The 112,940-nt window shown below is 65.3% G+C and carries 108 protein-coding genes (1 of these 108 running past the window's edge); 75 read left to right on the plus strand and 33 right to left on the minus strand.

Annotation, left to right across the window (positions count from 1 at the left end):
- From BM136_RS17685 to BM136_RS17695, 3 genes are all read left to right on the plus strand, one after another.
- Positions 1 to 243 carry the 3' end of a helix-turn-helix domain-containing protein gene (locus BM136_RS17685; RefSeq protein ID WP_175537160.1) on the plus strand. It extends 1,203 nt beyond the left edge of the window, so only the last 243 of its 1,446 coding nucleotides appear in the window; its start codon lies off the left edge, out of view; it ends in the stop codon at positions 241 to 243.
- 186 nt (positions 244 to 429) lie between these two features.
- Positions 430 to 1,500 carry a DMT family transporter gene (locus BM136_RS17690; protein WP_092973547.1) on the plus strand — a complete coding sequence of 357 codons (1,071 nt, stop codon included), beginning with the start codon at positions 430 to 432 and terminating at the stop codon, positions 1,498 to 1,500.
- A complete protein-coding gene (locus tag BM136_RS17695; protein WP_092973549.1) occupies positions 1,497 to 1,799 on the plus strand; it encodes a hypothetical protein in 303 nt (100 codons plus the stop codon). The genes BM136_RS17690 and BM136_RS17695 overlap by 4 nt, the downstream gene beginning before the upstream one ends.
- A gap of 176 nt (positions 1,800 to 1,975) precedes the next feature.
- On the opposite strand, the gene BM136_RS17700 is transcribed toward BM136_RS17695, so the two are convergent.
- Entirely contained in the window at positions 1,976 to 4,078 is a 2,103-nt protein-coding gene (locus BM136_RS17700; protein WP_092973551.1) for a phosphocholine-specific phospholipase C, read from the minus strand.
- A 597-nt stretch (positions 4,079 to 4,675) separates the two neighbouring features.
- Between BM136_RS17700 and BM136_RS17705 the strand changes: the two genes are divergently transcribed.
- Positions 4,676 to 6,643 carry an NRPS-independent rhizoferrin synthetase gene (locus BM136_RS17705; protein ID WP_092973553.1) on the plus strand — a complete coding sequence of 656 codons (1,968 nt, stop codon included), beginning with the start codon at positions 4,676 to 4,678 and terminating at the stop codon, positions 6,641 to 6,643.
- Positions 6,640 to 7,884, plus strand: a complete 1,245-nt coding sequence (locus BM136_RS17710; protein WP_092973555.1) for a rhizoferrin export MFS transporter — start codon at positions 6,640 to 6,642, stop codon at positions 7,882 to 7,884. The genes BM136_RS17705 and BM136_RS17710 overlap by 4 nt, the downstream gene beginning before the upstream one ends.
- Here BM136_RS17710 and BM136_RS17715 read toward each other — a convergent pair.
- The 5 genes from BM136_RS17715 to BM136_RS17735 form a co-directional block, all read right to left on the minus strand.
- A complete protein-coding gene (locus tag BM136_RS17715; RefSeq protein ID WP_092973557.1) occupies positions 7,872 to 9,071 on the minus strand; it encodes a VanZ family protein in 1,200 nt (399 codons plus the stop codon). The genes BM136_RS17710 and BM136_RS17715 overlap by 13 nt on opposite strands.
- A 103-nt stretch (positions 9,072 to 9,174) precedes the next feature.
- The gene (locus BM136_RS17720; RefSeq protein WP_092973559.1) at positions 9,175 to 9,840 is read right to left on the minus strand and encodes an ABC-type transport auxiliary lipoprotein family protein; all 666 of its coding nucleotides are present in this window, start codon (positions 9,838 to 9,840) and stop codon (positions 9,175 to 9,177) included.
- A 9-nt stretch (positions 9,841 to 9,849) separates the two neighbouring features.
- The gene (locus BM136_RS17725) at positions 9,850 to 10,818 is read right to left on the minus strand and encodes an MlaD family protein (protein ID WP_092973561.1); all 969 of its coding nucleotides are present in this window, start codon (positions 10,816 to 10,818) and stop codon (positions 9,850 to 9,852) included.
- Positions 10,818 to 11,696: an ABC transporter ATP-binding protein gene (locus BM136_RS17730; RefSeq protein WP_092973563.1), complete on the minus strand. Its 879-nt coding sequence runs from the start codon at positions 11,694 to 11,696 to the stop codon at positions 10,818 to 10,820. The genes BM136_RS17725 and BM136_RS17730 overlap by 1 nt, the downstream gene beginning before the upstream one ends.
- Entirely contained in the window at positions 11,693 to 12,817 is a 1,125-nt protein-coding gene (locus tag BM136_RS17735; RefSeq protein WP_092973565.1) for an MlaE family ABC transporter permease, read from the minus strand. The genes BM136_RS17730 and BM136_RS17735 overlap by 4 nt, the downstream gene beginning before the upstream one ends.
- 187 nt (positions 12,818 to 13,004) lie before the next feature.
- Between BM136_RS17735 and BM136_RS17740 the strand changes: the two genes are divergently transcribed.
- The 3 genes from BM136_RS17740 (at position 13,005) to BM136_RS17750 (ending at position 15,648) form a co-directional block, all read left to right on the plus strand.
- Positions 13,005 to 13,886: a biotin--[acetyl-CoA-carboxylase] ligase gene (locus tag BM136_RS17740; protein ID WP_092973567.1), complete on the plus strand. Its 882-nt coding sequence runs from the start codon at positions 13,005 to 13,007 to the stop codon at positions 13,884 to 13,886.
- A complete protein-coding gene (locus tag BM136_RS17745) occupies positions 13,883 to 14,764 on the plus strand; it encodes a type III pantothenate kinase (RefSeq protein ID WP_092973569.1) in 882 nt (293 codons plus the stop codon). Before BM136_RS17740 ends, BM136_RS17745 begins: the two co-directional genes overlap by 4 nt.
- 98 nt (positions 14,765 to 14,862) lie before the next feature.
- A complete protein-coding gene (locus BM136_RS17750; RefSeq protein ID WP_092973572.1) occupies positions 14,863 to 15,648 on the plus strand; it encodes an SPOR domain-containing protein in 786 nt (261 codons plus the stop codon).
- A 4-nt stretch (positions 15,649 to 15,652) separates the two neighbouring features.
- On the opposite strand, the gene rfaE2 is transcribed toward BM136_RS17750, so the two are convergent.
- On the minus strand, positions 15,653 to 16,150 hold the full coding sequence (gene rfaE2, locus BM136_RS17755) for a D-glycero-beta-D-manno-heptose 1-phosphate adenylyltransferase (RefSeq protein WP_092973785.1): 498 nt from the start codon (positions 16,148 to 16,150) through the stop codon (positions 15,653 to 15,655).
- 74 nt (positions 16,151 to 16,224) lie between these two features.
- The gene (locus tag BM136_RS17760; RefSeq protein WP_092973574.1) at positions 16,225 to 17,079 is read right to left on the minus strand and encodes a ferritin; all 855 of its coding nucleotides are present in this window, start codon (positions 17,077 to 17,079) and stop codon (positions 16,225 to 16,227) included.
- 404 nt (positions 17,080 to 17,483) lie between these two features.
- Here BM136_RS17760 and BM136_RS17765 point away from each other — a divergent pair, with 404 nt between their 5' ends.
- Positions 17,484 to 18,179, plus strand: coding sequence for a glutathione peroxidase (locus tag BM136_RS17765; RefSeq protein WP_092973576.1), 696 nt, complete (start codon positions 17,484 to 17,486; stop codon positions 18,177 to 18,179).
- Here the strand turns inward: BM136_RS17765 and BM136_RS17770 are convergent, their stop codons facing one another.
- From BM136_RS17770 to BM136_RS17790, 5 genes are all read right to left on the minus strand, one after another.
- Positions 18,180 to 19,364: a patatin-like phospholipase family protein gene (locus BM136_RS17770; RefSeq protein ID WP_175537162.1), complete on the minus strand. Its 1,185-nt coding sequence runs from the start codon at positions 19,362 to 19,364 to the stop codon at positions 18,180 to 18,182.
- Between the two features lie 3 nt (positions 19,365 to 19,367).
- Positions 19,368 to 20,252: a PhaM family polyhydroxyalkanoate granule multifunctional regulatory protein gene (locus BM136_RS17775; RefSeq protein ID WP_092973580.1), complete on the minus strand. Its 885-nt coding sequence runs from the start codon at positions 20,250 to 20,252 to the stop codon at positions 19,368 to 19,370.
- Between the two features lie 49 nt (positions 20,253 to 20,301).
- Positions 20,302 to 21,120 (minus strand): enoyl-CoA hydratase/isomerase family protein, encoded by an 819-nt coding sequence (locus tag BM136_RS17780; protein WP_092973582.1) that lies wholly within the window; start codon positions 21,118 to 21,120, stop codon positions 20,302 to 20,304.
- Between the two features lie 68 nt (positions 21,121 to 21,188).
- A complete protein-coding gene (locus tag BM136_RS17785) occupies positions 21,189 to 22,352 on the minus strand; it encodes an ABC transporter substrate-binding protein (protein ID WP_092973584.1) in 1,164 nt (387 codons plus the stop codon).
- Positions 22,353 to 22,436: 84 nt separating this feature from the next.
- The gene (locus tag BM136_RS17790) at positions 22,437 to 23,441 is read right to left on the minus strand and encodes an LLM class flavin-dependent oxidoreductase (protein ID WP_092973586.1); all 1,005 of its coding nucleotides are present in this window, start codon (positions 23,439 to 23,441) and stop codon (positions 22,437 to 22,439) included.
- Between the two features lie 103 nt (positions 23,442 to 23,544).
- Here BM136_RS17790 and BM136_RS17795 point away from each other — a divergent pair, with 103 nt between their 5' ends.
- Positions 23,545 to 24,453: an IclR family transcriptional regulator gene (locus tag BM136_RS17795; RefSeq protein WP_092973588.1), complete on the plus strand. Its 909-nt coding sequence runs from the start codon at positions 23,545 to 23,547 to the stop codon at positions 24,451 to 24,453.
- A 3-nt stretch (positions 24,454 to 24,456) separates the two neighbouring features.
- On the opposite strand, the gene BM136_RS17800 is transcribed toward BM136_RS17795, so the two are convergent.
- Positions 24,457 to 25,449: a fumarylacetoacetate hydrolase family protein gene (locus tag BM136_RS17800; RefSeq protein ID WP_092973590.1), complete on the minus strand. Its 993-nt coding sequence runs from the start codon at positions 25,447 to 25,449 to the stop codon at positions 24,457 to 24,459.
- 82 nt (positions 25,450 to 25,531) lie between these two features.
- On the opposite strand from BM136_RS17800, the gene BM136_RS17805 reads away from it, so the two are divergent.
- The 4 genes from BM136_RS17805 (at position 25,532) to BM136_RS17820 (ending at position 28,923) form a co-directional block, all read left to right on the plus strand.
- Complete coding sequence (locus BM136_RS17805) at positions 25,532 to 26,404, plus strand: IclR family transcriptional regulator (RefSeq protein ID WP_092973592.1); 873 nt, start codon at positions 25,532 to 25,534, stop codon at positions 26,402 to 26,404.
- A 4-nt stretch (positions 26,405 to 26,408) separates the two neighbouring features.
- The gene (locus BM136_RS17810; RefSeq protein ID WP_175537168.1) at positions 26,409 to 27,506 is read left to right on the plus strand and encodes a DUF3108 domain-containing protein; all 1,098 of its coding nucleotides are present in this window, start codon (positions 26,409 to 26,411) and stop codon (positions 27,504 to 27,506) included.
- A gap of 1 nt (position 27,507) precedes the next feature.
- Positions 27,508 to 28,347, plus strand: coding sequence for an alpha/beta fold hydrolase (locus BM136_RS17815; RefSeq protein WP_092973597.1), 840 nt, complete (start codon positions 27,508 to 27,510; stop codon positions 28,345 to 28,347).
- Between the two features lie 318 nt (positions 28,348 to 28,665).
- Positions 28,666 to 28,923, plus strand: a complete 258-nt coding sequence (locus BM136_RS17820) for a BTH_I0359 family protein (RefSeq protein ID WP_012760982.1) — start codon at positions 28,666 to 28,668, stop codon at positions 28,921 to 28,923.
- Positions 28,924 to 29,035: 112 nt separating this feature from the next.
- Here BM136_RS17820 and BM136_RS17825 read toward each other — a convergent pair whose 3' ends face one another.
- Complete coding sequence (locus BM136_RS17825) at positions 29,036 to 29,428, minus strand: rhodanese-like domain-containing protein (RefSeq protein ID WP_092973787.1); 393 nt, start codon at positions 29,426 to 29,428, stop codon at positions 29,036 to 29,038.
- 152 nt (positions 29,429 to 29,580) lie between these two features.
- Between BM136_RS17825 and BM136_RS17830 the strand changes: the two genes are divergently transcribed.
- The 7 genes from BM136_RS17830 (at position 29,581) to BM136_RS17860 (ending at position 36,111) form a co-directional block, all read left to right on the plus strand.
- Positions 29,581 to 30,621, plus strand: coding sequence for a homocysteine S-methyltransferase family protein (locus BM136_RS17830; RefSeq protein ID WP_092973599.1), 1,041 nt, complete (start codon positions 29,581 to 29,583; stop codon positions 30,619 to 30,621).
- 26 nt (positions 30,622 to 30,647) lie between these two features.
- Entirely contained in the window at positions 30,648 to 31,001 is a 354-nt protein-coding gene (locus BM136_RS17835; protein WP_092973792.1) for a bleomycin resistance protein, read from the plus strand.
- A gap of 17 nt (positions 31,002 to 31,018) precedes the next feature.
- Positions 31,019 to 33,745, plus strand: a complete 2,727-nt coding sequence (gene metH, locus BM136_RS17840; protein ID WP_254775694.1) for a methionine synthase — start codon at positions 31,019 to 31,021, stop codon at positions 33,743 to 33,745.
- A gap of 241 nt (positions 33,746 to 33,986) precedes the next feature.
- The gene (locus tag BM136_RS17845) at positions 33,987 to 34,412 is read left to right on the plus strand and encodes a hypothetical protein (RefSeq protein WP_092973601.1); all 426 of its coding nucleotides are present in this window, start codon (positions 33,987 to 33,989) and stop codon (positions 34,410 to 34,412) included.
- A 310-nt stretch (positions 34,413 to 34,722) separates the two neighbouring features.
- On the plus strand, positions 34,723 to 35,355 hold the full coding sequence (locus tag BM136_RS17850; RefSeq protein ID WP_009277190.1) for a response regulator: 633 nt from the start codon (positions 34,723 to 34,725) through the stop codon (positions 35,353 to 35,355).
- A gap of 102 nt (positions 35,356 to 35,457) precedes the next feature.
- Entirely contained in the window at positions 35,458 to 35,898 is a 441-nt protein-coding gene (locus tag BM136_RS17855) for a response regulator (RefSeq protein ID WP_092973603.1), read from the plus strand.
- Positions 35,899 to 35,970: 72 nt separating this feature from the next.
- The gene (locus BM136_RS17860; RefSeq protein WP_092973605.1) at positions 35,971 to 36,111 is read left to right on the plus strand and encodes an entericidin A/B family lipoprotein; all 141 of its coding nucleotides are present in this window, start codon (positions 35,971 to 35,973) and stop codon (positions 36,109 to 36,111) included.
- 81 nt (positions 36,112 to 36,192) lie between these two features.
- Here the strand turns inward: BM136_RS17860 and BM136_RS17865 are convergent, their stop codons facing one another.
- Positions 36,193 to 37,635 carry a sensor histidine kinase gene (locus tag BM136_RS17865; protein WP_092973795.1) on the minus strand — a complete coding sequence of 481 codons (1,443 nt, stop codon included), beginning with the start codon at positions 37,633 to 37,635 and terminating at the stop codon, positions 36,193 to 36,195.
- A 221-nt stretch (positions 37,636 to 37,856) separates the two neighbouring features.
- Between BM136_RS17865 and BM136_RS17870 the strand changes: the two genes are divergently transcribed.
- The 3 genes from BM136_RS17870 to BM136_RS17880 all read left to right on the plus strand — a co-directional run bounded on the left by BM136_RS17870 (position 37,857) and on the right by BM136_RS17880 (position 39,196).
- On the plus strand, positions 37,857 to 38,030 hold the full coding sequence (locus BM136_RS17870; protein WP_092973607.1) for a DUF1328 domain-containing protein: 174 nt from the start codon (positions 37,857 to 37,859) through the stop codon (positions 38,028 to 38,030).
- Between the two features lie 144 nt (positions 38,031 to 38,174).
- Complete coding sequence (locus tag BM136_RS17875) at positions 38,175 to 38,603, plus strand: ElaB/YgaM/YqjD family protein (protein ID WP_092973609.1); 429 nt, start codon at positions 38,175 to 38,177, stop codon at positions 38,601 to 38,603.
- A 35-nt stretch (positions 38,604 to 38,638) separates the two neighbouring features.
- The gene (locus tag BM136_RS17880) at positions 38,639 to 39,196 is read left to right on the plus strand and encodes a ferritin-like domain-containing protein (RefSeq protein ID WP_092973611.1); all 558 of its coding nucleotides are present in this window, start codon (positions 38,639 to 38,641) and stop codon (positions 39,194 to 39,196) included.
- A 128-nt stretch (positions 39,197 to 39,324) separates the two neighbouring features.
- Here BM136_RS17880 and BM136_RS17885 read toward each other — a convergent pair whose 3' ends face one another.
- Complete coding sequence (locus tag BM136_RS17885; RefSeq protein WP_024976829.1) at positions 39,325 to 39,648, minus strand: DUF1840 domain-containing protein; 324 nt, start codon at positions 39,646 to 39,648, stop codon at positions 39,325 to 39,327.
- A gap of 177 nt (positions 39,649 to 39,825) precedes the next feature.
- Between BM136_RS17885 and argS the strand changes: the two genes are divergently transcribed.
- The 5 genes from argS (at position 39,826) to BM136_RS17910 (ending at position 44,960) form a co-directional block, all read left to right on the plus strand.
- The gene (gene argS, locus BM136_RS17890; protein ID WP_092973613.1) at positions 39,826 to 41,616 is read left to right on the plus strand and encodes an arginine--tRNA ligase; all 1,791 of its coding nucleotides are present in this window, start codon (positions 39,826 to 39,828) and stop codon (positions 41,614 to 41,616) included.
- Positions 41,617 to 41,676: 60 nt separating this feature from the next.
- Positions 41,677 to 42,387 carry an SPOR domain-containing protein gene (locus BM136_RS17895; RefSeq protein ID WP_092973615.1) on the plus strand — a complete coding sequence of 237 codons (711 nt, stop codon included), beginning with the start codon at positions 41,677 to 41,679 and terminating at the stop codon, positions 42,385 to 42,387.
- 161 nt (positions 42,388 to 42,548) lie between these two features.
- The gene (locus BM136_RS17900; protein WP_004633713.1) at positions 42,549 to 43,205 is read left to right on the plus strand and encodes a thiol:disulfide interchange protein DsbA/DsbL; all 657 of its coding nucleotides are present in this window, start codon (positions 42,549 to 42,551) and stop codon (positions 43,203 to 43,205) included.
- Between the two features lie 112 nt (positions 43,206 to 43,317).
- Entirely contained in the window at positions 43,318 to 44,118 is an 801-nt protein-coding gene (locus tag BM136_RS17905) for an SDR family oxidoreductase (RefSeq protein WP_092973617.1), read from the plus strand.
- Positions 44,115 to 44,960: a helical backbone metal receptor gene (locus BM136_RS17910; protein ID WP_092973619.1), complete on the plus strand. Its 846-nt coding sequence runs from the start codon at positions 44,115 to 44,117 to the stop codon at positions 44,958 to 44,960. The genes BM136_RS17905 and BM136_RS17910 overlap by 4 nt, the downstream gene beginning before the upstream one ends.
- 66 nt (positions 44,961 to 45,026) lie before the next feature.
- Here the strand turns inward: BM136_RS17910 and BM136_RS17915 are convergent, their stop codons facing one another.
- Together BM136_RS17915 and BM136_RS17920 are read right to left on the minus strand one after the other, a co-directional pair.
- Positions 45,027 to 45,413 (minus strand): antibiotic biosynthesis monooxygenase family protein, encoded by a 387-nt coding sequence (locus BM136_RS17915; RefSeq protein WP_092973621.1) that lies wholly within the window; start codon positions 45,411 to 45,413, stop codon positions 45,027 to 45,029.
- 34 nt (positions 45,414 to 45,447) lie between these two features.
- The gene (locus BM136_RS17920; protein WP_092973623.1) at positions 45,448 to 46,527 is read right to left on the minus strand and encodes an MBL fold metallo-hydrolase; all 1,080 of its coding nucleotides are present in this window, start codon (positions 46,525 to 46,527) and stop codon (positions 45,448 to 45,450) included.
- A gap of 185 nt (positions 46,528 to 46,712) precedes the next feature.
- On the opposite strand from BM136_RS17920, the gene BM136_RS17925 reads away from it, so the two are divergent.
- The 20 genes from BM136_RS17925 (at position 46,713) to BM136_RS18035 (ending at position 67,776) form a co-directional block, all read left to right on the plus strand.
- Positions 46,713 to 47,210, plus strand: a complete 498-nt coding sequence (locus tag BM136_RS17925; protein ID WP_092973798.1) for a MerR family transcriptional regulator — start codon at positions 46,713 to 46,715, stop codon at positions 47,208 to 47,210.
- 176 nt (positions 47,211 to 47,386) lie between these two features.
- The gene (locus tag BM136_RS17930) at positions 47,387 to 48,568 is read left to right on the plus strand and encodes an isovaleryl-CoA dehydrogenase (protein ID WP_092973625.1); all 1,182 of its coding nucleotides are present in this window, start codon (positions 47,387 to 47,389) and stop codon (positions 48,566 to 48,568) included.
- Between the two features lie 159 nt (positions 48,569 to 48,727).
- Complete coding sequence (aceK, locus tag BM136_RS17935) at positions 48,728 to 50,566, plus strand: bifunctional isocitrate dehydrogenase kinase/phosphatase (RefSeq protein ID WP_092973627.1); 1,839 nt, start codon at positions 48,728 to 48,730, stop codon at positions 50,564 to 50,566.
- A 23-nt stretch (positions 50,567 to 50,589) separates the two neighbouring features.
- Entirely contained in the window at positions 50,590 to 51,270 is a 681-nt protein-coding gene (gene can, locus BM136_RS17940; protein WP_092973629.1) for a carbonate dehydratase, read from the plus strand.
- 662 nt (positions 51,271 to 51,932) lie between these two features.
- Positions 51,933 to 53,129: an acetyl-CoA C-acetyltransferase gene (locus tag BM136_RS17950; RefSeq protein ID WP_092973631.1), complete on the plus strand. Its 1,197-nt coding sequence runs from the start codon at positions 51,933 to 51,935 to the stop codon at positions 53,127 to 53,129.
- 9 nt (positions 53,130 to 53,138) lie between these two features.
- Complete coding sequence (locus BM136_RS17955) at positions 53,139 to 53,852, plus strand: SDR family oxidoreductase (RefSeq protein ID WP_092973633.1); 714 nt, start codon at positions 53,139 to 53,141, stop codon at positions 53,850 to 53,852.
- Positions 53,853 to 53,862: 10 nt separating this feature from the next.
- Positions 53,863 to 54,993, plus strand: coding sequence for an acyl-CoA dehydrogenase family protein (locus BM136_RS17960; protein ID WP_092973635.1), 1,131 nt, complete (start codon positions 53,863 to 53,865; stop codon positions 54,991 to 54,993).
- A 27-nt stretch (positions 54,994 to 55,020) separates the two neighbouring features.
- Positions 55,021 to 55,710 (plus strand): HAD family hydrolase, encoded by a 690-nt coding sequence (locus tag BM136_RS17965; protein WP_092973637.1) that lies wholly within the window; start codon positions 55,021 to 55,023, stop codon positions 55,708 to 55,710.
- The gene (locus tag BM136_RS17970; protein ID WP_092973639.1) at positions 55,710 to 56,150 is read left to right on the plus strand and encodes a YchJ family protein; all 441 of its coding nucleotides are present in this window, start codon (positions 55,710 to 55,712) and stop codon (positions 56,148 to 56,150) included. The genes BM136_RS17965 and BM136_RS17970 overlap by 1 nt, the downstream gene beginning before the upstream one ends.
- A 28-nt stretch (positions 56,151 to 56,178) precedes the next feature.
- Positions 56,179 to 57,786 carry a carboxyl transferase domain-containing protein gene (locus BM136_RS17975; protein WP_092973641.1) on the plus strand — a complete coding sequence of 536 codons (1,608 nt, stop codon included), beginning with the start codon at positions 56,179 to 56,181 and terminating at the stop codon, positions 57,784 to 57,786.
- Between the two features lie 30 nt (positions 57,787 to 57,816).
- Positions 57,817 to 58,755: a dienelactone hydrolase family protein gene (locus BM136_RS17980; protein ID WP_092973643.1), complete on the plus strand. Its 939-nt coding sequence runs from the start codon at positions 57,817 to 57,819 to the stop codon at positions 58,753 to 58,755.
- The gene (locus BM136_RS17985; RefSeq protein ID WP_092973644.1) at positions 58,752 to 59,546 is read left to right on the plus strand and encodes an enoyl-CoA hydratase/isomerase family protein; all 795 of its coding nucleotides are present in this window, start codon (positions 58,752 to 58,754) and stop codon (positions 59,544 to 59,546) included. Before BM136_RS17980 ends, BM136_RS17985 begins: the two co-directional genes overlap by 4 nt.
- Positions 59,547 to 59,589: 43 nt before the next feature.
- Complete coding sequence (bioB, locus tag BM136_RS17990; protein ID WP_092973646.1) at positions 59,590 to 60,669, plus strand: biotin synthase BioB; 1,080 nt, start codon at positions 59,590 to 59,592, stop codon at positions 60,667 to 60,669.
- Between the two features lie 630 nt (positions 60,670 to 61,299).
- Positions 61,300 to 63,324, plus strand: coding sequence for an acetyl/propionyl/methylcrotonyl-CoA carboxylase subunit alpha (locus BM136_RS18005; RefSeq protein ID WP_092973648.1), 2,025 nt, complete (start codon positions 61,300 to 61,302; stop codon positions 63,322 to 63,324).
- An 86-nt stretch (positions 63,325 to 63,410) separates the two neighbouring features.
- The gene (locus tag BM136_RS18010; protein WP_092973650.1) at positions 63,411 to 64,352 is read left to right on the plus strand and encodes a 2-hydroxyacid dehydrogenase; all 942 of its coding nucleotides are present in this window, start codon (positions 63,411 to 63,413) and stop codon (positions 64,350 to 64,352) included.
- 1 nt (position 64,353) lies between these two features.
- Positions 64,354 to 65,283, plus strand: coding sequence for a hydroxymethylglutaryl-CoA lyase (locus tag BM136_RS18015; RefSeq protein ID WP_092973652.1), 930 nt, complete (start codon positions 64,354 to 64,356; stop codon positions 65,281 to 65,283).
- 22 nt (positions 65,284 to 65,305) lie between these two features.
- A complete protein-coding gene (locus tag BM136_RS18020; protein ID WP_092973654.1) occupies positions 65,306 to 65,806 on the plus strand; it encodes a YbaK/EbsC family protein in 501 nt (166 codons plus the stop codon).
- Between the two features lie 10 nt (positions 65,807 to 65,816).
- A complete protein-coding gene (locus tag BM136_RS18025; RefSeq protein WP_092973656.1) occupies positions 65,817 to 66,083 on the plus strand; it encodes a DUF1289 domain-containing protein in 267 nt (88 codons plus the stop codon).
- Between the two features lie 12 nt (positions 66,084 to 66,095).
- On the plus strand, positions 66,096 to 67,049 hold the full coding sequence (locus BM136_RS18030) for an MBL fold metallo-hydrolase (RefSeq protein ID WP_092973658.1): 954 nt from the start codon (positions 66,096 to 66,098) through the stop codon (positions 67,047 to 67,049).
- A gap of 61 nt (positions 67,050 to 67,110) precedes the next feature.
- A complete protein-coding gene (locus BM136_RS18035) occupies positions 67,111 to 67,776 on the plus strand; it encodes a TetR/AcrR family transcriptional regulator (protein WP_092973661.1) in 666 nt (221 codons plus the stop codon).
- Between the two features lie 6 nt (positions 67,777 to 67,782).
- Here the strand turns inward: BM136_RS18035 and BM136_RS18040 are convergent, their stop codons facing one another.
- The 8 genes from BM136_RS18040 to BM136_RS18075 form a co-directional block, all read right to left on the minus strand.
- Complete coding sequence (locus tag BM136_RS18040) at positions 67,783 to 69,369, minus strand: AMP-binding protein (protein ID WP_092973663.1); 1,587 nt, start codon at positions 69,367 to 69,369, stop codon at positions 67,783 to 67,785.
- Positions 69,370 to 69,453: 84 nt separating this feature from the next.
- Positions 69,454 to 71,448, minus strand: a complete 1,995-nt coding sequence (locus tag BM136_RS18045) for an acetyl/propionyl/methylcrotonyl-CoA carboxylase subunit alpha (protein ID WP_092973665.1) — start codon at positions 71,446 to 71,448, stop codon at positions 69,454 to 69,456.
- A gap of 4 nt (positions 71,449 to 71,452) precedes the next feature.
- Positions 71,453 to 72,610, minus strand: a complete 1,158-nt coding sequence (locus tag BM136_RS18050; protein WP_092973667.1) for an acyl-CoA dehydrogenase family protein — start codon at positions 72,608 to 72,610, stop codon at positions 71,453 to 71,455.
- Positions 72,611 to 72,669: 59 nt separating this feature from the next.
- Positions 72,670 to 74,289, minus strand: a complete 1,620-nt coding sequence (locus BM136_RS18055) for an acyl-CoA carboxylase subunit beta (RefSeq protein ID WP_092973669.1) — start codon at positions 74,287 to 74,289, stop codon at positions 72,670 to 72,672.
- Positions 74,276 to 75,163, minus strand: coding sequence for an SDR family oxidoreductase (locus BM136_RS18060; RefSeq protein ID WP_092973671.1), 888 nt, complete (start codon positions 75,161 to 75,163; stop codon positions 74,276 to 74,278). The genes BM136_RS18055 and BM136_RS18060 overlap by 14 nt, the downstream gene beginning before the upstream one ends.
- Positions 75,164 to 75,194: 31 nt before the next feature.
- Complete coding sequence (locus tag BM136_RS18065; protein ID WP_092973801.1) at positions 75,195 to 76,361, minus strand: acyl-CoA dehydrogenase family protein; 1,167 nt, start codon at positions 76,359 to 76,361, stop codon at positions 75,195 to 75,197.
- A 14-nt stretch (positions 76,362 to 76,375) separates the two neighbouring features.
- Positions 76,376 to 78,148, minus strand: coding sequence for an acyclic terpene utilization AtuA family protein (locus tag BM136_RS18070; protein WP_092973673.1), 1,773 nt, complete (start codon positions 78,146 to 78,148; stop codon positions 76,376 to 76,378).
- A 1-nt stretch (position 78,149) separates the two neighbouring features.
- Positions 78,150 to 78,923 (minus strand): enoyl-CoA hydratase/isomerase family protein, encoded by a 774-nt coding sequence (locus BM136_RS18075; protein WP_175537163.1) that lies wholly within the window; start codon positions 78,921 to 78,923, stop codon positions 78,150 to 78,152.
- Between the two features lie 278 nt (positions 78,924 to 79,201).
- On the opposite strand from BM136_RS18075, the gene BM136_RS18080 reads away from it, so the two are divergent.
- The 3 genes from BM136_RS18080 to BM136_RS18090 are packed head-to-tail and all read left to right on the plus strand — an operon-like array spanning position 79,202 to position 82,925.
- Positions 79,202 to 81,481, plus strand: coding sequence for a TonB-dependent receptor (locus BM136_RS18080; RefSeq protein ID WP_092973677.1), 2,280 nt, complete (start codon positions 79,202 to 79,204; stop codon positions 81,479 to 81,481).
- Positions 81,481 to 82,251, plus strand: a complete 771-nt coding sequence (locus BM136_RS18085) for a tetratricopeptide repeat protein (RefSeq protein ID WP_092973679.1) — start codon at positions 81,481 to 81,483, stop codon at positions 82,249 to 82,251. The genes BM136_RS18080 and BM136_RS18085 overlap by 1 nt, the downstream gene beginning before the upstream one ends.
- Complete coding sequence (locus tag BM136_RS18090) at positions 82,242 to 82,925, plus strand: Fe2+-dependent dioxygenase (RefSeq protein ID WP_092973681.1); 684 nt, start codon at positions 82,242 to 82,244, stop codon at positions 82,923 to 82,925. The genes BM136_RS18085 and BM136_RS18090 overlap by 10 nt, the downstream gene beginning before the upstream one ends.
- Before the next feature lie 9 nt (positions 82,926 to 82,934).
- On the opposite strand, the gene BM136_RS18095 is transcribed toward BM136_RS18090, so the two are convergent.
- Positions 82,935 to 83,861, minus strand: a complete 927-nt coding sequence (locus BM136_RS18095; RefSeq protein ID WP_092973683.1) for an alpha/beta fold hydrolase — start codon at positions 83,859 to 83,861, stop codon at positions 82,935 to 82,937.
- 137 nt (positions 83,862 to 83,998) lie between these two features.
- Here BM136_RS18095 and BM136_RS18100 point away from each other — a divergent pair, with 137 nt between their 5' ends.
- From BM136_RS18100 to BM136_RS18120, 5 genes are all read left to right on the plus strand, one after another.
- Positions 83,999 to 84,547 (plus strand): type 1 glutamine amidotransferase domain-containing protein, encoded by a 549-nt coding sequence (locus BM136_RS18100; protein ID WP_092973685.1) that lies wholly within the window; start codon positions 83,999 to 84,001, stop codon positions 84,545 to 84,547.
- 100 nt (positions 84,548 to 84,647) lie between these two features.
- Positions 84,648 to 85,631, plus strand: a complete 984-nt coding sequence (locus BM136_RS18105) for an NAD(P)H-dependent flavin oxidoreductase (RefSeq protein WP_092973687.1) — start codon at positions 84,648 to 84,650, stop codon at positions 85,629 to 85,631.
- 211 nt (positions 85,632 to 85,842) lie between these two features.
- A complete protein-coding gene (locus BM136_RS18110) occupies positions 85,843 to 87,318 on the plus strand; it encodes a DUF1254 domain-containing protein (protein ID WP_092973689.1) in 1,476 nt (491 codons plus the stop codon).
- Between the two features lie 223 nt (positions 87,319 to 87,541).
- Positions 87,542 to 88,126, plus strand: a complete 585-nt coding sequence (locus BM136_RS18115) for a helix-turn-helix domain-containing protein (RefSeq protein WP_092973691.1) — start codon at positions 87,542 to 87,544, stop codon at positions 88,124 to 88,126.
- The gene (locus BM136_RS18120) at positions 88,126 to 88,674 is read left to right on the plus strand and encodes a GNAT family N-acetyltransferase (RefSeq protein ID WP_092973693.1); all 549 of its coding nucleotides are present in this window, start codon (positions 88,126 to 88,128) and stop codon (positions 88,672 to 88,674) included. Before BM136_RS18115 ends, BM136_RS18120 begins: the two co-directional genes overlap by 1 nt.
- 8 nt (positions 88,675 to 88,682) lie before the next feature.
- On the opposite strand, the gene BM136_RS18125 is transcribed toward BM136_RS18120, so the two are convergent.
- Together BM136_RS18125 and BM136_RS18130 are read right to left on the minus strand one after the other, a co-directional pair.
- Positions 88,683 to 89,540, minus strand: a complete 858-nt coding sequence (locus BM136_RS18125; RefSeq protein ID WP_092973804.1) for a PhzF family phenazine biosynthesis protein — start codon at positions 89,538 to 89,540, stop codon at positions 88,683 to 88,685.
- A gap of 157 nt (positions 89,541 to 89,697) precedes the next feature.
- Positions 89,698 to 90,552, minus strand: a complete 855-nt coding sequence (locus BM136_RS18130) for a 3-hydroxybutyryl-CoA dehydrogenase (protein WP_045202311.1) — start codon at positions 90,550 to 90,552, stop codon at positions 89,698 to 89,700.
- Between the two features lie 176 nt (positions 90,553 to 90,728).
- On the opposite strand from BM136_RS18130, the gene BM136_RS18135 reads away from it, so the two are divergent.
- The 7 genes from BM136_RS18135 to BM136_RS18165 all read left to right on the plus strand — a co-directional run bounded on the left by BM136_RS18135 (position 90,729) and on the right by BM136_RS18165 (position 96,856).
- A complete protein-coding gene (locus BM136_RS18135) occupies positions 90,729 to 91,661 on the plus strand; it encodes a LysR family transcriptional regulator (RefSeq protein WP_092973695.1) in 933 nt (310 codons plus the stop codon).
- 230 nt (positions 91,662 to 91,891) lie between these two features.
- Positions 91,892 to 92,575, plus strand: coding sequence for a hydrolase (locus BM136_RS18140; RefSeq protein WP_092973697.1), 684 nt, complete (start codon positions 91,892 to 91,894; stop codon positions 92,573 to 92,575).
- Positions 92,576 to 92,686: 111 nt separating this feature from the next.
- Positions 92,687 to 93,508 (plus strand): alpha/beta fold hydrolase, encoded by an 822-nt coding sequence (locus BM136_RS18145; RefSeq protein WP_092973699.1) that lies wholly within the window; start codon positions 92,687 to 92,689, stop codon positions 93,506 to 93,508.
- Between the two features lie 57 nt (positions 93,509 to 93,565).
- Positions 93,566 to 93,883, plus strand: a complete 318-nt coding sequence (locus BM136_RS18150) for a XapX domain-containing protein (RefSeq protein ID WP_175537164.1) — start codon at positions 93,566 to 93,568, stop codon at positions 93,881 to 93,883.
- Positions 93,884 to 93,887: 4 nt separating this feature from the next.
- Complete coding sequence (locus BM136_RS18155) at positions 93,888 to 94,307, plus strand: DoxX family protein (protein WP_092973701.1); 420 nt, start codon at positions 93,888 to 93,890, stop codon at positions 94,305 to 94,307.
- A gap of 4 nt (positions 94,308 to 94,311) precedes the next feature.
- Complete coding sequence (locus tag BM136_RS18160; RefSeq protein WP_092973703.1) at positions 94,312 to 96,150, plus strand: amidohydrolase; 1,839 nt, start codon at positions 94,312 to 94,314, stop codon at positions 96,148 to 96,150.
- Complete coding sequence (locus tag BM136_RS18165) at positions 96,140 to 96,856, plus strand: YoaK family protein (RefSeq protein ID WP_254775695.1); 717 nt, start codon at positions 96,140 to 96,142, stop codon at positions 96,854 to 96,856. Before BM136_RS18160 ends, BM136_RS18165 begins: the two co-directional genes overlap by 11 nt.
- A gap of 12 nt (positions 96,857 to 96,868) precedes the next feature.
- Here the strand turns inward: BM136_RS18165 and BM136_RS18170 are convergent, their stop codons facing one another.
- Positions 96,869 to 97,591 (minus strand): GntR family transcriptional regulator, encoded by a 723-nt coding sequence (locus BM136_RS18170; protein WP_092973707.1) that lies wholly within the window; start codon positions 97,589 to 97,591, stop codon positions 96,869 to 96,871.
- 277 nt (positions 97,592 to 97,868) lie between these two features.
- Here BM136_RS18170 and BM136_RS18175 point away from each other — a divergent pair, with 277 nt between their 5' ends.
- From BM136_RS18175 to BM136_RS18200, 6 genes are all read left to right on the plus strand, one after another.
- Positions 97,869 to 98,936: a porin gene (locus BM136_RS18175; protein ID WP_175537165.1), complete on the plus strand. Its 1,068-nt coding sequence runs from the start codon at positions 97,869 to 97,871 to the stop codon at positions 98,934 to 98,936.
- Between the two features lie 147 nt (positions 98,937 to 99,083).
- Complete coding sequence (locus BM136_RS18180) at positions 99,084 to 100,121, plus strand: ABC transporter ATP-binding protein (protein ID WP_092973711.1); 1,038 nt, start codon at positions 99,084 to 99,086, stop codon at positions 100,119 to 100,121.
- A gap of 75 nt (positions 100,122 to 100,196) precedes the next feature.
- Entirely contained in the window at positions 100,197 to 101,462 is a 1,266-nt protein-coding gene (locus tag BM136_RS18185) for an ABC transporter substrate-binding protein (RefSeq protein ID WP_092973714.1), read from the plus strand.
- Between the two features lie 25 nt (positions 101,463 to 101,487).
- Positions 101,488 to 102,405 carry an ABC transporter permease gene (locus BM136_RS18190; RefSeq protein WP_092973807.1) on the plus strand — a complete coding sequence of 306 codons (918 nt, stop codon included), beginning with the start codon at positions 101,488 to 101,490 and terminating at the stop codon, positions 102,403 to 102,405.
- A gap of 1 nt (position 102,406) precedes the next feature.
- A complete protein-coding gene (locus tag BM136_RS18195; protein ID WP_092973717.1) occupies positions 102,407 to 103,303 on the plus strand; it encodes an ABC transporter permease in 897 nt (298 codons plus the stop codon).
- A 22-nt stretch (positions 103,304 to 103,325) separates the two neighbouring features.
- The gene (locus BM136_RS18200) at positions 103,326 to 104,048 is read left to right on the plus strand and encodes an aspartate/glutamate racemase family protein (protein WP_092973719.1); all 723 of its coding nucleotides are present in this window, start codon (positions 103,326 to 103,328) and stop codon (positions 104,046 to 104,048) included.
- A gap of 12 nt (positions 104,049 to 104,060) precedes the next feature.
- On the opposite strand, the gene icmF is transcribed toward BM136_RS18200, so the two are convergent.
- The gene (icmF, locus tag BM136_RS18205; RefSeq protein WP_092973722.1) at positions 104,061 to 107,348 is read right to left on the minus strand and encodes a fused isobutyryl-CoA mutase/GTPase IcmF; all 3,288 of its coding nucleotides are present in this window, start codon (positions 107,346 to 107,348) and stop codon (positions 104,061 to 104,063) included.
- A 266-nt stretch (positions 107,349 to 107,614) separates the two neighbouring features.
- On the opposite strand from icmF, the gene BM136_RS18210 reads away from it, so the two are divergent.
- The 5 genes from BM136_RS18210 (at position 107,615) to BM136_RS18230 (ending at position 112,517) form a co-directional block, all read left to right on the plus strand.
- The gene (locus BM136_RS18210) at positions 107,615 to 108,640 is read left to right on the plus strand and encodes a hypothetical protein (protein ID WP_092973725.1); all 1,026 of its coding nucleotides are present in this window, start codon (positions 107,615 to 107,617) and stop codon (positions 108,638 to 108,640) included.
- Positions 108,641 to 108,894: 254 nt separating this feature from the next.
- Positions 108,895 to 110,097 carry an ammonium transporter gene (locus BM136_RS18215; protein WP_092973728.1) on the plus strand — a complete coding sequence of 401 codons (1,203 nt, stop codon included), beginning with the start codon at positions 108,895 to 108,897 and terminating at the stop codon, positions 110,095 to 110,097.
- 79 nt (positions 110,098 to 110,176) lie between these two features.
- Complete coding sequence (locus BM136_RS18220; RefSeq protein WP_092973731.1) at positions 110,177 to 110,533, plus strand: DUF427 domain-containing protein; 357 nt, start codon at positions 110,177 to 110,179, stop codon at positions 110,531 to 110,533.
- A gap of 164 nt (positions 110,534 to 110,697) precedes the next feature.
- Positions 110,698 to 111,420 (plus strand): AraC family transcriptional regulator, encoded by a 723-nt coding sequence (locus BM136_RS18225; RefSeq protein WP_092973810.1) that lies wholly within the window; start codon positions 110,698 to 110,700, stop codon positions 111,418 to 111,420.
- Positions 111,421 to 111,536: 116 nt separating this feature from the next.
- On the plus strand, positions 111,537 to 112,517 hold the full coding sequence (locus BM136_RS18230; RefSeq protein WP_092973734.1) for a DMT family transporter: 981 nt from the start codon (positions 111,537 to 111,539) through the stop codon (positions 112,515 to 112,517).
- A 97-nt stretch (positions 112,518 to 112,614) separates the two neighbouring features.
- Here BM136_RS18230 and BM136_RS18235 read toward each other — a convergent pair.
- Positions 112,615 to 112,940 (minus strand): IS3 family transposase (locus BM136_RS18235; RefSeq protein ID WP_139219374.1); only part of this gene is annotated, 326 nt, incomplete at its 5' end.

Here is a 112,940-nt window from a genome sequence, read left to right on the forward strand (position 1 = left end):
CTGCAGCAACGCACGCTGCTGGACCTCACACACCGCAGTGACCTCGCACGCCACCTGCGTCAATACGGCGAGTTGCTCGCCGGGTCGGTGCCCAAGTATGCGCTCACGCTGCAGTTGGTACGGGGGGACGGCTCGGCAATGCCAGTGCACATGACCACGTCCTTGGCACGCGACCCGGCCACAGAGGCACCGCTGCACATGATCGCCGTGGTCAATTTGGTGCCCGAGGCGGGCACGTCCTAGCCCACGGCGTCAGCTGACGTCGCGAACGTCAACCCCTGACATTTCCAATCCACCACGTTTTTTCCGGCACGTCTGGAGGGCCGGCATCGACACCAGAAAAACTCACAGTAAATTTCTTAACCTCCAGTAACTAATGCATCACGCGCGTGTCCCGCGCCTGACGCATACAGAACAAGGAGATCGGTTTTGGCCTCTTCCTCCGCCGCCCGCGCGGCACATCATCGACGTACGCTGCAGTGGGGTTACCGCTGGGCGCTATGGGCCGCCATCCTCTGGGGCGCCTGGTACGTACCAGGCACGGCAGTCTGGCATGAATCTCCGTTTGCCTCGATGGACCTTTCCGACCCGCGCGCCTTCCTGGTCTGTGCGGCCGTCATTACGGCGTTCCATAGCGTCATGGTGATGGTCTTCCAGTGGGTGTGGCTCGGCTCTCTTGGCAAGCTTGGCGACTACTTCCGCACCCTCGGCCAGTTTCGGAAGATCTCGCGCTGGTACTTCATTGCCGCAGTCGTCGGCGGGCTGATGGCCAACTTCGGCTCGTATCTGGCGATGGGCTATGTCGGCGCCGTGTTCGCAGCAGTGGCCGGGCTGCTGTATCCGGTGGTGGGCGCGACGGTCGCGAAGCTTTGGTACAACGAGCGCATCAGCGCGCGGGCGGCGGTGGGCATCGCCATCATCATCCTGGGCGGCGTGGCGATCTATGCGCCGGCACTGATGGCCGAATCGCACAGCGGCGGCAATCAGTGGATCGGCTACCTGGGCGGCGCCATGGCGGCGATCGGCTGGGGCCTGGAAGGGGCGATCGTGGGCCGTGCCATGGACGTGACCGACCCTGACTGCGGGGTCTCTATCCGCTACACCGCCGAGGCCATCTATTGGGTCGTCCTCATCCTGCCGGCCATCGCCCTGTTTGCGCATGTGCCCGTGCCGGTAACGGAGATTGCCTCAGGCATTGTCCACAGCAAGGCGCTGCTGTGGCTTGTCGTGGGCGGCGTCACCTTCTCGTTCTGCGCGGTGGCCTGGTACAAATCGTTCCCGCTGATCGGCGTGGGGCGCGGTCAGGCGCTGGGTGCGTTCTACGCGATGTTCGCCACCCTCTTCACCGCCATCTTCACACTGCAGTTTCCGGAGTGGTATTTCCTGATCGGGCTGGCGCTGGTGATCTTTGGCGGCTTCGTGATGGTGTCGGAAAGCTCGGAAAACCTGGAAGTGATCCGCGGCGGCGTGGCACCTGCAACCACGGAGACGCACGCATGAAACTGCATACGAAGGGCTACATCCTGCAACTGCTTGCGGGCAGCGACACGCTGTGGGACAGCGAAATCGCTCATCGCACCTGCATCGAATACGGCAAGCCCGAAGACGAATACTGGACGGGCAGCATTCGCGCCATCCTCGCGGATCTCTACTCCGGCGGCCTGGTGCAAACGGCTGAAGACACGCTGGACGAAGCCACGAACAAGGTGCACTTCCGCTACGCCATCACCGAGTTTGGCCGTCAACGCATGGCCGACACCGGCCTGCTCGACCTCGAACAGAAGGGGGCAACGCAATGACGCAATATTGGGGCTATCCGTTTGCCGATGTGCTGGCGATCGTGGTGATCGTCGGGCTGAGCGCGCTGGCGCTGTATCAGGCACGCACTTACACGAAACAACTCTGACGCTGAGCGTCGTAACAAAAACGGCCCGCAGGCTAATCAAGCTTGCGGGCCGTTTTGCTTGGGTCTCGCTTATGCGCTCAGCGCCGGATCGGACGCGCTGACACGGCCGGTCTCAACGTGACCGGCAAGGCGACGCTCGAAACCGGCATCGCTGCTGGCCGTGACGGTCAGGTCGTACCAGGCGTGCTGGCTGCGCAGGTCGAGGTACACCGACGCATCGTCACCGCCGCGCACTTCGCGCTGCACGCTCTCGCCCGTGTAGGCGCTCTTGATGGTGAAGACGGTAGGCGCGCGGCCATGGTTGATGAGACGCAGTTGCAGGTTGCCGTTGGCCACGTCGTAGCCTTCCTTCACTTCCAACGCGCGACCATGCGGACGCAGCAGGCCCGACAGCGTGAGCTTGCCGACAAAGCGGCGCAGGAAGCCGTTCGGGCCGTGCACCGTGAAGTCGTAGGCGCCGCCCGCGCTCACGGCTAGCTTGTCCGACAAGCGCTTGCCCGCTTCTACCGTGTAGGTGCGCGGCGCGTCAGGGGCGCCGGCGGCGTAGACGAGGAAAGCTGCACCCACGTCCCCGGTGTTCACGAATTCCAGCTGGAACTTGCCGGCGGCTTCATCCTGGCGGCCGCGCACGAACAGTTCGTACGGCAGGGCGCGCGACGGGCGCACACCGGCTTCCTGCTTCGGTACGGCCTGCACCAGCGGCGGCAGCGGCACGTAGCTGGCGTGGCGCAGCTTGTCCTTCGGCACGTAGGCGGCGGTGCTCGGCAATGCGGGCACCACCTCGTTGGGCGTGGCGAAGTTGAACGCGGACGTCAGATCGCCGCACACGGCGCGACGCCACTTCGAAATATTCGGCGACTTTACGCTGTGCGTGCGCTTGAAGCGCTGCTCGATGAAACGGATGATCGACGTATGGTCGAACGTTTCCGAGCACACGAAGCCGCCCTTGGACCACGGCGACACCACGAGCATCGGCACGCGCTGGCCCAGGCCGTAGCTGCCGGCGCCGTACGTGCTGTTGCCCGGGAAGTATTCGCCCGTGGTGTCGACCGTCGACAGCCCATTGCTGCCCGACGATGCGAACGGCGGGACGAGGTGATCGAAGAAGCCGTCGTTCTCGTCGTAGGTGATGAACACCGCGGTCTTGCTCCACACCTCGGGGTTGGAAGTCAGGACCTGCAAGACCTGATCGATGTACCAGGCGCCGTAGTTGGCCGGCCAGTTCGGGTGCTCCGAGAAAGCCTCGGGCGCGGCAATCCACGACACCTGCGGCAGCGTGCCGTTCTGCACGTCGCGCTTGAGGATGTCGAAGTAGCCGTCGCCGGCGGCTGCGTTGGTGCCGGTGCGCGCCTTGTCGTACAGCGGGCTGCCGGGTTGTGCATTCTGGTATTGCTTGAAGTACAGCAGCGAGTTGTCGCCGTAGTTGCCGATGTAGGCATCGCTCGTCCAGCCCCAGGAGCCTGCGGCGTCGAGACCGGTGCCGATGTCCTGGTAGATCTTCCACGAGATGCCGGCGGCTTCGAGCACTTCCGGATAGGTCGACCAGCCGTAGCCCGCTTCTGCGTTGTCGATCACGGGGCCGCCGCCGACGTTGTCGTTGCCGACATAGCCGGTCCACATGTAGTAGCGGTTCGGGTCGGTCGACGTGGGCGTCGCGCAGTGATAGGCGTCGCAGATGGTGAAGGCGTCGGCCAGCGCGTAGTGGAACGGAATGTCCTGCCGCGTCAGGTACGCCATCGTCGTCGTGCCCTTGTGCGGGACCCAGCCATCGTAACGGCCGCCGTTGACGGCAAGGTGCGTGTCATTCCAGCCGTGCGGCAGGTCTTGCAGAAACTGCAGGCCCAGATCTGGCGCGCTCGGGCGGAACGGCAGCACTTCGCCCACGCCACCGGCCATCGGCTGGTGCCAGACGCTCTTGCCGGTCGGCAGCGTGACGGTGCGCGTATCGCCATACCCGCGCACGCCACGCAGCGTGCCGAAGTAATGGTCGAACGAGCGGTTTTCCTGCATGAGGATCACGATGTGCTGCACGTCTTCGATCGTGCGGTGCGCGTTATGGGCGGGAATCGCCAGCGCCTGGCGAATGCCTTCGGGCACCGCGCCTATGGCTGCGGATGCAGCAGCCAGCTGGGCAGCGGAACGGAGAAAACCACGGCGACTGTTAGAGGTCATGTTCTCGTCCTGAATGTCTGTGTATTTTTTGGGGGGGGGGGGGGGGAACAACACGGGGCAGCGACTGACTGAACGCAACGAACAAAGTCAGTCGACGGTATGAATCACTGGCGATGCCAGGCCGTTTTGCGAGGCAACGGCATGCGGCGGCGAGGCAGGCGACACGGAAGCAGGCATGCGGCGTGAAGCGCTGGCATTTCGGTTGGCAGACACAGATGACCTCCAGATGACATCAGAGAGCCGGACTATGCTGCGCGCGCCGTCTACTCACCACGCGCTAAGGTAGAAAGGATTCATGTCGGTTACGTGAAGACGGCACGGGTCGGTTCCGTCACCCGATCTCCGTAGATCGATGGAATAGTGTTGCAATTGCGAATAATTCTCATCTACACTGCAGCGCACCAAATGGCGCCACCGCGCAGCCGATCAGGCTGTTGGCGTGGCCCACATACCTAGAAGAACGAGCCTCCCTTGCAGCCTCTCAGGGAGGGCGTAGCATTCCCGCCTGCCTCTGACGCGGCCCCTACATCTGGACCCCCTGTGCTGCAGGGCCGAGCCCCGCTCGCCTGCACACGCTCATGTCCCGTAGGAGCCCTCGTGCAACGTCGATCTGATACCGCCGCCCACACCGAAACCGCATCTGCTGCCGCCGCGGCCGGCAACCTCCGTCTTGAATCCGTTCCCGCGCTGCACGACGCCGGCGTGCAGGCCGAACATTGGTCGGCAGCGCAGCAGTTGGCACGCCGGCGGGTGCTGTCGCGCTTGCTGCAGGCGCTGTTTCGTGAAGCGCTGCTCAGCGCAGACCAACTCATCGCCGATACGCGCGCCGATGTGACCTTGCTGCCGATCTGGCAGCAGCGCGTGCTGTTGCGTTTCACCGGCTTGCGGCCAGGCGCGCTCGGTAGCTGGACACTGGCAGGCGACGTCGCCGTGCTGGCGCACGATCGCCCACCAACGCCGATTGAACGTCCGTCTGCCCTGCTCCACTGGCTCGCGCCCATGCTGGACATTGGCGATGCCGCCGACGCACAGCGCGTGGCAGCCGTTGCCCGGCTCGCGACGGAACTGGACAACAGCCAGGACAACGACACGCTCTGCCAAGCCTATAGACTGGTCTGGGGCGAGCGTCTAGCCGCCGAGCATCGCGTTGCGGCGTCGCAGGACGCGCTGGCCCGGCTCTGCGGCGATGGCACGCCGCACGCCCTGGCGCGTACCGAGCAGTGGGGCACTGGCGGCCACCCATGGCATCCGGCCTACAAGACGCGACTGGGGCTCTCGCCCGATCAGGTCATTGCGCTCTCACCGGAGTTCGAGGCGCAGGTGCCCCTCGGCGTGGTGGCCGTGGCGGCGCATCGTCTGCAGATCACGACGATGGACGATGTGCAGCCGTACGCCAATTGGTTCGCAGCGACCTTCCCCGAAGCCATGGCGGCGTTTCGCAAAGCCTTGCTGGCACGCCAGCTCGCGCCCGAAGCGTGGCTGCCGCTGCCCGTTCACCCGTGGCAGCGCGACACGACACTCGGCGAGACCTTCGCCGCTGAATTTGCCACGGGCGAACTGATCCGCCTGCCGGACATCAGCATCGTCGCCCGGCCAACGATGTCATTCCGCACCGTGGCCGCGACGGACGCGCCGGGCGGCCCGATGCTCAAGCTGCCCGTGAGCATGCGGCTGACGAGCGTCGAGCGCACCGTATCGCCCAAATCGGCAGTGATGGGGCCACGCGTGAGCGCGCTGCTGGAACGCATTCTCGCAACCGATGCAGGACTGGCGAACGTCCTGTCGATCGTGCCCGAACGCCACGGCATTCACGTGGCTGGCACGGATGACGATCGCGCCCGGCATCTGTCGATGATCGTGCGCGACAACCCGACCACGCGCATTGCCGGGACCGCGCGGCTGCTGCCGGTCGGCGCCCTCTTCACGCCGGACTTCACCGCCGACATGACGCACGCAGACGCCCCCATGCTGCTCGACACCGTGCTGGCGCGCCAAGCCGATGGCACGCGCGCCGAGCGGGCCGCGCGTTTCTTCGACGCGTACCTGCGCGTCGCCATTCCGGCCATCGTCGGCCTGTATCTGCGTTACGGCATTGCGTTGGAGGCGCATCAGCAGAACACCTTCGTCGTCATCGACGCGGCCGGCATGCCGGTGCGGCTGGTGGTGCGCGACTTTGGCGACGTGAAGATCGCGCTGCCGACGCTGCAGGCACAAGGCTTCTCGATCGAGCCCTTCCGTGCCGGCCACACCACGTATCCCGATCGGGACATTCCGCGCAAGAAGCTGATTCACGCCTTCCTGCTGTGCCATATCGGTGAACTCGCCCTGGCGCTGTTTCCCGAACACGGTAGCGCCGTCGGGCTACGCCAGTGGCATGACGCCATGCAGGCCGTGTTCGAAGCGAACCGCACAGCGCTGGATACCGACACCTGGACGCGCGAGCGCCACGCGCTGCTCGAAGCGCCATGGACGTTCAAGACGTTCGTCCGCATGCGTCTGCGCGACCAGTCTGACGACATGCACGCCGCGCTGCCCAACCCGCTGGCTGCAGCCGCTCGCGCATGAACGCGGCAACGACCGTAGACGCGTGGCGGGGGGCCATCCGGTGGCTCCTCGTCATCCAGGCTCTTTCAATGGGCGCGATGGAAATGACGGGGCCGTTCTGGCCGCTGTTCCTGCGCGAGTTGTCGCCGATACCTCATGTGCCATTCGCGTGGGTGGCGAGCGCCGCGTACTTTGCGCCGATGGCAGCCACGCTCGTCACCGCGCCATGGTGGGGCCGCTTAGCCGACCGCGTCGGGCCCAAGCCGATGATTCTGCGGGCGCTGGTCGCGCTGGCCGCGTCACAACTGTGGTCGGTCTATGCAGATTCAGCCGCAAGCGTGCTGCTGGCGCGCACGGTGCAAGGCGGGCTGGCGGGCTTCCTTGCAGCCGCGCAAATCTACGCCATGCGCGTGGCGCCATCCGACATGCGCCGGCGCGTCTTCGCCGATCTGCAGACCGTCACGGCGTGCGGCAGCTTCATGGCGCCGCCGGTCGGTGCATGGCTCGTCGCGTGGATGGGCTTCCGCATGGCCAACACGGCGGGCGCGGCGGTCATCCTGGCGTGCATTCCGCTGGCGATGTTCTGCCTACCCGCGATCAAGCGGGCTCCGAGATCCGAGCCCGAGCCGGACGCCGACACTCGCCAGGCACGTCGCGCTCCGCTGGGAGGTTTGGTGATCGGCCTGCTGCTTGGCATGGTGGCAGTGCAAGCCGCGCGCGTCATGCCGCAAAGCTTCCTTGCTCCGTATATCACCGAGACGCTGCATGGGTCGGTGATGCTGGCCGGTCTGGCCTACAGCGCCACGGCCGCGACACTGGCGTTGTCTGCGCGCTGGTGGGCGAAGCGTTTTGCGGGCCTGCCCGTGCACGTCACGCTGGGGCGCGTCTGTGCGTTGACCGCCGTCTGCGGACTTACCGCGCTCTGGCAAGGCATTGCGCAAGGGGAAGCCGCGTTCATCGCTGCGCGCCTGGCGTGGGGCCTGTGCCTTGGCGGTCTGCTGCCGGTACTCAACAGCTTGGTGGCAGAAACCAGCCCCGAAGATCGTCAAGGTTTTGCCTTGGGGTTGTGCAGCAGCGCAGCCAAGGGCGGCGCGCTCATCGGCCTGGGCGTGGCGGCGTTGTCGACCGGTCTGTTTGGGTGGCGTGCGGGCTTTGTCGCCATGGCCGCGGTGTACCTTGCAGCACTGGCAGCGCTAGTTGCGGTACGCCGCGTGGCATCACCGCGCGCAGCATCGGCGACGGTGCGCGCTCAACGCGCCTGACGTCCGGCGCGCCGCTGCAGCTGTGTCTGCTCGGCGCGCCAGGCCAGATAGCCAAGACCGAGAAACGGCCACAACCAGCCGATCCATTGCGACAGGCTGTTGAAATGGACGAAGCGCCCGAGCCGCCAGCTTTGCGCCGACACCCACGAATACGGGCTCGGCGGCAGCACGTTGGACAGAATGATCAGCGCGATCAGCAGGGCCATGGCCAGCGCACCGCGCAGCCAGCGAGGCAGGCGCACCAGCAGCACCAGTACCAGGGAGCCGACGACCAGCCCGAAACGCGCGCCCGATGAAAGCCAATCCCACGCGCCGCCCAGCGGAAACTGCAGCACCGTCGCCCCCGCCTTCACCAGCAGCGCGCCCGCCAGCGACGCAGCCAGCAGGCGCAGCATGGGCGCGCCGCGACGCATAGCCACGCTGGCCAGCAGCCCCGTGCCGATCCAGCTGCAAGCGGTGATGAGGGCTTCCAGCAGCTCCTGACGCTGCAGTGCTTCCGGGTGCGCCGTCAGCTTGTCCTGCCAGTCGAACAGCTCCGGAAACCACCCGTTGAGGAAATTGACCACAAACGCATCCGGCGATGGATCGAGCAGGATGCTGCGAATCACTCCGCCCATGCTGAAGAGGAATTCCTGCGGAAAGATCTGTGCAAACGGCCATACCAGCATCAGCAGGATCGCAAAGGTCGCATGCGGCTCGAACCAGCGGCGGCGCAGACGGCGCAGCCCGCCCCGGTCGATGAGCCGCGCTGAAAACGGCAGCATGACGATGCCGCCCAGCAGCGCGCCCAGCGTATTCGTCGCCAGATCGACGTTGGAGGACACGCGCGTTGGCAGATAAGTCTGGATCGCTTCCATGGCGCCCGACAGCAGCAGCCCCGCCAGCAGGGCCAGCAACACTGCGCGCCAGCCGGTGATGCGCGGATGCAGCGCCAGCACCGTCAGCATGCCCAGCGGCATGTAGCCCCACACGTTGGTGAGCATGTCGAAGCCGGTGTTGTAGCGCGGCAGCGGTGCGCTCAGGAAGGCAAACGGCGAGACGCCGGTGTCTGTCCAGCCGGCAAACGGATACAGGCTTGCGTAGACGACCAGCAGCACGAACCACCCCAGCCCGGCGCGTGCAAGCGGCGAGTGGCGATGCGGGGTGGGTGCAGCGGGTTGCGAGTGGAAGTCCGTCACCGGAAGCAGCTATCTAGAAGGAGGAGCGGACATGTCCGGAAGAAACCGCCCATGATAGCGTCCGATGCCGCACATCACGGATGGTTCCTCCATCCGGTGGAGAGGTCGGGTATCAGCGTCGGCGCGTGCCGAATGCAGCACCGGACGTTGCAGGCACGGTCGAGGTTGACGCCGCCAACGGCAAACCCGCCACCCAGTCGAGTACCTCGCCGATGGCCTTGTCGGACGCCTGCGTGAGCGCCGTCACCCCACCCGCAGCATCAGGGCTGGGCGCAGGCGCATCGGCCTGCACCACGCGCTGGTCGATCACGCCGCGCGCCAGCGACACCGTTGCCCGCAGCCGCACCACGCCCCGGCTGGCTTCGGGCCGGTCGAACACCTGCGAAAAGTCCACCAGCTCGATACGCAGGCTGGGCACATCGGGCGAGGGATAGCCGACCACTTGGCCGCGCGCGGCCGCCGCGTTACGCAAACGCGCGTCGAACAGGCTCACGGGTGATTCCACCCAGCGGCTGTTGGCATAGGCGTCGGTACGCTGGCTTTGCGCATAGGCGAGGCGGTAGTAGATGGCGTTGCCGTCCATCCAGCCGGGGCCGGCCACGTCGGCCACGCGCAAGGCGGTGGGCAGGCGTGCGCCTGCGCTGGTGGCCGGCGCGAGCCCAAAGTCATACAGCGCGGCGGGCGCCACCGGGGCGCTTGAGCAAGCTGCCAGAAGCGACAGCGCCATCAAAGCAGGCAGCGCGTGCGAGCGGCGGAACACAGCAGACAACATCGGCATGGAATCTCCTCAGGGCTGGGCCGAAGCGCGGGCGGCGGGCGCGGTGAAGCCGGTCTCACCGGGGCCGGGCACGCCGGGTGCGGGACCAAACAGCACACTCTGCGGCCGGGCGTTGAAGTCGGTCACGGCATGGTCGAAGCCGCGCACGGCCTGACGAGCCTCACGCGCAAAGCCGTTGAGCTGCGGCAGCGTTTCGTAGGTCAGCACATTGGCGGCGGATTGCATCGACTGCGTAGCCGTCGTCAGATCAGTCCCCGCGCCGGAAAGCGTCGTCATCAACGGCCCCTTGGGGTCGGACAGCGACTGCGTGAGCTTGCGCGTGGCCACCAGCGTGGAGTCGAGGTTATCGGCAATCTGCGGCAGACGGCGCATGGTCGGCTCAGCCTGCTGCGCGAGCGTGCTGTAGGCGTCCATCGTCTTCTGGAACGATTGCAGCGACGCCGTGATCTGCTGGCGGTGCTCGTCGTCAAACATAATCGACAGCGAGTTCAGCGTCTGATCGAGCTTGGAGAGCATCTGGTCGCCGCGTTTGTCCAGCTCATCGAGGAACCCGGCTTCCATGCGGATGCGCGCGGGGTTCTTTTCCGACGTGGCGAGGTGCACGGGGTTGGGCGCCCGCTTGCTGTTGTCGAAGCCGCGATCGTCAAGCTGCACATAAGCGAGGCCCGTTACGCCCTGGTACGCGAGGCGGCCATACGTCGTGGTGGTGATAGGTGCATCCTTGTCGACCAGCACGCGCACCACGATCTGCCCGGGCACCTTGTCGTCAAAGCGGATGCTGTCGACCTTGCCGACATCCAGGCCGCGGTACTTCACGGAAGCCTGCGGGTTCAGCCCATTGACGGTCGAACGCGTGACCACCTCGTACGGCACGCGCACGGTCTGGTCACGGTTGAACCACATCACCGCCAGCCCGATGAAGATGACCAGCCCAATCGTAAACAGCCCGGCCAGGAATGCGTGGGCTTTGTTTTCCATCAATCCTCCTGCGTCGAAAGCGAGGCTGCAGCCACCGCCTCCGTCATCTGCGGGCCCAATGCCATCAAGGCCCGTTTGCCCCGTTCACCCAGGAAGTATTCCTTGATGAACGGATGATCGATCTGAATGATCTGGTCCAGCGGCTTGGCCGCCAGCACCTTGCGATCCGCCAGCACGGCAATGCGGTCGGACAGCGCAACCAGTGTGTCGAGATCGTGCGTCACCATCACCACGGTCAGGCCCAGCTCCTGGCGCAATTCGCGGATGAGCGCAACGTAATCGTCCGACGCGCGCGGGTCCAGCCCAGCCGTCGGCTCGTCCAGAAACACCAGCTCCGGCTCCAGCGACAAGGCCCGTGCCAGCGCCACGCGCTTGATCATGCCGCCCGACAGGTCCGACGGCATCTTGTCGGCATCGGTCGATTTGAGCCCCACCATCTGCAGCTTGAGCATCGCCACGCGCTGGACGAACGCGTCGGGCAGTGTGCGCAATTCACGCATCGGCAACGCCACGTTGTCGATCACGGACAGCGCCGAGAACAGCGCGCCGTGCTGGAACTGCATGCCCCAGCGGTTGCGCATCGACTGCAGATCGTTGCCCACCTGGCAGGTCAGCTCTTCGCCAAAGATGTGGATCGTGCCCGAGGTGGGTTTCTCCAGCCCCACCACCTGGCGCAGCAGCGTCGTCTTGCCGCTGCCCGAGCCGCCCACGATGGAAAGCACCTCGCCGCGAAATACGTCCAGATCGATGTTGTCGAGCACGGTCACCTTGCCGTAGCGCTTGGTGACGCTGCGCACCTCGATCACGCGTTCGCGCGCGGGCGTGATCGCCGGCGGGGCCGCGGCATGCTCGATATGCGGATGGCGGGGGCGCGTCATATCCCAACGTCCTTGAAGAGGATGGCGAACACGGCATCGGCGAGGATGACGATGGTGATCGACACCACCACCGACGTGGTCGTGCCCTCGCCCAGGCTCTGCGTGTTGGGCTGGATGCGCAGACCGAAGTGGCACGCCACCAGCGCAATCAGCATGCCGAACACCACGCCCTTGCCGATGCCGAGCCACAGGTTGGCCACCGGCACCGCATCGGGCAGCGAGGTAATGAAATACGTCGGACTGATATCGAGCTGGAACTTGGCCGCAAGAATGCCGCCGGCCAGCGCCAGCAGATCCGTCCACGCCACCAGCAGCGGCATGGCAATCGCCAGCGCAATCACCTTGGGCAGAATCAGCCGAAAACCGTGGGAGATGCCCATCACGCGCATCGCATCCAGCTCTTCGGTCACCCGCATCACGCCGATCTGCGCAGTGATGGCCGACCCCGAACGCCCGGCCACCAGGATCGCAGCCAGCACCGGCCCAAGCTCGCGGATGATGGCCATCCCCAAGATGTTGACGATGAAGATGCTGGCCCCAAACACGCGCAACTGGTTGGCCGACAGATAGCTCAGCACGATGCCGATCAGGAAGCCCACCAGCGCCGTAATGCCCAGCGCCTTGTAACCCGTGCTGTAGATGTTGGCGGAGATCTCGCGCCACGGCCCGCGATGCGGCGCGCGCATGAACCTGCCGAAGTCGAACATCAGCTGACCAACCATGGCGATCCCGTTGCGGGCGTGATCGAAAAAATCGAGCATGCCCTCGCCGAGGATCGCCACCGGGTTCATGCGCGGCGCCAGGCGCTGCTTCCAGCCGCCCGGGTCAAGCTTGGCAACGCGATCGAGCATGCGGCGCTGGTCGGGCCGGGCATCCAGATGTTCGGGCCACTGGTTGCCCCAGGCGCGCCAGAGCAGTTGCGCGCCAAAGTGGTCGATTCGGCCAACTTCGGTCAGGCACCACGCGTTCGCGTTATCCAGCCCGGCGCGGATCTGCTGGCGCGCGCTGCGCACGCCTGCGCGCTCGGCCAGCGCGAGCGTGGTCCAGTCGCCGGAAAGAAAGGCGACGGAGCGTCCATCGACAACGCGCACCTCAAGCTGCGGTGTACGGCAGGTGATCAAACGGTTCTCCGTAAGCGGTGATGCCGGATATCGGTCGAATTGTAGCCAACGCGCCGCCAAACGCTGTCACACTGGCTGCCACACTGTGAGGCCTTTGCATCGCTTGAAGCAAGCGCCAGTCCCGTGTTTGCAGCGCCGCTCGTACAATGCGCGCATTCTTAGCGCGAACTTGATCGCCCTTTTTTTTATGTCTCTTGCCGAACCCTCCGCGCGGTGGCGCGTTGCGCGCGAGCGCATCCAGCCCAGCGGCCCGGCTGCCGGCTGGCCTGTCGATGTGGTTGAGACCACCGGCTCCACCAGCGCCGACCTGATGGCCGCCGTGCGTGATGCCGCCTGGCCTGCCGACGCAGCACCGCCGGCCCACGCCGGCACCGCTCCACTGCTCGGCGCGCGCGTGCTGGCCGCTCAACGCCAGACCGCCGGCCGCGGCCGGCAAGGCCGCCCATGGGGTGGCGACCACGGCCTGACCTTCTCCGTCGCCTGCGCCTTCGCGAGCGAGCCCGCGCAGCTAGGCGGCCTGAGCCTGGCCGTGGGTGTAGCCGTGGCCGACGCCGTGGCTGGGTACGCGGAAGCCCGGGGCGGCAGCGGACAGGCACTCGCACTGAAATGGCCCAACGATGTGCAAATTGCGGGGCGCAAGCTAGCCGGCATCCTGGTCGAAACCGTGCGGAAGGAAGCGGGCCAGACCTGGGCCGTCATCGGCATCGGCTTGAACCTGGAACGACCGCGCGTGCTGGAGACCACGCTGGGCCGTGGCCTGTCGGGCGTGGAAGAACTGGTGGATGCGCCGGAACCGAATGCCGTGTTCTCGGCACTGCTCACGTCGCTGGGTGAACACCTGCAGCGCTTCGGCGCCCAGGGCCTGGCGCCGTTCGTTACGCCGTTTGCCGCCCGCGATGCCTTTGCCGGAGAGCGCGTGCGCCTGTGGCAGGACGGCACGGTTGTGCTCGAAGGCGTCGCGCATGGTATCGACGTGCAAGGCCGCCTGGCGATTGAGTCGGGCGGACGTGTGCAATGGGTCCACAGCGGCGAGGTCTCCTTGCGTAGCGCAGACGCGGAGCAGCCATGACACGCCTGAAGGTCTCGGCCGCGCACGCTGCCCCCGCCCGTCCGCTGTTGCTAATCGACGCGGGGAATACGCGCATCAAATGGGCGTGGATTGCCGGCGGTGCCGACGCCGAACTCGCCCTGCCCGAAGAACCCGGCGGCACACCCTGGCAGCATGCCGGCGCCCGCGCCCACGATCGATTGGCAGAATTGGTGGAAGACTGGCGCGATTGCCACGCCTCCGGCGTTGCCCCACCCGAGGTGTGGATCAGCGCGGTGGCCGGCCCGGCATTGCGCGATGCACTTACTGCGCGCATCGCCCGCGTGTTCGACGGGGCGCGCGTGCGCATTGCCGCGTCGGAAGATGCTACCGCTGGGCTGCGCAATGGGTATCGCGACCCAACGCAGCTTGGCACTGACCGGTGGGTCGGCGCGGTCGGCGCACGCCACTTGTGGCCCGACACGGCCCTGCTGCTGGTCACGGCAGGCACCGCCACCACACTCGACATCGTCACGCCCGATGGCCTGTTTGCCGGCGGCCTGATCCTTCCCGGCCTCACGTTGATGATGCGCGCGCTGTCACGCAACACGGCGCAGTTGCCCGAAGTCGATGTCAGCTACCTGAGTGCGGGCGACGTCGTTGCGCCGCCCTGGGCCGACAACACGCAGGACGCCATCGCGCTGGGCTGCGTCACCGCCCAGGCGGGCGCAATTGCACAGACCTGGATGGCACTGCAAAAGCAATACCCCGGCCCGGCACGCTGCGTGCTGAGCGGCGGAGCACGCGCCGCGCTGGGGCCGCATCTGCGCATGCCGTTCCAGATGCACGATAATCTCGTGCTGCTCGGCTTGCAGGTGCTGGCGCGCGCGCGCCAGGAAGGTGCCGCGACGCTGGCGTAGTCTCACTTGGCCGCGCTGTCTTCGTCTGACGTCTTACCGTTGTTGCTGCTGTGTTCCTGCATTCCGAACCACCGTCCGAATCCACGTCCGTTCGCACCATGACGCTTCGCCTCGCCCTGCTGCTCCTGCTGCTCGTCAACGGCGTTCTGCTCGCGGCCAATACCGGCGTGTTCGGGCCCGAAGTGTCCAAGGCGTGGTTCGAGAGCGAACGCGAGCCTGACCGGATGCGCCGCCAGATCCGCACCGACGAGATCCGTATTCTCGAACCAGCACCCGCTTCCGCACCGGCTGCCGCCGCACCGAAATGGGCGCCGGACTCGGCGCCGTCGGCTTCCTCGCCCGCCGCATCGGGCCCGCAGACGCACATCGAGCGTACGGCTCTGACCACCGCCGGCACCGCTGAAAGCGGCGGCAGTTGCACCGAGCTGGGCGGCCTGACCGAAGCACAGGCCACGCGCGGCATCGATCAGCTCAAGCAACTGGCAGGCGTGCAGGTTGAGCGCATCACGCGTCAGGAAGACAACCGCTGGTGGGTCCACATGCCGGCCCGCGACACGCGCGACGACGCCGATCGCAAGGTGGCAGAACTCAAGCGCCGCAACGTGGCAGATTCAGCCATCGTGCAGGAAGGCAATACGTTTGTGGTGTCGCTGGGCTTGTTCCGCGACAAGGAGCGCGCGCAGCAGCGTCTGGATGAACTGCGCGCCAAGGACGTGCGCACCGCCGTGGTCACGCAAACGCGCCGGCTCGGCTCACAGACCTCGCTGCGCGTGACCACCACCGCCGATGCGGCTTCGAGCGTCGCAGCCCAACTGGCCGCCCTCAAGAAGACCCTGGGCGCCGAAGACCTGCACGCTTGCGCGGCGGTCACGGCATCGCGCTAAGCGTTCAGGACGTCGCGCGCACGCGCTTGAGCAGCGCCGTCGTCGAGCGGTCATGCTCGAACGGAATCGCCAGCGCCGTACCGCCCCAGCTACGCACGACCCGCGTTTCTTCCAGCGCATCGATGTCGTAGTCGCCGCCCTTGACGTAGATGTCGGGACGCACGCGCTGGATGAGTTCGACCGGCGTGCGCTCGGCAAACAACACCACCAGACTCACCGCTTCCAGCGCAGCCAGCACGGCCAGGCGGTCGGCCTGCGTGTTGAGCGGGCGGTCATCACCCTTGCCCAGCATCCGCACCGAGGCATCGGTGTTCACGCCCACCACGAGCGACGCGCCCAACGCACGCGCCTGCGCCAGATATGTGGCGTGACCACGATGCAGGATGTCGAACACGCCGTTGGTGAAGACCACTGGGCGCGGCAAGGCGCGCACGCGGGCTTCCACATCGGCGGAGTCGCAGATCTTCTGTTCAAAGGCGGGCGCAGGCTGGCGAGCGGTCATGACGAAAGCGAAATCGGGGTGGAAAACAAAACGGCCCATCGAATCGATGGGCCGCTGGCTGCCAGTGGCAAGGATCAGGCAGCTTGTTCGGTCGAGCCGAGCAGACGTGCGTTGAGTTCCTTGCGGTAGCGGTTCAGGTCTTGCACGGTTTCGAAGGTGCGCTCGAACAGCAGACCCATGTTGTGCAGGATGCGCTCGATGACCTTCTTTTCCCAGCCGGCGTCGAACTTGATCTGCTCGTCCAGCCAATGCTCCAGCCAATCCGGGTTCGGCAGGCGCGACTGCACCGTGTCTTGCGGGAACAGCGCCTTGTTGACGTGCAGGTTGGTCGGGTGGAGCGGCTTCTCGGTGCGGCGCGCCGAGGCCATCAGCACGCCGATCTTGGCGAATGCGCTGCGTGCGCTGTCGCCAAACTGGCCGAGGTACTTCTTCATGTAACGCAGGTAGGCGCCACCGTGGCGGGCTTCGTCCTGCGACAGATGCTTGTAGATCGCCTTGATGACCGGCTCGGTGTGCCATTCGGAGGCACGGCGGTACCAGTGGTTCAGGCGGATCTCGCCGCAGAAGTGCAGCATCAGCGTTTCCAGCGGCGGAGCCGGATCGAACTCGAAACGCACGTTGTGCAGCTCTTCTTCGGTCGGCACGAGGTCCGGGCGGAAGCGGCGCAGATATTCCATCAGCACCAGCGAGTGCTTCTGCTCTTCAAAGAACCACACGCTCATGAACGCCGAAAAATCGGAATCGTGGCGATTGTCACGCAGGAACATCTCGGTGGCAGGCAGGGCGGACCACTCGGTGATGGCATTCATCTTGATGGTCTGCGCTTGCGCGTCGGTCAGCAGCGACACATCGAACGTGTCCCACGGAATATCCTTTTCCATATTCCAGCGGACCGCTTCCAACGACTTGAACAATTCGGGATAGAGCATGGTAAGCCTTTGAATTTGCAGGCGGATTCTAGCAGACATGCTTGACCAGCCCCCGTTTTTCATGGTTGCCGGAGCAAAGTTCTGTGTCTGCCCGTTTCCTCGTGACAACAGGCCTGCCAACGCCACTACCGCGACGTGGCTTGGCGACCCCCTCACGCGCGATGCGGTTGCGCGTTGTCTCGCGGTACGCCGCGATGTGATCGACAGCACGCCGGCCGTCGTCTCTTGTGTCGGACCGGGCACCGCCCGGCAAGGTTTCCAGTATAGGAAGCGCTGCAATTCGTGCGGCGAATGGCGCGCCACGCATACCGCACATTTCCCCTGGGGCGACTCCGGGGCGTTATACCCTAGACTGAAGACAAGTTCCGGCTCGCCAGCTGAGCGTCCGCTTTTGGAGATTCGCCATGTTGTTTTCTGCCACCGTTTCCACGCGTCGCCCACGCCTGCAATTGCACGCGTCGGGGGTGCTGCGTCGACATCATCTGTTGATGATCGCCATTGCGATTGCCATTGCCGTGATCGCCTTGCTGCTGCCGCGCACGGGGCATGCTGCCGCTTCGGGCGCCGCACCTCTCGTGCCAGGACCGGCTGCCGCAAGCGCCTGCCCGGCCAGCCTGAACTTTCGCGTCAAGCGCCTGCAGGACGATGCGCCGCAAGACCTCTGCCAATACGCCGGCCGCGTCGTGCTGGTGGTCAACACCGCCAGCTATTGCGGCTACACCCACCAGTACGAAGGGCTCGAAGCGCTCTACGCGAAGTACCGCGACAAGGGCCTGACGGTGCTGGGTTTTCCGTCCAACGATTTCCAGCAAGAGCCCGGCAATAGCAAGCAAATCGCCGACTTTTGCTACAACACGTATGGCGTGAAATTTCCGATGTTCTCGAAGACGGCGGTGATTGGCGCGGATGCGTCGCCGCTGTACTCGTGGCTCGCAACGCAGACGGGCCAGCCGCCCAAATGGAACTTCCACAAATACCTGCTGGACCGCACCGGCCGCGTGGCGGCGGTGTTCCCGAGCAGCGTCGAGCCGAGCGACCCCGCGCTCATCAAACGCATCGATGCGCTGTTGGCTGAACCCTCGACACGCTCATCGCGCTGATCAGGCCGCGCGCATCGTGTCCGGAATCGCGCCGTACAGGAACGCCGCCAACTCGTCGCGGCGGGCCTGCACATCGCGCTCGCCCAGGTCGATCAGTTCCTGCGTGAACTCAGGTTCGAAGAGCAGATAGCTGGCGAATGCCGCACCGCGCGCCTCGGTGCCGCCCAACGGCTTGAGGAGCGCACGCACCGTGCCCGGCAGGCGCTGCACGTGGCGCGAGGCGATCAGCTCGATGCGCTCGGACGGCGCCATCACCAGCACTTCGATCTTGCGCCAGCCGTCGCGCGCGTCGGCAATCTCGGGGTTGCGGGCCACCACTGCGTTGACGTGCTGCAGCCGTTCGATATCGGCCGAGAGCCCGTCGAGAAAGATGCTCGCCAGCGCCTGCCCCGCGATCTGCGCGAGCGACGGATAGCCGGACGCCGGCACCGTGTCGTACCAGCCCGGCTGCGAGCGAGACGCGGCGCCCACCACCAGAATGCGATTCGCGCCCAGATGAATGGCCGGGCTCAACGGCGACATCTGGCGCATCGTGCCGTCACCGAACCATTCGTCGTTACCTTCGAGCGGCACTGGCTCGGCCGGAAAGATGAACGGGATGCTCGACGACGCGAGCATGTGCGACACGCCAATCTGGTCTGATACCGCAATCCGCTGCGAACGCCGCCACGGCAGCACCACGTGCGGCGATTGATAGAACGTGACGTGACGCCCTGTGGTGTAAGACAGCGCGGTGATGGCCAGCGCGCGCAGCGCTCCAGCCTCGAATGCGGCTTGCACCTGCTGCCCGTCGTGTTGCGACTCGAGCAGTTCACGCAGCGGCGTATTGTCGAACAGCGCGCGCGGCGTGCGGCCGGTCATCCAGCCGAACGCCAGTGCGGTCAGCCACCGCGCACCGCTCGAGCCCACGCGGCCGACGTCCGTGCGATAGACACGATCGGCGTGCAGACTGCCCCAGAGCTGGGTGAGCGCCTCGGTGGCGAGCGTGAAATCCTGCGCACCGCGTGCGAGGCCCAAACTGTTGATGGCCCCCGCCGACGTACCGCAAATGACGTCGAACGGCGTGCGTGCCACGCCCGGCGCATACTCCCGCGCCAACCCCGCGATGCCGCGCAGCACACCAACCTGATAGGCGGCCCGCGCGCCGCCGCCCATCATCAAGAGTGCAGTGCAATCTGGCGACATCGATCAGGGCGTGTCGTTGGTCGGCTTGCGCGGCGCTGGTTTCGCCGGCGCTTTCTTGGCAGCCGCCTTCCTGGTGGCTGGCTTGCCCGAGTTGCCGCCAGGCGTCTTGGCGGCCGGCTTCTGCGCTGGCTTGGAGGCGGCGCGCTTGGGCTTGGGCGGCGCCGTCTTGTCTTCGATGTCTTCCGGCGCCGCATCCAACCCTTCTGCGCCCGGAGCCCCCGCAAACCCGGGGAAGCCTCCGGGGAAGCCCGGCATCAAGTTCTGCGGCATCGGCATGGCGGCGGCAGCCGAACTGGCGATCTGGTTGAACTGCTGCTGCAGCATGTTCCACCACGGCGCGGGATCCAGCGCAGCCGCGGCGGCACGTGCAGCAGCTTGCGCCTGCGCAGCGGCTTGGGCCTGGGCATTTTCGGCGCGGGCTTCGGCTTGGTCGTCGTCCATGTCTTCTTCTGCCTCGGCCTCGTCTTCGGTCGGCGGCTCATCTTCGGCCGGCTTGGCTGTGGCAGCGGTGTGCGGCCAGGCGGGCTTGGACGCTTCATCGGGGGACGACGAAGAGGAGGACGCATCCGGCGTCAGGCTGTCGAACGCGGACTTCATGGCGTCGGGCGACAGCGCGGAGCCGAAGGTCTGCAAGGCCACCAGCGTGGCGCGCTGCACCTCCAGGCCCTGGATTGCCGTGCGCAGCAGGCTGGCGTTCAGTTGCAGCCAGCTCTCAACAGCGCGCAGGTCATGGATGCGCTTGTCGATTTCCTCGAGATCCATCGGCGGCGCGGCAAAGCTGGCCATGTTGGGCATGCCGCCAGCGGCCATCCCGGCAAAGCCGCCGCCCCACAGCTTGCGCAGAAATTCGAAACCGCCTTCGGCGAAATTGGGCATCTGGGTGAACATGGTGTCTCCTACAAATCGGTCGGGGTCGGGCATGCAGGCGTATTTCCTATCAGGCGCCATCAAACGTGGGCGGACGCTTCTGGCGCAGGCTCGCAATACCCTCGCGCACGTCGGGGCCCGCAAAACCCATGAATTCAAGCGCCAGCGATGTATCAAAACTCGGGCCCGCCATGCGCAACCAGTTGTTCAGCGCGTACTTGGTCCAGCGGATGGCCGTCTGCGAACCCGCCGCCAAGCGCTCGGCGACTTCGAATGCGCGGTTGACGAGTTCCGATTCGGGCACGGCCAGCGAAACCAGCCCAATGTGCTCTGCCTCCTCGCCGGTCATGGACTCGCACAGCAGCAGGTAATACTTGGCCTTGGCCATGCCGCACAGCAACGGCCAGACAATCGCTGCATGGTCGCCCGCCGCCACGCCCAGGCGCGTGTGGCCATCGACGATGCGGGCATCCTTGGCAGCGATGGAAATATCGGCCAGCAATCCGGCGACCAGCCCTGCCCCCACGGCCGGGCCGTGCATGGCGCTGACAATGGGCTTGTCGCAGTTGATGACGTTGTAGACGAGGTCGCGTGCCTCGTGCCAGACGCGGGTGCGCACGTCGAAGTCTTCGGCCATCTGCTCGACGAGGTGCAGATCGCCGCCGGCTGAGAAGCCCTTGCCCTCACCGCGGATGAGTGCGACGCGCACCGAGGGCTCGGCGGATACATCGCGCCAGATCTCCGCCAGCTCGCGGTGCAGCCCAGCATCGGCAGTGGACAGCTTGCGGTTGGCCGACTGCGCCGCGCCCATCACGATTTCGAGGATGGGGCCGTGCTGGACGAGCGTCAGCGCCTGATAGCGGGCGAAGCGGGGAGCGAGCGAAGTCATGGCGTCTGAGGTAATGGATCAAGCATAGCGGATGCGATCGCGCGTGCAACGCGGGATGTGCGCCATCGTCACTTTGCGGTATCGGCCAAATGCCATTGGCCGCGGCGGATCTGCGCCATCACGCGGGCGCGCTGGTCCAGGCCCACGTGGTCTTGCGGGCTCATGTTGACCACGCCAGTGCTGGTGGGCAGATCGCGCACCTGCTCCAGTGCGTCGCGCAGCGCCTCGCGAAAGGCCGGCGTGCCCGGCTTGGCCCGCTTGAGCGCCACCGGCACCGCACGTTGCAATAGCAAGCCGATGTCGCCCGTGTAGGCGGCGAAGATCGACACGCTTCCCTTGCCGAAGGTCGCCTCGTAGCGGCGCGCAAAATCCAGTGCCTGCATCTTGGCGGGGTGGGCGTCGGGCAATTCGGCGGCGACCATCACGGGGCCGGTCGGCACGTAGGCGCCTTCGCAGTCCTTGCCGCACAGCCTGACGAAGTCGTTGTTGGAAACGCCGTGGTTGAAGTAGATCTTGCCGGTGTAGCCGCGCTCGGCCAGCGCGCGGGCCGGCAGCGCGGCGGGCGTTCCGGAGCCGCCAATCACCACGGCGTCCGGCTTGTTGGCCAGCAGATGGAGCACTTGCGCCGTCACGCTGTTGTCGGTGGGCGAAAAACGCTCGGTATCGGTAATGCGGATGTGCTTCAGATCGGCAAAGCGCTGGACCTCCGCGAGAAAGGCTTCGCCCAGTGCGTTGGCAAAACCGATGTAGGCGATGGTCTTCACACCGTGCGCTGCGGCGTGCTCGGCAATCAGCGACGCCATGTGCGAGTCCGAATGCGGCGTCTTGAAGATCCAGCGCCGCTTGGCATCCATCGGCTCGATCAACCGGGCGGATGAGGCCAGCGAGATCACGGGCGTCTTGCCTTCGGCCGCCGCGTCGATCATCGCCAGCGTATTCGGCGTCGTGGACGAGCCGACGATCACGTCCACGTTGGACTCGCTCATCAGCTTGCGCGTGTTGGTGACAGCGCGCGTGGTGTCCGACGCATCGTCAAACACGATCACGTCGACCTTCTCGCCGCCGATCTCGCGCGGCCACAGCGTGGTGGCGTTCTTCTCGGGCTGCCCCAGCGACGCCTGCGGACCGGTGGCCGACACCGTGACCCCGATGCGGATGTCCGCCAGCGCGGCAGAAGACAACAAAGCCAAACCAGCCAGTACGCCTGCGTGCCGCCACTTCGGTCGCTGCATTGCGGGTCTCCTCCCGTGGTTTGGCAAAGAGCGTAGCGGTTTTGCGTCGGTTTGGCGATGCGGAGTCGCCCAGGCTAGACAGGTTCAGGCAGCGAGCGCAGTGATGCCGGCGCGCGGCAACGCATCCTCCACCAACGCGCGCATCGACTCAAGCACGGCCGATTGCGGCATCAACCCGAAGTTGTGTAGCGCCATCACGTGATCGACGCCCATGTCGGACAGCCGCGCGAGCTTCTCGGCCACCGCGTCGGGCGTGCCGAACAACGACAGGCCGCTGGCGAGCACATCGTCGTAGGTTTGGCGGCGCGCGTAGAGGCGCGTGGCGACATACAGGTCGAACGCGTCGGCGGCCGTCGCGCGCACCGCGGCTTCGGTCGGGCCCACGTGCGCGTGCAGCGCGACGGCCACCATGCCGCGCGTGTCGGCAATGCCTGCTTCGGCCAGGCCGCGCCGGTAATCGTCCATCAAGGTGCGGATGTCATCGAAACTTTCGACCGAGGCATACGGCACGAACAGCATGCGCCGCCCCTGCCGCCCAATGTGATACGCCGCTTCGCGCCGCAGGATCGCCACGTGGATCGGCACGCGGGCCTGCACCGGCAAAACGTTGAGGCGCACGTCGCGCAGCGTGTGGAACTGGCCCGCGTGATGCACGCGCTCGCCGGAAAGCAAGCGCTCAACGAGCATCAGCGCCTCGTCAAAGCGCTCGCGCTTGATGGCGGGATCGACGTCGTAGCCTTCGAACTCGTGCTTGAGGTAGCCGGAGCCCACGCCCAGCGACAGCCGCCCGCCCGAAAGCGCATCGACCATGGCGTAGTTCTCGGCCACCGTGGCCGGATGGTGGAAAGTCAGGATCGAGATGGCCGTGCCCAGCCGCAGCCGCTGTGTCTGCGCGGCCAGATGCGACAGGAAGACCGCAGGGTTGGGGACGGCGCCGTACTCGTGAAAGTGATGCTCGGCCACCCAGAAGGTGTCGTAGCCGAGCGCTTCGGCATGACGCGCCTGGGCGATGACGTCTGCGTAGAGTTGCGGCAGACTGCGGGGCCGGTCGGGGTAGTGGTCCTGCACGGAAAAGATCGACAGCTTCATGGCGTCTCCAGGTTCGAGGTCTTTTCCAGCGCGCAGGGCCGCCGCGCCGGTTGTATCTTTTTACGTAACGCGTATCTTATAAAGCGACACCCGAGACTTCAAGATGCCCATCGACGCCCCCCTGCCCCCCGATACATCGCCGGACGAACCGCCCGCAGAAGACGCCGCGCCTGAACGCACCAGCGCCGGCATCCAGTCCGCCGAGATCGCACTGACCGTGCTTTCGGCGATGGCGCATGCCGGTGGCGCACACGCCGTCTCTGAACTGGGCCGGCAGCTCGGCATGCCGCGCGCAAAGGTTCACCGCTATCTGGTGTCGCTGGAACGCATGGGTTTTGTGGAGCAGGATCCTGCCTCGGCCCGCTACCGGCTGGGCGCACAGGCATTGCAGGTCGGGCTGTCGGCGCTGTCCGACGTGGATTTCGTCCGGGAGGGCAGCAACCTGCTGCCCAAGCTGGCCGAGCGGCTGAACGAAAGCGTGTTTCTGTCGATCTGGACCGCGCGCGGCCCCGTCATCGTGCGCTGGGAAGATAGCGGCCGCCCGGTGGCGGTCAATGTCCGGGTCGGCTCGGTCATGCCGCTGCTGAACTCGGCCACGGGCCAGGCGTGCGCCGCGTGGATGCCGGAAATCCAGATCGTCTCGCTCATCGACCGCGAACTGCGCGGCCCCGGCGCAGGCAAGGCTGGCCTGACCGACTGGCTGAACTGCCGCGCGCGCTGGCAGGCGGTGCGGCAGGAAGGCGTGGCGCGCATTGGCGGCACGTTGGTGCACGGCATCGATTCGGTGGCCGTGCCGGTGCTTGATTCACAAGGCAAGCTGGCGGGGGCGATCACGGCGCTGGGCTTGTCCAGCGTGTTCGATTCCAGCCTGGAAGGGCCCGCCGCGCGGCTGCTGCGCGAGGCCGGGCGGACGCTGTCGCTGCGCCTGGGGTATCACGGGCAGGCGCTGACAGCGGGTGCCGCGGCACCAAGGCGGGGGCGCCGTCCGAAAACGGCACCCGAATCCGCTTAAGCCTTACGCCTGCGTGCCCGGGGCAACGACTTCCTGGTCGATCGCCCCGAAAATCGACACGCCATTGGCGTCGAACATCTCGATCTTCACGGTGTCGCCATAGCGCATGTATTCGGTGACGGGTGCGCCGGATTCGAGGGTTTCCAGCATGCGTTTCTCGGCGATGCACGCGTACCCCTTGCTGCGGTCCACATTGGAAATCGTGCCTGAGCCGACGATGCTGCCCGCGCGCACGTTGCGCGTCTTGCAGATATGCGCGATCAACTGGCCGAAGTCGAACACCATGTCAGTACCGCACTCGGGCTGGCCAACCTTCTTGTTGTTCCAGCGCACCGTCATCGGCAGATGCACCTTGCGTTCGCGCCAGGCGCCGCCCAATTCATCGGGCGTGACGGCCACGGGGGAGAACGACGTAGCCGGCTTGCTCTGGAAGAAGCCGAAACCCTTGCCCAGCTCCGCCGGAATCAGGTTGCGCAGCGACACATCATTGGCCAGCATGATCAGGCGGATGCCCTCGGCAGCGGCGGCCGGCTCGGTGCCCATCGGCACGTCGCCGGTGATGACGGCCACCTCGGCCTCGAAATCGATGCCGAACGCTTCGCTGCGGCAAACGATGGGGTCATACGCGCCGGCCAAGTCATCCGAGCCGCCCTGGTACATCAGCGGGTCGGTCCAGAACTCGGGGGGCATCTCGGCACCGCGCGCCTTGCGCACCAGTTCAACGTGGTTCACATAGGCCGAGCCATCGGCCCATTGGTACGCGCGCGGCAGCGGCGCCATGCAGTTTGCGGCGTCGAACGCAAACGGGTGGCGCGCACGGCCCGCGTTGAGTTGATCGTACAGATCCTGCAACTGCGGTGCATGGAAGGCCCAGTCGTCCAGCGCGCGCTGCAGCGTACCGGCGATGTGCGTGGCGAAGTGAGCGGTCTTCAGGTCGCGCGAGACCACGGCCAGCTGACCGTCGCGCGAGCCATCCTTGAGGGTGGCGAGTTTCATGTGCGTTGTATGAAAAAAGGCTGCGCGGATGGTACACCTTGCATCGGCTAAACTGGCCCGAACCGATCCATCACCGCTCACCATGTCACCGCTGCCCGCCGACACCGATCTCGACCTGGAGTCCGATGCCGATGGCGAGCTGGATGCGCCCGCGCGCTCCGGTATCCAGTCCATCGAAGTCGGCTTCCGGCTGCTGGAAGTGCTCACGCACACCGATGGCCCAATGATGCTGCGCGATCTGGCGCGTGCCGCACCCATGAACCCCGCCAAGGCGCACCGCTATCTGGTGAGCTTTGCGCGCCTGGGGCTCGTCACGCAAACGCCCGAAGGCCGTTACGACCTGGGGCCATTCGCGCTGGAAATGGGTCTGGTGAGCCTGAACCGGCAAGACCCGATGCGCCGCGCCCGCCCCGCAGCCGCCGCATTGCGCGACGAGATCGATCACACCATCGGCCTAGCCGTGTGGGGCAACCAGGGCCCGGCCATCGTTCACTGGGAAGAAGCCAGCCATCCCGTAACAGTCAGCCTGCGCCTGGGCGACGTGATGCCGATGCTGAACTCGGCCACCGGCCGCGTGTTCGGCGCGTACTTGCCGCGCGCGCAGACGCGCTCGTTCATCCAGCGCGAACTCGACCGCATTACGGCAGCAGGGAATACCCCGAGCGCCGAGAACCCCGAACTGCCGCAAACACTCGAAGCCTACGACGCCATCTGCGCCGACGTGCGCAAGCACGGCGCTTCGCGCATCCACGGCGGCGTATTGCCGGGCATCAACGCGATGTCGCTGCCTGTGTTCGACGCCAACGGCCAATTGTGTCTTGTGCTGATCGCGTTGGGCGCACAAAGCACCTTCGACACCACCTGGAGCAGCCCGCTGGAGCGGCGCTTGCGGCTGGCCGCACAACAGCTTTCCGCCGATCTTGGATACGTTGCACCCAACGCCCCGCAGTCCTGACGAACTGAATACCGACCGCGAGCAACCCCGCAGGCGCCGCTTCTACCGGCTTGGCCGGTTCGGGCTCGTGCTGCTGGCCGTGCTCGTGCTGCACGTGATTGCCGTCGTGTGGATCGCCCGCAGCCGTCAGGTGACGTGGCCGCCGGCGCCCGAGCAGATCATCCCCGCGCTGTTGCTGCATCCCGAGCCCGTACAGCCGCCAACGCCCCCGGCTGCGCCCAAGCCCCGCCCGGCGCCGCCCCGTCCGCGTGCTCAGACCCCACCTGCTCCCGCGCCGACACCTACGTCGCCGGCGCCTGATCTGGCAAGCATGGATCCATCCGAATTCACCAGCGCTGGCGCTCAAGCCTCGGGCGATACCGGCGTGGTCAAGGATCTGAGCGGCGAAGGCCCGAGCGGACCGCCTGCCCTGCCGGGCGACGCGTTCTCGCTGCCGCCGTCGACCACGCTGCGGTACGCCACTTACGTCAACGGCGTACGCAACGAAGATGGCGTGATCCGCTGGGCCACCGATGGCAAAACTTACACGCTTGCCGTGGAAATTCCGTTGCCGCTGTTCTTCGGCACGCTCGCCTTTCGCAGCGCGGGCACCGTCGGCGCATATGGCCTGACCCCCACACGCTACGAAGAAGTGCGCGGTCGTAGACAGCCCGACGTCACCACCTTCCATTACGCGACTGAGCAGAGGCCAGCGTCCGGCGCACAAAGCGCATCGACGGTCACCTTCTCGCGCACGCCAGCCGTGTTGCCGTTGCCCGAGGGCACGCAAGACCGCTTCAGCGTCTTCCTGCAATTGACCGGACTGGCCCGCGGCGGCCCCGCGCGCATCGCCAGCCCGGGCCTTACGCTGGAATTCCCGATCGCCGATACCGACAGCGTGGAAGTGGCCCGCGTCCAGCACGTGGGCGAGGAAACCATCGACACTCCGAACGGCACGATTCGTGCACAACACTTCATACGACTGCCGCGCCGTGCAGATGACAAACGGCGTGTAGAGATCTGGCTGTCTGCCGATCACGGTTGGCTCCCAGTACGCCTGCGCCAGACCGAGCCCAACGGCATGCAATTTGATCTGGTCTACCAGTCCCAGGAAGGAGGCTGACATGGACGCCAACGCCCTCTCCAACTCCGGCACGGTGTGCGCCAACGGCATCGATATCCACTACCGCACCGACGGCGCTGATGGCTCATGGGTCTTGCTTGCGCACGCTTTAGGCGTGGACCATCAGTTGTGGAACAGCATCGCCCAACGCTTGGCCAGCCGCCACCGCGTGCTGCGCTATGACGCACGCGGCCATGGCAAGACCAGCGCGCCGCACGGCGCCTACACGTTGTTCCAATTGGCGGATGATGCGGCCGGCCTGCTTGATGCGCTGTCGATTGAACAGGCGCATTTCGTTGGTCTGTCGATGGGCGGCATGGTGGGGCAAATTCTGGGGGTACGGCACGCGCATCGGCTGCTCTCGCTCACGCTGTGCGACACGGTGTGCTACACGCCGGTGTCAGCGCACGCCATGTGGGACGAACGCATCGGCCAAGTCGAAGCGCACGGCATGAGCGGCATTGTCGAACCCACGATACAGCGCTGGCTCACCACGCCGTTTCGTGAAGCCCATCCCGACGTGGTGGAACGCATTCGCGAGCTGCTGCGCGCCACGCCACCGCACGGCTATGTCGGTGCATGTCTGGCCATCAAGGCGCTCGACACACGCAGCTCGCTTGCGCGCATCGCTTGCCCAACGCTCGTCATGACAGGTGAGCAAGACACCGGTGCGCCGGTGGAAGTAGCGCAGGCGATCGCCTCGCACATCCCCGACGCCCGTTTGAAAGTGATTCCCGACGCAGCACACCTGGCCCCTATCGAACAGGAGGAGGCCTTTCTCGCCGATCTGGATGAGTTCTTCGGGCACGCGGGATGCGGGAGCCAATGTGACACGCCATAAGGCCTGATTGCCTTGTCGATAGTTGCAAGCGCCCCGCACACGGCCCGTCGTCTACCCGCCAAATGGCGGAAGGCCAGTTGCTTCTTTCGATGCAGGAGCGGAAAGGTCTTGTTACGCGATCACAACGCACGTCACACATTTCGCCTCGCGTTCGCGAACTTTGTGACCGATCATGAAGCCCAAGGAGCAGATGGGCAGAACGGTCAGGTGACGGGAGTTGATCGGCCCTTGAAGTCGTGTTGGTGGGCCCCATCTACCCGGTGCAGCAGTAGAGCAGTCCCCACAACAGCAAGACGATTGACGCCTCGGAGGTGCACCATGCAGATGATCTACAACAGCGACAACTACTGTGTTGTTGAGTTCGGTGTAGACGGCCAACACGCCATGCTGGCAGCGGGCGGCTACGAAATCGTGGACAAGAACCTCAAACGCGAGATCTTTCTCGGCGGCGAGCTGGCCGAGCATTTCCGCGAGGATGTGAAAAAGCTGATCGCCAGCGAGCCCACCGTTGAAGAAGTCGACGACTTTCTCGGCAAATTTGACACGGTGATGACGCAGCCGGTGACGATGCACTAACGTACCGCGCGGGCAAAGCAGCCCGCCGACGGATCAACAAAAAACGCCCGGAGCATGGCGCTGCCGGGCGTTTTTTCATGTGTCGATCGACTATCGCGTCGATAGCATGCTTCTAGCATTGCTCCCACGGCAGGCCGGCATGACGCCAGCCATTGAGCGTGTTGCGATGGCGCGTGCTGTCCAGGTCTCCCTCAAAGCCATGGCGCACGACGTAGATGTCACGGAAACCCGCCTCTTCCAGCGCGTGCGCCGCAGCCGCCGAGCGATTGCCGCTCCGGCAGATCAGCACAATAGGGCGCTCGATGCCATGGCCGGTCAGTTTGCGCACGGTCGGCACAAACTCGGGGTTCACCTCCCAATGCGGGCCGTCGTTCCACGAGACATGATGGGCGCCGGCCGGATGGCCCACGAACAGGTGTTCCATTTCACTGCGGCAGTCGACAAAAAGCGCGGCGGGCGTACGCTCTAGGAAGGCGTGGGCGTCTGTAGGATCGAGCAATTGCATGGCGGGCGTCAGGGCGGACAAATGGCGTGATGTGGATTATAGGAGCGCTATTGCCCACAACAGCGGCAAGTCATTGATGCGACTGGTAAAATTCACCTTTGGCCGCAAATTCTGAATATTTGACCGGCCGCAGCACCTCGGAGTCCCTCCCCATGACCGCGCCCCTGCCCTACACCCGTGCCGCCAACCTGCCCGCGCTGCTGCGCGAGCGCATCCTGATCCTGGACGGCGCGATGGGCACCATGATCCAGCGCTACAAGCTGACGGAGGCGCAATACCGCGGCGAGCGCTTTGCCGACCACCCGATCGACGTGAAGGGCAACAACGAGCTGCTGGTGCTCACGCGCCCCGACGTCATCCGTGAAATCCACGAGCAGTACCTGGCGGCCGGCGCCGACCTGATCGAAACCAATACCTTCGGTGCGACGACCATCGCGCAGGAAGACTACAAGATGGCGGAGCTGGCTTACGAGATGAACGTCGTGGCCGCGCGCCTTGCACGCGAGGCCTGCGACAAATACAGCACGCCGGACAAACCCCGCTTCGTGGCCGGTGCCTTCGGACCGACGCCCAAGACCGCCAGCATTTCGCCCGACGTGAACGACCCGGGCGCCCGCAACGTCAGCTTCGACCTGCTGCGCGACGCGTACTACGAACAGGGCAAGGCGCTGCTCGAAGGCGGCGCGGACGTGTTCCTCGTCGAGACGATTTTTGACACGCTCAACGCCAAGGCGGCGCTGTTCGCCATCGATCAGCTGTTCGAAGACACCGGCGAGTGCGTGCCCGTGATGATCTCCGGCACCGTTACCGACGCCTCCGGCCGCATTCTCTCGGGCCAAACCGTGGAGGCCTTCTGGAACAGCCTGCGCCACGCCAAGCCGATCACCTTTGGCCTGAACTGCGCGCTGGGCGCCGCGTTGATGCGTCCGTACATTGCCGAGCTGGCGAAGATTTGCGACACGGCCGTCTCGTGCTACCCGAATGCCGGCCTGCCCAACCCGATGAGCGACACCGGCTTCGATGAAACGCCTGATGTCACGTCCAGCCTGGTTGACGAGTTTGCATCGGCCGGCCTGGTGAACCTGGTGGGCGGCTGCTGCGGCACAACGCCAGAGCACATCAAGGCGATTGCCGAGCGCGTGGCGAACCGCAAACCGCGCGCATGGCCGGGCCAGTACAAAGAAGCCGCTTGAGCTCAGCCATCGTTCCCGCCATCGACATGACCGCGCGCATCGACAGCACCATTCCCGTGCTGGCCTCGCTGGACCTGCAGGAGTCAGCCCGCTTCTATACGGAGCGGCTTGGCTTCAAGCAGGAACTGATCGCAGACGACTACCTGATCGTCAGCCGCGATGGCGCTGAGATCCATTTCTGGCTGTGCAACGAGCGCCGCATTGCCGAGCACACCTCGTGCTACCTGCGTGTGCCCAGCACGCAGGCCCTGTTTGAAGAATTCACCGCGCGCGGGCTGGAGCTCGCGCCGCCGGCGGTGCGTCCGTGGCGCATGAAAGAGCTCTACGTGATCGACCCGCACGGCAACCTGTTGAAGCTCGGCGAATACGCCGCCGCCTGACCGAACCCCGCACCATCATGACCGACCACTCCATGCGCCCCATGCGTCTTTCGGGCCTCGAACCGTTCAACATCGGCGAGGACACGCTGTTCGTCAACGTCGGCGAGCGCACCAACGTCACCGGGTCCAAGGCGTTCGCGCGCATGATCCTGAACAGCCAGTTCGACGAGGCGCTGGCCGTGGCACGCCAGCAGGTCGAAAACGGCGCGCAAGTCATCGACATCAACATGGACGAGGCGATGCTCGACTCCAAGGCGGCGATGGTTCGCTTCCTGAACCTGATCGCCTCGGAGCCCGACATTGCGCGCGTGCCGATCATGATCGACTCGTCCAAGTGGGAGGTGATCGAGGCGGGCTTGAAGTGCGTGCAGGGCAAGGCGATCGTCAACTCGATCTCGCTCAAGGAAGGCGAAGAACAGTTCGCGCACCATGCCAAGCTGATCAAGCGCTACGGCGCGGCCGCTGTGGTCATGGCTTTCGACGAACAAGGCCAGGCAGACACGTTCGAGCGCAAAACCCAGATCTGCAAGCGCAGCTACGACTTCCTGGTCAACAAGGTCGGCTTCGCGCCGGAAGACATCATCTTCGACCCGAACATCTTCGCGGTCGCTACCGGCATCGAAGAGCACAACAACTACGCCGTCGACTTCATCGAAGCGACGCGCTGGATCAAGCAGAACCTGCCGTACGCGAAGGTGAGCGGCGGCGTGTCGAACGTATCGTTCTCGTTCCGCGGCAATGACGTGGTGCGCGAAGCGATCCACACCGTGTTCCTGTACTACGCGATTCAGGCGGGCATGGACATGGGCATCGTCAACGCGGGCCAGTTAGGCGTGTATGAAAACCTCGACGCCGAGCTGCGCGACCGCGTGGAAGACGTGGTGCTCAACCGCCGCCCGGATGCGACCGATCGCCTGCTGGAAATCGCCGACCGCTACAAGGGCGGCGGCACCAAGCGCGAAGAGAACCTCGCCTGGCGCCAGGAGCCGGTGGAAAAGCGCCTGGCCCACGCGCTCGTGCATGGCATCACCGATTACGTGGTCGAAGACACAGAAGAAGTTCGCCAGAAAATCTTTGCAGCCGGCGGCCGCCCGATCCAGGTCATCGAAGGCCCATTGATGGACGGCATGAACATCGTCGGCGACCTGTTCGGCGCCGGGAAGATGTTCCTGCCGCAGGTGGTGAAATCCGCCCGCGTGATGAAGCAGGCGGTGGCGCACCTGATTCCGTTCATCGAAGAAGAGAAGCGCCAGATTGCAGCGGCCGGCGGCGACGTGCGCTCGCGCGGCAAGATCGTTATCGCCACGGTCAAGGGCGACGTGCACGACATCGGCAAGAACATCGTCACCGTCGTGCTCCAGTGCAACAACTTCGAAGTCGTGAACATGGGCGTGATGGTGCCGTGCAACGACATCCTGGCAAAGGCGAAAGTGGAAGGCGCGGACATCATCGGGCTGTCGGGTCTGATTACACCCTCGCTGGAAGAGATGGCCTACGTGGCCTCTGAGATGCAGCGCGACGAATACTTCCGCGTGAAGAAGATCCCGCTGCTGATCGGAGGCGCGACGACAAGCCGCGTGCATACGGCCGTGAAGATCGCCCCGAATTACGAAGGGCCGGTGGTCTACGTGCCGGACGCCTCGCGCTCGGTGAGCGTGGCGTCGAGCCTGCTGTCGGACGAAGGCGCCGCGCGCTACGTCGAAGAGCTGCATGCGGATTACGACCGCATCCGCACGCAGCACGCCAACAAGAAGGCCCAGCCGATGGTGTCGCTGGCTGCCGCGCGCGCCAACAAGACGAAGATCGACTGGTCGAACTACACGCCGCCCAAGCCCAAGTTCATCGGCCGCCGCGTGTTCCGCAACTACGACCTGAACGAACTCGCACAGTACATCGACTGGGGCCCGTTCTTCCAAACGTGGGACCTGGCCGGCAAATTCCCGGACATCCTCAACGACGAGATCGTGGGTGAATCGGCTCGTCGCGTGTTTTCCGACGGCAAGAGCATGCTCGCGCGGCTGATCGCCGGCCGCTGGCTCACGGCCAACGGCGTGATCGCGCTGCTGCCCGCCAACACCGTCAACGATGACGACATCGAAATCTACACCGACGAATCGCGCTCGGAAGTCGCGCTCACCTGGCGCAACATCCGCCAGCAGAGCGAGCGCCCGATCATCGACGGCGTGATGCGCCCGAACCGCTGCCTGGCCGATTTCATCGCGCCTAAGAGCACCGGCATTGCCGACTACATCGGCCTGTTTGCTGTGACGGGCGGCATCGGGGTGGAAAAGCGCGAGAAGCAGTTCGAAGCGGACAACGACGACTACAGCGCGATCATGCTCAAGGCCCTGGCCGATCGCTTTGCCGAAGCCTTTGCCGAATGCTTGCACGCCCGCGTGCGTCGCGACCTGTGGGGTTACGCGGCGGATGAAACGCTCGACAACGACGCCCTCATCCGCGAGGAATACAAGGGCATCCGCCCCGCGCCCGGCTACCCGGCCTGCCCGGAACACACCGTCAAGCGTGACATGTTCCGCGTGCTGGACGCGCAGGAGATCGGCATGAACCTCACCGAAGCGCTGGCGATGACCCCCGCTGCATCGGTATCCGGCTTCTACCTATCGCACCCGGACAGCACGTACTTCACGCTGGGCAAGATCGGCCAGGATCAAGTGGACGACATGATCGCCCGCAGCGGTGAAGAGCGCGCGTTTGTGGAGCGCGCCCTCGCGCCGAATCTCTGATTCTGTGACAAGACGTTTAAGACATGGTGTGATCCACACTGTGTCTTACGTCCACAAACCCTTATCGGCATTGGCTTTGCTGGGGTTTCAAGAGGGGCGATCCTTACATTACAAAGGCTTACACCCCCTAACAGTCGTAACCGGAAGAGCTCCATAGACTGAACCCATTCACTCAACACACACAGAGTGATGCCGCGACGAATCCTTCGCGTGGCCGTTCAGAACGAAAGGAGTCTCTTCCATGAACAAGCTGCTGATCTCCCTGTCCGCCATCGCCATCGCTGCTGCTTCGGCTTACGCCAACGCGCAAACCCCGTCGGCCGGCGCATCGCTGCAAACCAATGGCACGGCTGCCGTGGCTCCGGCGCAAGGCAATACTGGTGCAGGCCTGAAGGCCGATGTGAAGTCGGACGGCGGCGCCAAGCTGGACACCGAGTCCGCCAAGAGCCAACTGAACACCAAGGCCGAGCACGGCGCCAAGGCCGCGCACGAGCACAAGGCCAAGGCAGAAGCCGGCGTCGACAAGACCGCCGATAAGGTCGGCAAGTCGGTCAGCAAGACGGAAAAGTCGGCGGAGAAGTCGGGCAAGGCTGCCAAGGCTGAGACCACTCCTGGCCTGAGCGCCGACGCCGGCGCAAACGCCACGGCCACTACCCAGACCAAGTAACACTTCACTACGCGGGATAGCTGGGCACAGTCCGGCACATCCTAGCGACCCCGGGGCGGAACTCTTCCGCCCCGTTTTCTTTGGCCGCACGCGCTCAGGCACATGGATTGCTCATTGGCAGGCATCCACATGTTGCGACTCATGCACATTCCCGAGGTCTTTTATGGAAACGCAGACAACTCCCTCTGAGCGCGCCAGCACGAGGAGCCCCGTTTCGGCGCAACAGTCCGATACAATTGCTGTCGTATCGAACCAACAAGCGCAGCGCGCGGAGCCGGGCAGCCCGCCCAGCGCGCTCATAAGGAGCAGCATGATTCGCGTCCTGATTGCGGACGACCACGAGATCGTCCGTGCCGGCCTTCGACAGTTCCTGTCGGAAGAGCGGGACATCGAAGTCGCGGGGGAAGCGGCCAGCGGGGAAGAGGTGATGGAGCAACTCCGCACCGGCGCCTTTGACGTCGTGGTGCTCGACATTTCCATGCCCGATCGCAACGGCATCGACACCCTCAAGCTCGCTCGCCAGCGCCATCCCGATCTGCCGGTGCTAATCCTGTCGACCTTCCCGGAAGACCAGTACGCCATCAATCTGATTCGCGCGGGCGCATCGGGCTATCTGACCAAGGAAAGCGCGCCAGATGAGCTGGTGAAGGCCATTCGCACTGTGTCGCAAGGTCGTCGCTATGTGAGCCCGACGGTGGCCGAACTGCTGATTGGCGGCCTGGAAAAGCCAACCGACCAACCTCTGCACCAGACACTTTCCAAGCGCGAATTCCAGATCTTCTGCAAGTTGGCGCGTGGGCAATCGGTGTCGATCATCGCGGAAGAACTGTTCCTGAGCGTCAAGACGGTGAGCACCTACCGCACGCGGATTCTGGAAAAGATGGGCATGAAATCCAATGCCGATCTGACGTATTACGCCATCAAAAACGGCTTGGTCGAGTAGCACCCGGTTGGGCGCCAAACCGCCTCGGCGCGCCGCAAACCCAACTGGCATGTAGGACAACGCCTGATACCACCTCGGCAACCCGCTGGCTAACATCAACCCATGCTGGATCAAGCCGTCACCCTCTCCACCCGTGGCCTGCGCGTCCTCCTGATTGAGGACTCCCCCGTGCTTCGCGGCATGGTGCTGGAATACCTCAAGGCTTCCGCCTTCGTGGCGACGGTCGAATGGGCAGACACCGAAGACTTGGCGCTGGGCCTTCTCGGACAGGGCCACTACGACGTCGTGATCGTCGACCTGCAATTGCGGCAGGGCAATGGCTTCAAGGTTCTTCAAACGTTGCGCGATCAAGCGTCGCCCAGCGTACGCATCGTCTATACCAACCACGCGCAGGTGCCGACCTACCGGCAGCGCTGCTTTGAGGCAGGCGCAAACTATTTCTTCGACAAATCGCTCGAGCTGGACAAGGTGTTCGAGGTGATCGAAGAGCGCGCTGGCGTCGGCCGCCCCCGCCAGCAAGCCGCCCAGCATTTCCATCCCTGAGATTCTTCGCGCCCGCCGCGTCTGCCGTCGTGGCGCGCGCCCAACGCCATTTCTCACCCCAAGGAGCGTTCGATGAAGACCTTGTGTGCCGCATTTGCAGTCACGTGTATGTTTCTGGCCGGCTGCAACACCATGGCTGGTGCCGGCAAGGACATCCAGACCGGTGGTCAGAAGCTGGAGAACTCGGCCGACAACGCCAAGCAGAAGATGTAAGCCTTCAGCTACACCGGCATCAAAAACAGAAAGCCCCGCGATGGGGCTTTTTGTTTGGGCGTTGGCATCACCCCGGGCGGCTTACACCGTCGCGCCTCCGTGGCCCGGCGCGGGCGTAATACCGCCAGTCAGCGCCTGCATGCCCGACGGTTCGTTGGCCGCACCTCGGTCGAACACGGCATCGCTGGGAGGCAACTCGACGATGATCGTCACGCCGCCGCCAGGCATTGAATCGATGACGAGCGTGCCGCCCAGCGCAATGGCGCGCTGCTCCATCCCCAGCAGCCCGTGATGGCCGACCATGCGGCGCCGCTCGATATCGGCTGGGAAGCCACGGCCGTTGTCGCGCACGCGCAAACGCACGCCCTGGTCATCCACATCGAGCGCCACCGACACCGTGGTCGCATGCGCGTATTTCGATGCGTTGGTCAGCGATTCCTGCACGATGCGATACAACGCGATGGCCGCATCGTCAGTCAGCTTGGGCATGTCGTCGGGCAAGCTCACTTCCGTATGCCAGCCGTTGCGCGTGCCGACGTCCTCCGTCAATTGCGAGAGCGCCTCCACCAAACCCAGGTTAAGCAGGATCGTCGGGCGCAGGTCTTCGATCAGGCGGCGCTTGATCTGGATGCCCTGATCCACGTGCGCCATCACGCGCGTGATCTTTTCGCTTACCGCGGGCTCGCTGGCGTGAATGCGTGAGCGCAGCCAATGCAGATCCATCTTGGTGGCGGTAAGGATGGCGCCCAACTCGTCATGCAGCTCGCGCGCAAGGCGCGTCTTCTCGTCTTCAGTCACGCGCTGCAAGTGGGCGGCCAAGTCGGACAACTGCCGCGTGCGCTCGCGCACCATGCGGTCGAGTTTCTGGCTTTCCTCTTCGGCCATGTCGCGCTCGCGCTCGGTCAGGGCGAGGCGCTTGGCGTGCTGCATGCCCAGCACAACCAGCAGGATGATGTTGACCGCCGTGATCAGCGCAATGCCGTAACGCGACAGCGCCAGATCGCGCTCGGCGTGTTCAAGGCTGCGGGCCACGGTGGCAATCTCACGCTGACGCAGGCGATCCAGACCCTGCCGCACCGCTTCCATCGATGCCTTGCCGAAATCGGTGCGCACAAGATCGAGCGCCACTTCCAGGTCGCGCTTGCCGTAGATGAGCGTGAGTTCCATCTCGGTGAGCTTGCGGCTGACCTGGAGCGCCGTCTCAGAGAACAGCTTGAGCGCGTCCGGATCGTTGGCGTAGTGATCGCGAATTTCTGCCATCAACGCATGGATATGCGGAATGGCCTTGTTGTACGGATCGAGATATTCGTCCTTGCCCGTGAGCAAAAAACCGCGCTGCCCGGCCTCGGCGTTCACCAGCTCGGCAAGCAGTTCGTTGATGGCGGTTTCAGCCTGCTGCGACTGAATCACCTGCCGATAGCCCTGGCTCAGGCGGATGTTGCCCGTCTCCGAGGCAATCAGCACCCCGAGCGTCAGCAGAATGCCGCCGGCGAGCAGCAGAGTGGAGCGCAAGGATGACCGCATGGCATGCAGACCCATAGGAAACGCGTCAAACCGCCCGACGCGGCGCGCGTTGCGTTTGTGTTTTTTTGGCAATTCGGATGATACCGCGTGGGCGCGCCGCGCGACACTTGGGGCGCACCCCGGTCAGGCACGCGATGTGCGTGGGAGTACGCCACAGGGCGCGGGCCTCACGCAATTCACCGCTGCCCTGCATTCCATCCATCCGAACCGGAGACGACAACATGCTGAAATGGGCACTCATCTTCGCCATCATTTCCCTGGTGGCCGGCGTTCTGGGCTTTACCGGCGTTGCCGCAGGCGCGGCGAGTATCGCCAAGGTCCTGTTCTTCATCTTTGTGGTGTTGTTCGTGCTGTTTCTGGTGCTGGGCGTCACGGTCTTCAAAGCCGTCGATTAGTGCAGAAGACCCACGCGGGAGCGCGGCCCGTGTCTTGCTAAACCATTTGGCATGCGGCCCGCTTTCGCAAAAGCCGAAATCGCACCCAAACCAACCGCGCCGCCGGTGCGTGCTTCCCGCGGCGCCACGATGAGGAGCTTCACCATGTCACTCTTTGCTAGCCAACGCGTCCGAAGCCGAATTGACGACGTCAATGATCGCGCGCACCGCGCCATGAACAGTGCCAGCGACGCCGTCGACCACGCCCGCTACGCTGCTCGCCCCGCCGTCGAAGACGTGCAGAGCCTGCTGCGATCGCTCGAAAACGCCATCCATACACTGACCGACGAAGGCAGCACCGAAGCCCGGCGCGCCAGCCGCACGCTGCATGCGCGTGCCGACCAACTGCGCCAAGCCGCCAACGACCGCGCGCAGCAGGCCCGCGAACGCATGGACTGGGCGCTCGATCGCACGGAAGAAACCATTACCGCAGCGCCCTTCAAGTCTGTTGGTGTAGCCGTGGCGATTGGCGCAGCGATCGGGCTGGTCGTGGCGCTGGCCGGCGGCAGCAGCCGACGCGACGCCAGCGAATAAACCCATCCCGCCAATTACCCCGCAGGAGCAACCACATGAGCCGGACCAACGTCGCCGCCCCCTCGGAAAGCGGCTTCCTCACCGACATCAAAACCTTGCGCGAACGTGCCCGTAAGCACATCGAGGAAGGCGCGGTGACCGAAGACTACAAAGCCGATCGGGAGACCGTGCTGCGGCTGCTGAACGAGGCGCTGGCCACGGAGCTGATCTGCGTGCTGCGCTACCGGCGCCATCACTTCATGGCCAAGGGCATCAACGCAGAACCGATCGCCGCAGAATTCCTGGTGCACGCCAACGAGGAACAGGCGCACGCCGACAGCATCGCCACGCGCATCGTGCAACTGGGCGGCGAGCCCAACTTCAACCCCGAAGGCCTGTCCACGCGCAGCCATTCTGAATACGTGCAAGCCGACGGCCTGGTCGACATGATCAAGGAGAACCTGGTGGCCGAGCGGATCGCGATCGACAGCTACCTGGAGATGATCCGCTACATCGGGGATCGAGACCCCACCACCCGGCGGGTACTGGAACAGATTCTGGCCGTTGAGGAAGAACACGCGGACGAACTGTCCGACATGCTCCACGACCAATAACGCAAACGCTGCAGGACGAGACACCGGCCAACGCGCCAGCCCCCTCCCCCGCTCCCGGCCCCCGTGGCCGGATGCCCGGACCGCCCCGTTTGGCGGCCGGGCATTTTTTTTGGGCCTGCCCCCGAAACTCAGACGCCCCAGAGCACGCTGGACTTTTCGACCAGCGATTCTTCCAGCATGTGCAGCAGCGGATAGGCGCGCTGGCCGAGATGCGGCGGCTCTTCTTCGCCGTCTTCGTCCAGCTCGGGCGCCGAGAGTTCGGCCACCTTGATATGTGCCTGGTGCGTGTCATCCTTGATGGCGCGCTTGAGGCGATCGATGGCGTGGGGCATTTCTTCGGGCGTGATGACACCGCGCTCGCCCAGCGTCTTGCCGATCACGCCCAGCAACACCATGGCGAGATCCTTCTGCATCGAGAATTTTTGCGAAGCGTGCGAAGTAAAGGTGATCATGATTTCTTGTTTCCCTTGGTTGGGTGGGGGAGCCGCCGATTGCCATGACTGGGGGCGGATACCTCTGAGACCGCGGCTCACCTGATAAAATTTCGTACTTTTCCCCGAACAACGCAACTGGCGGCGCCAGAACTGGATTTCAATCCATTTCAGCACTGCCGGCGTCATGGTTTCTTTATGCTGCCCTCCCACAAACAGACGATCGCCCAATTGTTGTCCGACGCCGTCGGCTCCCTGCTGCCCGAGGGCCAAGCCCGACCGGAGATCGTCCTGGAGCGCCCCAAGCAGGCCGCGCACGGCGACATCGCCTGCAACGTCGCGCTGCAGCTCGCCAAGCCGCTGGGCACCAACCCGCGCGAGCTGGCCGGCAAGATCGCCGACGCCATCCGCGCCGATGCCCGCGGCCAACGCCTGGTGTCCGCCGTTGAGATCGCCGGCCCCGGCTTCATCAACCTGCGCCTGTCGGCCGCCGCGCGTGCCGACGTGATTGCCGCCGTGTTCGCGGAAGGCGACCGCTACGGCGCCGCCAATACGCATGACGGCGCGCCCGTGCTGGTGGAATTCGTCTCGGCCAATCCGACCGGTCCGCTGCACGTCGGCCACGGCCGCCAAGCCGCGCTGGGCGATGCGCTGGCGAGCCTGCTCGACTGGCAAGGCCACAAGGTCCACCGCGAGTTCTACTACAACGACGCCGGCGTGCAGATTCAGAACCTGGCTGTCTCGGTGCAGGCCCGCGCGCGCGGCTTCAAACCGGGCGACGCCAACTGGCCCGAAGCCGCCTACAACGGCGACTACATCGCCGACATTGCCGCCGATTACCTCGCAGGCAAGACCGTACGCGCCTCCGATGGCGAACCCGTGACGGGTGAGCGCGATGTGGAAAACCTCGAAGCCATCCGCCGCTTTGCGGTGACGTATCTGCGCAACGAACAGGACATCGACCTGCAGGCCTTTGGCGTGAAGTTCGACCGCTACTACCTGGAGTCGTCGCTCTACACCGAAGGCAAGGTGCAGCAGACGGTGGACGCGCTCGTTGCTGCCGGCAAGACGTACGAGCAGGAAGGTGCACTGTGGCTGCGCACGACCGATGATGGCGACGACAAGGACCGCGTCATGCGCAAGTCCGACGGCGCCTACACCTACTTCGTGCCGGACGTGGCGTACCACACGACCAAGTGGGGCCGCGGCTTCAAGCAGGTCATCAACGTCCAGGGCAGCGACCACCACGGCACCATCGCTCGCGTGCGCGCCGGTCTGCAGGGCCTGAACATCGGCATCCCCAAGGGCTACCCCGATTACGTCCTGCACAAGATGGTCACAGTGATGAAGGACGGCGCCGAGGTGAAGATCTCCAAGCGCGCCGGCTCGTACGTGACCGTACGCGACCTCATCGAATGGTCCAACGGTGACGCCGAGAGCGAAGCCGGCGTCGACACCATCCGCGCCTGCGTGGACGCCGGCGAGCCGAACTGGCCTGCACGCTTCACGCGTGGCCGCGACGCCGTGCGCTTCTTCCTGCTGTCGCGCAAGGCCGATACCGAATTCGTCTTCGACGTCGATCTGGCGCTCAAGCAGAGCGACGAAAATCCCGTGTACTACGTGCAATACGCCCACGCGCGCATCTGCTCGGTGTTCGAACGCGCAGGCGTTGACCCTGCTTCGCTCACCAACGCCGATCTGGCTGCGGTGACGGGCCCGGACGTCAGCCCGCAGGCGACAGCCCTGGTGCAACGCCTGGCCGCATTCCCCGACATGCTGGCCGACGCCGCACGCGAACTGGCCCCGCACGCCGTGGCGTTCTACCTGCGCGACCTCGCGGGCGATTTCCACGCGTTCTACAACGCCGATCGCGTGCTGGTCGACGACGAGGCCGTCAAGCGCGCCCGTCTGGCGCTCCTGGCCGCCACGCGTCAGGTGTTGCGCAACGGGTTGGCGGTGATCGGCGTGTCCGCACCGCAAAAGATGTAAACGCGCATGATTTGGCATCACACGGCGCTCTTATAATCGGGCGCTTCTAGAAGGATCGACATGGCACGCAATACGCAATCTTCCCGTGCCCGCTCGCAACGGGGCGGCACGTTTCTGGGTCTGGTGCTGGGCTTGATCGTCGGTTTGGCGATCGCCGTGGTGGTGGCGGTGTACATCACCAAGGCGCCGGTACCCTTCGTGTCGCGTGGCGGCGCACAGCCCAAGCCGAGCGAAGCGGGCAACGTAGTCAACACGCTGCCGACGCCGGTGCAACCCGCGCCGCAAGCCAGCGCCCCGCAGGCGGCGGACCCGAACGCGCCGCTGTGGAGCCGCGTGCCGGCCAAACCGGTCGATCAGGCCGCCGATCAGAACAATCCGCCGCCGGGCATCACCATCCACCCTGCCCAGCCAAGCTCGGCCCCGCAGGTGGCAAGCGCGCCAGGCGCCAAACCGCCCAAGCCGCCGGTCACTGCCTCCAACGAGAAGCCGGTGACGGACCCGATTGCCGAGATTGCTCGCCAGGATGCCGCCAAGACGGGCTATTTCCTGCAAGTTGGTGCTTACAAATCCTCCGAAGACGCTGAGCGCCAGAAGGGCAATCTGGCCATGCAAGGCTTTGAAGCCAAGGTGACGCAGCGCGAGGTGAACGGCGCCACCATGTATCGCGTGCGCCTGGGGCCGTTCAACTCGCTCGACGAGATGACCGCCGTGCGCAGCCGCCTGCAGTCGACAGGCGTGGAATCGTCGGTCATCCGCTTCGCCCGCCAGTAACGTGAAGTCCGCGCGGCCCGCTGTGAACCCGGCGGGCTGTGATCGGTCAGAAACCTGAGATTCAGTTACGCTGACACCCGCGTCGAGCGGCTCGGCACTCGATTTCGCTGGTTTTCCCGTTGCTTCGTCCAGTTAGCCGTCTAATCCGTCGTCCATTCACCATGAAAAAACTCGCTGCTTTCCTGATCGCTCTCGCCACTGGCGCCGGCTTCCTGATGACCGCGCCGGCCAATGCCGCACCCACCGCCGGCAAGGAATACAAAGTGCTGCAAACGCCGCAGCCTGTGCCCGCAGGCAAGATCGAAGTGACGGAGTTCTTCTGGTACGGCTGCCCGCACTGCTATGACTTTGAAAACACCTGGACGGCGTGGGTCGCCAAGCAAGGCAAGGACGTGGTGATCAAGCGCGTGCCGGTGGCCTTCAATGCCAAGCTGGAGCCGCATACCCGCATCTATTACACGCTGGAAGCGCTGGGCAAGCTCGACGCCAAGGACGCCAGCGGCAAGACGCTGCATGACCGCGTGTTCGACCAGTTGCACAAGAACTACCGCTCGATGTCCGAACTGGATGACATCGCTAAGTTCATGGCCGCCAACGGCGTCGACGAGAAGCAGTTCCGCGACACCTACAACTCGTTCAGTGTGAACGCCAATACCAAACGCGCCGCGCAACTGGCCGACCAGTACAAGATCGAAGGCGTGCCGACCGTCGTTGTGCAGGGCAAGTACACCACGTCGCCGGCAGATGCAGGCAGCAACGTGGGCGCTGCTCAGACGCTCGACTACCTCGTCGACCAGGTGCGCAACCGCAAGATGTGACGGGTTGCCGCGTTTCCGGGCATCTTGCCCGGGCGTGACACCGCCATCGACGCCCGCCCCTGTGCGGGCGTTTTTTGTGCGTCGCCCTTCTACACACCAACAGGACATCGACATGAGCGAGATCGTCTTCATCACCGGCGCCTCCAGCGGCATCGGCCAAGCCTTGGCACGTCAGTACGCAGCACAGGGCGCTACGATCGGGCTGGTCGCGCGGCGTGTCGACGCGCTCCATGCGTTTGTGCAGACGCTGCCAGCGGCTCTCCAGGGCCGCTGCCATTGCTACGCCGCCGACGTGCGCAGCGCCGAATCGATGCGCGAGGTGGCCAGCGCATTTATCGCCACGGTCGGGCTGCCCGATGTGGTGATCGCCAACGCCGGCATCTCGGTCGGCACGGACTTGCGCGAACCGGGCGACCTGAAAGCCTTTGCCGCCGTGATGGACACCAACTGGATGGGCGTGCTGAACACGTTCCAGCCGTTCGTCGCGCCGATGCTGGCACGCGCCAAACCCGGGCAGCCCGGCGGCACGCTGGTCGGTATTGCCAGCGTGGCGGGCGTGCGCGGCCTGCCCGGTGCGGCGGCCTACAGCGCCTCCAAATCGGCGGTGATCAAGCTGATGGAGAGTCTGCGCGTGGAGTTCGGCCCACTTGGCTTGCGCGTGGTGACGATCGCCCCCGGCTACATCCAGACGCCGATGACCGAACACAATCCGTATCCGATGCCCTTCCTGATGCCGGTGGACCGCTTCGCGCAGAAAGCCGTGAATGCGATCCGTCGCGGCGTGCGCTTCACGGTGCTGCCATGGCCGATGGGCATCGTCGCCAAGCTGCTGCACGTGCTGCCGCTCGGGCTCTATGACTTTGCGTTTGCGCGCGCTGGGCGCAAACCCCGCAACCCCGAGATTTCGTCATGACTTACACCGATGCGGCTGGCCTCGCGCACGCCCCTGTCGACACCACACCGCGCATCGCCAGCCTGGTCCCTTCGATTACCGATCTGCTGTTCTCGCTCGATCTGGGCGATCAACTGGTTGCCCGCACCGGCTTCTGCATCCACCCGCGCGACGCGGTGCGCAACGTACCGAAGGTCGGCGGCACCAAGACCGTCAAACTCGACAAGTTGCGCGAGCTGGCGCCCACGCACGTCATCGTCAACATTGACGAGAACACGCGCCCGACCGTCGACAAGCTGCGCGAATTCATTCCGCACATCATCGTCACGCATCCTTGCTCGCCGGAAGACAACCTTGCGCTATACCAACTGCTGGGCGGCATCTTCCGCCGCGAGGCGCAGGCGCAAAAGCTGTCCGACGCGCTCACGCAGGAGCTGGAGGCGCTGCGCGGCCGCCACTTCCTGCCGCACCGCGTGCTGTACGCCATCTGGCAAGACCCGTGGATGACGGTATCGCGCGACACGTACATCTCGCGCATGCTCCAGCTCGTGAACTGCCATACGTGGCCGAACGACCCTGCGCCCGTGCAATGCGGCACCGACAAGAGCGGCGATTGCGCTCGTCCCAACCGGCCGGACACGCGTTACCCGACGTTCCGCTGGAGCGATGATGTCGTGCGCAACATCGACTGCGTGCTGCTTTCCACCGAGCCTTACAGCTTTACCGAAGAGCATGTCGACGCGCTGGAAAAGCAGATCGGCAAACCGGTCTATCTCGTCGATGGCGAAATGGTGTCGTGGTACGGCAGCCGCGCGATCGACGGCGTGCGGTACCTGGGGCAATTTGCGAAGACACTGCGTTAGACCTTCCAGCGGCGCACAAAAAAGAACCCGCCAATTGGCGGGTTCTTTGTTGGCCGGAGCGATGCGTTATCGCACAAACCCATAGTCGTACTCCACCTTGGCAATGCGCAGGTGGTACGACGCATACCATTGCTCGCGCCCCAGTTTCTGCGCGGCAAGGTGGTCACTCTGGTTCTTCCACTCGCGAATGGCCTCCAGCGACGACCAATACGACACGGTGATGCCCGGCCGCCCCTGGTCGCCGGCCAGCTCATCGCGTACGGATTCGATGCCGAGAAAGCCCGGCATGCTGCGGCCCAACTCCACCATGCGGTCGGCCATCGCGCCATAGCCGTTGTCGCCGTCGGTGCGCGTGGAGGAAAAAATCACCGCGTAATACGGCGCAGTCGGCGTTTGCGCGGGAAACGGCAGGACGACGGCGCTGTCGTCGAGAACGTCATGCTGGTCAGCCATGGGCGGCTCCGTTGAAAGGCACGGGTTGTTGAGTTTATGCAGCGGCGTGGAATCGAACGATACCGTCCGCGCCGGTTTCGCGCACCAGTTCGCCTTGATGCCACAGCGCGTGCAGGTGGGCAAGCGCCTCGCCCATCGCGAAGGTCATCTGATGCACATCGAACTGGCGCTTGAAGATGACGTTGACGATGTCCCGGGCGGATTGCGGCGCGGCCTTGCACGCAGCCAACGTTTCGGCCAGCCGGTCCGCATGGTGGTCGCGCAGTTGCCGGATGCGCGTATGCAGCCCGCGGAACGGTCGACCGTGCGACGGCAGAATCAGCACGTCGGCCGGCAGCGGTTCGTACTTGCCCAGCGAATCCAGATACAGCGTGAGCGAATCCGCTTCAGGCTCCAGATCGAACACGCTCACGTTGGTGGAGATGCGCGGCAAAACCATGTCGCCGGAAATCAGCACGTTGGCATCTTCACTGTAGAGCGCGACATGCTCGGGCGCGTGGCCGAAGCCGGTGATGACACGCCACTTGTGCGCGCCGATGGCGACGACATCGCCATCCATCAGGCGACGGTACTGGCTCGGCACGCCGGGCACGAGCGTGCTGTAGTAATCCTTGCGGTTGCGGATGCCTTCGATGGAGGTCGGGTCCGTCAAGCCGTGGCGCTCGAAATGGCGCGCGGCAAATTCGCCGCCGGCGTTCGATGCGCCGGTGCCGCCCACCAGCATGCGCGCGAAGGCGTAGTCGCCCAGGCTCATCCACAGGCGCACGTTCCAGCGTTTCTCATCGCCGCCTTCGCACAGCCAGCTCGAGAGGCCAACGTGGTCCGGATGGCAGTGCGTGACCAGCACGCGCAGCACCGGCAGGCCGTCCAGGTGGTTCGTGAAAATGCTTTCCCAATACCCGCGGATCGCTTCGTGGTTGATGCCGCAATCGATGATCGTCCAGCCGTCCTGCCCGTCCTGCCGATCACGCAGCAGCCAGAGGTTGATGTGATCGAGCGCAAACGGCAGCGGCATGCGCAGCCAGTAGACGCCGGGGGCGACTTCAAACCGCGTGCCGCCTTCGGGAAGCGTGTCGCCAAAGGGATAGTCGAGTTGGTGTTCGAGCGCGTTCATGGGAATGTGGTCTCGGTCGCCGCCTTGAGCTGCTGTGCGGCGGTCTCTGCGATTGCGGTTTGGCGCCATTGACGCTAACGTAAACGTCAATTCGCCGCCGGTCATCCATCTTAAGCGAAAACTTAATGTCGCTGGCCGGCGTGCATGCGCAATCACACCTCTGCCGTTACTCCGTTCCCCGCCGTATGTCTGCCTCTACTCCGTCTGCCGCCGCCGCGCTTGCCGCCGATCTTGAATCGGGCGATGCCGGCGAGCTTGCCGACGCAAGCTTCACCATCACCGATCTTGCACGCGAGTTCGACATCACGCCGCGCGCCATCCGCTTCTACGAAGACCAGGGCCTGCTGGCGCCGGATCGCCAAGGCCCGGGCGGGCGTCGCCGGGTGTATTCGGCCGGCGAGCGCACTCGCCTGAAGCTGACCTTGCGCGGCAAGCGGCTCGGCCTGTCGCTGGGCGAGATCAAGGAGATCCTGGATCTGTATGAATCGCCGCGCGATACGGTGCCGCAGCTGGAGCGCTTCCTGGCGTCGCTGGCGCAACACCGTGCGGTGCTTACGCAGCAACTGGAAGACCTGAACGCCCAACTGGCCGAGATCGACCAGCACGAACGCCAGTGCCGCCGCCTGCTGGAAGATGCGCAGGCCGGCACGGGCAAGCCGCCCAAGCGACGCAAGGCCGCCTGATTCCGCAAATCTACGTAACGGCCGATCATTGACGTTTACGTAAACGTCAATACAATACGCAACACCTTGAAGCACCCTTCCGGCACCGGTGCGTCCGCCACAAGCGGCGTGCACCGCACAGCGCCAGACCACTTACCCGAGACAACGCGGCTTGGACCGCGCCCAAGGAGACCACCATGATTGATCTGCCCGGCCTGAAATTCGACTTGGGCGAAGACATCGAGATGCTGCGTTCGGCTGTGCGCGATTGGGCGCAGGGTGAACTGGCACCGCGTGCCGGCGAAATCGACCGCACCGACCAGTTCCCGATGGACGCATGGCGCAAGATGGGCGAGCTGGGCGTGCTCGGCATCACGGTGGCCGAGGAATACGGCGGCGCCAACATGGGCTACCTGGCGCACATGATCGCCATGGAAGAAATCAGCCGCGCATCGGCGTCGGTGGGCCTGTCGTATGGCGCGCACTCGAACCTGTGCGTGAACCAGATCCACCGCAACGGCACGGCGGATCAGAAGGCCAAATACCTGCCCAAGCTGGTTTCGGGCGAATGGGTCGGTGCCCTCGCGATGAGCGAGCCGAATGCCGGCTCCGACGTCGTCAGCATGAAACTGCGTGCGGAGCTGAAAGGCGACCGCTACGTGCTCAACGGCACCAAGATGTGGATCACCAACGGCCCCGACTGCGACGTGCTGGTCGTCTACGCCAAGACCGAGCCTGAACTGGGCGCGCGCGGCATGACGGCGTTCATCGTCGAAAAGGGCATGAAGGGTTTCTCTGTTGCGCAGAAGCTGGACAAGCTCGGCATGCGCGGCTCGCACACCGGCGAGCTGGTGTTCGAGAACGTGGAAGTGCCGGTGGAAAACATCCTCGGCCAGGAAAACGGCGGCACCAAGGTGCTGATGAGCGGTCTGGATTACGAGCGCGCGGTGCTCTCCGGCGGCCCGATCGGCATCATGCAAGCCTGCATGGACGTGGTCACGCCGTACATCCACGACCGCAAGCAGTTCGGCCAGAGCATTGGCGAATTCCAGCTCATCCAGGGCAAGATGGCCGACATGTACACCACGCTGCAGGCGTGCCGCGCGTACCTGTACACGGTGGGCAAGAACCTTGACTCGCTGGGCCGCGACCATGTGCGCCAGGTGCGCAAGGACTGCGCTGGCGTGATCCTCTACACCGCCGAGAAGGCCACCTGGATGGCCGGCGAAGCCATCCAGATCCTGGGCGGCAACGGCTACATCAACGAATTCCCGGTCGGCCGCCTGTGGCGCGACGCCAAGCTGTACGAAATTGGCGCCGGCACGTCGGAAATCCGCCGCATGCTGATCGGTCGGGAGCTGTACGCAGAGACGATGTAACGGGCGGGAGCAGGCGGGCTGGTGGCACGGGGCCATCAGCCAAACGGATAAGGAGGCGCAACGGTTTCAGGACGCGAACACGGCACCGAAGACCATACAATCTAGGTCTGCCTGGTTTGCTGGTTTTGCCGCTTCCCTGCTCCTCCCCGCGCACACGCCATGTCCCATTTCCCCAAGCTCCTCTCGTCGCAGATCGCCTTTGACGTCGCCCGCACGATGCTCGACGGCTTCGACAAGCACTACCGCTTGTTCCGCGAGGTCAGCGTACAGGCCAAGACCGCGTTTGAGACCGGGGACTGGGGCGGCCTGCAGCAACTGCAGCGCGATCGCATCGCCTACTACGACGAGCGCGTGCGCGAAGCGTCGGTCATCCTCGAAGACGAATACGACGCCGAGAACATCGACGACGAAATCTGGCGCCAGATCAAGCTGCACTACATCGGCCTGCTGACCAACCATCACCAGCCGGAATTGGCCGAGACCTTCTTCAACTCGGTGTGTACGCGCATCCTGCATCGTTCGTACTTCAACAACGATTTCATCTTCGTGCGCCCGGCCATCTCGACGGAGTACATCGAGAACGAAGAGTCGCCCACCAAGCCGACGTACCGCGCTTACTACCCCGGCACACGCGACGGCCTGGGCCCCTGCTTCGAGCGCATTGTCCACAACTTCCAGCTCAACGCGCCGTTTGAAGATCTGGAACGCGATATCGGCTACGTCGTGCGCGCGGTGGGCGAGCACTTTGGCGATTTCCGCATCGCGCCGAATTTCCAGATCCATGTGCTGTCGTCGCTGTTCTTCCGCAACAAGGCGGCGTACATCATCGGACGCGTGATCAACGGCGACAAGACATTCCCGCTGGCCGTGCCGATGCTGCGCAATGCCGCGGGCCAGCTCTCGCTCGACACGGTGCTGCTGCGGCAGGAGCAACTGCTGATCCTGTTCTCGTTCACGCACTCGTATTTCATGGTGGACATGGAAATTCCGTCCGCCTACGTGACCTTTCTGCGTGACCTGATGCCGCGCAAGCCGCGCGCCGAAATCTATACCTCGCTCGGCCTGCAGAAGCAGGGCAAGAACCTGTTCTATCGCGACTTCCTGCATCACCTGCAGCATTCGTCGGACAAATTCATCATCGCGCCGGGCATCAAGGGCCTCGTGATGCTGGTGTTCACGCTGCCGTCGTACCCGTACGTGTTCAAAGTCATCAAGGACTACTTCCCGCCGCCCAAGGAAACCACGCGCGAGCTGATCAAGAGCAAGTATCAGTTGGTGAAGCGCCACGACCGCGTCGGGCGCATGGCGGATACGCTGGAGTATTCCGACGTGTCCTTCCCGCTCTCGCGCTTTGACGACGACCTCATCAAGGAACTGGAGAAGCACGCGCCCTCGATGGTCGAATACCAGCGCAGCGAAGACGGCAGCGAAGAGATCGTCATCCGGCACGTCTACATCGAGCGCCGCATGACGCCGCTGAACATCTGGCTGCAGGAAGGCACCGATGCGCAGGTCGAACACGGCATCATCGAATACGGCAACGCCATCAAGGAACTCATCGCCGCGAACATCTTCCCGGGCGACATGCTGTACAAGAACTTTGGCGTGACGCGCCACGGCCGCGTGGTCTTCTACGACTACGACGAGATCGAATACCTCACCGACTGCAACGTCCGCACCGTGCCCGAGCCGCGCACGGAAGAAGAGGAAATGTCCGGCGAGGTCTGGTACAACGTCGGCCCGCACGACATTTTTCCGGAGACGTACCGCACGTTTCTGCTGGGCGATCCGCGCGTGCGTGAAGCCTTCCTCAAACACCACGCGGACTTCTTCGAAGCGTCCATGTGGCAGGGATACAAGGAGCGCCTGCTCTCCGGGCAGATGCACGATTTCTACGCGTATGACGCAGCGGAACGCTTCGCCAATCGCTACGGCGCGAGCGCGCCCGACAACGCAGCGCAAGACAACACGACGGTGCAGCAGCGCGCCGCCGCTTAACCCCTTCAACACGACGGGAAGCCATGCCACATCGCATCAAAGAACTGTTTGAGAACAACCGGAAATGGGTCGAGCGCGTCCACGCTGAAGACCCGGATTTCTTCTCCAACCTGGCCAACCAGCAGAACCCGGAATACCTCTGGATCGGTTGCTCGGATTCGCGCGTGCCTGCCAACCAGATCATCGGTCTGCCGCCGGGCGAGGTGTTTGTCCACCGCAACATCGCCAACGTGGTGGTGCACTCTGACCTGAACTGTCTGTCGGTGCTGCAGTTTGCGGTGGAAGTGCTGAAGATCCGGCACATCACGGTGGTGGGCCACTACGGCTGCTCGGGTGTGAAGGCAGCGTTGACGAAGCAACGTTTCGGGCTGGCCGACAACTGGATTCGTCACGTGCGTGACGTGGCCGAGCAACACGAAACGTATCTCGGTACGGTGGTCCGCGAGCAAGATCAGCATGACCGGCTGTGCGAGCTGAACGTGATTCACCAAGTCAACAACGTGTGCCTGACGACGATCGTGCAGGACGCATGGGATCGCGGGCAGCCGCTGACCGTTCACGGTTGGATTTACGGCGTGAAGGACGGGATGTTGCGCAATCTGGGAATGGCGGCGAGTTCCAATGAGGAACTGCATGCTCAGCTGGGTGAGGCTTGGCTGAATTATGGGAAGGAAGGGAGTACGCCTAGCCCGGTGGGGTTCTGATTTTTTTCTTGGATTTTTGGGTTGTGGTTCACCCCTGTTTCATCCCCTGCCGGGGCTGACTCACTTTCTTTGTCTTGCCAAAGAAAGTAAGCAAAGAAAGGCGCGCCCGAGATGGCGAAAGATTCCTTGAATTTATGTCGCAAGGAGGGAGGAGAGGCAAACTCGCTGCGCTCAAACAGCCTCCCCTCTTTTTCCTCCCTGCAACAGAAATTCAAGGCGCCATCTAGGGCAAGGTACGGCTACACCATCGCAGCACAAACGCAGTAGTGGGTACGCGGCAAGACGCGGAGCGAAGCAAACGGCAACACAGCAACAAGCAAGGGCCTGACAGAGCATGCACACCAACGATTTGGCCGTTGACGTTCCTGCCCTAGATGGCGCCTTGAATTTTCGTAAGCGGGCGGAAGCAAGACGGGAAACTGTCTGAGCGAAGCGAGTTTTTCCCGTCTCCGCCCGGTTACACAAATTCAAGGAAGGGGTCGCCATCTCGGGCGCACCTTTCTTTGCTTACTTTCTTTGGCAAGACAAAGAAAGTGAGTCGGCCCCGGCAGGGGACGATACGCAGATGGACCACCAAGGCCCACGCAAAAAGCAAGAGACACACAACCCCTGCACCACAAGTGCAGAACCTGTCCCAAGCACAGTTCCAGGAGATTGCAGCAATGTCCGACCGCATCGTCATCGCTTCCGCCGCCCGCACCCCGATGGGCGCCTTCCAGGGCGAACTCGCCAGCCTCACCGCTCCGCAACTCGGCGCCGCCGCCATTCGCGCGGCAGTCGAGCGAGCGGGCTTGAAACCGGAACAGATTGAAGAAGTCATCATGGGCTGCGTTCTGCCTGCGGGGCAGGGGCAAGCGCCGGCGCGCCAAGCCGCATTGGGCGCTGGCCTGCCGCTGTCAGTCGGCTGCACCACGGTCAACAAGATGTGTGGTTCGGGCATGCGCGCCGCCATGAATGCGTACGACGCGCTGCTCGCGGGGTCGCTGGATGTTGTGGTTGCGGGCGGCATGGAAAGCATGACCAACGCGCCGTACCTGATCCCGAAAGGCCGCGGCGGCTACCGCATCGGTCACGGCATGATCTACGACCACATGATGCTTGACGGCCTGGAAGATGCCTACGAGCGTGACGAAAAAGGCGGGGGCCGCGCCATGGGTACCTTCGGCGAGGACTGTGCCGAGAAGTACGGCTTCACGCGCGAGGCCCAGGACCACTTCGCGATGACGTCCGTGCGCCGCGCGCAAGAGGCCACCGAATCCGGCGCGTTCCGCTGGGAGATCACGCCCGTTACCGTGTCGAGCAAAGCCGGTGACACCGTTATCGACACCGATGAAGGCCCGCGCCGCATCAAGGTCGACAAGATCCCCTCGCTCAAGCCCGCGTTCAAGAAAGACGGCACGGTGACGGCCGCGTCGTCTTCGTCGATCAACGATGGCGCGGCTGCGCTGGTGATGATGCGCGAATCGACTGCCAAGCAACTCGGCATCACGCCGCTCGCTGTGATGCTGGGCCACACCACGCACGCGCAAGCGCCGGGCTGGTTCACCACGGCGCCGGTCACGGCCATCGACAAGCTGTTCAAGAAACTCGACTGGAACTCGGGCAACGTCGATCTGTTCGAGATCAACGAGGCGTTTGCCGTGGTGCCGATGGCTGCCATGCACGACCTGAATATCCCCCACGAAAAGGTGAACGTGAACGGCGGTGCGTGCGCGCTGGGCCATCCGATCGGCGCGTCTGGCGCGCGCTTGATCGCGACGCTGCTGGGCGCCCTGCAACACCGCGGCGGCAAGCGCGGCGTGGCAAGTCTGTGCATCGGCGGCGGCGAAGCCACGGCCGTCGGCATCGAACTCTACTAAGGCAAGCGCATGACGAACGCAACGTCCCGCCGCACACGCATCGCGCTCATCCTGGGCGCGTCGCGCGGCATCGGTCTGGAAACCGTCAAACAATACCGTGCGGATGGCTGGCGCGTGATTGCCACCGTCCGCTCGCAAGAAGCGGCAGAAGAATTGCAGGCGCTGGGCGCGGAAACGCACGTGCTCGATCTGACCGACACCAATGCCGTTGCCGGCCTGGCGTGGAAGCTGGACGGCGAAGCGCTGGACGTGGCGATCTACGTGGCGGGCATCTACGGCCCGCGCACGCAGGGCGCCACGCCCGTCAGCCAGGCGGATTTCGATGCCGTGATGCACACCAACGTGTGGGGTCCGATGAGCGTGCTACCCGCCGTGCTGCCGATGGTGGAGGCGGGACGCAACGACGCAGAAGAACCTGGCGGCGTGCTTGCTGTCATCTCCAGCCGCATGGGCAGCATCGGCGACATGGCCGGCAATGGCGGCTGGCTGTATCGCGCCAGCAAGGCGGCGGTGAATGCCGTGCTGCGCGCGGTGTCGATTGATGCCAAGCACGCCACCTGCCTGACCTTCCACCCCGGCTGGGTACAGACGGACATGGGCGGCGCGGGCGCGGCCATCACGCCGCAGGAGAGCGTGGCCGGTATCCGCCGCGTGATTGCCGGTGCCACGCGCGCCGACAACGGCGGGTTCCGCAACTACGACGGCAGCGTCATTGAATGGTGAGGCCGGAACGATGCTGCTGACCCAAGAGCAAGAGATGATTCGCGACGCCATCCGCACCTTTGTGCGCGAGGCGATCGTGCCGCATGCGGCGGCATGGGACCGCGAAGCGACGTTCCCGAAAGACGTGCACCGCCAGTTGGGCGAGCTGGGCGCTTATGGCGTGGCCGTGCCGGAAGAACTAGGCGGCGCGGGGCTCGACTACCTGTCGCTGGCGCTGATCCTGGAAGAAATTGCTGCCGGCGACGGTGGCACCTCCACCGTCATCAGCGTGAACAACTGCCCCGTGTGCAGCATGCTGATGGCGTTTGCGAATGACGCACAGAAGCAGCGGTGGCTCGCGCCGCTGGCGCGCGGCGAGATGCTTGGCGCGTTCTGCCTGACCGAGCCGCATGTCGGCTCCGATGCATCGGCGCTGCGCACCACGGCCGTGCGCGATGGCGACCACTGGGTCTTGAACGGCGTGAAGCAGTTCATCACCAGCGGCAAGCATGCCGACGTGGCCATCGTCATGGCCGTGACCGACAAGGCAGCAGGCAAGCGCGGCATCAGCGCGTTCCTGGTGCCGACCAACACGCCCGGCTACATCGTCGCGCGGCTCGAAGACAAGCTCGGCCAGCATTCATCCGACACGGCGCAGATCGTGTTTGAAGACTGCCGCATCCCCGCCGATTGCCTGCTGGGCGAAGAAGGCGCGGGCTACAAGATGGCGCTGTCCGGGCTGGAAGGCGGGCGCATCGGCATTGCCGCGCAGAGCGTGGGCATGGCGCGTGCGGCTTTCGAGGCCGCGCTGGCGTACGCCAAGGAGCGCGAAAGCTTCGGCCAGCCGCTGTTCGCGCATCAGGCCGTGCAGTTTCGCCTGGCCGAGATGGCCACGCGCGTAGACGTCGCACGACAGATGGTCTGGCATGCCGCCAGCCTGAAAGACGCCGGGCTACCGTGCCTGAAAGAGGCGGCCATGGCCAAGCTCAACGCCAGCGAGATGGCCGAGCGCGTCTGCTCCGATGCCATCCAGGTCTTCGGCGGTTACGGCTACGTCAACGACTTTCCGGTGGAGCGCATCTACCGCGACGTGCGCGTGTGCCAGATCTACGAGGGCACGAGCGATATCCAGAAAATCCTGATCGCCCGCGCGCTGGCGTAGGCGGTCTCAACTCTCAACGCAATAGGCATGACCGCAGTGACTTCCCCCGTTTCGAACCACCCGCGCTTTGACGCGATCCTCTTCGATTGCGACGGCGTGCTGGTCGACAGCGAACCCCTTGTCAACCGCCTGATCTGGGAGATGTTGACCGAGCTTGGCATCAGCATCAGCCCGGAAGATTCCATCAAGCGCTTCCTCGGCAAGGCCATTCGCGAAGAACTGGACGCGATTGCCGAGATGCGCGGCGAACCGCTGCCGCCGAACTGGTTGTCCACCTTCCACGCGCGCCGCAACGCGCTGCTCGAAGCCGAGGTGGAAGCCGTGCCGCATATCGCGCACGCCATCGACGTGCTCTCCAGGCTGGGCCTGCCGATGGCGGTGGCCTCGGGCGCCGATCGCACGAAGGTTGAGCTGCAGCTCAACCGCACCGGGCTGATCGAGCACTTCCAACCCACGGACGTGCGCATCTTCTCGGCTACCGAGGTTGCGCGCAGCAAGCCCGCACCCGATGTGTATCTGCTGGCCGCCAGCAGCCTGGGGGTATCGCCGTCGCGTTGCCTGGTGATTGAAGACAGCCCCACGGGCGTCACCGCAGGGCACGCTGCCGGCATGACGGTGCTGGCATACGCCGGCCGCAATGCGCCGGGCCCGCTGATCGCCGCCGGTGCGACGCGCGCGTTTACCGACATGCGCGAGCTGCCGGAGTTGTTGGCCTGATGCCAGCCGCACAAACCAGGCCCATCGGCCCTGCCGACGCTTGCCCCTGCGGCAACGGCGCCTATGCGCGCTGCTGCGGCCCCTTCCATGCGGGCGACGCCGTGCCGGCGACGGCCGAGCAGCTCATGCGCTCGCGCTACAGCGCCTATGTGCTGGGCGACACGGCGTACCTGCGCCGCACGTGGCATCCGTCCACCTGCCCTGTCGACCTGGAAACCAGCGAAGCCGAGGCCGCCGCCACGCGCTGGCTCGGCCTGGACGTCAAGCGCCACACGCCGCAAGACGCCACGCACGCGACGGTGGAATTCGTCGCGCGCTACAAGGTGGGCGGGCGCGCGCATCGCCTGCACGAAACCAGCCGCTTCGTCCGCCTGGACGCAAGCGGCGCTGAATCCGCCGAAGGCCGTTGGCTGTACGTCGACGGCACCTTCCCTGACTGAACCGCACCGACCTTCTTGCACTGCTGCCATGCCGACGCTAGAGACCAAGCTGAACCCCCGCGCTGAAGAATTCAAGGCCAACGCCGATGCCATGCGCGCGCTCGTCGCCGACTTGCGCGACAAGGTTGCACGCATCGCCCAGGGCGGCGGTGAAGACGCCCGCGCCAAGCACCTCGCCCGCGGCAAGCTGCTGCCGCGTGACCGCGTGCAGCAACTGCTCGACCCCGGCACGCCGTTCCTGGAGTTCTCTCAGATGGCGGCGTACGGCATGTACGACGATGCCGCGCCGGGCGCCGGCATCATCACCGGCATCGGCCGCATCTCGGGGCAGGAATGCGTGATCGTCTGCAACGACGCCACGGTCAAGGGCGGCACGTATTACCCGATGACGGTGAAGAAGCACCTGCGCGCGCAGGAGATCGCCGAGCAGAACCACCTGCCCTGCGTCTACCTCGTCGATTCGGGCGGCGCCAACCTGCCGAACCAGGACGACGTGTTTCCTGATCGCGATCACTTCGGCCGCATCTTCTACAACCAGGCCAACCTGTCGTCGAAGGGCATTCCGCAGATCGCGGTGGTGATGGGCTCGTGCACCGCGGGCGGCGCGTATGTGCCGGCCATGAGCGACGAGTCGATCATCGTCAAGGAACAGGGCACGATCTTCCTGGCGGGTCCGCCGCTGGTGAAGGCCGCGACCGGCGAAGTGGTGAGCGCTGAAGACCTCGGTGGCGCCGATGTGCACACGCGGCTGTCCGGCGTGGCAGATTACTTCGCCAACAACGATTCGCACGCGCTGGCGCAAGCCCGCAGCATCGTCGCGCACTTGAACCGCCGCAAGCCCGAGCAGGTGCAGATTCATGCGCCGGTCGAACCGCGCTACGCAGCCGAAGAGCTCTACGGCGTGATCCCGACCGACACGCGCAAGCCGTTCGACGTGCGCGAAGTCATTGCCCGCATCGTCGACGATTCCGCTTTTGACGAGTTCAAGGCGCGCTACGGCACGACGCTGGTCTGCGGCTTTGCGCGCATCTGGGGTTACCCGGTCGGCATCATCGCCAACAACGGCATCCTGTTTTCGGAGGCGGCGCTCAAGGGCGCGCACTTCATCGAGCTGTGCTGCCAGCGCAAGATCCCGCTGGTGTTCCTGCAGAACATCACGGGCTTCATGGTCGGCCGCAAATACGAGAACGAAGGCATCGCCAAGAACGGCGCGAAGATGGTGACGGCGGTGGCGACGGCGCAGGTGCCGAAGTTCACGGTCATCATCGGCGGCTCGTTTGGGGCGGGCAACTACGGCATGTGCGGCCGGGCGTATTCGCCGCGCTTCCTGTGGATGTGGCCGAACGCGCGCATCTCGGTGATGGGCGGCGAACAGGCCGCAAGCGTGCTCGCCACGGTACGCCGCGACGGCATCGAGGCCAAGGGCGGCCAGTGGAGCGCGGATGAAGAAGCCGCCTTCAAGGCACCGATCCGCGACCAGTACGAGCGCCAGGGCCACCCGTACTACGCCAGCGCGCGCCTGTGGGATGACGGCGTGATCGACCCGGCCGACACGCGCAGCGTGCTGGGCCTCGGGCTGTCGGCCAGCCTGAACGCGCCGATCGGCGATATGAACTTCGGCGTGTTCCGCATGTAAGCGGGCCGCCCATCGACCAGGGAATTTGCAGTGAACAGCATCACCGCGCGAACGTGGCGCAGCGCCTGGGCAGCCGTCGGCTGCGCGCTGCTGCTTGCGGCCGCGCATGCAAGCGAGACCGCCTCTTCCGGCATCAGCGAGACCATCGTGGAGGTGCCCAAGTCTGCGGGCATCTTCACGCTCAAGCTGGAGACGACCGTCTACAAGCCGGCCGGCGACGGCCCGTTCCCGCTCATCGTGCTCAACCATGGCAAGGCGCGCGGCAAGGCGGCATTCCAGGCGCGTGCCCGTTACAGCGAGCAGGCTGCGGCACTGGTCGCACGCGGCTACGTGGTGGCCATTCCGATGCGGCAGGGGTTTTCCAAATCCGGCGGCGCGTACATCGGCAGCGGTTGCAACGTGGAAGCCAACGGCATCATCCAGGCCGAAGACGTGGTGGCCACGCTCGACTACATGACCGCGCAGCCGTACGTGGACCGCAACCGCATCGTCGTCATGGGCCAGTCGCATGGCGGCCTGACCACGCTGGCCTTCGGCACCATCGCCTACCCCGGCGTGCGTGGGCTGGTGAACTTTGCCGGTGGCCTGCGCAACGACACCTGCGTCGATTGGGAAGGCAACCTCGTGCGCGCCTTCGAGACGTACGGCCGCCAGTCACGCTACCCCTCGCTCTGGTTTTACGGCGACAACGACAGCTACTGGCCAACGCCGATGCCCGACAAGATGTTCGCGGCCTACACCGGTGCCGGCGGCAAAGGCCGGCTGGTGGATTTCGGCAACTTCAAGAGCGACTCGCACGGCATGTTTGCAAGCCATGCAGGGCTTGCCATCTGGCTGCCGCAGGTCGACGCCTTCCTGCGCGAACTCGGCCTGCCCGCAGGCCCGGTTCAAGCGGCGGCCCCCGGCAGCAACGCTGAAGCCTCCGGCGCAGACGACCCCAAGTCCGACACCAACAAGGACCCCGAATGAACGCTTTCGAGACCCTCGCCTTCGCCCAGCACGGCGCCGTCGCCACGCTCACGCTCAACCGGCCGGACGTGCGCAACGCCTTCAACGAGACCGTCATCGCCGAGCTGACCGGCGCGTTCCGCGCGCTGGCCGATGAGCCGAGCGTGCGCGCCATCGTCCTGTCCGGCAATGGCCCCGCCTTCTGCGCGGGCGCCGACCTGAACTGGATGAAGAAGATGGCCGGCTACTCGGATGACGAAAACCGCGCCGACGCGCTGCGCCTGGCCGAAATGCTGCGCGCCATCTACACGTGCCCCAAGCCCGTGATCGCGCGCGTGCAGGGCGATACGTACGCCGGCGGCGTCGGCCTGGTCGCCGCGTGCGACATCGTCGTTGCTGTCGACACGGCCAACTTCTGCCTGTCGGAAGCGAAGCTCGGCTTGATTCCGGCCACCATCAGCCCGTATGTGATCCGCGCCCTGGGCGAGCAGGCGTCGCGCCGCTACTTCATCACCGCAGAACGCTTTTCGGCTGCCGAAGCCCATCGCCTCGGCCTCGTGCATGAACTGGTGAGCGCAGATGCGCTCGACGCCAAGGTGGCTGACATCACCGCTGCGCTCGTCGCCAACAGCCCGAACGCCGTGCGTGAGAGCAAGCGCCTCGTGCGCGAGGTGTCTGGCGCCGCGGTCAATGACGCCTTGCTGGCGGATACCGCTGAGCGCATCGCCGCCATCCGCGCCTCGGAAGAAGGCCGCGAAGGCGTGCAAAGTTTTCTGGGCAAGCGCAAGCCGAACTGGCTGCTGCCGGCCTGATCCGCATAACAACGAAACCACGCATCACTTGAAGGAAGTCCTCATGCAATCCACTCCGCTCAACTTCGTTCCGAACGCCGCCAAGGCGCCCGTCACGCCGAGCCAGGCGCCCGACGCGCGCTGGAGCCGCGAAGCCATCGAAGCGCTGTTCGCGCTGCCGTTCAACGACCTGCTGTTCCAGGCGCAGCAGGTGCACCGCGCCAACTTTGATGCGAATGCGGTGCAGCTTTCGACGCTGCTGTCCATCAAGACTGGCGGCTGCCCGGAAGATTGCTCGTACTGCCCGCAATCGGCCCGCTACGACACCGGTGTCGAGGCTGAAAAGCTGATGCCGATCGACGCCGTGCTCGAAGCCGCGTCGCGCGCCAAGCAAAACGGCGCAAGCCGCTTCTGCATGGGTGCAGCCTGGCGCAACCCGAAGCCGCATCAGCTTGATGCCGTGGCCGACATGGTGCGCGGCGTGAAGGCAATGGGGCTGGAGACATGCGTGACGCTGGGCATGCTCAAGCAGGAACAGGCCGCGCAACTGAAGGACGCGGGCCTGGATTACTACAACCACAACCTCGATACCGCGCCCGAGTTCTACGGCGAGATCATCACCACGCGCACGTATCAGGACCGGCTCGATACGCTGGAGCACGTGCGTGACGCTGGCATCAACGTGTGCTGCGGCGGCATCGTCGGCCTCGGTGAATCCGTGCACGAGCGTGCAGGCCTGATCGCAGAGTTGGCGAATATGGAGCCGTATCCGGACTCGGTGCCCATCAACAACCTTGTGAAGGTGGAAGGCACCCCGCTGGCGGGCAACGAAGAACTGGATCCGTTTGATTTCGTGCGCACGATTGCGGTGGCGCGCATCACGATGCCCAAGGCGATGGTGCGGCTCTCCGCTGGCCGTGAGGCGATGGACGATGCGCTGCAGGCGCTGTGCTTCATGGCGGGCGCCAACTCGATCTTCTATGGCGAGAAGCTGCTGACGACGGATAACCCGGAGGCGGATGCAGATCGGAAGCTGCTGGCGCGGTTGGGGATGCGGGTGGAGGTGCAGGATCACATGCACCATGAATCGCATGCAGGGGCGCAGTCTTCGCATTGTCATATCGACATTACGCCTGCGGACTGATGCTTTGTTGTGGGGGTGGGTCTTGGTTTTTTGTTGGTGGTCTGCCTCCCTTTCGTCCCCTGCCGGGGCCGACTCACTTTCTTTGTCTTGCCAAAGAAAGTAAGCAAAGAAAGGCGCGCCCGAGATGGCGAAGGATTCCTTGAATTTATGTCGCAGAGAGGGAGAGGAGGCAAACTCGCTTCGCTCAGACAAGCCTCCTCTCTTTTTCCTCTCTGCAACAGAAATTCAAGGCGCCATCTAGGGCATCAACGGCAACACCATCGCAGTGCAAACGTGGTGGTGGGTAGTTGGAAACGGCGAGCGAAGCAAAGCATCACACAGCAACAAGCAAGAGCCTGACAGCGCATGCACACCAACGGTTTGGCCGTTGACGTTCCTGCCCTTGATGGCGCCTTGAATTTGTGTAAGCGGGCGGAAACAAGATGGGGAACTGTCTGAGCGCAGCGAGTTTTCCCCATCTCCGCCCGGTTACACAAATTCAAGGAAGGGGGTCGCCATCTCGGGCGCGCCTTTCTTTGGTTACTTTCTTTGGCAAGACAAAGAAAGTGACTCAGCCCCGGCAGGGGATGAAACAAGGGATGCACCACAAGTGCAGAAGATGCAGACAGAAAGCACCGGAGACACACACCAATGATCACCAAGCTCCTCATCGCCAACCGAGGCGAAATCGCCTGCCGGGTCGCCGCCACTTGCCGCAAGCTCGGCATCCGCACGGTCGCGGTCTACTCTGATGCCGACGCCAACGCCCGCCACGTCGCGGCCTGCGACGAAGCCATCCACATCGGTGAGCCCGCCGCCCGCGACAGCTACCTGCGCGCCGACCGCATCCTCGAAGCCGCGCGCGCCACGGGCGCTCAGGCCGTCCACCCCGGCTACGGCTTCCTGTCGGAAAACGAAGCTTTCGCCAAGGCTTGCGCAGACGCCGGCATCATCTTCGTCGGCCCGCCGGCCTCGGCCATCGAAGCCATGGGCAGCAAAAGCGCGGCCAAGGCGTTGATGGAAACCGCGGGCGTGCCGCTCGTTCCCGGTTACCACGGTGACAACCAAGACGCCGCATTCCTGCGCACGCAGGCTGATCGCATCGGCTATCCGGTGCTCATCAAGGCGAGCGCGGGCGGCGGCGGCAAGGGCATGCGCGTGGTGGAATCGGGCGATGCGTTCGAAGCATCGCTGGCTTCTGTCAAGCGCGAAGCCTCCTCCAGCTTTGGCGATGACCGCGTGCTGATCGAGAAATACCTCACGCGCCCGCGCCACATTGAAATCCAGGTGTTTGCCGACAGCTTCGGCGGCGCCGTCTACCTGTTCGAACGCGACTGCTCGGTGCAGCGCCGCCACCAGAAGGTCTTGGAAGAAGCGCCTGCCCCCGGCATGACGCTGGACCGTCGCCGCGCGATGGGTGAAGCCGCCGTGGCTGCCGCGCGCGCCGTGGGCTACGTGGGTGCCGGCACGGTCGAGTTCATCGTCGATGAAGACGGCACGTTCTACTTCATGGAGATGAACACGCGCCTGCAGGTCGAGCATCCGGTCACCGAAATGATCACGGGCGAGGACCTCGTCGAATGGCAATTGCGCGTCGCCTCCGGCGAGCCGCTGCCGCGCGCGCAGGACGAACTGCACATCCATGGCCACGCGCTGGAAGCACGTATCTACGCAGAAAACCCCGAGCGCGATTTTCTGCCGTCCATCGGCACGCTGAAGGTGCTGCGCACGCCGGCGGCGGTGGAATTTACCGTGGGCGCGCAGGCCAATGGCGGGCCCGCCGCCGTGCGCATCGACGCGGGCGTGCGCGAAGGCGATGCCATCAGCCCTTATTACGATCCGATGATCGCCAAGCTCATCGTCTGGGGCCGTGACCGTGAAGAAGCGCTCGCGCGCATGCTGCAGGCGCTGGGCAGCTTCCACCTGGTGGGGCTGTCGTCCAACGTGGCATTCCTGCGCCGGCTCGTTGCATCGAAGCCGTTTGCGACCGCCGATCTGGATACCGGCCTGATCGCGCGCAATCACGACACGCTGTTCCCGGCAGCCCCGGCCGTGCCGCAGGACGCCATCGCCCTGGCCGTGGCTGCGCTGCTTGCCCGCGAAGCACGCAGCCTGCGCACCGACACGCGCGATCCGCATTCGCCCTGGGCGCGCGGCAGCGGCTGGCGTCTGAACGGCGCGGCTGAGCGCACGCTGCGCTTCTCCCACGGCGAACAGGCCGCCGACGCCACGCTTGTCTACGGCCGGGACGGATCGCGGCTGAAAGTTGGCGGCAGCGAAGCGCCCTTCGCCTCGCAGCGCCATGCAGAGACCTTCACCGTCACGCTCGGCACGCACAAGGCGACTGGTCAGGTGCATGTCGACGGCGACACATTCCACGTCTTCACCGGCGGCGCGCACTGGACGCTGGAGCGCCACGACCCGTTGGCGCACGCGGGCGAAGCCGACGACGAAGGCGGCAAGCTGACCGCGCCGATGCCCGGCAAGGTCATCGCTGTGCTGGCCGCCCCAGGGCAGACCGTCACCAAGGGCGCGCCGCTCGTCGTCATGGAAGCCATGAAGATGGAGCACACGCTCACGGCACCTGCCGACGGCGTCGTCGAATCCGTGCTGTATGGCGTGGGCGATCAGGTGACGGAAGGCGTGCAGTTGCTGGCGTTCAAGCCCGCCGAATGACGCCCAACGGGGCTGCCACACGCCTTGGCGGCCCCTGCTACACTGCTTGACGTATACGTCAATCACCCGCACTGAAGTCGCCCCACATGCACATCCAGATCTACACGCCCGACGGCAAGCCCCAACCCTGGCTCGATGGTTTTGCGCAGGCACTGCCCGAGGCGCGGCTGTCGGTGTGGGAGCACGGTGCGGCGCAGGATGCTGACTACGCCGTGGTCTGGCAACCGCCCGCCGACATGCTGCGCGATCGTCGCGATTTGCGCGCCGTGTTCAACCTCGGGGCGGGCGTCGATGCCATCCTCGGCCTGCGCGCGCAATCGCCCGATGCCATTCCGGACAGCCTGCCGATCGTGCGCCTGGACGACGCCGGCATGGCCGCGCAGATGGGCGAATACGTCACGCACGCCGTGCTGCGCCTCTTCCGCCGGCTTGATGAATACGAGCGCCAGCAGCAAGCCAAGATGTGGCGTTTCCTCAAGCCGTTCAACCGCGATGAGTTTGTCGTCGGCGTGCTGGGCCTGGGCGTGCTCGGTACGCACATCGCCAAGACGCTGGCGGGCTTCGGCTTTCCGGTGCGCGGCTGGAGCCGCTCTGCCAAGCACGTCGATGGCGTCGATTGCCGCGCGGGCAGCGATGCCCTGCCGGGTTTTCTCGCCGGCACGCGGGTGCTGGTGAACGTGCTGCCGCTGACGGCAGACACCGAAAACGTGATCGACGCAAAGCTGCTCGCTCAACTCGCACCGGGCGCGTTCGTTGTCAACGTGGCGCGCGGCAAGCATCTGGTGGAAGACGACCTGCTGGCCGCCGTGCGCAGCGGCCACATCGCGGGGGCTGCGCTCGACGTGTTCCGCACAGAGCCGCTGCCGGCCGACCACCCTTTCTGGACCGAACCGCGCATCCACATCACGCCGCACATTTCGGCGCTGACGCTGCGCGAGGTCAGCATTGCCCAGATCGCGCGCAAGATCCGCGCGCTGGAAGCCGGCGAACCGATTGCCGGCATCGTCGATCTGCAACGAGGTTACTGAGATGAGCATTCCGAATTTTGTGAAGGTGGTCGAGGTCGGCCCGCGCGACGGTCTTCAGAACGAGAAGGCGCCGGTTTCCACCGACACCAAGGTCGAACTGGTTAACCGGCTGTCCGAGGCCGGCTTCGTCAACGTGGAAGCCGCGTCGTTCGTGTCACCCAAATGGGTGCCCGCAATGGCCGATGGCGCCGACGTGATGGCGCGCATACAGCGCCGGCCGGGCACGCTGTATTCGGTGCTCACACCCAACATGAAGGGCTTCGAAGGCGCCGCTGCAGCAGGCGCGGACGAGATCGTGATCTTCAGCGCCGCCAGCGAGGCCTTTGCGCAGAAGAACATCAACTGCACGATCGCTGAATCGATCGAACGCTTTGTGCCGGTGGCCCAGGCCGCCAAGGCTGCGGGCATTCGCGTGCGCGGGTCGATCTCGTGTTCGCTGGGCTGCCCGTATCAGGGCGAGGTGCCGGTGTCGTCGGTGGTGGATGTCATCAAGCGCATGGCTGATCTGGGCTGCGACGAGATCGACATTGCCGACACCATCGGCGTGGGCACGGCCGGGCAGGTGAAAACCGTGATGGAAGCCGCCGCGGCGACGTTCCCGATCGACCGCCTCTCGGGCCATTTCCACGACACGTACGGGCAGGCGCTGGCCAACATCCTCGCCAGCCTGGAAGTCGGCATCGCGATCTTCCACGCCTCGGTGGCCGGGCTGGGCGGCTGCCCGTATGCCAAGGGCGCGACCGGCAACGTCGCCACCGAAGACGTGCTGTACCTGCTGCACGGCCTGGGCATCCGCACCGGCATCGAGCTCGACAAGGTCGTGCTGGCGGGTGACTTCATCTCGCAGGCCATCGGCCGCCCGACCGCCTCGCGTGCGGGCCGCGCGCTGCTGCTCAAGCTGCAGGACCAGATCGCCCAGGGCTGCATCTGAAACCCCATCAAGAACAACGACGATGACCTCTACCGATACGAACGCACCGCTGCCTGAATCCGCCCAACGCGTGGCCGACCACCTGCGCACGCTCGGCTACGAAAAAAACATCGTGATGCTGCCGGCCACCGGCAAGACCTCCGCTGAAGCGGCTGCCGGGCTGGGCTGCTCCGTGGCCGAGATCGCCAAGTCGATCATCTTCCGACGCGCGGAAGACGATGTGCCGGTGCTGGTGATCGCCAGCGGCACCAATCGTGTCGACGAGGCAAAGGTTTCCGCGCACGTGGGCGCGCTGGCCAAGGCCGATGCGAAGTTCGTACGCGAGAAGACCGGTTACGCCATCGGCGGCGTGTGTCCGGTCGGCCATGCGGTCAAGCCTGTGATGCTGCTCGACCGCGATCTGTTCCAGTACGACAGCGTGTGGGCCGCTGCCGGCCACCCGCACGCCGTGTTCAACCTCACGCCCGCGGAACTCGAAGCCATGACGGGCGCGCCGGTGGCCGACGTCGCCTTGCGCGACTGACCGCACAAGCATGGACGCCTGCACACGCGCGCAACTGAAGCTCTCGCTCGGCAAGCTGCGCAATAGCCGCGCGCAAGCCGAGCGCGCGCAGCCTGTGGCATCGCCGTGCATCAGCGTGTGCAAGATGGACGAGGCGCACGGCCTGTGCATCGGCTGCATGCGCACCATCGACGAGATTGCCGCGTGGTCGACCATGAACGACGCGGCTCGCCTGGCCGTGTGGAAAACCTTGCCCGAGCGCGCCTGCGCCTGGCTCAACGACACGCCCTGCGCCTGAGCGCCCATCACCATGGCCGAACACGACATCGTCACCTTGCCTGATTCGATGCGCGTGTTCGAGCGCGGCTGGCTGTCGTCCAACAACATCCTTTTCTTCGATGACGAAGCGCAGGGCGGTTGCACGCTGGTGGACACCGGCTACCTCACGCACGCCCCGCAAACCGTGGCGCTTGTGCAGCACGCGCTGCAAGGCAGGCCGCTGCGCCGTCTGCTGAACACGCACCTGCACTCCGACCATTGCGGCGGCAACGCGGCGCTGCAGGCCATCTACGGCAGTCACACGCGCGTGCCCGCCGCGCAGATCGACGACGTGCGCCGCTGGGATACCGACGCCCTCAGCTACGGCCCCACCGGCCAGGAGTGCGCACGCTTCACGTTGCCGGATCGCGATGCCGACGCAGGCCTCGCTGACGGTATGACTGCACGACTGGGCGGCTTCGACTGGCAGGTCATCAGCGCACCCGGGCACGACCCGCACGCGGTCATCCTCTTCAACCCCGACACACGCGTGCTGATCTCTGCCGATGCGTTGTGGGAGCGCGGCTTTGGTGTGATCTTTCCCGAACTGGAAGGCGAGAGCGGTTTTGCCGAACAGCAGGCCATTCTTGAGCGCATCGCGCAGCTCGACGCGCGCGTGGTGATTCCCGGACATGGCCGGCCGTTCACCAGCGTCAACGCCGCGATTGATGCATCGCTGGGGCGTCTTGCGTATCTGCGTGCAGACCCGGAGCGCAATGCGCTGCACGCCATCCGCGTGCTGGTGAAGTTCAAGCTGCTGGAGCAGCAGGCCCTGTCGCACGAGGCGCTGTTTGCGTGGTTCACGCAGACCACGCTGATGCCGCGCTTGCAGGCGCGCTTCTTCGCAAGCCAATCGATGGAAACGTTGGTGGATGCCGCGATCGCAGCGCTGGTCAAGGCAGGCGCCGCCACCGTCGAACACGGCCGCATCCTGAACCGCGATTGACGTGCCGCTCGGTGGCGATGCCCCGCTACAATGCAGCGACGCCTCTTCTCTTCGCCTGGGCATGCCGAAACCTGCCACACCCACCCCGCCCGAATCTGCCACAGAAGCCGAAACACCGCGCCGCAAGCGCGGCCGTCCTGCGCAGGATGCCAACGAGGGCTTGCGCCGCGCGCTGATCGAGCAATCGGCCAGACTGTTCCGCGAGAAGGGCTACGGCAACACCACGGTGCGCGACATTGCCGCCGCCACGGGCGTTCATGCGGGCAGTTGGTTCTACTACTTCAAGACTAAGCAGGACATCCTGCAAGCGGTGATCGAACACGGCCTGACCGTGGCGCTGGCGGACATCGAAGCCATCGATATCGACGACCTGCCGCCGCGCGAGGCGATGCGCCAACTCGTGCGCGCGCATCTCTACACGATCCTTGCGCCCCACCAGGATTTCATTCCGGTGATGCTGTACGAGTGGCGCTCGCTCGATACGCAGGCGCAAGAACGCATCATCGCGCTCAAGGATCGCTACGAAGACATCTGGACGCGCGTGATCGACCGCCTGCGCGCCTCAGGCGAATGGGCACACCCGACGCCCGTTGACCGCCTGCTGATGTTCGGTGCGCTCAACTGGACGGCGCAGTGGTATCAGGCTGGCGCGGGCATCAGCATTGACGCGCTGGCCGATCAGGCGGTGCTGTTCATCCTGCGTACGCCGCCCCAGCCGGCGGCCTAGTCCTCGCTATCGCGCGTCGCCTTCGAACAGCGTCTGGTTGGCGCTGCGCAGCACGTGCTTCTGGATCTTGCCGGTCGCTGTCATGGGCAGCTTGTCGACCACGGCAATGTGTTTTGGCACTTCAAAGCCACCGAGATGCTCTCGGCAGTGTGCCTGCAACGCGGCAGCATCGGCTTGTGCATCGGGCTTGAGGCAGACAAACGCAGCCACCGCTTCCACCCAGTGCACATGCGGCAAGCCGACCACCGCGGCATTCGCCACGGCCGGGTGCCGCAGCAACACTTCTTCCACCTTGACCGAGGGCACGTTCTCACCGCCGGTCTTGATCATGTCCTTGATGCGGTCCTTGAACTGAAGCTGGCCATCGGCATCCCACATGCCGAGGTCGCCCGTGTGGTGCCAGCCGAAGCGGCGCGCGTTGGCCGTGGCCTGCGGGTCCTTGTAGTAGCCGAGCATGACGTTGGGGCCGCGATGCACGATCTCGCCCAATTGGTTCGGGCCGAGCAGATTGCCTTGATCGTCCATCACCGCTGCTTCGTTCACCATGCACGGCTGGCCCCAATAGTTGCCGGTGCGCTGCAGTTGCTGGTTGGGCGCGAAATACATCGTCATCGGGAAGATTTCGGTCTGGCCGGAGCCGAGCGCAAAGTTCGGACACACCTCGGCAATCAGGCGCTCGAGCAGCGGCTTGGCCATCGGCGCCATCGCATACAGGCATAGGCGCAGGCTGGACAGATCTCGCTGCGCGCGCAGCGGATGGTGCAGCAGCGCGGCGTACGTGAGCGGCAGGCCGAACAGTTGCGTGATGCGCTCGTTCGCAATCGCGTCGAGCAGCGCTGCCGGATCAAAGCCGCGCTGGATGACGAGCGTGGCGCCCACCATCATCGCGGACGCGGCGGTCGCAAACTGCGCGCAGTGGAACATCGGCAGCAGGCACGAGAACACGTCGGTCTCGTTCAGATTGAGGCCGGCGATGTTGGACATCAACGCGGCATGCACCGAGCGGTGCGAGTGCATTGCGCCCTTCGGCCGGCCGGTCGTGCCGCTGGTGTACATGATGAGCGCGAGATCGCGATCGTCGATCACCACGGCGGGCAGCGTATCGGCGTGGCCTTGCAGCGCCTGCTCCACGGTTTGCGGGCCATCGGCAACCGGTGCGCCGAAGCATTGATGCGCGGGCAGCGCGAGCGCCGACAGCGTGTCGCGCAGCGCCGGGTAAAGCGCCGCGTCGATCACCACGTGCCGCGCCTCGGCATGCTCGAGGATGTAGCGCACATCGTCCGGACCGAGCATCGCGTTGATCGGCACCCACACCAGCCCCGCCTTGAGAATGCCGTACGCGGCCACCAGAAACTGCGCCGAGTTGCCGCAGAGCATCGCCACCTTGTCGCCGGGCAAGAGGCCGCTTGCAAGCAGCGCGTGCGCATAGCGATTGCTGTCTGCATTGAGTTCGCCATGCGTCATGCGGCGCGGGCCGTCCACCAGCGCGACCTTCGCGCCGAACTTGCGTGCACTGCGATGCAACGTGTCGCCCAGCGCCACCCGGTTCAGCAGGTTGGCTTCAAGCGTGGTGTCTGGCGTGGCTTCGGACATGGGACGTCTCCTATGGACTGCATTGACTGCATTGACCACATGAACTGCACGACGAAACGATGGATCGGGACGGCAGTGCAGCCGTCAGGCCGCGGCAATCTCCATCAACAACCCGCCGGGCGCAACCTGTGCCCCGACCTGGGTGAACAGACCTTTCACCTCGCCTGCGAGCGGCGCGGCAATGCTGTGCTCCATCTTCATCGCCTCCACCACCAGCAGCACCTGACCGGCGCAAACGGCCTCGCCTTCGGCCACGTGCACGGCAACCACGCGGCCGTTCATCGGTGCGCTGATGCGGCCGCTGCCGGTTTGCGTGCCGCTGCGCTCGGCCTTGGCGTAGGTGGTGTCGATGGCGGTGTGTTCGATGCCATTCAGCACGAAGTGGCAAGCGCCGGCCGTGACGGCGTAATCCACCGCGTGGAATGTGTCGCCCAGCGCCAGCGTGACGCGACCGTCGCCCTCTGACACAAGCGCCACCTGCGTGGCACCGCCGTCCCAGGCCAGTTCCCATTGCTGCGCACCGAGCGCACGCACGCGCATGTCGATCGCTTCGCCGTCGAGCGTAAAGCGGCACAGCGTCGGATACGTGCGGCTGCTGGCCCACCCATGCAGTTCTGCGGGATAGCGGCGTGCGGTGTCTTCACGCAAGTGGGTGAGCAGCACGGCAGCCGCCTGGCAGATCGCTGCATCGGGTACGGCCGCCTGCCGCGTCGCCGCCGGGAAATGGCGGTCGATGAACGCCGTCGACACATCGCCGGCAAGGAACGCCGGATGCGCCACGCAGTCGCGCAGAAACGCCCGGTTGGTCGGCAGCCCAAGCAGCAGGCAATCGTCCAGGGCGCGCGCAAGACGTCGGCAGGCATCGGCGCGGTCGGTGCCGTGCGCGACGATCTTGGCGAGCATCGAGTCGTAGTACGGCGAAACGACGAGCCCGTCGGTCAACGCATGGTCCGTGCGCACATCTCCGGGCGCACGCCAGCGCGCGACGGTGCCGCTCTGCGGCAGGAAATTCTGCTGCGGGTCTTCTGCGCACAGGCGCACTTCGATGGCGTGCCCGCCTTGTGCGCGACGTGCATCGATGGCGTCTTGCGCAAGCGGCAACGGCTCGCCCAGCGCTACGCGCAACTGCCACTCGACCAGATCGACGCCGACGATCGCTTCGGTCACCGCATGCTCGACTTGCAGGCGTGTGTTCATCTCCATGAAGTAGAACGCGCCGTCCGGGGCGAGCAAGAATTCCAGCGTGCCCGCGCCCACGTAGCCGATGGCGCGTGCCGCCGCCACCGACACTGCACCCATGCGCGCACGCAGCTCGGGCGATACGGCCGGCGACGGCGATTCTTCAATCACCTTCTGATGCCGGCGCTGCACCGAACAATCGCGCTCCCCGAGGTGGACCACGTTGCCGTGCGCATCGGCAAAGACTTGAATCTCGATGTGGCGCGGCTCGACGATGGCTTTTTCGAGGATCAACTCGCCCGAGCCAAACGCGTTTTCCGCTTCGGAGCGCGCGGACTGCAGCGCCGCCGCAAACTGCTCCGCCCGGTCTACGCGCCGCATGCCGCGTCCGCCGCCGCCAGCGGCCGCCTTGATCATCACCGGATAGCCAATCCGTGCGGCTTTCTCGGCCATGCGCTCGGCCGATTGGTCTTCGCCTTGATAGCCCGGCACGCACGGCACGCCGGCGGCTTCCATGAGGCGCTTGGCGCCGGCCTTGTTGCCCATTGCGCGGATGGCATCTGCGGGTGGGCCGATGAAGACGAGGCCGGCATCCGCACATGCGCCGGCAAAGGCATCGCTCTCGGCCAGAAAGCCATAGCCTGGATGGACCGCCTGCGCGCCCGACTTGCGCGCCGCCTCCAACAACGCCGCAACGTTCAGGTACGACGCCTGCGGTTGCGACGCACCAATCGGCAACGCAAGATCGGCCGCGCGGCAATGCGGCGCATCGCGGTCAGCCTCGGAATACACGGCAATGGTGCGCATGCCAAGGCGACGCGCAGTGCGCATGATGCGCAGCGCAATCTCGCCCCGGTTGGCGATGAGGATCGAGCGGAATGCGGCATGCGAGGTGGCCATCGCGTTAGCCCTTCTTGCCCGGCAGCGTGTTCATGTATTTGCAGATGATGCCGAGCATCACCTCGTCCGCGCCGCCGCCAATCGAGCCCAGACGCCCGTCACGGTAATAGCGCGAGACCGGGTTGTCCCACGTGAAGCCCATGCCGCCCCAGAACTGCAGGCAGGCATCCGGCACGATGCGCGCCAGCCGCCCCGCCTTGAGCTTGGCCATCGATGCCAGCTCCGTCACGTCCTGCCCCTGGATGTACAGATCGCACGCGCGATACGTGAGCGCGCGCAACGCTTCCACTTCCGTCTTCAGCTCGGCCAGCTTGAAGTGCACCCACTGGTTGTCGAGCAGGCTGGCGCCAAACAACTTGCGCTCGCGCGCGTACTCGGCGGTGGTCTCGATGCACATCGTCATCGTTGCCAGGCTGCTGGCCGCGGCCCACATGCGCTCCTCCTGGAACTGCAGCATCTGGTACGTGAAGCCCTTGCCTTCCTCGCCGATGCGGTAGCGTTGGGGCACGCGCACGTCGTCAAAGTAGATGAGGCCCGTGTCCGACGAATTCATGCCGATCTTGCGGATCTTCTTGCCGACCGACACGCCCTTCGTGTTCATCGGCACGATGATGAGCGACTTGTTGCGGTGGGCGGGATCGTCCGACGTGTTGGCCAGCAGGCACATCCAGTCGGCCTGCAGGCTGTTGGTGATCCACATCTTGCTGCCGTTGATGATGTAGTCGTCGCCGTCCTTGCGCGCGGTGGTTTTGATGCTCGCCACATCGGAGCCCGCGCTCGGCTCCGACACGCCCACGCACGCCACCGCATCGCCGCTGATGGCGGGGGCGAGAAACTGCGCGCGCAGTTCGTCCGAACCGAAGCGTGCGAGCGCGGGCGTCGCCATGTCGGTCTGCACGCCAATCGCCATGGGCACGCCGCCGCAGTGGATGTGCCCAAGCGTCTCGGCCATCGCCATCGCATACGAATAGTCGAGCCCCAGACCGCCGAATTCGGTGGGCTTGGCGATGCCGAGAAAGCCCAGCTCGCCCATCTTCTTGAAGAGCTGCTTGGCGGGAAACATCTCCGCCGCTTCCCATTCATCCACGTACGGGTTGATGTCGCTGTCGATGAAGCGTTTCAGGTTGCGCTGCAGTTCCTGGTGCTCGTGCGTGAAGTGCATGGTGTCTCGCTCCGTTGTCCTGGTGTGCTGGGCTGTTCGTGTATGGATTTCGGGATGCGCTACGGGCGCGCAACGCCAAACTGGATCGGATGCGGCGTCCGCCTGCGCGCTTCGTCGCAGACGGAGAGCACGCAGGCGAGCACCTTGCGCGTATCGCGCGGGTCGATCACACCGTCGTCCAGCAGCCGACCCGAAACGGTGAACGCGTCGGACTGCCGCTCGAACGTGTCGATCACCTTGGCACGCATCGCTTCAATGGCGTCGTGGTCGACGGTCTGGGTCTTGCGTTGCATGCTCGCGGCCATGACCGTCGCCATCGTGCCGGCGGCCTGCTCTGCGCCCATCACGGCCGTCTTGGCATTGGGCCAGCTGAAGCAAAAGTCCGGAAAGAAGCCGCGCCCCGACATGCCGTAGTTGCCCGCCCCGAACGACGCACCGCAATGCACGGTGATGCGCGGCACGGTGGCGTTGGCCATGGCCTGGATCATCTTCGAGCCGTGCTTGATCATGCCGGCCTGCTCCGACGCCTTGCCGACGATGAAGCCGGTGGTGTTTTGCAGGTACAGCAGCGGCGTATCAGACTGGCAGCACGCCTGGATGAAGTGCACCACCTTGGTGGCGCCCGCCGGGTCCAGCGGCCCGTTGTTCGTGATGACCCCAACGCGCATGCCGCAGATGGCCGCGTGCCCGGTGACGGTGCCCGGGCCGTAGTCAGGCTTGAACTCCAGGAAGTCCGACCCGTCGGCAATGCGTGCAATCACCTCGCGCATGTCGAGCGGTTTGCGATGATCGGTCAGCGCAATGCCGAGCAATTCTTCCGCATCAAAGCGCGGCGGCGCATAAGGGCGATCCGCTGCCGGTACATCGCGGTTCCAGTCGAGCGCAGCAACAAGTTCGCGTGCGATGCGCAGTGCATCGGCATCGTCTTCGGCAAGGTATTCGGCAAGGCCCGACGTGCTGGCGTGCATCTGTGCGCCGCCCAGTTCTTCTTCAGTGGCGATCTCGCCCGTGGCCGCTTTCAGCAACGGCGGACCAGCAAGGAACGCGCGCGCGCGATCACGCACCATCACCACGTAGTCCGACAGGCCCGGCATGTAGGCACCACCCGCGGTGCTCGACCCATGCACCACGCTGATCACCGGAATGCCCGCCGCCGACAGCCGCGCGAGCCAATAGAAGCCGCTGCCGCCGTGGATGAAGGTCTCCACGCGATAGGTCAGCAGGTTGGCGCCGGCCGATTCGACGAGATGGATGAACGGCAGCTTCTGCTCCAGCGCAATAGCCTGCGCGCGCTGGAACTTCTCGATGCCCATCGGTTGCACGGCCCCTGCGTCGATACCCGCGTCGTCGACGATGATCATCGCGCGCACGCCGCTCACCCAGCCGATGCCCGCGATGAAGCCGCCGCCAGGAATGGAGCGCGCCGGGTCGGTGTGATCGAGGCAAAAGCCTGCCAGCGTCGACAGCTCAAGGAACGGCGCGCCGGCGTCGAGCAGGCGGCCCAGCCGGTCGCGCGGCAGCAGTTGCCCGCGTTGCTCGAAGCGCGCGCGCGAAGCCTCGGACTTGTCGCGCGTGCGGTTCTCCAGCGTCCGCAACTGGCCCACGCGCTCTGTAAGCGCGGCATGGTTCTGCCGATATGCATCGCTCTGCGGCACGATGCGCGATTCAAGCGCCGGCATTGCGGCCCTCCTCGTCTTGCAGCACCTTGGGCGTCACGGCCAGGTGGAAGCCGTTGAACGGCTCGGCGCCATGACGCGGTGCCGGCATGGGCGACCCGGGCCGCACGTTCGGGCGGCCGCCGTCCACGCGCAGCGTCGTGCCGGTGATAAACGCGGCGGCTTCCGACAGCAGGTACACGATTGCCGACGACACCTCCGCCTCGGTGGCAAAGCGCCCAAGCGGCACGGTCGAAGGCATGCTGCGGATGGTCTCGGCCATCCACGGCGGATACGCATCCATGCCCGACGATGCCACGTAGCCCGGCGCCACCGCGTTCACGCGTACGCCGTATTGCGCCCATTCGAACGCCGCCGTCTCCGTAAAGTTGACCATGCCCGCGCGCGCTGCGCCGGAGTGGCCCATGTTCGGCATGCCGCCCCACATGTCGGCCACGATGTTGACGATGGCACCGCCGTGCTGCTGCATCGCCTGATTCAGGCACTCGCGGGCCATCAGGAAGCCGCCGGTCAGGTTCGTCTGCACCACCGCTTCCCAGCCCTTGGCGGAGATGTCCTTGAGCGGCGCCGGAAACTGGCCGCCGGCGTTGTTGACCAGCGCATCGATGCGGCCGTGCTCGCCGTAGATTTGCGCGACGGTGGCTTGCGCAGCAGCCTCGTCGCGGATGTTGCAAACGTAGGTGTGCGCGGTGCCGCCGGCTTCGACGATCTCCGTGCGCACGGCGGCGAGCTTCTCTGCATTGCGCCCCACCAGCGCAACGGCCGCGCCCAGCGATGCCAGCTCATGCGCCGTGCACCGGCCGATGCCGCTGCCGCCGCCCGTCACCACGGCCACTTGCCCCTGAAACAGCCCCGGTCGAAAGACTGAGCGATACATGGTTCTCTCCCTGAATGCGCGCGTTAGGCCCTTAGGCCCAGCCGAGCTGGCGTGCGGCAAGATCGCTGAGGACTTCCTCCGCGCCGCCGCCGATCATGTAGACCTTCACTTCACGATAGATGCGCTCCGACTTCGTGCCGCGCATGAAGCCCATGCCACCGAGCAGTTGCACGGCCGTGTCGGCGCAGAACTGCAGGCTCTGGGTGGCGAAGTTCTTCAGCATGCACAGCTGCGCGACCGGAGAGTCGCCGGCCTGCATGCGCCGCATCAGGTCTTCAAGTAATGCCCGCGTCGCTTCGATGCGCGTGGCCATCGCCACCAGCTTCTGCCGCGCGACTTGATGCTGCACGAGACGCTTGCCGAAGGTTTCGCGCTGGGTGGCCCATTCCACGGCTTCGGTCAGGCACGTGCGCGCCAGACCGTAGGCCTGCATCGCCAGCGCCAGGCGTTCGTGGTTGAAGTTGCGCATGATTAGCTCGAAGCCGCGGTTTTCCGCGCCGAGCAGGTTGGTGACAGGCACGCGGCAATCATCGAAATGCAGTTGAGCGGTGTCGGAGCACCACCAGCCCATCTTCTTGAGCGGCGTGCGCGTCAGGCCCCGCGTGTTGCCCTCCACCAGCAGCACGGAGATGCCGCCCGCGCCCGCCCCGCCCGTGCGCACGGCCACGGTGATGTAATCGGCGCGCATGCCGGAGGTGATGAAGATCTTGCTGCCGTTGACGATGTAGTAATCGCCGTCGCGCACCGCGCGCGTGGTGAGGTTGGCGACGTCCGAGCCGCCCGAAGGCTCCGTGATGGCAAGCGCGCTGATCTTCTCGCCCGCCAGGATTTGCGGCAACACACGCGCCTTCAGTTCTGCCGATCCGCCCGCCACGATGGGCGGCGCGCCGATCGTGTGGCTGAACAGCGATGCGAGCAGACCACCACTGGCCGCCCGCGTCAGTTCTTCGATCATCGCCAGTTCAAGAAACAAATCACCCGGCGTGCCACCGTATTCCTCGGGGAAACCGATGCCGAGCAAGCCAAGGTCGGCCGCCTCGCGATACAGCGCACGCGGAAACGTCTCGGCCTCTTCCCATGCATCGATGTGCGGCAGCACGGCCTTGTCGACAAAGCGGCGAACGGTCTCGCGAAACGTATCGTGATCGGCGTCGTGATCGGCGTCGAAGCGGGCAGACGGCAGCAAGCCAGAGAGCATGATCGCCTCGTCCATCAGGGGTGGTCGACCGGCACGCGCACGGGCATCGTCAGCAGCACCTGCGCCATGCCCTTGCCGAGCGGGTCGTTGCGCAGCGAGGCCATCCCGCCACCGCCCAACGCCCGTTCGCACACGAAGTTGAGGGCGTGAATGCCGGGCAAGTCGTATCGCGTGACGCGCCCCTTCACGACGTGCGCTAGGTAAGCGGCAACGGCGTCTTCCGTCAATTGCGCGCGCAGCAACGGCAGGTCTTCAGGCCGACGCGCGATGACGCCGATATTGGAGGTGTCGCCCTTGTCGCCGCTGCGGGCATACGCGAGTTCGATGAGCGGAACTTCGCGTGTCGGGCCGGGCGGCAAGGCGTCCGATGCTGGTGCGACGGCGGACGCTTCAAGCAGGGCGCCGCCCGTCGGCACGTCAATGTCGATGCTGTCGCCACCCAGCAGCGTCACGCGCGCCTGCACGCGCGCCTTGTCGATCAGGAAGGCGTATTGCTTGATGGCCGGCACCACGCTTGGCCGCCCGCCGGCGCCGGTCGTGCCCGGCGCCCACGACGTGCCGGCCGGGGCGATTTCGCGCGCGAACAGTTCCAACGCCTGCTTGTTCGGATGCGTCACCGCCAGCCACATCACCGATTCAAATCGTGGCACGTTCGGCTGATGCGGCCCGAAGAGGAACGCCGAACCGAGCGTCTCGATATGCGTTGCGCTGTAATCCGGCAGACCGAGCTGGCGGAACAGGCCGCGCGTGCGCTCCAGAATCGCCTGGGCTGTGCGGCGCGCCTTGCGATCGGCATCGATGCCGACAACGGTGAGCTGACCCGTCGCGCGATAGCCGTCGGCATACGTTGCGCTCACCTTGTAATCGGGCGTCGGCGCGCGACCGCGTGCGCCGCGCACTTCGACGCGGTGCTCGCCGGCCTGCGTCATCGTCACGTGTGTGAAATCACAAACGACATCGGGCAGCACATAGCGCACGGGGTCGCCGATTTCGTAGAGCAGCTGTTCGCCCACGGTCGCAGGCGTCACCAGCCCGCCCGTGCCGTCGGGCTTGGTGACGATGAAGCTGCCATCAGCCCGGCATTCGACGATGGGGTAGCCGCTGTGCGCCCAGTCGGGCACGGCTTCCCAATCGGTGTGCAGGCCGCCCGCGCCTTGGCAGCCGCATTCAAGGATGTGCCCAGCGAGGCTGCCGGCGGCGAGTCGATCGTAATCATCGATCGCCCAGCTGAAGTGGTGCATCAACGCGCCAAGCGTGACGGCGCTGTCGACGCATCGCCCTGTGATGACGACCTGCGCGCCAGCATCCAGCGCCGCCTTGATCGGCAACGCGCCGAGATACGCGTTGGCACTGACCACCTTGTCGGGCAAGGGGCGGCCGCTTTGCAGTTCGCGCACGCCTTCGTCGCGCAGCGCGGGCAGCAACGGTGTGACATCGTCGCCTTCCACCACCGCAATGCGCACGCTCACGCCCAGTTCATCGGCCAACGCCTGCAGCGCCGTTGCGCATCCGCGCGGATTCACGCCGCCCGCGTTGGCGATGATGCGGATGTTCTGCGCCAGCGCATCCTTGAGCACCGCGCGCATCGCCACGCTCACAAAGTCGGTGGCGCAACCCAGCTCGGCGTTCTTCATGCGCGCGCTGGCCAGCAGCGACATGGTCAGCTCGGCCAGGTAATCGAAGACAAGAAAATCGAGGCGGCCCGAGGCGACCAGTTGCATCGGGCCCGTGATGCTGTCGCCCCAGAAACCGCTGGCCCCGCCAATGGAAACGGTGTCCTTGCGCATGTCAGCGGCCCGTCCAGTTGGGAGCGCGCTTTTCGCGAAAGGCGGCTTGCCCTTCCTGCGCGTCTTCGGTCAGTGCAAACAGGCCAATCTGACTTTCGGTAAAGGCCATGGCCTGTTCGAAGCTGAGCTGCTCGACGTGCTTGAGCGTGTACAGGCCGCGCCGGATGGCCGACGGCGATTTGTCGACCAGCCGCGCGAGCAATGCGTCGACTGCAGCATCCAGCGCTTCAGGCTCGGCGACTTCGTTGACGAGGCCGGCGGCGAGCGCGCGGTCTGCGTTCATCGGTTCGCCCGTCAGGCAGAGTTCATTGAGTACGCGGCGCGGCAACTGGTGCTGCAGCACGGCCAGCACCTGCGCCGGAAACAGGCCGACCTTCACTTCCGGCAACCCGAACGTGGCGCTGCGACTGGCCACCGCCAGATCGCACATCGCCAGCAAGCCCATGCCGCCCGCCATGCACGCGCCGTTCACGCGGGCGACGAGCGGCACGATGCAGCGACGCGCCGCGCGAAACAGATCGGCCAGCGCCTGGTGCGGCTCGGAATAGTCGAAGCGGAACGATTGGCCGCTTTGCAGATCGGCCCCCGCACAGAAGGCGCGCGTACCGGCGCCGGTCAGCACCACGGCGCGCACGGCGGCGTCACGGTCGGCGTCGGCCAGCGCGGCAGTCAGCGCTTCGAGCACGGCGGCGTTGATCGCGTTGCGGCGGTCTTCGCGCTGAATGGTCAGCCACAGCGCTTGGCCGCGCCGCTCGATGAGGAGTTCCGGGTCCATGCTCACGCGACGCTCGCCTTGAAAGGGAATTCGGTTGGACAACCTGCCCGGTAATACTAAATCATTTGATTGAAAAAATGGAAGCGTTTGGGCATCGCGGCTCTCAACAATTTTCTACGGCGGCCCGGGAACGTCATAACCCCCTGATTTATATGACGAAGCCTGCATGTTCGTAAGGAATTCGCTTGCCGATGCGTTGACTCGCTCACATGCAAACGATAACAATTCTCATTTGCATCACACATGTAATGAGAACTTTTGGGGAGAGGCAGCACGCCATGTACGCAGCACAGACGGAACGCAAGCGCACCGAACATTCGGTCGTGGGATATCTAACCGGCGCAATGAGCTTTGCCGTGGCTTCAGCGCCGGCGCTGGCCGACACGAAAAAAGACGCCGTATCCGCCACCCTGCCCGAGCAGACCGTAACGGGCAGCAGCGGCTTCAAGACGGATACCGCGTCCGGCGGCAAATTCACCGCGCCGCTGCTCGATACGCCCAAGTCCGTCACAGTCATTCCGGCTGAGGTGCTGCAGGACACCGGCTCCGTCACGCTCACCGAGGCGCTGCGCACGGTGCCGGGCATTGCGTTTGGCGCCGGCGAAGGCGGCAACCCCGTCGGCGATCGCCCGTTCATCCGCGGCTACGACGCGCAGGCCAGCACCTTCCTCGACGGGCTACGCGACATCGGTGCGCAATCGCGCGAGATGTTCAACGTGGAATCGGTGGAGGTCATCAAAGGGCCGTCGGGTGCGTATGAAGGCCGCGGCGCGGCAGGCGGCGCGGTCAACATCGTCACGAAGACGCCCAAGCTGGAGCACTTCACCGAGGGCACGCTGTCAGTCGGCAACGCGGCGTACAAACGTGTCACGGCCGACGGCAACTACCAGATCGGCGAGCACGCCGCCTTCCGCCTCAACGCGATGGCCCACGACGCCGCCGTTGCGGGGCGCGACGTGACGAGCTTCAGCCGTTGGGGCATTGCACCGTCCATCGCCTTTGGGCTGGGCACGCCCACACGGGCGACGCTGTCGTACTACCACCTGCAATCGAACGACACGCCCGACACCGGCATTCCGTACAACAACGGCACGTTCAACCGCCGCACCGACGGCCGCCCGCAGCTGTTCGGCCCCGGCGACGGCGCGCCCGTGCATGTCGACCGCAATGTCTACTACGGCCTGTCGCGCGACTTCCGCCGCGACCGCGCTGACATGGGCACCTTCACGCTGGAGCACGATGTGTCGAGCGCGCTGAAGCTGCGCAACACCACGCGCATCGCCCGCACAAGCCAGGACACCCTCTGGACGCAGCCCGACGACAGCCAGGGCAACATCTACTACGGCATGGTCTGGCGCCGCACCAATTCGCGCTATTCGGTGGCCAACACCGTCGCCAACCAGACGGAAGCGACCGGAAAGTTCGACACCGGCGGTCTCAAGCACAGCTATGCGGCGGGCCTGGAGTTCTCGCGCGAGCGCAGCCGCAATGACACATACGCGGTGGCCACCGGCAGCAGCCGTTGCCCGAGCGGCATCGGCGCGGCCGGCGGCTACAACTGCACCGATCTCTTCAACCCGAACCCGAACGACCCCTGGGCGGGCAGCATCAAGCTCAACAACAATCCCGCCGAGACGACGGTGCGCACGCAATCGGCCTACGTGTTCGACACGATCGAGCTGTCGCCGCGCTGGCAGGTCAACGGCGGGCTGCGCTTTGATCGCTATTCGGCATCGGCCACCACGTCGGCCAGTGCGCAAGGCATGCGTTCGAGCTTCTCGCGCGATGACAATCTGCTGAACTACCAGCTCGGCGTGGTGTTCAAGCCTGCGCAGAACGGCAGCATCTACGTGGCGTACGGCACGTCTTCCACGCCGTCGGGCTGGGTGGCGGGCCAGGGCGCTGATACAAGCGCGCTCACGCCGGACCGCTCGGGCAATCGCGGCGACGTGCTCGCTCCGGAAAAGAACCGCGCCTACGAACTCGGCACCAAGTGGAACGTGCTCGACAGCAAGCTGGCACTGACGGCCGCGATCTTCCGGATCGAGACGACCAACGCCCGCATCGTGCAGCAGGACGGCACCGCCGCCATGGCGGGCAACAAGCGCGTCGATGGCTTCGAGCTGGGCTGGTCGGGCGCGCTGACCAACCGCTGGCAGGTGTTCGGCGGTTACACGTATCTGAAGAGCGAGCTGCGCAACAACGGTGGCGCGGGCGCTGCCTTTGGCGGCACCAACGGTACAGCCTTCCCCAACACGCCGAAGAACAGCTTCAGCCTGTGGACGGCGTATCAGCCGATGCCGAAACTCACCCTGGGCGGCGGCGCGTACTACGTCTCGAAGGTGTGGGGCAGCGCCAACCCCGCCAACCCGAAGTGGGTGCCGGCCTACTGGCGCTTTGACGCCATGGCCGCGTACCGCATCGACAAACACACCACCCTGCAACTGAACGTGCAGAACGTGTTCGACAAGGTGTACTTCAACCAGGCGTATGCATCGCACTACGCATCGCTGGCACCGGGCCGCACGGCCATCCTGACGCTGGGCATCCGCTACTGATGCCGGCTGACGCTGCAACCGCCGCAGCGGCTGTCGGCCCCACAGCCGATCCGGCGGTGGTCGATGCGATCCACGCCGTGCTGACCGGCCCTGCTGAGCGCGCCGCACGCTGGCTGGCGGCTGCCGCCCGGCGCGGGCACACCGAAGCGCAGGCCATCTTCGGCCAATGGCTGCTCGATGGCCGCGGCGTCGAACGCGATCCGGGCGAAGCGCTGTTCTGGTTCAAGACGGCCGCGCTATCGGGCCACGCGATGGCCGCCAACATGCTGGGCCGCTGCTATGAGCACGGCTGGGGTGCGCCCGCCTGCGACAAGACCGCCACGCACTGGTACGCCCGCGCGGCCGATGCCGGCCTCGACTGGGGTCAGTACAACTACGCGACGCAGTTGCAACTGGGGCGCGGCATCCCGGCGGACCGCGCTCGCGCATTCGCGCTCTTTCAGGCTGCGGCCGCGCAAGGCCACGCCAAGTCGATCAACGTGCTCGGCGGCTTCTATGAAGACGGCTGGGAAGTCGAGGCGGACACGGCGATGGCCCTGCGCTGCTACCTGCGCGCCGCAGAGGGCGGCGACTTTCGCGGCCAGTTCAACGCCGCGCGCCTGCTCGCACTCGCCAACCGCGCAAACGACGCCGTCACCTGGATGCACGCCGTCACGCGCACCGCCACACCCGCCTTCCTCGCGAAGGCGCATGACTTTCTCGCCGGCCATCCCGATGCGCGCCTGCGCGTGCTGGCCATCGCGCTGGAAACCGAACCATCATGTTGCTGAAGATTCCCAACGTCTTGACCAAGGAACAGGTTGCGCGGTGCCGCGCCATCATCGGTGCCGCCGAGTGGGTGGACGGCAAGGTCACCGCCGGCGCGCAGTCAGGCCAGGTGAAGCACAACATGCAGCTGCCCGAAGGCTCGCCGGCTGCGCGCAAGGTCGGCACCTTGATTCAGGATGCGCTGTCTGCCAATACGCTGTTCTTTTCGGCCGCGTTGCCGCTCAAGGTCTTTCCACCGCTGTTCAACCGCTACGCGGGCGGCCAGACCTTCGGCAACCACGTCGACAACGCCGTGCGTCACCTGCGCGGCACGGATTTCCGCATGCGCAGCGACCTCTCCTGCACGCTGTTCCTGACCGAACCTGAAGACTACGACGGCGGCGAACTCATCATCGACGACACCTTCGGCGAGCACCGCGTCAGGCTTGCAGCGGGTGACATGGTGCTCTACCCCAGCAGCAGCCTGCACCGCGTGACGCCTGTCACACGCGGCGCTCGCGTCTGTTCATTCTTCTGGCTGCAGAGCATGGTGCGCGGCGACGCGCATCGCACGCTGCTGTTCCAGATGGATACGGAACTGCAGCGGTTGATGGGATTGCTGGGGCAGGACGACCCGTCAGTCATCGCCTTGACGGGGACGTATCACAACCTGCTGCGCGAATGGGCCGACGCCTAGACGGCTGCCTCACGCAAAGTACGCCCGCATCTCCTTGAGCAGCGCTTCCGGCGCCTCTTCCGGCACATAATGCCCGCACGGCACGGTGCCACCGCTCACGTCGTCCGCCACGGCACGCCACAGTTCCAGCGGCTTGAAGCAGCGTTGGATCACGCCGTGCTCGCCCCACAGCACACGCAGCGGCACGCTCACGCGCTTGCCTGCGTCGCGGTCGGCGCGATCATGTTCGAGGTCGATGGTGGCGGCGGCACGGTAGTCCTCGCACATGGCGTGCACGCACGCCGGTTCGCGCATGGCAGCGGCGTAGGTCGCCATCGCTTCGGGTGCGAACGGTTCCAGCCCCGCGTGGCGCAGGCCCATCAGTTTGCCGATGTAGAAATCGGGCGTGGCGTTGATCAGCGTCTCTGGAAACGGCGACGGCTGGATCAGGAAGAACCAATGCCAGTAGGCAGACGCAAACGCCATGTCGGTGTTTTCGTACATCGCCAACGTGGGGGCGATGTCGAGCAGCATGGCGCGCTCGACGTGGAGAGGATGATCGACACACAGGCGATGCGCCACCCGCGCCCCGCGGTCATGCGCACACAGCCGGAAGCGGCCAAAACCGAGCGCGCGCATCACCTCCACCTGGTCCTGCGCCATGGTGCGCTTGCTGTATTCCGCATGCCGGGCGCTGCCGGCCGGCTTGGACGAGGCGCCATAGCCGCGCAGATCGGTCGCGACGACGGTGTAATCCTGCGCCAGCTCCTGCGCAACTTTGTGCCAGATCACATGGCTTTGCGGATGGCCATGCAGCAACAGCAGCGGTGGGCCGCTCCCGCCGATCACCCCCGCGATTTCCACACCGTTGACCACCTGGCGGAACGGACGGAAGCCGGGAAACAGCGCGGCGTCTGCAGCAGCGGTGGCGGCATCGATGGAAAGCGGCGTGGTCATGCAAGTCTCCGGTGATCAGTCTTGGGTGAAGTGATGCGTGGCGAATGCTCCGCATGCTAGCGCAGAGCGGGCACGCGCGTTGCGGAACCATCCCCTGCCGTTCCCTTCTTTGGATTTCCCCTGACAAGGAGTTCGCCATGACCCCATTGCATGACTTGCGCATCGCCATCCTCGTCGACGACCTGTTCGAGCAGGCCGAGCTGGCCAGTCCCAAGCAGGCGTTGGAAGGCGCCGGTGCCACGGTCAGCATCATTGCGCCGAAAGGCCCCAGCGTGACGGGCCTGAACCACGCCGACAAGGGCGATACGTTCAAAGTGGACCTGACGCTGGACCAGGCCAAGGCAGACGACTTCGACGGCCTGGTGCTGCCCGGCGGCGTCTTCAACGCCGACGCACTGCGCGTCGTGCCGGCCGCACAGGCATTCGTGAAAGCGTTCGAGCGCGCGCAAAAGCCCATCGCCGTGATCTGCCACGGGCCGTGGCTGATGGTGTCTGCCGGACTGGTGCGAGGGCGCACGCTGACGAGCTGGCCGACGCTGCAGGACGACATCCGCAATGCCGGCGGCATGTGGGTGGACCGCGAAGTGGTGACCGACCGCAACTGGGTCAGCAGCCGCAAACCCGATGACCTGCCCGCCTTCAACCGCACCTTCATCGAACTGCTGACGCAGCACGCCCATGTCTGAGCCCGGTGAGGTGACCCCGCACGGCGGGGTGCGGGATCGTTCCTATAATCGAACGACATGCTCTGCCCTGTCGTGCCGGTTCGCCCAACCTGGAGACGCCATGCCCGCCGCCAAGCACCTCCCGCCCATGCTGCAGCATCTGACGCTGCCCGTGATCGGTTCGCCCATGTTCATCGTCAGTTATCCGGAGTTGGTGTTGGCGCAATGCAAGGCCGGCATCGTTGGAGCGTTTCCCGCGCTCAATGCGCGCCCAGCCGAGGTGCTGGACGACTGGCTCACGCAGATGAACGAGGATCTGGCGGCGTACCGCACGGCGCATCCGCAAGAAGTGGTTGGGCCGATCGCCGTCAATCAAATCGTGCACCACTCGAACGCGCGGCTGGAGCAGGACGTGGCCACCTGCGTCAAACACAAGGTGCCGATCTTCATCACCTCGCTGCGCGCGCCGGTCAAGGAAATCCTGGATGCCGTGCATAGCTACGGCGGCATCGTTCTGCACGACGTGATCAATTTGCGCCATGCCGAAAAGGCGCTGGAAGCCGGTGTCGACGGCCTGATCTTGGTGGCAGCGGGTGCGGGCGGGCATGCCGGCACGCTGTCGCCGTTCGCGCTGGTGGGTGAGGTGCGGCGCATCTTCGACGGGCCGATCGCGCTGTCGGGCGCCATTGCCACAGGCGATGCCATCCTGGCCGCGCAGGCCATGGGCGCGGACCTCGCCTACATCGGCACACGTTTTATCGCCAGTCAGGAGGCCCACGCCGCCGAAAGCTATAAGCAAGCCATCTTGCGCGCAGCCGCATCGGACATCGTCTACACCAACCTTTTTACGGGCGTGCACGGCAACTACATCCGCGAAAGCATCGAACTCGCAGGCCTGGACCCGGCCGCCTTGCCCGAGGCCGACAAATCCAAGATGAACTTTGGCGATGGCAGCTCGCGCGCCAAGGCCTGGAAAGACATCTGGGGTGCCGGCCAGGGTGTCGGGCAGATTGCCGATCTGCCGCCCGCAGCCGAAATCGTGGCGCGCCTGAAGGCCGAATACGACGCGGCCAAGTTGCGTCTTGCGCTGCACCTGCGCCTCTAGACTCTGCCCGCCTCCAACTAGGCGTGCGTGCCGCGCAGCACTTCAATTGACTTGCGCTGTCAGCGCTTCTACATTCCAAAGATTCAAGATACGACATGCGCGGAGCCACGGGATCGGCTACCGCGTAAGCGTATGCGCAAGCATCCTTGGGGGGATGTCCGACAGGCGTCTGCTTTCCTGTTGCGCGCACCGACGACAAAAGGAGAACAAGATGACGCACTGCCCTGCGCCCGCGCGCCCGCTTACCAAGCTGGCGGCCGTGGCGCTGAGCGTGGCGGCCTCGGCGCTTACCCTGAGCCTGACCGGCTGCTCCACCCAGAACGCCGCGACCACGGCCCCCATCGAACAGCGTCTGCCGCAGCCGAACGAAGCGCTCGTGCGCGCGGCCTATGTCTACGCGTTTCCGTTGATGATGTCCGACGCGCTGGTGCAGACGACGTCTGCGCTGGCGCCTGCCGGTACGTTCATGCACCAGCGCACGCTGGACGACGAAGCCCTGCCCACCGGCGTGCGCGCCCGCGTGGACGTGCTCGCCAGCAGTGCCTTCGTCGATTTGCGTAACGGCCCGGTCGTCCTGAGCCTGCCCGACGCCGGGCGCCGACACCTCTGGGTGGCGCTGCACGACGGGTGGAACGACGTGTTCGAATCGCTCGGCAACCGCACCACCGGGGCGCGTGCCGCGCACTACGCCATCACGCCGCCGGGTTGGGAGGGCACGTTGCCCACGGGCGTCAAGCAGATTGCCGCGCCGACCAGCCTCGTCTGGGTGGTGGCACGAACGCAGGTGGCCGGCCCGCGCGACCTGACCGCCGCACGCCGCCTACAGGACCGCTACCGCATCACCCCGCTGGAGGCCTTCAGCAAGAGCACCCTGCGCGAGGCCGAAGCCGAAACCAAGGTCAACACGGACAAGGCCACCGACCTCGACGTCAGCCTGGATGCCGCGCGCCGCCGTGTCACCGCGCTGGACGCCAACAGCTACTTCACGCGCTTTGCCGAACTGCTCAAGGACAATCCGCCGCACGCGGCCGACTCCACGATGCTGCAATCGCTGCGTGATCTGGGCATCGTGCCTGGTGCGCCGTTCGACGCCAAAGCCGTAAGCGCCGCCAACCTGAAGGTGATGGAGGGTGGGGTAGCGGCCGCGCGCGAAACGCTGGCGCTGGCCGTCAAGCAACCGTCTGTCACGCAGAATGGCTGGTTCATCCCGCGCATGGTCGGCGCGTACGGGCTGGATTACGCGCAGCGCGCCATCGTGGCGTGGAACGGCGGCGGCACCGACCTGCCGCAGGACATGCTCATCGCCACCGCCACGACCGACGCAAACGGCATGGCGCTGGACAGCACGCACCGCTACGTCCTGCATTTCGAGCGCAACCAACTCCCGCCCGAGAATGCCGGCTGGGCCGTCGCCGCCTTGTCCGCGGCTGGGCAACCGCGCCGCGCATCCGAACGCCCGGGCCTGCGCAACGTGCTGAGCGAAGCCGATCGCCCACGCCTGAACCGCGATGGCTCGCTCGACATCCTGATCCAGCGCGCTCCGCCCAAGGGCATGCGCAACAATTGGCTGCCGCCGCCCACCGGCCCGTTCCTGCTGCGCATGCAACTGACCTGGCCCAAGGAAGCGGCACTCGACGCCTCGTGGCAGCCGCCCGCCGTACAGCGCCGGGACGCTGCAACCCAATAGCCAAGAGCGGCCGAGCGCGCGGTCAGGCCTCGGCCACCCCGCACCACGAGCTTGCCGGAGTTGCGACCTTCGAGCCGGCCGATGAACGCGGCCGGAGCGCTCTCCCCCCCTTCCAACGCGGTGGCCCCTGCCATCCGCGCAAGGCATGAGCCGGAGCGAGGGCGATCTGGCCGTGCCGCAAATTCCAGTTTACTAGATAAAAATTTCCATTAAACTGGATTGCATGGACATCCACCAACGTATCGCCCACCGCTTGCGCGATCTGCGCGACGCCCAGGGTCTCTCGCTCGACGCGCTGGCAGAACGCAGCCAGGTCAGCCGTTCGGCCATCTCCCTCATCGAGCGCGCCCAGAGCAGCCCGACCGCTGCGGTGCTGGATCGGCTCAGCTCCGCGCTGGGCGTGACGCTTGCCTCGCTGTTCGAAGACAGTCCCGCGCCGGCCGTGGAACCGTCGCCAGTATCACGCGCGGCAGATCAGCCCGAGTGGACCGACCCTGCCTCCGGCTACGTGCGCCGCAACCTGTCGCCGGCGGCGCGTTCGCCCTTGCAGCTCGTTGAGGTGCACTTTCCGGCCGGCGAGCGCGTGGCCTACGACACCGGCGCGCGCGATGCCGAAATCCACCAGCAGGTGTGGGTGATCGAAGGTTCGATGGAAATGACCGTGGGCGACACACACTGGCGCCTCAATGCAGGCGATTGCCTGACCATGCGGCTGGACTGCCCGATCGTCTATCACAACCCCACGCGGCGGCCTGCCCGCTACCTCGTCGCACTGACAACCGTGTCCGCTGCCCACTGGAGGCCCTGATGATCGACACCCTGACCATTCGGCGCGTGGGCGCCAACGAGGCAAGCGCGAGCGTCGACGCGTTGGCCGATGTTCTGATCGATTGCGTGGAAGGCGGCGCGTCGGTGAGCTTCATGTGGCCGTTGTCTCGCGACAAGGCGCAGGCGTTCTGGCGCAACGTTGCCGAAGGCGTGGCGCGCGGCGAGCGCGCCCTGCTGATTGCCGAAGATGAAGCGGGCGCCATCCACGGCACCGTGCAACTGGTGCTCGCACAGCCGGAAAACCAGCCGCACCGCGCCGACGTTGCAAAGATGCTCGTGCACCGCCGCGCGCGTAGGAAGGGCGTGGCGCAGCAGTTGATGGCCGCCATCGAAGAGGAAGCGCGCACCGAGGGCAAGACGGTGCTCGTGCTCGACACGGTGACAGGCGGCGACGCCGAGCGGCTATACGCACGCGCCGGCTGGCAGCGCGTGGGCGTGGTGCCCAATTACGCGCTGATGCCCAACGGCGCATTCTGCGGGACGACGTTCTTCTGCAAGCAGCTCACACCGCCAGCCGGCGCGGCCTAGTCGACCGATCAAATCGTCAACGTGCCGCGGCCGATTTCGATCACGCGGCCACCGACGTGGATCGTGCCGTCGGCATCCACCCGCAGCGTGAGGTGGCAGGGTCGTCCCACCGCAGCGCCCTGCTCGATGCGGTAACTGGCCGGCAACGCATGGCCCGTCGCGCGCAGCCAGCCGCCGAGGTTGGCACACGCCGAGCCGGTGCCCGGGTCTTCGAGCATGCCGGTGCCGTATTCGAAGAAGAAGCGCGACACCACCGGATCATTGCTGGCGGGCTTCGGCATGGTGAAGACGTACGCATTGCGTCCGTCGTTGCGGCTGCGCGGCCACGCGTCGAACACCGACAGATCGGGGCGGGCGCGGTCGACGTCAGCGCGTGTCTTGACCGGCACCATCAGTTGCTCGATACCTGCGTCAACCCACAGCGGCGGGCCCGCCAGCGCATCGGCGTCCAGCCCAAGCATCTTGGTGATGGCGGGATCGGCTTCGCGCGTATTCAGCGCCCCCGAGCGCGGCGGCACGAGCGACCACCCCTCGTCCTGCGCCGTCAGCGACACGATGCCCGACTGGCAACGCAGCGTCAGCTCATTGCCGGGGCCGTACAGTTCGCGCACCACCTGCGCGGTCCCAAGCGATGGGTGACCGGCAAACGGCATCTCGTAATCGGGCGTGAAGATGCGGAAACGCGCCGTGGCGCCATCCGTGTCGTCGGGGAAGATGAAGGTGATCTCTGACAGGTTGAACTGGCGTCCGATAGCCTGCATGGTGGCGTCGTCCAGGCCTCGCCCGTCTTCAAAGACGGCGAGCTGGTTGCCGCCGAACGTGGATTCGGCAAAGACGTTGAGCAGGCGGAAGGCGTAGCGCGGCATGATGGCGTCCGGAGTGTGGGGAAGAAAAAAACGGTGTGGCGATGCGTCATCTTCAACGCACCGCCACACCGTCTCCATGCACACTTGCAGACAGTTTGCGCGAATCCGGCCTGACAGTTGGCGGACAGCGCGAATGCCGTGAAGGATTGCGGCTGACTTACTTGCGATAGTCGTACACGCCGCGGCCGGTCTTGCGGCCCAGGTAGCCGGCGGCCACCATTTCGCGCATCAGCATGGCCGGGCGGTACTTCGGGTCAGCAAACTCGGTGTACAGCACTTCCATCACGGCGAGCATGGTGTCCAGGCCGATCATGTCGGCCAGCGCCAGCGGCCCGATCGGGTGGTTGCAGCCGAGCTTCATGCCCTCGTCGATTTCCTCCGGCGAGGCCAAGCCCTCGCCCAGCACGCAGAACGCCTCGTTGATCATCGGGCACAGGATGCGGTTGACGACAAAGCCCGGGCTGTTCTTGACCGTGATCGGCGTCTTGCCCAGTTGCTTGGCCAGTGCTTCCACCGCCGCATGGGTCGCATCGCTCGTCTGCAGGCCGCGGATGACTTCCACCAGCGCCATCATCGGCACCGGGTTGAAGAAGTGCATGCCGATGAAGCGGCTGGCGTCTTGCAGCACGGCGGCCAGCTTGGTGATCGAGATGGACGACGTGTTCGACGCCACGATCGCGTGCGGTGCAGCCGCAGCCTCGAGCTGCTTGAGGATTTTCACCTTCAGGTCGAAGTTCTCGGTGGCGGCTTCGATCACGAGGTCGGCGCGCTTGAGGTCGTCATAGCTGGTCGAACCGTGGATGCGTGCGAGCGCGGCAGCCTTGTCGGCTTCGGTCAGCTTTTCCTTCTTGATGAGGCGGTCCAGGCTGCCTGCCACCGTGGCGATGCCTTTCTGGACGGCGGCATCGCTGATGTCCACCATCACCACATCCAGCCCAACCACGGCGCACGCTTGCGCAATGCCGTTGCCCATTGTTCCGGCACCGACGATGCCGACGACTTGAATTGCCATGAACTGCTCCTCGTTTGGTATTGGAATGCGAGATGGAAATGAAACAGATTGCAGAGGATAAACGACGCGGCGATGCACAGAAAAGCCTTGCTGACGGTAACGTCACATTCCACCGGATCGCCGTATGATGGCCGGCGTCGCGCCGCTCTTTCCTCTTAGGCGCAAGGACGCTGGAAATGGACCGTTTTCTCAGTATTGAAGCCTTCGTGCGCGTGGCAGAAACGCGCAGCTTTGCCGAGGCCGCCCGCCAGTTAGGCGTGACCAACTCGGTGGTCACCCACCGCGTGCAGCAACTGGAGCGCTTTATTGAAGCGCCGCTGTTTCACCGCAGCACGCGGCACGTGCGTCTTTCCGAAGTGGGCGAAACCTACTACAAGCAATGCGCCGAAGCCGTCTGCATGCTGACGGACCTGACCGACCAGATGCGCGGCCTGCGCGCCACGCCCGCCGGCAAGCTGCGTATCCGCATGCTGCCCGGGTACGCGCTCAGCCACTTTGCCGAGCCGCTGGCCAGGTTCGGGGCGCAGTACCCCGATATCCAGCTCGACGTGGTGGTCGACGACAGCGTGGTCGACCCGATTGCCGAGGGGTTCGACGTGGCGTTTCAGATCTTCCCGCCGATCAACGATTCGCTGATCGAGCGGCGCCTGTTCCCGCTGCGGCGCATGTTCTGCGCCACCCCCGCGTACATCGAGGAATACGGCATGCCGCAGCAGCCGGCCGATCTGCTGCAGCATTCGCTGGCGCTGTACTCCGGTTACCCGACCCGCAAGCGCTGGGTGTTCTCGCGCAACGGCGAGGCCGGCGTTGCAATGGACCTGCCCGAGCAAGTGCGTTCGAATTCCGTGCATCTGCTGCGCGACTACGCCCTCACCAGCGCCGGCATTGCCTGCCTGCCCACCCTCGTCATCAGCGACGATCTGGTCGCCGGCCGCCTCGTGCCGGTGCTTGTCGACTACGACCTGACACCGCTGCACTTCTCCGCCGTGTATCCGGCAACGCAGCGTCAGGCCGTCAAGGTGTGTGCACTGATCGATTGCCTGGCCAGCCACCACGCTGGCGAGCCGGCATGGGACACGCCTTTGCTCGAGCGCGGCTGGATCCGCTAATGGCCACGCGCGCCGAATCCCACGACCGGCGCGCGGGTCCAGGGTACCAATGGAATATTTCGGGAAGTCGCGGCGATTGTTCGGCAATCGCAAAAACTGCACTCGCCGATTGAGGCGTTGCGCCCCGTGCGCAACTTCCTATCATGGATGGGCCGTTGATCGCGCCGCGCCGATGCGGCGTCAGATCTGCAGCGCCCCCCTCGCATCTCCTATCGGAACCGGATACGGCCATGAATCCCAAGCTGGAAGTCCTTACCCCGCAAAACTGTCAACTGATCTTCATCGACCACCAGCCGCAAATGGCCTTCGGCGTGCAGTCGATCGATCGTCAGGTTCTGAAGAACAACACCGTCGGCCTCGCCAAGGCCGCGAAGATCTTCAACATCCCCACCACCATTACGACCGTCGAGTCGCAGAGCTTTTCGGGCTACACCTATCCGGAGCTGCTCGATGTGTTTCCGGATCAGCCACTGCTCGAACGCACCTCGATGAACTCCTGGGACGACCAGAAGGTGCGCGATGCCCTGGCAAAGAACAACCGCAAGAAGGTGGTCGTCTCGGGCCTGTGGACGGAGGTGTGCAACTGCACCTTCGCGCTGTCGGCCATGCACGATGCCGACTACGAGATCTACATGGTGGCCGACGCTTCGGGTGGTACGTCAAAGGACGCGCACGACTACGCCATGCAGCGCATGGTCCAGGCCGGCGTAGTGCCCGTGACGTGGCAACAGGTGCTGCTGGAATGGCAGCGTGACTGGGCCCACCGCGACACGTACGACGCCGTCATGCAGCTGGTGAAGGAGCACTCCGGCGCCTACGGCATGGGCGTGGACTATGCCTACACGATGGTGCACGAGGCCCCGCAACGCACGGCCACGCCGCACGAGGCGCTGGCACCCGTGGCGGCCAACTGATCGCGCTGCCGACCATACAAGAAGACGCTGCTCCGGCCGGGCGACGCATGTGCAACCGCATGCGTCGCCCTGTCGTCCATTCAATCAGCCACCACCCTCTCTCTCATTCCCATGCAAACGATTACGACCCAAGACGGTACGCGCATCTTTTACAAGGACTGGGGCAACGGCAAGCCCGTCGTCTTCTCGCACGGCTGGCCGCTCAATGCCGACGCGTGGGACGCGCAGACGCTGTTCCTCGTGCAGAAGGGCTTTCGTGTCATCGCGCATGATCGGCGCGGCCACGGCCGCTCCGACCAGCCGTCGCAGGGCAACGACATGGATACCTATGCTGACGACCTGGCAGCGCTGCTCGATGCGCTCGACATCCAGGGCGCCACGCTGGTCGGTCATTCCACCGGCGGCGGCGAAGTCGCGCACTACATCGGCCGTCATGGCACCAGGCGCGTCGCCCGCGCGGTGCTGATCGGCGCGGTGCCGCCCATCATGCTCAAGACGGCCTCCAATCCGCACGGCTTGCCGATGGACGTGTTCGACGGCATCCGCAAGGGCGTCGCCGACAACCGCTCGCAGTTCTACCGCGATCTCGCCACACCGTTCTTCGGTTTCAACCGGCCGGGCGCGAAGGTCTCGCAGGGCACCATCGATGCCTTCTGGGCGCAGGGCATGACCGGCGGCATTCACGGCCAGTATCTGTGCATCAAGGAATTCTCGGAGGTCGACTACACCGAAGACCTGAAGAAGATCGACGTGCCGGTGCTGTTCCTGCATGGCGACGACGACCAGATCGTGCCGATCGACAATTCGGCCAAGCTGGGCGTGGAAGTGGTGAAGGACGGGACGCTGAAGGTCTATCCGGGCGGCTCGCACGGCATGTGCGTGACCGAGGCGGACAAGGTCAACGCGGACCTGCTGGCCTTCCTCAGCACCTGACCGGCACGGGCGGCGCCGTTTGCGCGCGCCGCCCCTTGGCATCCTGGAGCCCTCCTCGTGAAGCCCTACCTCATCTCCATTGCCGTCGGCATGCTGGTTGGCATCATCTACGCGCTGCTGCACGTTCGCTCACCGGCGCCACCGGCGATCGCGCTGGTCGGGCTGCTCGGCATGCTGATCGGCGAACAGATCGTGCCGGCTGCGCAGCGCCTGCTGGCCGGCGAGCCCATCACCATGGCGTGGTTCCGCCACGAGTGCGTGCCGAAGATCACCGGCGCACCGCCCCAAGTGCCACCCGCGGCGCAACCAACAGACCTGGCCGCCACTGGCGGCTCCGGCAGCACCAGCGGCACCACGCCGCGCAACCCGAGCTGACGCCATGACACACCTGTCGCTCGAACCCTCCCACGCTGCGGCCCCTGCCGATACCGCCCTGCACGTTGGCCTGCTGTTCCTGCGCCTGACCGGCAGCGCCCTGCTGATCGCCGTGCATGGGCTGCCCAAGGTGCTGCACTACAGCCAGGAACTGACGCGCATTGAAGACCCATTCCACATGGGCGCCGCACCCACGCTGCTGCTCGCCATCCTGTCGGAAACGCTGTGTCCGCTACTGATTGCGCTTGGCGTGCTGGCGCGCCTGGCGTGTCTGCCCATCGTCGCCACGTTGCTGGTGGCCATGCTGGTGGTGCATCCGGACTGGTCGCTTGCCGATGGACAGTTCGGGTGGATGCTGCTGATCATCTTCACCACGGTCCTGATTGCCGGACCCGGACGTTTTTCGATCTTCCCCAAATACTGACGCAATGACCGCCGATCTCATCCTGCACAACGGCCGCATCCACACGGTCGACCGCGAACGCCCCACCGCCAGCGCCGTTGCCGTGCGTGATGGCCGCTTTGTTGCCGTGGGCGACGATGCCGCCGTGATGGCCCAGCGCGGCGCCGCCACCCAGGTCATCGACCTGCGCGGGCGCGCCGTCATCCCGGGCCTGAACGATTCGCACCTGCACCTGATCCGGGGCGGGCTGAACTACAACCTGGAGCTGCGCTGGGAAGGCGTGCCCTCCCTGGCCGACGCGATGCGCATGCTCAAGGAGCAGGCCGCGCGCACGCCGTCGCCGCAATGGGTGCGCGTGGTGGGCGGCTGGTCGGAATTCCAGTTTGCCGAGCGCCGCATGCCCACGCTCGAAGAGTTGAACCAGGCCGCGCCCGATACGCCCGTGTTCGTGCTGCACCTGTACGACCGCGCGCTGCTCAACCGCGCGGCGCTGCGCCAGGTCGGCTACACCAAGGACACGCCGAACCCGCCGGGCGGCGAGATCCAGCGCGACGCGTCCGGCGAGCCCACCGGCATGCTGATCGCCAAGCCGAACGCGATGATCCTGTACGCGACGCTCGCCAAGGGGCCGAAGCTGCCGCCCGAATACCAGGTCAACTCCACGCGCCAGTTCATGCGCGAGCTGAACCGCCTGGGCGTGACAAGCGCCATCGACGCAGGCGGCGGCTTCCAGAACTATCCGGAAGACTACGAAATCATCCGCGAGCTATCCGCGCAGAACCAGCTCACCATCCGCATCGCTTACAACCTCTTCACGCAGAAGCCGAAAGAGGAGCTGGCCGACTTCAAGAACTGGACTGGCAGCGTGCGATACCGCCAGGGCGATGACTTCTTCCGCCACAACGGCGCGGGCGAAATGCTCGTCTTCTCCGCAGCCGACTTCGAAGACTTCCTGCAACCGCGCCCCGACCTGCCCGAGACGATGGAGCAGGAGCTGGAAACCGTGGTGCGCCACCTCGTCGCGCAGCGCTGGCCGTTCCGGCTGCACGCGACCTACGACGAATCGATCTCGCGCATGCTCGACGTGTTCGAGCGGGTGAACCGCGACATTCCCTTCAACGGCCTGCCCTGGTTCTTCGACCATGCCGAGACGATTTCGCCGAAGAACATCGAGCGCGTGCGCGCACTGGGCGGCGGCATCGCCATTCAGGATCGCATGGCCTTCCAGGGCGAATACTTTGTCGACCGTTACGGCGCTGCCGCTGCCGAGCAGACACCGCCCATCAAGCGCATGCTGGCCGAAGGCGTGCCCGTGGGCGCCGGCACCGACGCCACGCGCGTGTCGAGCTACAACCCGTGGACGTCGCTGTATTGGCTGGCAAGCGGGCGCACCGTGGGCGGCATGGCGCTGTATCCGGAAGGGTTGCCGCGCGAAGTGGCGCTCGAGCTGTACACGCACGGCAGCGCGTGGTTCTCGGCAGACCAGGGCAACAAGGGGCAGATCAAGGTCGGGCAACTCGCTGATCTGGCGGCATTGTCGGCGGATTTCTTCAGCGTGCCCGAGGCCGATATCAAGACCATCGAATCGGTGCTGACGGTGGTGGGTGGACGCATCGTCTACGGCGCAGCGGAGTTTGCCGAATTCGGCCCGCCGCCCATTCCGGTGCTGCCGGAGTGGTCGCCCGTGGCGCGCGTGCCGGGGCACTGGCGGCCGGCTGCGCCCATGCAGCAGCAGGTGCATCAGTGCGTCGGTTCGTGTTCGGTGCACGGCCACGCGCACCAGAAAGCGCGCACGGCCAATGTGCCGACCACCGACTTCCGCGGTTTCTGGGGCGCCTTCGGGTGTTCGTGCTTTGCCTTCTGAAGCGGCGACGGCGGCGACGGCTGCAACGGCCACACCGGCGTCAGCACGTTTCCTGATCGCACAGGGAACGCTGCTGGCGTTCGTCGCGGGCTATGTGGATGTGGTCGGCTTTGCGGCGTTGTTTGGGCTGTTCACCGCGCACGTGACCGGCAACTTCGTGATGATCGGCCTGGAGCTGGCGGGCTCCGGCCAGGGCGTGCTCGCCAAGCTGCTGGCGCTGCCGATGTTCGTGGTGGCCGTGGCAGCGACCAAACTCGCCGTGACGGCGCTCACGCGGCGCGGTGTGGCGCCGCTGCGGCCGCTGCTGCTTGTGCAGGCCGTTCTGCTGCTGGCCTTCATGGCGGCGGGGCTGCTGGCGCTGCCAATTCAATCGCCCGATGCTCCGGCCACGATTGTTGTCGGGCTGCTCGGCGTCGCGGCGATGGGCGTACAGAACGCCAAGGCGCGCATCGTGCTGTCGGAACATGCACCCACCACGATCATGACCGGCAACACGACGCAGATCGTGATCGACGTGGTGGAGTTGCTGTCGCCGGGTGGTACGCAGAAGGATGTTGCACGCACGCGATTGCGCAAGATGGTGCCGCCGCTGGCCGGGTTCGCCACGGGCGCGGTGCTGGGGGCGTTGGCGTTTGCAACGCTGTCGTTCTGGTGCGTGTTGCCGCCCGCGGGCATCCTCGTGGCCCTGGCCGTCATGCAACGCTAGGCCAGCGCTCGGTCAGACCTTGACGCGGCGAAACAGCTTGGAGAAATCGATCGTCTCCACCTGCCGGGGCTCAAGCTCCAGCGCAGCGATGTATTCGCCCAAGTGTTCGCCCATCAGCCGCGCGGCGCGCTCGCCGTCGCGGCGCTCCACCGCATCGAGAATGGCCAAGTGTTCGTCGTGGCCGCAACTCGGCCGCGCGGGGGATTCATAGAGCCCGATCAGCAGCGAGGTACGCGCCACCAGCGTGCGCAGCATCGCCGTGATGATGGGGTTGCCGTTCGCCTCGGCCAGTTGGATATGGAAGTCGCCCGAGAGGCGGATCCAATCGCGCCAGTTGCCGGATTCACGGCTGGCGTGTTCAGCAGCCGCCAGCGCACGCAGCTCGGTGAGTTGCTCCGCCGTCGCGTGCTGCGCCAGTTCGCGTACCGAGCCGGTTTCCAGAATCAACCGGGCACCAAAGACCTGGCGAGCTTCCGTCGCGTCGTGCACGGCGATGGTCGCGCCGCGATTGGGCTGCAGCTCCACCACGCCCTCATGGGCCAGTTTCACCAGCACCCGGCGCAATGTCCCCCGCGTAATTCCAAAGGCCTTGCATAGCTGCGCCTCAACCAGACGGGTGCCGGGCGGCAGCTTCTGTTCGAGGATGGCGTCGTACACCGCGTCCGAAATGCGGGCGTCGACTTCGGCGTTGTTGCGGCGTGGCTGGGAGGTCGGAGGGGTCGTGGGCTCTGGCATCTCGCCATTCTAATCGAGCAAACCGCGCTTGGATTGTGCACAAAACCGATGCCAATTCGGGCGGCGTTGGTGCGACATCATCAAGAGATCTCCCCATGTTTTTGGCGTTCTTGCACCAGAAGCAAGCGAAAACCGCCCATTTTGCTTGGCACGGTTACTGCATGTAGACAAGCGTGATTGTGCACAATCCAAACAAAGCTTGTACTCAACATAGAACGCAATGCCGGGAGCGGCCACGCAATGCGGTCGCGCCAATTCATTTAGGGGATCACCTGTCATGAGCACCACCACCAAGCTGGGCGCTGCCGCCCTGGCATTCGGGCTGTCGGGCTTCGCTGCGGCGCAGTCGAGCGTGACGCTGTCGGGCGTCATCGATACCGGCGTTAGCTGGACCAACCATGCCGGCAACGGCTCGCAAAGTCTGACCGGCGTGTCGGACAGCATCCTGGGCGTGTCCAACTTCGGGCTGAGCGGCAAGGAAGACCTGGGCGGCGGTGTGAATGCGCTGTTCAACCTGCAGGCCGGCTTCAACCCGAGCAACGGGCGCATGTCTTCCAACGGCACGCTGTTCTCGCGCAATTCGTATGTCGGGCTGAGTTCGTCGTCGGGCACGCTCACGGCCGGCAAGCAATGGAACTTCAACGACGACTGGCTGGTGGGCAGCGTCTTCAAGGGCGGCTACAACTCGGGCTCGATCTTCAAGTTCAGCGAGTTCGACGCCGTGAGCGAGATCTACAACAACACGGTCAAGTACGTGTCGCCCGACCTGGGCGGTGCGCAGTTCGGCGCGATGTACGGCTTTGGCGAAGCGGCCGGCTCCATCTCGCAGGGCTCGCTGTTCAACCTCGCAGGGCGTTATAGCGCTGGCCCGCTGTATCTAGCCGCCAGCTACGACCAGGAGCGCGATGGCAGCGGCACCGGCTCGCTCTACAAGCTGATCACCGTGGGCGGCAGCTACACGTTTGGGGCGACCAAGCTGCGGTTGGGCGCGGCGCGCGCCGATGTGGGCGGCACGGGCGCGTTCCAGTCGATTCCCAGCATGTCGGCGCGCAAGGCGTACGCGGTGGAAGGCGGCGTCGACTACGCCTTCACCACGGCCTTTACCGGCTCGGCCGATGTGCTGTACCGCCGCAACTCGACGCTGTCGAACAGCTCGATGGTCTACCGGCTGCTGGGCCTGTACAGCCTGTCGAAGCGCACCACGCTGGTGGCCAACGTGGCGTATCTGAAGAACTCGTCGAGCGCGACGGAAGCGCTTGTCAACACCACGTCGGGCGCCATCGGCGGCGGCGTGCCGGGCACGAGCCAGACCTCAGTGGCGCTGGGCGTGCGTCACACCTTCTGACCCGCGCGAAGCCGGCCGCGCCACTTGCCCCGGTATGTGGCGCGGCTGCCCGCAGATGCGGCCACGCGCACCAGAACGACGCATGCCAAGCGCGCTCGCGCCGAAATTTCCGCGCGCAGACAGGCACACCTATTGCACCAACCCGACATGACCCGCGCACCCACCGCCCCCGCCGACTCCCTCGAACTCGTTGCGCTGACCAAGCGTTACGCACATGACGCCGTGGCCGTCGACGCCATCAACCTGCGCGTGCCGGCCGGCAGCTATTGCTGCTTGCTGGGGCCGTCGGGCTGCGGCAAATCGTCAACGCTGCGCATGATTGCCGGCCACGAACATGTGAGCGACGGCGACATCCTGCTGGGCCACCGCAACATCACCAACCTGCCGGCGGCCTCGCGCGGCACGGCCATGATGTTCCAGAGCTACGCACTGTTTCCCCACTTGAGCGCGCTCGAGAACGTGGCCTTCAGCCTGAAGATGCGCGGTATCAACGCACGCGAACGGCGCCAGCGCGCGCAGGCGCTGCTGGAGCGCGTGGCGATGGGCCACCTGGCGCAGCGTCGGCCTGGCGAGTTGTCAGGCGGCCAGCAGCAACGCGTGGCGCTGGCGCGTGCGCTGATCATGGAGCCGCGCGTGCTGCTGCTGGACGAACCACTCTCTGCGCTGGACCCGTTCCTGCGCACACAGATGCGTGCCGAATTGCGACGCTGGCAGCAGGAACTGGGCTTGACCTTCGTGCACGTCACGCACTCGCAGGAAGAAGCGATGGCCCTGGCCGACCAAATGGTCGTGATGAACCACGGCCGCATCGAACAGGCCGGCAGCCCGCGCGAGATCTACAACCAGCCAGCCAGCGCGTTTGTTGCGACCTTCATCGGCGGACACAACTTGCTGGAAGACGCGCATGGGCCCGTAGCGGTGCGCATCGACCGCATGGCCTTGCATGCTGATGAAGCCGTAGCCGGAGATCGCCCCCGCGTGCGCGGCCGCATCTGCGACATCGAATACCAGGGCACACATGTGCTGGTGAGCGTGGAAGGCGTGGCGCTCTCGCCCTCGCAACGCGTAACGGTGAGCCTGCCCGAGACCGACGCCACCATCGCACACCTCGCACTGCATCAACCCATCTGGGCCTCGTGGGATGCCGCACAGGCCCACCGCTTACCGGGCCCGCCAGCGGCCTGAAACCGGCTCAACCATTCCAATCCGCAGCCTGACGGCTTCAGGCGCTGCCTTCACCTTCCTATCAGGGGTTGCAACATGTCTGACGATTCCAACGACTTCAAGGCCGGCCGCCGCATCGCACTCAAGGGCATGGCCGCCATCCTGGCCACCGGCGTCGTACCCGCGATCCACGCGCAAGAAAAGCTGACGCTGCGCTACCTCGGCACGGCGGTCAACCAGGACAAGCTGATCGCCGAGAAATTCGAAGCCGACACCGGCATCCGCGTGCAATACGTGGCCGTGACGACCGATGAGATCACCAAGCGCGCCGTGACCGCGCCGAGCAGCTTCGACCTCATCGACACGGAGTATTTCTCGCTCAAGAAGATCGTGCCGACCGGCAACCTGCTGGGCATCGACGCGCGCCGCATCAAGAACGCGGACAAGATCACGTCGCTGTTCACCAAGGGCGAGGTGGCCGGCAAGAAGGTGGGCGACCAGGGCACCGCGCCCAAGAAGGTCATGTATCTGCCGGGCGCCAATGCGACCACGTTCGCGACTTCGCCCACGCAGTTCATGACGCTGATCCCGACCGTGTACAACGCCGACACGCTGGGCATCCGTCCCGACCTCATCAAGCGCCCCATCAACTCGTGGGCCGAGCTGCTGAACCCCGAGTTCAAGGGGCGCGCGTCGATCCTGAACATTCCGTCGATCGGCATCATGGACGCGGCGATGGTGGTGGAAGCCAAGGGCCTGCACAAGTACGCCGACAAGGGCAACATGACCCGCGCCGAAATCGACCTGACCATCAAGACGCTGATCGAAGCCAAGAAGGCCGGCCAGTTCCGCGCGCTGTGGAAGGACTTCAACGAAAGCGTGAATTTGATGTCTTCGGGCGAAGTGGTGATCCAGTCGATGTGGAGCCCGGCGGTGACCGCCGTGCGCAGCAAGGGCATCGACTGCACGTTCCAGCCGCTCAAGGAAGGCTATCGCGCGTGGGCCGCCGGCTTTGGCATTCCGAAGACGGTGTCGGGCAAGAAGCTCGATGCGGCGTATGAATTCATCAACTGGTTCCTCGACGGCTGGGCCGGTGCATACCTGAACCGCCAGGGCTACTACAGCGCCGTGCTGGAAACGGCCAAGGCCAAGATGGAGCCCTACGAGTGGGCCTACTGGATGGAAGGCAAACCCGCTGCCAAGGACATCAAGAGCCCGCACGGCGATGTGCTGGCCAAGGCCGGCAGCGTGCGCGACGGCGGCAGCTACGAACAGCGCATGGGCGGCATCGCCTGCTGGAACGCAGTCATGGACGAAAACGAATACATGGTCCGCAAGTGGAACGAGTTTGTCGCCGCTTGACGCCCCTCAGCACGTCGCCATCGTCATGACACCCTCTACGCCGTCTACGCCGTCCACTCCACCCGCCGCCGGCGCCCTGCGTCCGGGCTTGCAGGCGCTGCCGTTTGCGGCGGTGTTTGTCGTGTTCTTTCTGATCCCGCTGGGGCTGGTCGCAATGGTCAGCTTCTGGGATTTCAACGAGTACGCGCTGCTGCCGACCTTCACCTTGCGCAACTACGCCAAGCTGTGGGAAGGCTGCGGCCATCTCAATGAATACGGCGATCTGTGCGTGACGGCGTCGACGTACCTGTCGACGCTGCGCTTTGCGCTGGGCACCTGGGCGCTGACGCTGGCGCTGGGTTTTGCGCTGGCGTACTTCCTGGCGTTCCACGTGCGCTCGGCTGCGGTGCAGACGCTGCTGTTCGTGATCTGCACGGTGCCGTTCTGGACGTCCAACGTGATCCGCATGATTTCGTGGATCCCGTTGCTGGGCCGCAACGGCCTCGTCAACCAGACGCTGCAGGCCATGCACCTGACCGAGCAGCCGCAGGACTGGCTGCTGTATTCGAACTTCTCGGTGCTGCTGGCCTACGTGCACCTCTACACCATGTTCATGATCGTGCCGATCTTCAATTCGATGATGCGCATCGACCGCGCGTTGCTCGAAGCCGCGCGCGATGCAGGCGCCAGCACCTGGCAAACGCTCTGGCATGTGATCGTGCCGCTGTCGCGCAGCGGCATCCTGATCGGCTCCATCTTCATCCTGACCATCGTCATGGGCGATTTCGTGACCGTGGGCGTGATGGGCGGCCAGCAGATCGCCTCGGTCGGCAAGATGATCCAGGTGCAGACGTCGTACCTGCAGTTTCCGCTGGCGGCGGCCAATGCCGTGGTGCTGCTGCTGACCGTTCTGATGATCATCTGGGGCCTGACCCGCGTGGTCGACATCCGCAAGGAGCTTTGACATGCAAGCGCGCTTTCGTGAACCACGCGCCCCCGGCTTCTGGCCGCTGGCGTGCCTCTTCGCGCTGTTTGTGCTGTTCCTGTACGGGCCGATGCTGACGATCTTCGCGCTCAGCTTCCAGGGCCCGGAAGGCGGCCTGACATTTCCGATGAATGGGCTCTCGCTGCATTGGTATCGCCAGCTTGCCGAAGGCCTGGGCGTGGTCGACATCGGCGCGGCATTCCGGCGCTCACTCGCGCTGGGCGCGGTCGTGATGGCGCTGACCATGGGGCTCTCGCTGCTGGCGGCATTGGCTTTCCGGAAGCGGCTGCGTGGCGGTGGTGCACTGTTCTACGTCACGGTGGCCAGCCTGATCATGCCGTCGATCGTGGTGTCGCTCGGCATCGGCCTGCAGTTCCGGCTGATCGACACGGGCATCAAGGCGTTGCTCACCGCGTTGGGCATGGGCGATCAGGCCGACAGCTTTGGATCGTCGCTGGGCCTCTGGACATCCGCCCTCGGCGCGCACCTCACGTGGACGCTGCCCTTCGGCCTGCTCATCATGTTCGCCGTCTTCAACCGCTTCAACCCAGCCTACGAAGAAGCCGCGCGCGACCTGGGGGCCACGCCCTGGCAGACGTTCCGGCACGTCGTGCTGCCGTTGATCGCGCCGTCGCTCATCGGTGTGGGCATGTTCGGCTTCACGCTGAGTTGGGACGAGATCGCGCGCACCTCGCAGGCAATCGGCGACGTCAACACGCTGCCGCTCGAACTGCAAGGATTGACCACCACCGTGACGACGCCGTCCATCTACGCGCTGGGCACGCTCACCACCGTGGTGTCGTTCATGGTGATGGGGCTGACGATGCTGGCCATTGTTCGACTGCGCCGCCGTCAAAGCGCCGGGCGGGTTGACTGAACCATTGACTGAACGCGCGCCAATGACCCTCGCTACGGAATCGGCCGGGCCGCGCCGGCTGCTGCTGATCAACCCGAATACCACGAGCGCGCTCACACAGACCATCACGCGCTTCGTGCAGGCTGCATTGCCCTGCGATGTCGTTGTGGAAGCGGTTACCGCGCGGTTTGGTGCGCCGTACATCGCCACCGAAGTCGGCTACGCGGTGGCCGCGCACGCCGCGCTCGACGCATGGACGCGGGCACAGCAGCCAGCCATCAACGCCGCCATCATCGGCTGTTTTGGCGACCCCGGGCTCTTCGCGCTGCGCGAGGTGGCGCCGTGCCCCGTCACCGGCCTGGCGGAGGCCGCGTTGATGGAAGCGGCAACGTACGGCACTTGCGCAGTCATCACGGGAGGCCATGCGTGGGGGCCGATTTTGGAGCGCTTGCTGCCCACGCTTGAAGGCGGCCACACCGTGCGCGATATCCATACCGTCGAACTAGACGGGGCCGCGCTATACGCCGCGCCGGATGCGGCAGAACAGATCTTGATTGGCGCCTGCACGACCGTCCTGCGGCGCCAGCCCGTCGACGCAATCGTGCTGGGCGGCGCGGGATTGGCGGGCATGGCGCAGAAGCTGCAGGCGCACGTGCCCGTACCCCTCATCGACAGCGTGACTGCAGCTGCGCGCCAGGTCTGGCACGCTCCGCGCGGCGGGCATGGCGCGCTGCCGGCATGGATTGCGCCCGCCACGCACGCTTGAACGGGGTGCGGGCTACATGTTGCGCCGGTACTGCCCGCCCACCTCGAACAACGCGTGCGTGATCTGCCCAAGCGAGCAGACGCGCACGGCGTCCATCAGCACCGCGAACACGTTCTGATCGTCGATCACGGCGCGCTGCAGGCGCTGCAGCATGGCGGGCGCTTCCCCGGCATGCCGTGCATGAAAATCCTGCAGCCGCGCGAGTTGGCTCTGCTTCTCTTCTTCGCTGGAGCGTGCCAGTTCGATGTGCGGCGGCACCACACTCTCGGCGTCGGGATTGCGGAACGTATTCACACCGATGATGGGCAGCGAGCCATCGTGCTTGCGCTGCTCGTACAGCATCGACTCTTCCTGAATCTTGCCGCGCTGGTAGCCGGTTTCCATCGCGCCGAGCACACCGCCGCGCTCGGCAATGCGCTCGAACTCCTGCAGCACGGCTTCTTCCACCAGGTCCGTCAGTTCATCGATGACGAAGCTGCCCTGGTTCGGGTTCTCGCACTTGGCGAGGCCCCACTCGCGGTTGATGATGAGCTGAATCGCCAGGGCGCGCCGCACGGATTCGGCCGTCGGCGTGGTGATCGCCTCATCGTAGGCATTCGTGTGCAGGCTGTTGCAGTTGTCGTAGATGGCGATCAGCGCCTGCAGCGTAGTGCGGATATCGTTGAAGGCGATCTCCTGCGCGTGCAATGACCGGCCCGACGTCTGCACGTGGTACTTCAGCTTCTGGCTGCGCTCGTTCGCGCCGTACTTGTCTCGCAGGGTCACCGCCCAGATGCGACGCGCGACGCGGCCCAGCACGTTGTACTCGGGGTCCATGCCGTTGGAGAAGAAGAACGACAGGTTCGGCGCGAAATCGTCGATATGCATGCCGCGCGCGAGGTACGCCTCCACATACGTGAAGCCGTTGGCCAGCGTGAATGCGAGTTGCGAGATCGGGTTCGCGCCCGCCTCGGCTATGTGGTAGCCCGAGATCGACACCGAGTAGAAATTGCGCACCTGGTGGTGCACGAAATATTCCTGGATATCGCCCATCACCTTGAGCGAAAACTCGGTCGAGAAGATGCAGGTGTTCTGGCCCTGGTCTTCCTTGAGGATGTCGGCCTGCACCGTGCCGCGCACGTTCTGCAGCACCCACGCGCGGATCTTCGCTTCCTCGTCCTGCGTCGGCTCGCGCTGGTTGTCCGCGCGGAACCGGGCGAGATTCTGGTCGATGGCGGTATTCATGAACATCGCCAGGATCGTCGGCGCGGGCCCGTTGATCGTCATGGAAACCGACGTGGCAGGGCTGGTCAGGTCAAAACCGTCGTACAGCACCTCCATGTCGTCGAGCGTGGCGATCGACACGCCGGAGTTGCCCACCTTGCCGTAGATGTCCGGGCGCAGCGCCGGGTCTTCGCCGTAGAGCGTGACGGAGTCGAACGCGGTGGAGAGCCGCTTGGCCTCCATGCCTTCGGAGACGAGCTTGAAGCGCCGGTTGGTGCGGAAGGCATCGCCCTCGCCCGCGAACATGCGCGTCGGGTCTTCGTTCTCACGCTTGAAGGCGAACACGCCGGCGGTGTACGGAAAACTGCCCGGCACGTTCTCGCGCATCAGCCAGCGCAGCACCTCGCCATCGTCTTCATACGGCGGCAGGACGACCTTGCGGATGGTCGTGCCCGAGAGCGTGGTGTGCGTGAGCTGCGTGCGGATTTCCTTGTCGCGAATCTTGACAACGTATTCGTCGCCGGAATACGCGCGGCGCAGATCGGGCCACATGGCGAGCAGCTTGCGCTCAACAGCGCCGAGCTGCGCGTCGCGCTCGGTGGCTTGCTTGTCGAGCGCGGACAGCGTCTGCACCGTGGCACCGGCCTGCTCCAGCATGCGGTGGCTGGCGCGCAACTGCTGACGCTCGCGCGCGAGGCGGCTTTGCGCGTCGACGCGGCGGTGGTAGCCGCGCACCGTATCGGCCAGCTCCGCCAGGTAGCGCACGCGCGCGGGCGGCACGATGGCGTCGTGGCTGGTGGAGCATTTGCCGGCCGGGCGCGGCAGCGTGCGTTCAGCCAGCGCCATGCCGCGCTCGCTCAGCCGATCGGCCAGCATGTGATACAGCGCCGTCACGCCGTCGTCATTGAAGTGCGAGGCCTGCGTGCCGAACACCGGCATGTCTTCAGGCCGGGCGTGCCATTGCTCGCGGTTGCGCTGCACCTGCTTGGCGACGTCGCGCCACGCGTCCTGCGCGCCCTTGCGGTCGAATTTGTTGATCGCTACCAGATCGGCAAAGTCCAGCATGTCGATCTTCTCCAGCTGGCTGGCGGCGCCAAACTCGGGCGTCATCACATACAGCGACAGATCGACGTGCGGCACGATGGCCGCATCGCCCTGCCCGATGCCGGAGGTCTCGACGATGATGAAATCGAACCCGCCAGCGCGGCATGCGGCAATCACGTCGGGCAGCGCGTCGGAGATCTCGCGGCTGGCCTCCCGCGTGGCCAGCGAGCGCACGAAGATGTTCGGATGGTTGATCGCGTTCATGCGAATGCGGTCGCCCAGCAACGCACCGCCCGACTTGCGCCGCGACGGATCGATCGAGATGACAGCGATGCGCAGCGTGTCTCGCTGGTCAAGGCGGAAGCGGCGGATCAGCTCATCGGTGAGCGACGACTTGCCTGCGCCGCCTGTGCCCGTGATGCCGAGCACCGGCGTCGGCGTGGCCATCGCAGCCGCGTGCACGGCCTCGCGCAATGCCGGATCGATGCGGCCCGATTCCAGTGCGGTGATCAATTGCGCCAGGGCGCGGCGGTCGCCATTGGCGACGGGCTCCAGCGTGGCCGGCGCGTAGATGGAGAGATCAATATCGCAGCGCTGCACCATGTCGGCAATCATGCCGGCGAGGCCCATGCGCTGGCCGTCTTCGGGGCTGTAGATGCGCGCGACGCCGTAGTCCTGCAACTCGCGGATCTCCGTCGGCACGATCACGCCGCCACCGCCGCCGAACACCTGGATGTGCTCGCCGCCGCGTGCGCGCAGCGCGTCGATCATGTACTTGAAGTATTCGACGTGGCCGCCCTGGTAGCTGGACACGGCAATGCCCTGCACGTCTTCCTGCAGCGCCGCGTTCACCACCTCGTCCACCGAGCGGTTGTGCCCAAGATGGATCACTTCGCAGCCCATCGACTGCAGGATGCGCCGCATGATGTTGATCGACGCGTCATGCCCGTCGAACAACGATGCGGCCGTCACGAAGCGCACCTTATTGCGCACCGGCGCAGCTTCGCTGGCAGGCGTGGGATCGGCCGCGCGGGCAGCGGAAAGATCGGTCATGTCTCCACCTTCGATAAAGTGGGCGCCGGCATTGTAGGTGTTGTACAGCGCACAAGGCGCGGTGTGCCGGTCGACGGGTCGAACAGACAGTATTTTCGGGGTTGACGCCCTCGTCAACCGGCCGCGCGGGCGCCGGCATTGTTTGCGCAAACAGTGGGGCCGGAACGGTCCGATCTCGGTGCAACACCCAGCTTGCACACAATCGATACAAATCGTTAGAGTCAGATTTTGGCCGGAGACGGGTCCGGCCACAGGGGGAACTTCCAATGCCAAGCCGCGCAACGATGCGCTGGTGTCTGACTGCCTTGTTGGCGTGGTCCGGCCACGCCCTGGCGTGGGACTACACGCCCGGCGCCATCCCGGGGCTGATCAGCGTGCTTGGTTTCCTGACCGTGCAGACGCAGGCGCTTGATCGCGCCATTCAACGCTTTCCCGGTCAGCGTGAAGAGCTGATCCGCGCCCGTACGCAGTTCGACAACACTTTCCCGCAGGCGCTGGCCCGCACGCGCCGCCTGATCGCCGGCATTCCGCTATCCGACGACGAGCGGCAACTCCTGATCGAGCGCGCACTCGATATCCACCAGCCCAGCGTGACGACCGCCACCCAGACTGCCCAGACGGCGCACGCGCTGGCCGAACGCGTGGTTGCGCGTGCGCAGGGCAACCAGGACCGCGCCACCCTGCAGACGCTGCTGGCGGTGGTCTACGACGACCGCCCCGCCGATGAACTGAGCAGCCGCTTCACCCAGACCGTGACGTTGTCTGACTGGCCGAATGCGCGCGGCGCGAGCCTCGGCCTGCGGCTGCCGTTCTCCTGGGAGCGCGTGCCGCCCACGCCGCCGCGCAAGCCCGACCCGGCGCGGGTGGCGATCGGCGCGTGGGCCAACCAGGGCGGCTCGGGGCTGTCACGCATGGAACTGATCGTGCGCCCCACCGAAGGCGACCTCGAAACCGTTCCTGACAGCCGCGAACCGCGCTGGATGCGCGATGCCGTCAAGCAAGCCGTGGCGGCCCCTTGCCGGCTGCTCGGCTGGGGCACGCAGTCGTTCGGCGGACGCACCGGGGTGTGGGCCAGCTACATCGGCGAATCGCCCGGCCCGCATATCCCGCGCGCCACGGGCAACACGCTGGTCGGCCGCGTCTTCATGGTGCCAACTGACGGCGCGCTGCTGATGCTGCACATGCAGTCCCCCGCCACCTCGCCCGAGCAGGCCAGCGCCGTGCGCTTGCGGTACGAGCCGCTGTGGAACGCCGTGGCGGCATCGTTCAGCGTGTCGGGCGCCAAGCCGTAACCTTGCGCGCCCACGCGCACCACTACGGCGCATCAACCACCTCAACCGCACCAATTCAAGGCAATTACGCACCGATTTCGGGCCACCCCAAATCCGACGCCCGAGAACGACGGCGCGCGCACGGCCCTGGTGCGCCATGTCACCTTTTTGCACACGGTTGGAACAACTTTTGCATCTGTCGGCGCTTTTTGCGTCATTTGTGGGCATGCACTGCACCCGGATGGCGCTGACCCTCAACCCGCACGACAACCGCAATGAACTCCATCAAAACCGGGGGCGACGCGCTCTTCATCCTGTTGGGCGCGATCATGGTGCTGGCCATGCATGCCGGCTTCGCGTTCCTTGAGCTGGGCACCGTCCGCAAGAAGAACCAGGTCAATGCGCTGGTCAAGATCCTGGTCGACTTTGCCGTGTCGACCATCGCGTACTTCTTCATCGGCTATTCGATCGCGTACGGCGTCAATTTCTTTACCGGCGCCGACGTGCTCGCCCAGCAGAACGGCTATGAGCTGGTGAAGTTCTTCTTCCTGCTGACCTTCGCGGCGGCCATCCCGGCCATCATCTCGGGCGGCATTGCCGAGCGCTCGCGCTTCGAGCCGCAACTGGCGGCAACCTTCGTGCTGGTGGGCTTCGTCTACCCGTTCTTTGAAGGCATCGCCTGGAACGAGCGCTTCGGCATCCAGCACTGGCTGCAGAGCGTGACGGGCGCGGAGTTCCACGACTTTGCCGGCTCGGTGGTCGTGCACGCCGTGGGCGGCTGGATCGCGCTGCCGGCGGTGCTGCTGCTCGGCGCGCGCCACGGCCGCTACAAAGACGACGGCCGCATCGCCGCGCATCCGCCGTCGAACATCCCGTTCCTGGCCGCCGGCGCCTGGGTGCTGGCGGTGGGCTGGTTCGGCTTCAACGTGATGAGCGCGCAGACGCTCGACAAGATGAGCGGCCTGGTCGCCATCAACTCGCTGATGGCCATGGTGGGCGGCACGCTCACCGCGTGGTGGATGGGCAAGAACGATCCGGGCTTCTCGTACAACGGGCCGCTGGCCGGCCTGGTGGCCGTGTGCGCCGGCTCCGACGTGATGCACCCGCTGGGGGCGCTTGCCGTCGGCGGCATTGCGGGCGTGCTGTTTGTCTGGATGTTCACGCGCGTGCAAAACGTCTGGCGCATCGACGACGTGCTCGGCGTGTGGCCGCTGCATGGTCTATGCGGCGCGTGGGGCGGCATCGCGGCCGGCATCTTCGGCCTGAAGGCGCTGGGCGGCCTGGGCGGCGTGTCGTTCTGGGCGCAGGTGGCGGGCACGGCGGGCGGCATTGTCATTGCGCTGATCGGCGGCACGGTCGTGTACGGCACCCTGCGCAAGCTCGTGGGGCTGAGGCTTGATCGCGAGGCCGAATTCATGGGCGCCGACCTGGCGATCCATCGCGTCTCGTCCACGCCGGAATCGGAAACCCACTGGTAAGCAGCGGGGGCAAAAGAAGGCGCGCGCGGCGCTTGCTACAGTGAAAGCGTCTTCCCTCGCCCAACTGCAGGAGTTCCGCATGCCCGATATCGATCCGAATCACCCCATTACCGTGGAGTCGAACCCGCGCCGCGTGACGGTGACCCTCAACGGCTTCACCATCGCCAGCACGCATCTGGCGCGCACGCTGCGCGAGGCGTCGTACCCGCCGGTGCAGTACATCCCGCGCGACGATGTGCAGATGAATCTGCTGGAGCGCACGCAGCATCACACGCATTGCCCGTACAAGGGCGATGCGTCGTACTACACCATCGTGGCCGGCGATGTGCGCGTCGACAACGCCGTCTGGACGTACGAGCAGCCCAAACCCGTCGCGCGTGAAGTGGCGGGCTATCTCGCGTTCTATCCGGACAAAGTGGCGATCCAGGAGGAATGAGTGCGCAGGCGCGGCTGACATGCCGCTGTCATGCACGCAGCGCACGATATGCCTGTTCCTCTTCTCACGGAGCCTCTTTCCGTGAAAGTTCCGAGACCCGGCGCAGCATGATCTGTGGCCGGGTATTTTTTTGGGCGGATGCCGGTGCTATTCTCGGCGGCACCATGCTGGACTTCCGCACTTACGGCCTCGCCGCCCCTCCGCACTCGCACGACTTCATGCAAGTCGTGATGCCCGCACGCGGCATCCTGGAGATGGACGTGGACGGCCGCGGCGGCCGCGTCGACACGCACCACGCTGCGCTCATTCCGGCCGGCGCCACGCATGCGTTTGAAGCCACGGGCGCCAACCGCTTCATCGTGTTCGACATTCCCGGGCAGGCCGCTGACGCCCCCGGCCTGGGCGGCCTGGCCGATCGCGTGTTCTTTCCGCTCACGCCGGGCCTGCGCGCGCTGACGACGTGGCTGCAAGACGCGCCCATCGTCGACATGGTGCTGGCCAATGCGTGGTCGTCACTCGCGCTGGCGACGCTGGCCGCGCATCCGGCCAACCAATCCACGCAAATACGCGCACGCGCCGATGCACGTGCGGAGCGCGTATGGCACGCGATCGAACACCGCTACGCCGAGCCGCTCACCGTCGATGCGCTCGCCGCAGAAGTCGGTGTGAGCGCGCGTCGCCTCGCCACGCTGTTCCGTGCGGCCTACGGCACCACGCTGCACGCGCATCTGGCCCAGGTGCGGCTGCGGCATGCGTTGACGCTGCTGGAAACCACCGCCCTGCCCATCGCCGAGGTTGCCGCGCGCACCGGCTACTACGACCAAAGCGCCCTCACGCGCCACCTCAAGGCCGCACACGGCATCACGCCCGCAGCCGTGCGGCGCTAGCCCCCGGTCTCAGTTTCCGTTTCCGTTTTTGCCAAAGCGCAGCCGTCTTCGCCAAGACGCGCGGCGCGCGCGCGCGCACAGTGCCGGTTCGATTGATCTTTCCGGACAGGCGCTCCATGGCTGTTGGCGACACCTCCACTGCAACGCATCTTCATCACACGCAGCACGACGCACGGCGTGACCACCTCACGGGCATCGGCTACGGCGTCGCGGCCGGGGCGCTGTGGGGCGTCATCTTCGTCGCGCCGAAGATGCTGCCGCAGTTCTCTCCGCTGGCGCTTTCAGCGGCGCGGTATGTGTTGTATGGCGTGTTGTCGCTGGCACTCGCGCTACCGGTGTGGCGCACGCTGTGGCGCAAACCGACCCGGCGCGATTGGCTGGCGCTGCTGCTGTTATCGCTGCCGGGCAACATCCTTTACTACCTGTGCGTGGCGGGCGGCGTGCAGCGCGCGGGCGTGGCACCGGTGTCGCTCATCATTGGGCTGCTGCCGGTGACGGTCACGCTGGCCGGCGCAGCGGAACGGGGCAGCCTGCCCATGCGCCGCCTGGCCGTGCCGCTCCTGATGGCCGTGGCCGGCGTGGTGTGCATCTACCTGGATGCGCCCGACGTGCATTCGAGTGCGGACGGCAGAACCTATTTCATCGGCCTGCTGATGGCCGCGGGCGCGCTGGCGTGCTGGACGGTGTACGCGGTGTGCAATGCGCGGTACCTGCGTGCGCGGCCGCAGTTCACGAGCCGCGAGTGGTCGCTGTTGACGGGCGTCGCGACCGGGGTGCTGTCACTGGCGCTGGCCGTGCCGGCGTTTTTGCTGCCCGGCATGGCAACGGTGTCTGCGCAGCCCGCATCGGCATGGGCGATGTTCTGGCTGGTGAATATGGGCGTGGCGCTGGGGGCGTCTGTGCTCGGGAACAGCCTGTGGAATGCGGCCAGCCGCAAGTTGCCGTTGACCCTGTCGGGGCAGTTGATCGTGTTTGAGACGGTGTTTGCGTTGGTGTATGGGTTTGTTTATGAGGGTCGGTTGCCGCATGGGTTGGAGGTGGCGGCGGGGGTTTTGTTGGTGAGTGGGGTGGGGTTGGCGGCGAGGCGACATGGGTAGGTTTTTTTGGGGTTATTTTTTGCCTTGGTGGTCCACCTCCCTTTCGTTCCCTGCCGGGACCGACTCACTTTTCTTTGTCTGAATCGCCCCGACTTTCCTAGACACCCGCGAGCCGTTGGGAATGGCGTTGTTCGAACTCTACCGGTGATAGACCGTTGGCGCTCGAATGTCGCCGAGTTGGGTTGTAAAACATCTCGATGTAGTTGAAGACATCGGACTTGGCCTCCTGCCGGGTGGCATAGATCTGCCGGCGCACCCGCTCGCGTTTGAGTAACTGGAAGAAGCTCTCCGCCACTGCGTTGTCGTGGCAGTTGCCGCGCCGGCTCATGCTGCACAGCAGGTTGTGCTCGCGCAGGAAGCTTTGCCAGGTGTGGCCGGTGAACTGGCACCCCTGATCGGAGTGAATCAGAACCTGCTGGTGCG

The organism is Ralstonia sp. NFACC01 (assembly GCF_900115545.1).
GTDB classification, from domain to species: domain Bacteria; phylum Pseudomonadota; class Gammaproteobacteria; order Burkholderiales; family Burkholderiaceae; genus Ralstonia; species Ralstonia mojiangensis.

Coding starts and splice junctions, on each gene's coding strand:
- BM136_RS17790 (WP_092973586.1), bottom strand. CDS start 23,441: ATGAAGCTGTCGATCTTTTCCGTGCAGGACCACTACCCCGACCGGCCC.
- BM136_RS17700 (WP_092973551.1), bottom strand. CDS start 4,078: ATGACCTCTAACAGTCGCCGTGGTTTTCTCCGTTCCGCTGCCCAGCTG.
- BM136_RS18030 (WP_092973658.1), top strand. CDS start 66,096: ATGGCCGAACACGACATCGTCACCTTGCCTGATTCGATGCGCGTGTTC.
- can (WP_092973629.1), top strand. CDS start 50,590: ATGCCACATCGCATCAAAGAACTGTTTGAGAACAACCGGAAATGGGTC.
- BM136_RS17825 (WP_092973787.1), bottom strand. CDS start 29,428: ATGCAATTGCTCGATCCTACAGACGCCCACGCCTTCCTAGAGCGTACG.
- BM136_RS18050 (WP_092973667.1), bottom strand. CDS start 72,610: ATGCACTTCACGCACGAGCACCAGGAACTGCAGCGCAACCTGAAACGC.
- BM136_RS17915 (WP_092973621.1), bottom strand. CDS start 45,413: ATGGCTGACCAGCATGACGTTCTCGACGACAGCGCCGTCGTCCTGCCG.
- BM136_RS17775 (WP_092973580.1), bottom strand. CDS start 20,252: ATGTTCACCCAGATGCCCAATTTCGCCGAAGGCGGTTTCGAATTTCTG.
- BM136_RS18175 (WP_175537165.1), top strand. CDS start 97,869: ATGAGCACCACCACCAAGCTGGGCGCTGCCGCCCTGGCATTCGGGCTG.
- BM136_RS18190 (WP_092973807.1), top strand. CDS start 101,488: ATGACACCCTCTACGCCGTCTACGCCGTCCACTCCACCCGCCGCCGGC.
- BM136_RS17730 (WP_092973563.1), bottom strand. CDS start 11,696: ATGACGCGCCCCCGCCATCCGCATATCGAGCATGCCGCGGCCCCGCCG.
- BM136_RS18225 (WP_092973810.1), top strand. CDS start 110,698: ATGCTGGACTTCCGCACTTACGGCCTCGCCGCCCCTCCGCACTCGCAC.
- BM136_RS18010 (WP_092973650.1), top strand. CDS start 63,411: ATGCACATCCAGATCTACACGCCCGACGGCAAGCCCCAACCCTGGCTC.
- BM136_RS18230 (WP_092973734.1), top strand. CDS start 111,537: ATGGCTGTTGGCGACACCTCCACTGCAACGCATCTTCATCACACGCAG.
- BM136_RS18080 (WP_092973677.1), top strand. CDS start 79,202: ATGTACGCAGCACAGACGGAACGCAAGCGCACCGAACATTCGGTCGTG.
- BM136_RS17885 (WP_024976829.1), bottom strand. CDS start 39,648: ATGATCACCTTTACTTCGCACGCTTCGCAAAAATTCTCGATGCAGAAG.
- BM136_RS18120 (WP_092973693.1), top strand. CDS start 88,126: ATGATCGACACCCTGACCATTCGGCGCGTGGGCGCCAACGAGGCAAGC.
- BM136_RS17745 (WP_092973569.1), top strand. CDS start 13,883: ATGACACGCCTGAAGGTCTCGGCCGCGCACGCTGCCCCCGCCCGTCCG.
- BM136_RS17875 (WP_092973609.1), top strand. CDS start 38,175: ATGTCACTCTTTGCTAGCCAACGCGTCCGAAGCCGAATTGACGACGTC.
- BM136_RS18100 (WP_092973685.1), top strand. CDS start 83,999: ATGACCCCATTGCATGACTTGCGCATCGCCATCCTCGTCGACGACCTG.
- BM136_RS17725 (WP_092973561.1), bottom strand. CDS start 10,818: ATGGAAAACAAAGCCCACGCATTCCTGGCCGGGCTGTTTACGATTGGG.
- BM136_RS18115 (WP_092973691.1), top strand. CDS start 87,542: ATGGACATCCACCAACGTATCGCCCACCGCTTGCGCGATCTGCGCGAC.
- BM136_RS18060 (WP_092973671.1), bottom strand. CDS start 75,163: ATGTATCGCTCAGTCTTTCGACCGGGGCTGTTTCAGGGGCAAGTGGCC.
- BM136_RS17830 (WP_092973599.1), top strand. CDS start 29,581: ATGACCGCGCCCCTGCCCTACACCCGTGCCGCCAACCTGCCCGCGCTG.
- BM136_RS18090 (WP_092973681.1), top strand. CDS start 82,242: ATGTTGCTGAAGATTCCCAACGTCTTGACCAAGGAACAGGTTGCGCGG.
- BM136_RS17985 (WP_092973644.1), top strand. CDS start 58,752: ATGAACGCTTTCGAGACCCTCGCCTTCGCCCAGCACGGCGCCGTCGCC.
- BM136_RS18085 (WP_092973679.1), top strand. CDS start 81,481: ATGCCGGCTGACGCTGCAACCGCCGCAGCGGCTGTCGGCCCCACAGCC.
- BM136_RS18130 (WP_045202311.1), bottom strand. CDS start 90,552: ATGGCAATTCAAGTCGTCGGCATCGTCGGTGCCGGAACAATGGGCAAC.
- BM136_RS18135 (WP_092973695.1), top strand. CDS start 90,729: ATGGACCGTTTTCTCAGTATTGAAGCCTTCGTGCGCGTGGCAGAAACG.
- BM136_RS17925 (WP_092973798.1), top strand. CDS start 46,713: ATGTCTGCCTCTACTCCGTCTGCCGCCGCCGCGCTTGCCGCCGATCTT.
- BM136_RS18055 (WP_092973669.1), bottom strand. CDS start 74,289: ATGCCGGCGCTTGAATCGCGCATCGTGCCGCAGAGCGATGCATATCGG.
- BM136_RS17850 (WP_009277190.1), top strand. CDS start 34,723: ATGATTCGCGTCCTGATTGCGGACGACCACGAGATCGTCCGTGCCGGC.
- BM136_RS17740 (WP_092973567.1), top strand. CDS start 13,005: ATGTCTCTTGCCGAACCCTCCGCGCGGTGGCGCGTTGCGCGCGAGCGC.
- BM136_RS18185 (WP_092973714.1), top strand. CDS start 100,197: ATGTCTGACGATTCCAACGACTTCAAGGCCGGCCGCCGCATCGCACTC.
- BM136_RS17835 (WP_092973792.1), top strand. CDS start 30,648: ATGACCGCGCGCATCGACAGCACCATTCCCGTGCTGGCCTCGCTGGAC.
- BM136_RS17765 (WP_092973576.1), top strand. CDS start 17,484: ATGTTGTTTTCTGCCACCGTTTCCACGCGTCGCCCACGCCTGCAATTG.
- BM136_RS17955 (WP_092973633.1), top strand. CDS start 53,139: ATGACGAACGCAACGTCCCGCCGCACACGCATCGCGCTCATCCTGGGC.
- BM136_RS18005 (WP_092973648.1), top strand. CDS start 61,300: ATGATCACCAAGCTCCTCATCGCCAACCGAGGCGAAATCGCCTGCCGG.
- BM136_RS18075 (WP_175537163.1), bottom strand. CDS start 78,923: ATGGACCCGGAACTCCTCATCGAGCGGCGCGGCCAAGCGCTGTGGCTG.
- rfaE2 (WP_092973785.1), bottom strand. CDS start 16,150: ATGACCGCTCGCCAGCCTGCGCCCGCCTTTGAACAGAAGATCTGCGAC.
- BM136_RS18015 (WP_092973652.1), top strand. CDS start 64,354: ATGAGCATTCCGAATTTTGTGAAGGTGGTCGAGGTCGGCCCGCGCGAC.
- BM136_RS18040 (WP_092973663.1), bottom strand. CDS start 69,369: ATGTCCGAAGCCACGCCAGACACCACGCTTGAAGCCAACCTGCTGAAC.
- BM136_RS18065 (WP_092973801.1), bottom strand. CDS start 76,361: ATGCTCTCTGGCTTGCTGCCGTCTGCCCGCTTCGACGCCGATCACGAC.
- BM136_RS18215 (WP_092973728.1), top strand. CDS start 108,895: ATGAACTCCATCAAAACCGGGGGCGACGCGCTCTTCATCCTGTTGGGC.
- BM136_RS17795 (WP_092973588.1), top strand. CDS start 23,545: ATGCCCATCGACGCCCCCCTGCCCCCCGATACATCGCCGGACGAACCG.
- BM136_RS17750 (WP_092973572.1), top strand. CDS start 14,863: ATGACGCTTCGCCTCGCCCTGCTGCTCCTGCTGCTCGTCAACGGCGTT.
- BM136_RS17720 (WP_092973559.1), bottom strand. CDS start 9,840: ATGCCGATGTTGTCTGCTGTGTTCCGCCGCTCGCACGCGCTGCCTGCT.
- BM136_RS18045 (WP_092973665.1), bottom strand. CDS start 71,448: ATGGCCACCTCGCATGCCGCATTCCGCTCGATCCTCATCGCCAACCGG.
- BM136_RS17900 (WP_004633713.1), top strand. CDS start 42,549: ATGAAAAAACTCGCTGCTTTCCTGATCGCTCTCGCCACTGGCGCCGGC.
- BM136_RS17860 (WP_092973605.1), top strand. CDS start 35,971: ATGAAGACCTTGTGTGCCGCATTTGCAGTCACGTGTATGTTTCTGGCC.
- BM136_RS17870 (WP_092973607.1), top strand. CDS start 37,857: ATGCTGAAATGGGCACTCATCTTCGCCATCATTTCCCTGGTGGCCGGC.
- BM136_RS17930 (WP_092973625.1), top strand. CDS start 47,387: ATGATTGATCTGCCCGGCCTGAAATTCGACTTGGGCGAAGACATCGAG.
- BM136_RS17770 (WP_175537162.1), bottom strand. CDS start 19,364: ATGTCGCCAGATTGCACTGCACTCTTGATGATGGGCGGCGGCGCGCGG.
- argS (WP_092973613.1), top strand. CDS start 39,826: ATGCTGCCCTCCCACAAACAGACGATCGCCCAATTGTTGTCCGACGCC.
- BM136_RS18170 (WP_092973707.1), bottom strand. CDS start 97,591: ATGCCAGAGCCCACGACCCCTCCGACCTCCCAGCCACGCCGCAACAAC.
- BM136_RS17880 (WP_092973611.1), top strand. CDS start 38,639: ATGAGCCGGACCAACGTCGCCGCCCCCTCGGAAAGCGGCTTCCTCACC.
- metH (WP_254775694.1), top strand. CDS start 31,019: ATGACCGACCACTCCATGCGCCCCATGCGTCTTTCGGGCCTCGAACCG.
- BM136_RS18105 (WP_092973687.1), top strand. CDS start 84,648: ATGCCCGCCGCCAAGCACCTCCCGCCCATGCTGCAGCATCTGACGCTG.
- BM136_RS18020 (WP_092973654.1), top strand. CDS start 65,306: ATGACCTCTACCGATACGAACGCACCGCTGCCTGAATCCGCCCAACGC.
- BM136_RS18160 (WP_092973703.1), top strand. CDS start 94,312: ATGACCGCCGATCTCATCCTGCACAACGGCCGCATCCACACGGTCGAC.
- BM136_RS17845 (WP_092973601.1), top strand. CDS start 33,987: ATGAACAAGCTGCTGATCTCCCTGTCCGCCATCGCCATCGCTGCTGCT.
- BM136_RS18125 (WP_092973804.1), bottom strand. CDS start 89,540: ATGCCGCGCTACGCCTTCCGCCTGCTCAACGTCTTTGCCGAATCCACG.
- BM136_RS18140 (WP_092973697.1), top strand. CDS start 91,892: ATGAATCCCAAGCTGGAAGTCCTTACCCCGCAAAACTGTCAACTGATC.
- BM136_RS18195 (WP_092973717.1), top strand. CDS start 102,407: ATGCAAGCGCGCTTTCGTGAACCACGCGCCCCCGGCTTCTGGCCGCTG.
- BM136_RS17905 (WP_092973617.1), top strand. CDS start 43,318: ATGAGCGAGATCGTCTTCATCACCGGCGCCTCCAGCGGCATCGGCCAA.
- BM136_RS17960 (WP_092973635.1), top strand. CDS start 53,863: ATGCTGCTGACCCAAGAGCAAGAGATGATTCGCGACGCCATCCGCACC.
- BM136_RS18145 (WP_092973699.1), top strand. CDS start 92,687: ATGCAAACGATTACGACCCAAGACGGTACGCGCATCTTTTACAAGGAC.
- BM136_RS17785 (WP_092973584.1), bottom strand. CDS start 22,352: ATGCAGCGACCGAAGTGGCGGCACGCAGGCGTACTGGCTGGTTTGGCT.
- BM136_RS18155 (WP_092973701.1), top strand. CDS start 93,888: ATGACACACCTGTCGCTCGAACCCTCCCACGCTGCGGCCCCTGCCGAT.
- BM136_RS18095 (WP_092973683.1), bottom strand. CDS start 83,861: ATGACCACGCCGCTTTCCATCGATGCCGCCACCGCTGCTGCAGACGCC.
- BM136_RS18110 (WP_092973689.1), top strand. CDS start 85,843: ATGACGCACTGCCCTGCGCCCGCGCGCCCGCTTACCAAGCTGGCGGCC.
- BM136_RS17970 (WP_092973639.1), top strand. CDS start 55,710: ATGCCAGCCGCACAAACCAGGCCCATCGGCCCTGCCGACGCTTGCCCC.
- BM136_RS17780 (WP_092973582.1), bottom strand. CDS start 21,120: ATGACTTCGCTCGCTCCCCGCTTCGCCCGCTATCAGGCGCTGACGCTC.
- BM136_RS17805 (WP_092973592.1), top strand. CDS start 25,532: ATGTCACCGCTGCCCGCCGACACCGATCTCGACCTGGAGTCCGATGCC.
- BM136_RS17815 (WP_092973597.1), top strand. CDS start 27,508: ATGGACGCCAACGCCCTCTCCAACTCCGGCACGGTGTGCGCCAACGGC.
- BM136_RS17965 (WP_092973637.1), top strand. CDS start 55,021: ATGACCGCAGTGACTTCCCCCGTTTCGAACCACCCGCGCTTTGACGCG.
- BM136_RS17895 (WP_092973615.1), top strand. CDS start 41,677: ATGGCACGCAATACGCAATCTTCCCGTGCCCGCTCGCAACGGGGCGGC.
- BM136_RS18210 (WP_092973725.1), top strand. CDS start 107,615: ATGCCAAGCCGCGCAACGATGCGCTGGTGTCTGACTGCCTTGTTGGCG.
- BM136_RS18220 (WP_092973731.1), top strand. CDS start 110,177: ATGCCCGATATCGATCCGAATCACCCCATTACCGTGGAGTCGAACCCG.
- aceK (WP_092973627.1), top strand. CDS start 48,728: ATGTCCCATTTCCCCAAGCTCCTCTCGTCGCAGATCGCCTTTGACGTC.
- BM136_RS17950 (WP_092973631.1), top strand. CDS start 51,933: ATGTCCGACCGCATCGTCATCGCTTCCGCCGCCCGCACCCCGATGGGC.
- BM136_RS18180 (WP_092973711.1), top strand. CDS start 99,084: ATGACCCGCGCACCCACCGCCCCCGCCGACTCCCTCGAACTCGTTGCG.
- BM136_RS17710 (WP_092973555.1), top strand. CDS start 6,640: ATGAACGCGGCAACGACCGTAGACGCGTGGCGGGGGGCCATCCGGTGG.
- bioB (WP_092973646.1), top strand. CDS start 59,590: ATGCAATCCACTCCGCTCAACTTCGTTCCGAACGCCGCCAAGGCGCCC.
- BM136_RS17920 (WP_092973623.1), bottom strand. CDS start 46,527: ATGAACGCGCTCGAACACCAACTCGACTATCCCTTTGGCGACACGCTT.
- BM136_RS18200 (WP_092973719.1), top strand. CDS start 103,326: ATGACCCTCGCTACGGAATCGGCCGGGCCGCGCCGGCTGCTGCTGATC.
- BM136_RS17800 (WP_092973590.1), bottom strand. CDS start 25,449: ATGAAACTCGCCACCCTCAAGGATGGCTCGCGCGACGGTCAGCTGGCC.
- BM136_RS18035 (WP_092973661.1), top strand. CDS start 67,111: ATGCCGAAACCTGCCACACCCACCCCGCCCGAATCTGCCACAGAAGCC.
- BM136_RS18025 (WP_092973656.1), top strand. CDS start 65,817: ATGGACGCCTGCACACGCGCGCAACTGAAGCTCTCGCTCGGCAAGCTG.
- BM136_RS17865 (WP_092973795.1), bottom strand. CDS start 37,635: ATGCGGTCATCCTTGCGCTCCACTCTGCTGCTCGCCGGCGGCATTCTG.
- BM136_RS17760 (WP_092973574.1), bottom strand. CDS start 17,079: ATGCTCTATCCCGAATTGTTCAAGTCGTTGGAAGCGGTCCGCTGGAAT.
- BM136_RS17695 (WP_092973549.1), top strand. CDS start 1,497: ATGAAACTGCATACGAAGGGCTACATCCTGCAACTGCTTGCGGGCAGC.
- icmF (WP_092973722.1), bottom strand. CDS start 107,348: ATGACCGATCTTTCCGCTGCCCGCGCGGCCGATCCCACGCCTGCCAGC.
- BM136_RS17910 (WP_092973619.1), top strand. CDS start 44,115: ATGACTTACACCGATGCGGCTGGCCTCGCGCACGCCCCTGTCGACACC.
- BM136_RS17820 (WP_012760982.1), top strand. CDS start 28,666: ATGCAGATGATCTACAACAGCGACAACTACTGTGTTGTTGAGTTCGGT.
- BM136_RS17975 (WP_092973641.1), top strand. CDS start 56,179: ATGCCGACGCTAGAGACCAAGCTGAACCCCCGCGCTGAAGAATTCAAG.
- BM136_RS17855 (WP_092973603.1), top strand. CDS start 35,458: ATGCTGGATCAAGCCGTCACCCTCTCCACCCGTGGCCTGCGCGTCCTC.
- BM136_RS18070 (WP_092973673.1), bottom strand. CDS start 78,148: ATGCGCAAGGACACCGTTTCCATTGGCGGGGCCAGCGGTTTCTGGGGC.